Below are 115,343 nucleotides of genomic sequence, written 5' to 3'. Positions count from 1 at the left end.
CCACACGTCGGTGCCGCCGAGCACGGGCACCCCGTCGGAGATGGCCCTGGTGAAGGACTCGATGCCGCGGGTCAGCGGTGCGGAGAGGGAGACACTCCAGTCGACGGGCCAGGAACGTTCGCCGACGGGCCCGAAGAGGGTGGCGACGACGGCGAAGACGACGAACAGGCCCCAGGCGAGCCAGCCGCCCAGCTTCTCCATGCCGACCGCGCCGGCGTCGCCGGAGGTCCGGGCTGCGGTGCCGGGTGAGGTCTCCAGCCGGTCGCCGGCGGCGGCGGTGACGCGGTCGAGCCAGATGGCGATCAGGACGATGCAGACACCGGCGACGAGCGCCATGCCCACGTTGTCCTTGGCGAGTGCCTGGTAGACCTTGTCACCCAGGCCGCCGGCGCCGATGACGGACGCCATGACGACCATGGACAGCGCCATCATGATCGTCTGGTTGAGGCCGAGCAGCATCTCCTTGCGGGCCAGCGGCAGCCGCGCGGTCCACAGCCGCTGCCAGGAGCCGGCGCCCAGCGAACGGGACGCCTCCAGCGCGGCCGGGTCGGCGCCGCGCAGCCCCAGCGCGGTGAGGCGGGCCATCGGCGGCGCCGCGTAGATGACGGTGGACACCAGTGCGGCGGGCGAGCCGATGCCGAAGATGAGGACCAGCGGCAGCAGGTAGGCGAACGCCGGCATGACCTGCATGGTGTCGAACACCGGCCGCAGGATGCGGTTGCCCAGCTCGGACAGGCCGGCGACCAGGCCCAGCAGGGCGCCGATGACGGCCGAGACGGCGACCGCGACCACCATCAGGGCGAGCGTGGACATGGCGTAGTCCCACAGGCCCAGCACGCCGAAGGCGAGGAAGGTGCAGGCGGTCAGCAGGGCGATCCGCAGCGAGCGCAGCCGCGCTCCGGCGCCTGCCACGTACCAGGACACGGCGGTGGCCAGCGCGGTCACGCCCAGCCAGCCCAGGTTGTTGAGGAAGGTGAAGACGTAGTCGACACCGCCCTCGGACCAGTTGCTGATGTGCAGCAGGAAGTACAGGAAGATCCAGCTCGTGGCCCGGTTGTCGGTCAGCCAGTTGCTGACGTCGTCGAGCCAGCCCTTGACCGCGTCGGCTTTGTCCAGCGGGCCGGGCCAGTTGCCGTCGAGGGCGAGCGCGCCGACGACGAGGGCGAGGAGGACGACGAGGAACGCCACGAACGCGGGGCGGGCCAGCAGCGCGCGGGCGCCGCCCACCGGGGCGGGCGCCGGCGCCGTCGTCGTCTCCTTCCCCCGCTGCGGCAGGGTGGTGGTGCTCATATCAGCCCCTCGGCCGGCCGGTCGGTGCGGGCGCCGGCGGCGGACGCCGGAGCGTGCGTGCTCATACGGCGGCCACCTCCTTCGACTCGCCGTCCTCGCCCCGCCGCTGGTCCAGTCCGGCCACCACGCTCAGCAGCCGTGCGTCGTCCACGACGCCGATGGTGCGGCCGTTCTCCACGACGCGGGCGCTCTCCCCGCTGCGGGCGACGGCCTCGATGGCGTCGGCGACCAGCGTGTCGGGGGCGAGCGCGGCGCCCGTCTCGGCCTCGGTGTCGGTGGCCTTCCGCATGGCGCGGCGCACCGAGATGACCTGTTCGCGGGGGACGTCGCGCACGAAGTCGCGGACGTAGTCGTCGGCCGGGTTGGCGACGATCTCCTCGGGGGTGCCGAGCTGGACGACGCGGCCGTCGCGCATCAGCGCGATGCGGTCGCCCAGGCGCAGCGCCTCGGACAGGTCGTGCGTGATGAAGACCATCGTGCGGCCCTCCTCGCGGTGGAGCCGGATGACCTCCTCCTGCATGTCGCGGCGGATCAGCGGGTCGAGGGCGCTGAACGGCTCGTCGAACAGCAGCACTTCGGGGTCGACGGCCAGGGCCCGGGCGAGGCCGACGCGCTGCTGCTGGCCGCCGGAGAGCTGGCCGGGGCGGCGCTCGCCCAGCCCGTCCAGTCCGACCTTGGCGACCATCTCGGCGGCGCGCTCGCGGCGTTCGGCCTTGCCGACGCCCTGGATCTCCAGCCCGTAGGCGACGTTGTCGACGACCGTGCGGTGCGGCAGCAGGCCGAAGTTCTGGAAGACCATCGAGGCGCGGTGCCGGCGCAGCTCCCGCAGCGAGTCCTTGTCCATGCCGATGACGTCGTCACCGTTGAACTTCAGGGTGCCGGCGGTGGGCTCGATCAGCCGGGTCAGACAGCGCACCAGGGTGGACTTGCCGGAGCCGGACAGGCCCATGACGACGAAGACCTCGCCCTTGTGGACGTCGAAGCTGACGTCGCGGACGGCGGCCGTGCAGCCGGTCTTCTCCCGCATCTCGGCCTGGCTCAGGTCCTGGACGGACGGGTCCTGGGGGATGCGGCGCACGCTCCCCTTGGGCCCGAAGACCTTCCACAGGTTGCGGACGGTGAAGACGGGGGTGTCCCCGCCCGCCGTGTCCTTCGCCGCCGCGCCGGCGGCGTCCTGTGCCTTCGTGTTCGCGTTCGCGTTCGCGGTGGTCTCCTCGGTGTGCTCGGCGGTGGCCGCGCCCTCGGCTGTCTCGGACATCACGCAACACCTCCCGGTGCCGTCTTCGCGTCGGGTCGGATGAGATCGACCGCCTTCTCGCCGAGCATCAGCACGCCGATCATCGGGTTGACGGCGGGCATGGTCGGGAAGACGGAGGCGTCCGCGATGCGGATGCCGGACAGGCCGCGCACCCGCAGCCGGGGGTCGACGACGGCGAGCGGGTCGTCCTCCGCGCCCATCCGGCAGGTGCCCGCCGGGTGGTAGACGGTGTGGGCGGCCTTGCGCACCAGTTCGCTGATCTCCTCGTCGTCCGTCACATGCGGACCGGGGAAGACCTCCCGCTTGAGCCACTTGGCGAACGGCTCGGCCTGGGCGACCTTGCGGGCCAGCTTGATGCCGTCCACGAGGGTCCGGCCGTCGTAGTCGTCCTCGTCCTCGAAGTACTTGAAGTCCAGCGCCGGCTTGACCTCGGGGTCGGCGGAGGTCAGGTAGACCCGGCCGCGGCTGCGGGACTTGGGGATGTTCGGGGTCATCGACACGCCGTGCTCGGGGCGTTCGTAGCCCAGCCGCTCGGGGTTGTCGGTGAAGGGGATCTGGTAGAAGTGGAACATCAGGTCCGGGCCCTTGTGGTCCGGGTCCCGCTTGACGAACAGGCCCGCGTCGGAGTCCATCGCGGAGTTCTCCGGGATCGGCCCGTTGGTCTCCCACACGATCACCGACTCGGGGTGGTCGATGAGGTTCTCGCCCACACCCGGCAGGTCGTGCACGACGGGGATGCCGAGCGCTTCGAGGTCTTCCTTCCGGCCTATGCCCGAGTGCATCAGCAGCCGCGGGGTGTCGATGGCGCCCGCGCACACCAGCACCTCACGGCCGGCGGTCAGCAGCTTCTCCTCACCGTCCTTGGTGCGGATGTGCACCCCGGTGACGGTCTTGCCGTCCGCGCCGCCGATCTCCAGCTTGTACGCCCACGTCTCCAGCAGGATGTGCAGGTTGGGGCGGTCACCTGCCTCCATGTGCGGGTGCAGATAGGCCACCGAGGCGGAGGAGCGCTTGTTGTTCTCCGGGTGGTAGGACAGGTCGAAGAAGCCGACGCCCTCCTCGAAGGGCTTGTCGTTGAAGCCGACGACCTCCGGGACGTCCAGGGCCTTCTTGGCGGCGTCGATCCAGTCCTGCGCGATGGCGTTCTGGTCCTTCTTGGCGACGCGCACGATGTTGTTGCGCAGCCGGCCGAAGTAGGGCTCCATGTCCTCGGCGCCCCAGCCCGTCGCGCCGTTGGCCTCCCACTCGTCCCAGTCGGAGGGCAGCGGCTTGAAGGAGATGAGGGTGTTGTGCGACGAGCAGCCGCCCAGCACCTTGGCGCGGCTGTGCAGGATGTGCGAGTTGCCGCGCGGCTGTTCGGTGGTCGTGTACTCGTAGTCGAGCTCGCCGCCCAGCAGGCCCAGCCACTTGCGGAGGGTGAGCACCTCGGGCCGGTCCACGTCCGAGGGGCCGCCCTCGATGAGTGCGACGGTGACGTCCGGGTCCTCGGCGAGCCGTGAGGCGATCACCGATCCGGCCGTCCCACCTCCGACGATCACGTAGTCAAAGCTGGACATATGAGTACTGCTCCTTGGGGACATGACGGGCGCGGACTTGCGGTTGGTACGGGAGTGCCGCGGCGGCTCGATCGGGGTGTGGAGCCGCCGGGCTCTGCCGTGTGTGGGGGTCTTCGGGGTGGACGGGTGGGAGGTGGGAAGGGGGGTGGGTGGTGCCTTTCAGCCGGCGAACCAGCGGACCGGGGCGGGGCGCAGGTTCTCGTAGACGTGCTTGGTCTCGCGGTACTCGTTCAGGCCGTGCGGGCCCAGTTCGCGGCCGACGCCGGACTTGCCGAAGCCGCCCCACTCGGCCTGCGGGAGGTAGGGGTGGAAGTCGTTGATCCACACCGTGCCGTGGCGCAGCCGGGCGGCGACGCGGCGGGCGCGGGCGGTGTCGCCGGAGAAGACGGCGCCGGCCAGGCCGTATTCGGTGTCGTTGGCCAGCGTGACGGCCTCGTCCTCGGTGCGGAAGGTCTCGACCGTCAGGATCGGGCCGAACGTTTCCTCACGGACGACCCGCATGCCGCGGTGGCAGTTGTCGAGCACCGTCGGGGAGTAGAAGTAGCCGCTAGCGGGGCGGACGTCGCAGGGCTCGGGCCGGGCGCCGCCGCACCGCAGCTCGGCGCCCTCGGACAGCGCGGAGGCGACGTACATCTCCGTCTTCTCCAGCTGTTGCGCGGAGACCAGCGGCCCGCACTCGACGCCCTCCTCGGTGCCGCGGCCCAGCCGGATGCGCTGGGCGCGGGAGGCCAGCTCGGTCACGAAGCGGTCCTTGACGGACTCCTCGACGATCAGCCGGGCACCGGCCGAGCAGACCTGGCCGCTGTGGATGAACGCGGCGTTCAGCGCCTGGTCGACGGCGGTGTCGAAGCCCTCGTCGGTGGCACAGGCGTCGGCGAAGACCACGTTCGGGTTCTTGCCGCCCAGCTCCAGCGCCACCTTCTTGACCGTCGGCGCCGCCGCCTGGGCGACCTTGGTGCCGCTGGCCAGGCCGCCGGTGAAGGAGACCAGGTCCACGTCCGGGTGCTCGGACAGCCGGGCGCCCACCGGGTCGCCGGCGCCGGTCACCAGGTTGCCGACACCCTTCGGGAGACCGGCCTCCACCAGCAGCTTCATCAGGTGGACGGTGGACAGCGGGGTGACCTCGCTGGGCTTGATGACGAAGGTGTTGCCCGCGGCCAGCGCGGGGGCGACCTTCCAGCTGGCCTGGAGCAGCGGATAGTTCCAGGGGGTGATCATGGCGCAGACGCCGACGGGCTCGTGGACGACGACGCTGTGCACGTCGGCGCTGCCCGCGTCGACGACCCGGCCGCCGGACTCGTTCATCACCAGGTCGGCGAAGTAGCGGAACGCGCTGGTCACGTCGTCCACATCGACCCGGCCCTCTTCGAGGGTCTTGCCGGTGTCGCGGGACTCGGTCAGCGCGATCTCCTCGCGGTCGCGCTGGAGCAGGTCGGCGACGCGGCGCAGCAGCGCGGCCCGCTCGGCGGTCGGGGTGTGCGGCCACGGGCCCTCGTCGAAGGCTCGGCGGGCGGCTGCGACCGCCGCGTCGGTGTCCGCGACGTCACCCTCGGCGACGACGGCGAGCGTGGTGGCGTCCGCGGGGTCCAGCACCTCCCGCGTGCCTGAGGCCGCGGCCGTGCGCCACGAGCCGTCGATGTGAATGCTCTCCAGAACGGACACCTTGGTACTGCCTTCCTTGCTCCTGCTTTTCCGGGTGCTGCCCCGGTGCCCCCGACAGGGGCTTTTGCCATGCCTCGGGCAGATGGCAGTCGGGAACCCTGCCCCGTCCTTCCGATCTCATGTCCAAAAATTGCTTCCAAGTGGGCTTCATCACTGGCCGAAGTGCGCCACCCGCCGGTGGAACGTACGGTGAGTACGTCTTTGTCCGGATATGGCAGGTGGGCGCGCCGCCGCTCCGCACCTGCTCCTCCCGACGGCGGATCGGAGCCCCTCATGCGAAAGCACCACCGCACCGCACTCCTCGTGGCCGTGTGCGCAGCGACGACGACCACCGGCGGACTGCTGACCCCGGCCGCCGCCGCCCCCATGGCGACGGAACGTGACGGTCCCGACATCGCAGAGTTGCCGGGCGGGGAAATAGCCGAAAAAGCCTCGAACGAGCTGAATTCAGCACGCTCTCTCCGGCTCAAAATGAAAGCCCCCGACCTGCGGCTGAATCTCACTCTCGACGAAAAAGCGAATTGTTTCGGAAAAGTGACGGTTCCCGGCAAGGGATCGGTACGGCTGATCAAGCACGGCGACACCGTCTGGCTCAAACCCGACGCCGCGTTCTGGAAGGCGCAGCTCGGCCCCGAGGAGGGCGCCGCCGCCGCGAAGAAGTTCCAGGGCCGCTACATCAAGGGCTCCGCCCGGGACGACGACCTCGGCGGCAAGGGCCTGGCCACCGCCTGCGACCTCGACGCCTTCCGTGCCGCCTCCGGGGCGACGCGCAGCCCCGGCCCCCGCTGGAAGCGCGGCCCCCAGGGCGAGGTGGGCGGCCACCGCTCCGTCCCCGTCACCAGCCACCAGGACAAGGCCCGCGTCACCATGCACGTCTCCGCCGACGGCAAGCCGTACCCGCTGCGGCTGGAGCGCCGGGCGGGCGGCAACCACGACGAGATCGACCTCGGCCGCTTCGACCGGCCGGTCCCCCGCGGCGTCCCGGACCGTGAACACACCGTCTCGGTCGAGGAACTCCGCCGCCACTTCCAGCACTCGCAGCAGGACGAGCCGCCGTCGAAGTCGGTCTAGCCGGCCCGGGGCCCCGGCCTCCCGGCCCCCTCACCGCGCCTCCCGCGCCGGGCGGGGGGACGCCGGACGGGGAGACGCCGGGCGAGAGGACTGGGCCTCCACCAAGCAGTCGCCGGCGGGCGTGCGGTAGTAGAGGACGTCCCGGCCCGCACGACGGCGCCGCACCAGCCGCGCCTCCCGCAGCACCCGCAGGTGCCGCCCCACCGACCCCAGGCCCTGCCCCGTCAGCCCGACCAGTTGCGTGGTGCTCTTCGGGGTGTCGAGCAGCACCAGCACCCTGGCCCGCGCACCCCCCAGCAGCGCCCCCAACGCCTCGGGCACGGGCGCCCCTTCGTCCTCGGCCAGCGTTCCCGCACAGGGGTAGACCACGGCGTACCGGGCCGGTGCGGGCCGCACGGCGTGCCCGGCGGGCGGCGCACCCGGCGGCTCCGGCCGGGCGTCCTCCACGGGCTCTCCGGGTTCCTCCCACGCCACCCAGCCGGCCTTCGGGGTGACGGGCACGAACATCAAACAGGCGTCCGCCAGCGTGCGGGGCGGGTTGTCGTGCGCGTTGATCTGGAGTCTGCTCCCGCCCAGCCACCGCATCCCGGGCCGCATGTCGTCCAGCGCCGCCGCCCATCCGCCGCGGCTCAACTGCGCCGTACGCGCCACCACATCGGCCTCCAGGACGCGGCGCCGCCGTGGCCAGTACGGCAGCACCGTCTCCCGCCACACCCATGTGAGAGTGTCGGCGGCCCGCCGCGGCAGATCGTCACGGCGCAGCGGTACGGGCAGCGGACCCCGCCGCCCGAGGGAGACCAGCAGATGGGCGCGGGCCGCTGCGGGCGGTGTCTCGCGCACCCGCGCCACCTCTTCCTCGAACGGCACCTCGCCCCAGGGGCCGGGGCCCGGCTCGGGCGTGGGGGTGAGGAAGTCCGCGTTCCAGGTGGGGCCCAGAGCCGCCCGGATCAGCAGGGCACCGACCGGATCGGCGGCCTGGCGGTCCCGGTAGGCGGGCAGGTGGGCGGCGAGCCAGGTCCGCTCACCGGGGTGGGCGGGGTGTGCCCGCTCCAGGACCTTGAGGGCGGCGACGGTCTCCGCGAGCGGCGAGAGCACGAACCGGCTGCCCGCCAGCACATCGGCGTCGACCTGCCACCATCCCACGGCACCCTCCGTCCCTGCGCCCTGTCACCGCCCGCCGACGTTTCGCCGGTGTGCGAAACAGTAACCGCGTCGCCGCCGCCGCCCGAGACTCACGGCATGCGCACCTACCGTGAGCTGTTCCGGGCGCCGGAGTTCACCTCGCTCTTCCTCGTCAGCACCCTTCAGGTGGCGGGGCAGACGGTGAGCGGGCTGGCGCTGGGCACGCTGATCTACGGGGCCACCGGCTCCCCGCTGCTGTCGTCCCTCGCCATGTTCGGACCGTCGCTGGCCCAGCTCGTCGGGGCGACGACGCTGCTGTCCGCGGCCGACCGGCTGCCGCCGCGGGCCACGCTGGGCGGACTGCTGCTGGTGTTCGCGGCGGGTACCGCCGTGCAGGCGCTGCCGGGGCTGCCGGTGGCCGTCGCGTTCGCCGTCCTGCTGGTGCAGGGCGTCCTGGCCTCGCTGGGCGGCGGGGTGCGGTACGGACTGCTCAACGAGGTGCTGTCGAAGGACGGTTATCTCCTGGGGCGCTCGGTGCTGAACATGTCCACCGGCATCGTGCAGATCTGCGGCTACGCGCTCGGCGGAGTGCTGGTCGCCCTCCTGGAGCCCCGCGGCACCCTGCTGGCGGGAGCCGCGCTGTACCTGGCGGGCGCCGTCGCCGCCCGGCTCGGCCTGGGCAGGCGGCCTCCCCGCGCCACGGGACGCGTCTCGGTGGCCGCCACCTGGCGGACCAACGCCCTGCTGTGGTCCTCCCGGCCGCGCCGCCTCGTCTACCTCGCGCTGTGGGTGCCCAACGGACTGGTCGTCGGCTGCGAGTCCCTGTACGTGCCCTACGCACCCCACCACGCGGGGCTGCTGTTCGCCTGCGGCGCGTTGGGAATGCTGGCGGGCGACACGGCGATGGGGCGGTTCGTCCCCGCGCACTGGCGCCGCCGGCTGCCGGTGCCCATGCTGGCGCTGCTCGCCGCCCCGTTCCTGCTGTTCGCGCTCCGCCCGCCGCTGCCTGTCGCGGCGGGTCTGGTGACGGTGGCGACGGTGGGGTTCGCCGCCAGCCTGCTGCTCCAGGAGCGGCTGCTGGAGCTGACCCCGCACGAGCTGAGCGGCCACGCCCTGGGGCTGCACTCGTCCGGGATGCTGGCCATGCAGGGTGTGGGCGCCGCGCTGGCCGGTGCCGTCGCCGAACGCACCTCACCGGCCACGGCGATGACGCTGGTGGGCGCGGCCTCCCTCGCGGTGACCGCGGGCCTGGCCCGCGGTCTGCTCGCCCCGGCCGGCCACCCGCAGCCGGCCGCGCCGCCGGCCTCCACCCCGGCCGCACCGGCTCCGGCGCGCCCTCCCCAGGAGCCGGAGGGGCGTCCGTGACACGGCTCATGTGAGCGTACGGGGGGGCGGACGCCGCGGACGGGGGGCGCGGGCGCCCAGCACCGGGGGTAGGTGCGGACGCCCGCGCACGCGCGAGGGCCCGCGCGGACCGGGAGACGGTCCGCGCGGGCCCTCGTCGGCGTACGGGCGCCGCCTCACGCCCTGCGGGCGGACGGCACCACCGCGCCGCGGCTCAGATCAGGCCGAGGCCGCGCACCGCGTCGCGCTCGTCCGTCAGCTCCTTGACGGAGGCGTCGATGCGGGTGCGGGAGAACTCGTTGATCTCCAGGCCCTGGACGATCTCGTACGCGCCGTCCTTCGTGGTGACGGGGAAGGAGGAGATGATGCCCTCCGGCACGCCGTAGGAGCCGTCCGACGGCACACCCATGGAGGTCCAGTCGCCCTCGGCGGTGCCGTTGACCCAGGTGTGCACGTGGTCGATGGCGGCGTTGGCGGCGGAGGCGGCCGAGGAGGCGCCGCGGGCCTCGATGATGGCGGCACCGCGCTTGGCGACGGTCGGGATGAACTCGTCGGCCAGCCACTTCTCGTCGTTCACGACCTGCGCGGCGTTCTTGCCGGCGATCTCGGCGTGGAAGATGTCCGGGTACTGGGTGGCGGAGTGGTTGCCCCAGATCGTCAGCTTCTTGATGTCGGCGACGGAGGAGCCGGTCTTCTTGGCGAGCTGGGTGAGCGCCCGGTTGTGGTCGAGGCGGGTCATGGCGGTGAACCGCTCGGCCGGCACGTCCGGCGCCGCCGCCTGCGCGATGAGCGCGTTGGTGTTGGCCGGGTTGCCGACGACCAGGACCTTGATGTCGTCGGCCGCGTGGTCGTTGATGGCCTTGCCCTGCGGCTTGAAGATGCCGCCGTTGGCCTCCAGCAGGTCGCCGCGCTCCATGCCCTTGGTGCGGGGGCGGGCGCCGACGAGCAGGGCCACGTTGGCGCCGTCGAACGCGACGTTCGGGTCGTCGGTGATGTCGATGCCCTGGAGCAGCGGGAAGGCGCAGTCGTCCAGTTCCATCGCGGTGCCCTCGGCCGCCTTGAGCGCGGGGGTGATCTCCAGCAGGCGGAGCCTGACCGGCACGTCGGCACCCAGCAGCTGACCGGACGCGATACGGAACAGGAGCGCGTAGCCGATCTGGCCTGCGGCGCCGGTGACGGTGACGTTCACGGGAGTGCGGGTCATGCGTTCTCCGTAGTACTTGACGACGTGGCTGGCGGTGGCCGGAAGTCTCTCTACGTCAAGAGACCCATCGGCCAGGCTATCCGACCCGGTGCCCGCCGCACCCCCGGGTCGCCCCAAGCGGCCCGGCGCCCGCGGCCGGACCCGTCCGCCGCTCCCCCGCACCGCGCCCGTCCCCCGGCAACCTCCCGGGCCGGCCCGCACCGCACAGCCGCACCCGGCTCCCCGTACACGCCGCTGTCCGCGGGGCCGGTGCCTGCGGGGCCGGTACCTGTGGGGCCGGTGCCTGTGGGGCCGGTACCTGTGGGGCCGGTACCTGTGGGGCCGGTACCTGTGGGGCCGGTGCCTGTGGGGCCCTCGGTCCTCGGCGGCCCTGCGGGCCCTCGGGGCGCTTCGTCCCCTTCGGTACTGGTCCCTTCGGGATCGGCATGCTGCTCATGAGGCCGCTCCCGCCACCGCACCTCGGACCGCGCGGCGGCCTCCCCTCCCTGCCGGTCCCGCCGTACGGACGGCCACCACCAACCCCGCGCCACCCGGCGGAGCCGGCCGGGTGCGGGGCCCGCCCGTCAGGTGCAGGACTCGCCGCCCGCGGCCCGCGTCAGACAGGCGCGGGCGTCGTCCGGGGACTTCACGGAGACCATCTCGGTGTACGCGTCGGTCGAGGTGACCGTGTCGGTCTCCTTCTGGCCACCGGGCGCGGTGATGCGCAGGACGTCGTCGGGGGCGGCGCCGCTCACCCGCGCCCAGGACGCCGAGCACACCTTGCTGTAGCGGACCTCCACGACACCGGCGCCGGCCTTCGCGGAGCCCACCGTCCGCACGTTCTGGCCACCGCAGCCCATGGCCTCCGGGTCCTTGCCCGAGCAGTCCTCGCCCACGCACTTGACGCCCGCGGGCAGCTTGGGGCCGTGCCTGGTGGGCGACGGTTTCGGCGCGGCCTTCTCGTCCTCGCCGCCGTCGTCCGGGCCGAGGAAGAGCACCGCGCCCGCCACCACGACGAGCACGGCCACGAGCGCCGCCAGCAGCACGGTGACCTTCCGCCGCCCGCCGCCGGAGCCGCCCTGCCGGCCGCCGCGGCCCGCCCCCGGACCGGAGCCGGTGCCGTCCGGCGGGGCGAGGGGGTGCGGGACGCCGGGACCGTGTGCCCCGGGCGCGCCGGCGGCCCAGGACTCGGCCGGAGGGGAGCCGCTGCCCGCCGCGCGGATGGCGTCCTTGCGCAGCACCGCCGTCGGCTCGTCCTGCGGCTGCGCCCCCGGAGTGCCGTACGGCGCCGCGTCCTGGTGACCGGCCGGGTCCTTGCCGCCCTTGCCCCTGCGCCGCCTGCGGCCCTTGTCAGGGGCGGACTCGCGTGCCTCCGCCTCGTCCAGTGCGGCACGGGCCTGCGCGATGCGGATGGCCTCCAGTGTGGTGTCGTGCCGCATCTCGCTGCGGCTCCACGCCCGTTCGGCCAGCTCCCACATGGTGCCCAGGTGACGGACGTCGGTGCCCGTCACCTCGGCGAGGGCCTGGGTGGCGCCGCGCGGCGGCAGCAGCCGCCCGTTGAGGTAGCGCTCCCAGGACGATTTGCTGTAGCCCGTGCGGTCGGCGAGGGCGGAGATGCTCAGTCCGCTGCGGTCGACGAGCCGCCGCAACTGGCTCGCGAACTCCCGGATCTGCGGGTCCAGATCCTCCGGTAGCGACCTCCACCGAGGCATTGCCTCCCCCTCGTCCCCCGACTGCGCCGTTCGCCTTCCCTTCCCCCGTGTGTGCCGCGGCTCCTGGGCTGTGCACCGGCTGCCCAGGGGGATGCTGACAGCCGGGACGCAGCTTCGGAAGCGGAAGGGTGCGGGGGCGTTCCGGTCTCGGACCCGTGCCCGCGCGCACCCCCACGTCCGCGCATACGTCCCCTAGTCTGCCAGCCCTTCCGGGTACCGGACGTCACGTCCCGCACGCACCGCGCACATACGATGCGCACATACGAGCGCACACACGCCGCCCGCGCGCGGCCCCGGCACCGTGCCACGCTCTCCGCAACCCGCGCGCCCGCGCCGTGCGACGCGTACCACCGCCCCCATGGCGGGTCAGCGGACGGTGAAGTGCACCAGCGTGTCGAGGAACGGCACCGTCAGCCAGGGTTTCGGCTGCACCATCAGCGACAGCAGCACAATGACCCCGCCGAGCACGCCGTAGGTCACCAGATCGGTGAAGCGGGAGCGCACCGCCAGCATGCCGACCGAGGGTTTCGCCCAGCGCAGCGCGGCGCCGCCCAGCAGCGCCAGTCCGACGATCAGTGTGCCGACGCGGACCTCGATCACCGTCACCAGCAGTCCGATCAGCACACCCGCGCAGACCGCCAGCAGCGGCCACTGCCGGTAGGGCGCCGGGTGTTCGCCGCCCAGCGCCCTGCCGCCGCCCTCGGGCCGTGCGGTGTCCCGCGTCAGCGCGGGGAAGCGCCGCGACCTCCTGCGCGGCGGGGCCGCCTGCTGTGCACTCACCGCGGATTCTCCCTTCGCCTCGCCCTCGTCGCCCATGGCCGCGCTCAGCCGGCCTCGCGTGCGGCCTCGGCCGCCTCGGCCGCCTCCACCACGTTCACCAGGAGCTGGGCGCGGGTCATCGGGCCGACGCCGCCCGGGTTGGGGGACAGCCAGCCGGCGACCTCGGCGACCCCCGGGTGCACATCGCCGACGATCTTGCCGTTGTCGTCCCGGCTCACGCCGACGTCCAGCACGGCCGCGCCCTCGCGCACGTGCTCGGGCTTGATCAGGTGGGGCACGCCCGCGGCGGCGACGACGATATCCGCCTGCCGCAGCAGCCCGGGCAGGTCACGGGTGCCGGTGTGGCACTGCGTCACGGTGGCGTTCTCGCTGCGCCGGGTCAGCAGCAGCGGCAGCGGGCGGCCGGCGGTCACCCCGCGGCCCACGACCACGACGTGCGCCCCGTTCAGTTCGACGCCGTAGCGGCGCAGCAGCACGATCATGCCCTGCGGGGTGCAGGGCAGCGGCGCGGGCTTGTTGAGGACGAGACGGCCCAAATTCGTCGGGTGCAGACCGTCGGCGTCCTTGGCCGGGTCCATCAGCTCCAGCACCCGGTTGACGTCGATGCCCTTGGGCAGCGGGAGCTGGACGATGTAGCCGGTGCAGGACGGGTCCTCGTTCAGCTCGCGGACGACCGCCTCGATCTCCTCCTGCGTCGCCGTGGCGGGCAGTTCGCGCTGGATGGAGTTGATGCCGATCTGCTTGCTGTCGCGGTGCTTGCCCGCGACGTACTTCTGGGAGCCGACGTCGTCGCCGACGAGCAGGGTGCCCAGGCCGGGCGTGACACCCTTGGCCTTGAGCGCCTCGACGCGCGCGGTGAGGTCGGATTTGATCGCGGCGGCGGTGGCCTTGCCATCGAGAATCTGGGCGGTCATGGCCCCATCCTCGCGGATGCGGGGCCCCGCTCTCCACTCAGGTGGCCGCCGTCGCCCTCCCGGCGACCCGCCCCCGCTCCGGGCACCCGGCGGGCCGCCGCCGGCGCAGCACCCGGGTGGCCGTCGTCCGCTCCGGCTCAGCGCCTCCCGCCCCCAGCTGGTCCGTGCGAGCCGTTCGGCACACTGTGCGAACCGGGGTCACTCGTGCGGCGTGCCCCGTGCAACGGAACGGCAAAGGTAAGTTCATGTGCATCTTTGCAACCCCTACGCTCCGTTGTGACCGGCAACAGTGAGTCAGTAGCGTTCCGGACGTGTTCAGCGTGATCATCGTCCAGGACGGGTGCCGGGGCCCCGAGGAGCAGCACCGGCTCGAACCGGGCCACACGCTGCGCTTCGGCCGCACGGCACCGGCAAGAGGCGGCCTGACCCTCTCCCACCCCGCGGTGGCGTGCGCGGCGGGGGAGATCACCGCGACGGGCGCCTTCTGGACACTGACCAACTTCAGCCCCGATCAGACCTACATCGTCGAGAATCCCCAGGGCGCGGGGGAGCACATCAGGGTCGCGCCGGGCAGGGCGGATGCGCCGGTCCCCTTCGAGTTCGCACGCGTGCGGCTGTGCGCCGAGGAGTCCAGACCCGGCTGCGGTTTCGACGTGCTCGCGCCGCGCCACGACTACCTGGCGGCCGGCAGCGGCACCGGCCCGCCCGCGAGCGCCCCGGGAACCGGCGCGGGGGAGACGGCCGACTGGCTCTTCGACCCCTTCCCGCGCCCCTATCCCCTGGACCACACCTGCCGCTACTTCCTCGTCCTCACCGCACTGTGCGAGCCGGCCCTGCACTCCGGCGACCCGGCCGCACCCGTCCCCGATCTGACGGAGCTGGCCGACCGGCTCCGTCCCGTGTGGCCGAAGGTGACCGTCGCGGACATCGCCTGGAACATCGACTACCTGCGGCTCAAACTGCGGCTGCACACCCCCGACCGCGGCAGGTCCGTCCGCGAGTCCCTGGTGCGCTTCGCCCTCCGCTTCGACCTGGTGCACGAGGGACATCTGACCGCACTGGGAGGCCAATTGGTGTGAGGAAGCCGCCGCACTGACACCTCCGGGCGCTCTGACGACGCGTTGCGGATTCGCCACAGTACGGAAACGCGGCTGGACAGTCCCACACATGTGCGACCACCATTGGGCAGCGGCGCCGGGCAGTGCAGGGAGGGCCGGCGGTGCGGCGCCGTCACCGGGGGAGGCGTCATTGCTGAGGGCAGTCCGTGGTTCTCCGGAGTCGTTTCGGCCCGATCCGCTCCCTCAACACCGTCGGAGGACACCGCTCGTGAGCTACCCGCCGCAGCCCGGTCAGAGCCCCAACAACCCCTACTCGGCGCCGCAGCAGGGCGCCCCCTACGGCTACCCCCAGCAGGGCGGCGGGCAGCCCGGTTACGGCTACCCGGCGGGCGGCGGCATGCCGGCCTACCCGGGCGGCGGCCCGATGCAGCCGCCGGTCAGCATGCCGGGCCAGGTCGTCACCGCACGCGTGCTGCTGTTCATCGCCGGATCGCTGTGGGCGCTCTCCGCCGTTCTCGTCCTCATCCTCGGCCTGGCCGCCAACGACGCCCTCGACGACATCCCGGGCGTCGGCGCCGCGGGCGGTGCCGCACTGGGCGTCGCCCTGATCTTCTTCGTGATCTTCGGCGGACTGGCCGCGCTGCACATCGTGCCGGCCTCCATGTTCGGCAAGGGCCGCTCCGGCACCCGGATCACCGGCATCATCGCCGCGTCCGTCAACGCGCTGCTGCCGCTGCTGAGCCTGCTGGGCCAGATGGCGAACGACACCGCGGCCGGCGGCTCGATCTTCGCCGCTCTGCTGTGGCTGGCGACCGCCGTGCTGACGATCGTCTTCCTGTCGGTGAGCGCGGCCGGCCAGTGGTTCAACCGTCCGCAGTACTGACCCTGCGGCAGCACCGACGCCGCACCCGGCGCACTCCCCCGCGGTGCGGCACTCCACGACGGGCCGGGCCCCCTCTCCGGCGAGAGGGGGCCCGGCCCGTTTCCGTGTGCGTCACCGGCCCGCTCCCCCGCGCGGCACGCGTCCGCCCGGCGGAGGGGGCGGCCCGGCTCAGTGGAAGAAGTGGCGGGTGCCCGTCAGATACATCGTGACGCCGGCCTTCTTCGCCGCCTCCACGACCTGCTCGTCACGGACCGAGCCGCCCGGCTGCACGACCGCACGCACCCCCGCCTCGGCCAGCACCTCGAAGCCGTCCGGGAACGGGAAGAACGCGTCGGAGGCGGCGTACGAGCCCCGCGCCCGCTCCTCACCGGCGCGCTGGACGGCGAGCCGGGCGGAGTCCACCCGGTTGACCTGTCCCATGCCGACCCCGACCGTGGCCCGGTCCTTGCCGAGCAGGATGGCGTTGGACTTCACCGCGCGGCAGGCCCGCCAGGCGAAGGCGAGTTCGGCCAGTTCGTCGGCTCCCAGCGCCTCACCGGCGGCCAGCGTCCAGGTGGCCGGGTCGTCGCCCTCGGCCTGGAAGGCGTCCTTGGCCTGGGCGAGGCCGCCACCGTCGATCGGCCGGAACTCGACGGCCGCGGCGGGCGCCTCGGGGCAGCGCAGCACCCGGATGTTCTTCTTCCGGGTGAGGGCCTCCAGCGCACCGTCCTCGTAATCGGGCGCGACGATGACCTCGGTGAAGATCTCGGCGACCTGCTCGGCCATCTCCCGGGAGACCGGCCGGTTGACGGCGATCACGCCGCCGTAGGCGGACAGCGAGTCGCAGGCGTGCGCCTTGCGGTGCGCCTCGGCCACATCGGCACCGACCGCGATACCGCACGGGTTGGTGTGCTTGATGATCGCCACGCACGGGTCGTCGTGGTCGTAGGCGGCACGCCGCGCGGCCTCGGTGTCGACGTAGTTGTTGTACGACATCTCCTTGCCGTGCAGCTGCTCCGCCTCGGCCAGGCCACCGGTCCCGCTGGTGTAGAGGGCGGCGGGCTGGTGCGGGTTCTCGCCGTACCGCAGCACGCTCTTGCGCTCGAAGGCGGCACCGAGGAAGCCGGGGAAGTCCTGCCCCGTCTCCTCGCCGTCCCCGGCCTTTGCGGACTCGTCGGCGTACCGCGCGAACCAGCCCGCCACGGCCACGTCGTAGGCCGCCGTGTGCCCGAACGCCTCACCGGCCAGCCGCTTGCGGGCAGCCAGGTCGAAGCCGCCCGACTCGACCGCCGCCAGCACCTCGCCGTAGCGGTCCGGGTTGACGACGACCGCCACGGAGGGGTGGTTCTTGGCCGCCGCGCGCACCATGGACGGGCCGCCGATGTCGATCTGCTCCACGCACTCGTCGTCGGACGCGCCCGAGGCGACGGTCTCCGCGAACGGGTACAGGTTGACGACGACGAGCTCGAACGGCTCCACGCCCAGCTCGCCCAGCTGCCGGCGGTGGTCCTCCAGACGCTGGTCGGCCAGGATGCCGGCGTGCACCCGCGGGTGCAGGGTCTTGACCCGGCCGTCGAGGCACTCGGGGAAACCCGTCAGCTCCTCGACCGGGGTGACCGGCACCCCGGCGTCCGCGATCCGGCCGGCCGTCGAACCGGTGGAGACGAGCTGCACACCGGCCGCGTGCAGCCCGCGCGCCAGCTCCTCCAGCCCCGTCTTGTCGTACACGCTGATCAGCGCGCGGCGGATCGGCCGCTTGGCGCCGGCGGCGGCAGCAGTCTCACTCATGACCCAGTCGTACCCTTCTCCTGTTCGGCCCCTCGAAGGTGTAGCCGTCACGGGCGATACGCCCCACGACCTCGACGAGCAGCCGTCGCTCGACCTGTTTGATCCGCTCGTGCAGGGCGGATTCGTCGTCCTCGTCCAGGACCTCGACGGCGCGCTGCGCGATCACGGGCCCGGTGTCGACGCCGTCGTCGACGAAGTGGACGGTGCACCCGGTCACCTTCGCGCCGTACGCGAGCGCGTCACGCACGCCGTGGGCGCCGGGAAAGCTGGGGAGGAGCGCGGGGTGGGTGTTGAGGAACCGCCCGCCGAAGCGCGCCAGGAACGCCGGCCCCACGACCTTCATGAAGCCCGCCGAGACCACCAGGTCCGGCGTGTACGCGGCCGTCGCCCCGGCCAGCGCGGTGTCCCACTCCTCGCGGGTGGGAAAGTCCCGCACCCGGCACACGAACGTGGGCACCCCGGCCCGTTCGGCCCGCGCCAGCCCCTCGATGCCGGTGCGGTCGGCCCCCACGGCGACGATCTCGTACGGGGTCTCGACGTCGGGATCGGCCACGGCGTCGAGCAGGGCCTGGAGGTTGGTTCCGGAACCGGAGACCAGGACGACGAGGCGCACGGGGGAGGCGGGACGGAAGGACGACGCGTCCACGACGGTGCTCTCTCTCGCGGGAGACGGGCGGGGGCGGAATACAGCGGTCGGGCCGGATTGTGTGGTCGCACAAGTACGTGGACCCGAAGATTCCGGGGAACTCTACGAAGCGTCCGACCGTCGGCAACGATACCGGCCCTCGGATCGGCCCCACGGGACGGGGGCGCATGCGGAAGGTAGCGTCAGGGACACGGTCTCCTCGGGCCCCGTGGGGCCCGGGAACCGCAGGGCCGTGCAAGCGACGCGGAGCGACGAGGAAGACACACACCAGATGACCGACCGACGCCGCCGTACGGCCGCATCCGACAGCACCTCGCGCGAGGAGAACCCCTTCGCGCCGCCACCGGAGGGGCAGCCGGACCAGCCGTGGCAGCCGCGCGCACCGCACTGGGGCGCCGCCTCCCAAGGCCCCGACGGGCAGGGCGGCCACGGCAGCCAGGGCGGCGGCCAGGGCAGCCACGGCAAGGGTCCCCGCCGGGCCGGTGCGGACCAGCGGGGGACGGCCGGGGGCCGCACTCCGGACACCGGCGGCAGCGGCGACGGTGACGGCAACGGCCGGGACGAGGGCCACGGGACGGGCGACTCCCCCGGCGGGGCACCCGACAAGAAGACGGAACCGCCGGTGTGGGGCAGCCAGTGGAGCAGCCGCCAGCCCGGCCGGCAGGACGGCGGTGGCGGCTGGCAGGGCGGCGGCCGACAGCCGGGCGGCCCCTCGGGCCCCGGCGGACCGGGCGGGCCCGGCCAGCCCGGCGGCGGTCCCGGAGGCCCCCGCGGCATGCGCTGGGACCCGACCGACCCGCTGCAACGGCACGCCCGCTACTCCCTGCACGCCGGCATCTGGGGCCTCTTCTTCGCCCTGCTCAGCGTCCCCGAGGTCGCCCTCCTCCTCGGGGCGCTCTCCCTGTACTGGGGGATCAACGCACTGCGCGGCAAACAGCCCAGGTCCGCGGCCTCGGCCGACAGGTCCAAGGGCGGCAAACGGCACCGCGGTGTGACCGCCACCGCGGAGGACGTCGCCGGCACGGACCGCAGCCCGGAACACCGCCAGGACACCGCGGGCAGGCCCCCGATCCCCCTCGCGGTGACACCCGCACAGGCCGCCAAGGCCAAGCGGACCGCCGCCACCAGCGGACTGGTCGCCGCCGGCCTGACACTGGTGATCGTCGCGTCGACCTACGCGTTCCAGTTCACCTACAGCGACTATTTCGCCTGCCAGAACGACGCCCTCACCCAGTCCTCCCGCGACGACTGCAAGCGCCACCTCCCCGAAGAGCTCCGCCCCTTCCTGGAGAACCGCTGAGGGACGGCTCGTCCTGTCCCTGGTGGGGTGGGGTGAATCGGGGTGGGTCCGCCCGCTGTGCGTGCGTTGAGAGCGGCGGCGACGCACGTTGAGGGTGACGCTCCGGTTGGGGTGGTGCACGGCGCACGATTTGGGGCGTGCGGCGCCCGGTTGGGGCGGTACGGGTGTGGGGGTGGCGCGCGGCGCCTGGTTGGGGGTGGCGCTCCGGTGGCGATGACGCTCCGTTGAGGGCCGCGCCCGGTGCCCTGTTCGGGGCGGCGGGTAGCGCCGTTGGGGGCGGTGCAGGTGTGTGGGTGGCGCACGGCGCCGGTGGGGCGGTGGTGTGTGGTGGCGCGCGGCGCCCGGTTGGGGCGGTACGGGTGTGTGGGTGGCGCGCGCGGCGCCCGGTGGGGGGCCGTGGCGTGTGGGTGGGGCGGCGGTGTCGTTGGCGGCTGAGCGGGCGGCGTGCTGACGCCTTCAGGTTTCTTGCGGGTTCTGCTTACGGGGCTTTCTTGCGGGGTTCTGTTACCTGGCAGTTCCGCTTACGGAGCGGTCCGCTTACGGGCGGGTTCCGCCCGTGGGGTCTCCGTCGGGCGCCGCGCCTGGCCCGTCGTCGCGCGGGACGGCTTCTGACGGGGCGACCCCGGGTGCGGCGGCCTGGGGTGGAGCGGCGCCGGGTTGGGCGGCCCCGGGGTGGGCAGCACCGGGGTGGGTCGCACCGGGTGGTGCGGCACCGGGGTGAGCAGCACCGGGTGGTGCGGCACCGGGATGAGCAGCACCGGGGTGAGCAGCACCGGGTGGTGCGGCACCGGGATGAGCAGCACCGGGTGGTGCGGCTTCGGACTGGGTGGCTTCGGGGCTTGCAGTTTCCGGCGGAGCGGCTGTCTGCGGGTGAGCTGCGGGCCGGGCCGCTTCGGTTGGGGCACCGCCCGTGCCGTTCGTGCGGGGTACCGGTGACGCCCCGTCGCCGGGGACGTCGGCGCCGGGACGCGCCGGGTGAGCGCCGGCTTCGTGCTCGGAGCCGGTGGTGGGGCAGGTGCCGCCCTCCGGATGCCCGGTGTCGTACGTGTGGGCGGACGCCGGTGCGGCGTCGGGGGGCGTGGTGTCGCGGGGTACGTCGTTGCCGGCCGAGTCGGGGTGGGTTACGCCGTCCTGGACCACCTCGCGGGGGGCCGGGGCGTCGGCGGCCAGTTCGTTGGAGGCCATGCCGTTGGGGTCCGTACCGCCAGTGGCCGTACCGTCGGGGGCCAGGCCACCGGGACCGGTACGCCGAGAGTGAGTGCCCTCCGGGGACGCGCCCTCGGAGGGCGTGCCGTCGGAGAGCGTGCCGTCGGGGCCGGTGCCGTCAGGGGACGTGCACCCCGGGGCCGCATCGTCACGGGTCGGCTCGCCACCGGCCGCGTCGTCCGGGGGCGCCCCGGTGGAGGTCGGCGCCCCGGGCGTCGTGCCGTCCGAGGGTGCCCCGGCACGGTCCGTCTCGGAGGGCTCGGCACCCGAGGTGCCGGTTTCGCCGCCGCCGGGCGCGCCCGACCCCGTGCCGCTCGCGCCGGCCCCGGTGCCGTTCGCGTCGTCAGCGGTGGCGTTCTCCTCGGAGCCCGCGTAGAACGCGGGGTCCCGTGGCGGGGCCGGTTCGAAGGAAGCCATCAGCCCGCCGGACGCGGCCTTCATCGCCGACCAGCGGGCGCGGCGTGCCTCGTCCGTGTACCACGCCGCATCCGGGCCGTGCCCCGCCGCCGCGTCCGCCGCCGCCTGTGCCGCGCGCGTCGCGGCGAGCGCGGCCCTGCGCGCGGTGTGCCCGGCCCACCAGCGCGTCCACCACGCGGTCGGCAGGCCGACGACGATCAGCCACCCGCAGGCCGCGCCGCCCGTCTGCCACCAGGAGGGGCCCAGATGTCCGAGCACTCCGGTGCCGAGCGGGCCGCCGGCGACGGCTGCCAGGAACGCCAGGACGGCACCGCACAGCAGTCCCGCGAGCGTCACCGTCACCATGACGGCGGGCCAGTCGGTGGCCTGGGCGGCACGCGCGGGCGCGGCTTCCCCGGCGGAAAGATGCTCGGCAGCGGCCGGGCCGCCCGCGTCCGCGGTACCGGCGCCGTCCGCCTCCTCGATGTGCGGGCCGGGCGGCACGGGGCGGTCGGCCACCGGTGACCGTCCCACCCACCAGCCGCACATCAGCCCTCCCAGCAGGGGGACCACCGCCGCCGCGCAGCACGCCAGGACGCCGCCCGAACCGTCGTCGGGGACGGCGGACAGCAGCGGGAACGGCGGCAGGTGCGGGTTTCCGGTGGTGGCGAGCGGGCTGACGACGCCGGTGCCACCGAGCGTGAAGCCCGGTCCCAGCCCGTAGGAGGTGGCCCACAGTACGGCGTTGGGCAGCAGCGCCACGGTGAGCAGGAGCAGCGAGAGCCGGCCCGACGCGCTCCCGGTCAGCGCCGGGAAGGCACGGAGGACGGCCCCCAGGTCCCACATCAGCGCGACGAGGAGCAGGAAGGCGCCCGTCGCGCACAGGACGACGACCGCGGCGCCGCCCGCCTGCACGGCGACGACGACGCGGGAGCGGGTGAGGAGCCGTCGGACGCCGGAGAGCCGGGCCCGGGGCGCTTCGGGAAGCCGCGCGGAGACCGCGGCCCACGCCTCCACGACGGCGCGGCGCCGGGTGTGGTGGAGTGCGCACAGCCCCGTCACCGCCGCGACGAACAGCGGGAGCCGCCAGGCAGTGCCGAGCGGTTCGGCCTCGACGGGCCCGCCGGAGGCATAGGCGACGGCGGCGGCGGTGACCAGGAGGTAGCCCCCGGAGACCCAGCCGGCGACCGCTGTGGCGCCGTGTCCGGCCCCGGCGGCTGCCCGCGTGTCCATGCCCTCCCGGGTGGCCCGCCACAGCAGCCACACGGGCAACGCCGTCAGCAGCAGGGGGGTCACCCCCACGGGGGCGGGCGTCCCGGAGAGCGTTTCGTGCCGTACCAGTACGGCACCGTGCGCCAGGAGCCACATGTGCGTCGCCGTGTGCAGGGCGCCGGACGCGTCGCTCGCGGTGTACGGGGAGACCGTCCACAGCAGCAGGACGACGACCGCGAACGCGCCGAGTCCGAGCCCGGCGGCCACGGCACCGCCCAGCAGCCATCCGCTGGTGAGGGGCAGGGCGTGGGGCTGGCCGCGGCCCGAGGACAACGACGGACCGCGGTGCGTCAATTGGCTCACAGCGCCATGCTGCCAAGAACACCCGTTTTGCCCTAGTAGCACCGTTTTTGTCGCTGTGTCGCACAAGCTAAGGGGTATGCGCTCTTCCTCCAGCCCCGACAGCCCCGCCGACGACGCCTCCACCCCCGCCGCGTCCGCCGCGCCGGAGGACGGAAAGGCACGTCGGAAACCCGCGAAGTCCCGGAAACCCACGGCCTCGCCCTCCGGGGCCCCCGAGGGTTCCGCGAACCCCGCGAAGAGCGGGAGCCGCAGGAAGAACGGACAGCAGACCAAGACCGGTGGTAAATCCGGCAAGTCGGGCAGGAGCAGCGGGAGCGACCGGAACACCAAGGGCACCAAGGCCGCCGAAGCCGGCCGTCGGCAGCCCGGCACATCCACGACACCGCGCGCAGCCCGCAGGAAACCCGCCGAAAGGGCATCCCCCACCACGGCGACGACCGCCCCGACCAGCAACCACCCGGCCGGGGAGCCGACCGACGGACCGGCCGAGGCGCGGGCCGAGGCACCGGCCTCCGTACCGGCCGAGGAACCGGCCTCCGTACCGGCCGAGGCACCGCAGAAGGAGGCCGCCACACCGGACGCGGCGACGGCCCCGACCCCGGTTCCGGCCCTACAGGAGGAAGCCACACCGGATGCGGCATCCGACGAGTCGGCCGTCACGGCACCGGACGAACCGCAGGCCGCCGCCCCGGACCCGCAATCCCCCACGGCTGAGGACCAGAAGTTCCGCACGGCAGCCGAGGACCAGTCGGCGGGCACGGCACCGGACGTCCCCGACAGCACGACCGCCACGGCAGGCACAGACGACCCGTCCGACATCGCAGACACAGACGACCCGACCAACACGGCCGAAACAAACGACACGGCTGACACCGCCGACCCGGCCGAAACCGCCGACACGGACGGCCCGACGGGCACCACAGAAGCAGCCCCAGACCCATCCCCGGACACAGACACCACAGCCGACACGGACAACGCACCCGACTCCGTGAACCCGGCCGGCTCCGGCAGCCCGGACGACACCGGCAGCAGCCCGGACGACACCGGCGACGGCTCGGACGGCTCTCCGCCGGAGGACTCCGCCCGTACCGCGCCGCAGGCCCCGGGGGCGGAGGCACCGGCGGAGGCGGCCGTGCCCATGCCCGCGGGCGGAAGCACCGGGGAGGCGGCGGTGCCGGGGCCGGCCGGGGCGAGGGGGGACGGGACCGGCGGCACCGCGACGGCGCCCGCGCCCCGCAGCGAACCGCGGCCCGACGGCCCTCCGCCACCACGGGTGACTGCCCCGGCCCCGCGGCGGGAGCCGGAACCTTCCGTGACGGTCGCCCCGGCGCTGGCGGGCCCCGTGGAGGACTTCGTCCGGACGGCGGTGCCGCCCCACCCGTTGCCGTCGGACCCGGTGACGGCGTTCGACGAGCTGTATCTGTGGCAGGCGCGCGCCCTCACCCGGCAGGCGTTCCTGCTGAGCGGGCACCGGCGGGTGGCGGAGCGGGCGGTGCGCTGGGCGTTCCACCAGGCGTGGCAGCACTGGCCGAAGGTGGTGGCGGAGGGCGATCCGACGCGGACGGTGCGGGCGGGGGTCTACGAGTACGCGCTCTCGCCGTGGCACCAGTTCCATCCGGGACACCGTGCGCCGGACGCGTATCCGGGTCCCCCGGAGGACCGTGCGGTGCTGGAGGCGTTCCTGGCGCTGCCGCGCAGCTACCGTGCGGCGCTTCTGCTGCACTACGGGCTGGGGCTGACGCTGCCGGAGACCGCGGCGGAGGTGGAGTGCAGCACGCAGGCGGCGGCGGGCCGGGTGCGGAACGGCCGGGCGGCGCTGGAGGAGAGCTGGCCGGCGCTGCGGGAGACGCCGCTGGTGCGGCGCGGGGCGGTGGTGACGCGGACGCTGCGGGAGCTGGCCGTCGCCCAGCCGGTGCGTCCGGTGCCGCCGCAGATGGTGCGGCAGGGCAGTCTGCGGACGACGCGGCGCTGGACGCGGGCCTCGGTGGGGCTGACGGCGACGGTGACGGCGGCGACGGCGTTCACCCTGATGACGACGGACACCGGCCGCCCGCTGGAGAGCCCGGCGCAGGTGCCACGTACGTTCGCTCCGGCGACCTACCCGGGCCGGCCGAACGCCACAACCACTCGTACGAGTGATGGGGGGCGGGGCGCGGACCACCGCTCCCGGCACGGCGGAACGGCCGGCCACGCCTACCTGCCGCAGCTGCGCTCCTCCAACGAACGCGTGGACCTGGACGACTTCCTGTCGTCGTCACCGAGGAACGCGCACAGCACACCGATCGGCAGCGGCCCGGCGACGACCGACGGGTCGGCAGGGGACGGCGGACCCGCCGCCGACGGCAGTCCCGCGACCGGCAACGGTGCGGCGACAGGCACCGGTACGGCGACCGGCCCGGCCCCGGCCGCGCACAACGGCACGGCGGCGCACACCGGCAGCGGCGGCAGCGGCAGCGGTACGACGGCAGCCCGCAACGCGACCACCGGTCCGGGCGCCGGCAGCGGGGGCGGCACCGCGACCGGCCGTTCCCCGGGCAGCAGCGGCACCGGCACCGACAAGGGGCGCGGTACGGCAACGTCCCAGGGCCCCGCGGCCGGAAGCACCGCGCCGGCCGGCGAGCCGCCCGCAACCCCCCGGGGCTCCGCGGCCGGGCGGGGCCCCACGGCCGGGCGGCCGGGCACCGCGGCCCCTCGCGTACCGGCCGCGGGCGACGGCAGGGCGACGGAAGCGGGCCGGGCGGCGGGCACACGACCGGCGGCGGGCCGGACCCACGGACCCGGCGGCGGCACGCCGGGCCCCGGCGGCAGTCACGCGCCCGGACGCGGCGGCGGCCCGAACAGCTGACGGGCCCGCACCCTCGCGGGGTGCGGGCCCGTCATGCGGTGCCTGCTTCACGGCGGCACCGCGCGTGTGGTGCGCGGTGCGCCGGTCGCGTCGGCGAAGGCTCAGGCGGTGAGCCGCTCCCGGGCCAGACGCGCGGTCTCGGACGGGGTCTTGCCGACCTTGACGCCCGCGGCCTCCAGGGCCTCCTTCTTGGCCTGCGCGGTGCCGGAGGAGCCGGAGACGATGGCGCCGGCGTGGCCCATCGTCTTGCCCTCCGGGGCGGTGAAGCCCGCGACGTAGCCGACGACCGGCTTGGTCACGTGCTCCTTGATGAAGTCCGCCGCACGCTCCTCGGCGTCGCCGCCGATCTCGCCGATCATGACGATCAGGTCCGTCTCCGGGTCGGCCTCGAACGCCTTGAGGGCGTCGATGTGGGTGGTGCCGATGACCGGGTCACCGCCGATGCCGACGCAGGTGGAGAAGCCGATGTCACGCAGCTCGTACATCATCTGGTACGTCAGCGTGCCCGACTTGGAGACCAGGCCGATGCGGCCCGGCTTGGTGATGTCGGACGGGATGATGCCCGCGTTCGACTGGCCGGGGGTGATCAGACCCGGGCAGTTCGGGCCGACGATCCGCGTCTTGTTGCCCTTCTGGCATGCGTAGTCCCAGAAGTAGGCGGTGTCGTGGACGGCGATGCCCTCGGTGATCACGACGGCCAGGCCGATGCCCGCGTCGATCGCCTCGACGACGGCGTCCTTGGCGAACTTCGGCGGGACGAAGATGACGGTGACGTCCGCACCGGTCTTCTCCATCGCCTCCTTGACGCCGCCGAAGACGGGCACCTCGGTGCCGTCGAAGTCCACGGTCGTGCCCGCCTTGCGCGGGTTGACGCCGCCGACGATGTTGGTGCCGGAGGCCAGCATCCGCTTGGTGTGCTTCTGGCCCTCCGAGCCGGTCATCCCCTGGACGATGACCTTGCTCTCCTTGGTGAGGAAGATAGCCATGGTGTGTCGGTGTCCTCGTTCGGTCTCGTCCGGGCTTACTTGGCGGCCAGCTCGGCGGCCTTGTCGGCCGCGCCGTCCATCGTGTCGACCTGCTGCACCAGCGGGTGCGCCGCGTCGGTCAGGATCTTGCGGCCCAGCTCGGCGTTGTTGCCGTCGAGACGCACGACCAGCGGCTTGGTGACGTCCTCGCCCTTGGACTTGAGCAGCTCCAGCGCCTGCACGATGCCGTTGGCCACCGCGTCGCAGGCGGTGATGCCGCCGAAGACGTTGACGAACACGGACTTGACGTCCGGGTCGCCAAGGATGATCTCCAGACCGTTGGCCATCACCTCGGCGGAGGCGCCGCCACCGATGTCGAGGAAGTTGGCCGGCTTGACGTTGGCGTGCTTCTCACCCGCGTACGCGACGACGTCGAGGGTGGACATGACCAGGCCCGCGCCGTTGCCGATGATGCCGACCTGGCCGTCGAGCTTGACGTAGTTGAGGCCCTTGGCCTTGGCCGCGGCCTCCAGCGGGTTCGCGGCGGCCTTGTCCTCGAGGGCGTCGTGCTCGGGCTGGCGGAAGTCGGCGTTGGCGTCGAGCGACACCTTGCCGTCCAGCGCGATGATCTTGCCGTCGGCGGTCTTGACCAGCGGGTTCACCTCGACGAGGAGGGCGTCCTCCTTGACGAAGACGTCCCACAGCTTGACCAGGACGTCCGCGATCTGGTCGACCAGCTCGGACGGGAACTTCGCGGCCTCGGCGATCTCACGGGCCTTCGCCTCGGTGACGCCCTCGATCGCGTCCACCGGAATCTTGGCCAGCGCCTCCGGCTTGGTGGCGGCGACCTCCTCGATGTCCATGCCGCCCTCGACCGACGCCATGGCCAGGAAGGTGCGGTTGGTGCGGTCGAGGAGGAAGGAGACGTAGTACTCCTCCGCGATGTCGGCGGTCTCGGCCAGCATCACCTTGTGGACCGTGTGGCCCTTGATGTCCATGCCCAGGATCTGACCGGCCTTCTCGACCGCGTCCGCCGGGTCGGAGGCCAGCTTCACACCGCCGGCCTTGCCACGGCCACCGGTCTTGACCTGCGCCTTGACGACCGCCCGGCCACCGAGCCGCTCGGTCACCTCGCGCGCCGCCTCAGGTGTCTCGATGACTTCACCGGCCAGCACCGGTACGTCATGCTTGGCGAAGAGGTCCTTCGCCTGGTACTCGAACAGGTCCACGCGCGTCCGTCCCCTTAATCAGTGGTCTCGCGGTCGTTGTCAGCGTGGGCGTGCCGCAGGGCCGCGGCGTCCACGGGTCGCGCGGCATGTCCGCCTTGCAGGTTAGCTCTGCGTGCGTGTACTGCCTAAATCGCACCTCACACAGACGCGGTGACAACGGTCACAGGTCCTTCGGGACACCCCTCCCCCGGCTCACTCCGGCACCGGAAGCGGACGCTTCTCGATGGCCGCCGCCATCACCTCCGGGAAGTGGTCCGGGGTGCAGGCGAACGCGGGAGCCCCCAGCGCCGCGAGCGCGGCGGCGTGCTCCCGGTCGTAGGAGGGCGCCCCCTCGTCCGACAGGGCGAGCAGGGTGACGAACTGCACACCCGCCGCCTTCATCGCCGCCACCCGTTTGAGCATCTCCTGCCGTATCCCGCCCTCGTACAGATCGCTGATCAGCACCACCACCGTCTCCGCCGGACGGCTGATCCGCGACTGGCAGTAGGCCAGCGCACGGTTGATGTCCGTACCGCCGCCCAGCTGCGTCCCGAAGAGCACGTCCACCGGGTCGTCCAGCTCCTCCGTGAGGTCCACGACGCTGGTGTCGAAGACGACCAGCCGCGTGTCCAGCGTCCGCATCGACGCCAGCACGGCGCCGAAGACCGAGGCGTAGACGACGGACGACGCCATCGAACCCGACTGGTCGATGCAGAGGATGACGTCCTTCTTGACCGCCTGGGCCGCCCGCCCGTAACCGATCAGCCGCTCCGGCACGATCGTCCCCTGCTCGGGCAGATAGTTCTTGAGGTTGGCGCGGATGGTGCGGTCCCAGTCGATGTCCCGGTGCCGGGGCCGGTTCACCTTCGCGGACCGGTCCAGTGCCCCGGTGAGCGTCGAGCGGGTCCGCGCCGCCAGCCGCTTCTCCAGCTCGGCGACGACCTTGCGCACCACAGCCCGCGCCGTCTCCCTGCTGGTCTCCGGCATCGCCCTGTTGAGCGACAGCAGCGTGCCCACCAGATGCACATCCGGCTCGACGGCCTCCAGCATCTCCGGCTCCAGCAGCAGCGAGGAGAGCCCCAGCCGGTCGATCGCGTCCCGCTGCATCACCTGCACCACGGAACTGGGGAAGTAGGTACGGATGTCCCCCAGCCAGCGGGAGACGTGCGGCGCCGAGGCCCCCAGACCGCCGCTCCGGCCGCCCGGCCGCCCACCGCCCCGGGCACCGCCGCTCCCGCCGCCGTGGCCGTCACCCCCGTAGACCGCCTCCAGCGCGCGGTCCATACCGCTGTCCGAGGCACCCAGCGAACAGCCGGTGCCGTCCGCCGCGCCCCCGCCGAGCACCAGGCGCCAGCGCCGCAGCCGTTCGGCCTCCGGGCCGGTGGCCGCCACTTCGTGCTCCTCGCGCACCGTCATGCGTGCACCTCCCTCACCCCGTGCTCCCCCTCGTACTCCCCTTCGGGCCCCCGCTCGGGCGGCGCCTCCCGCCCGCCGTCCCGCGCACTCCGCGTCGCGGTCCGCCCAGTGCCGCGCGGTGCGCCCCGCCCCACGGTCTGCCCGCCGCCGTGTCCCGCGCCCCGCGTCGCCGCCTCCTCCATGCCGTGCCCTGCGTTCCGCGCCGTGGCCGCCCGCGAGGTGTCCGCCGGGGAGGTGTCCGCCCGCGACGCGCTGTACGGGCTTCGGTGGTCCGGCATGCCCCCAACACCGTCCGGTGCGCCGAGCAACAGCCGGACCGTCTCCAGCGCCGCCTCCGCCCGCTGCTCGTCGAGCCCGGGCCCGAACCCGGGCAGCCCGTCCCCCGTGTCGGTCCCGCTCGACGGGCCGGCCCCCGCACCACGCCGGACCAGCTCGCCGAGTGTGCGGCGCACCCCGGCCTCGAACTCCGCGAACGTCCGCCGCAGCAGCGGCAGCACGTCCGTGAACGCGTCCTGCGGGACACCCGTCAGCCACCGGTCGACCAGTGCGAGCAGCCGCCCGTCGTGGACGAGCAGCATCCCGCCGCCCGTCAGGAAGCCCTCGATCCAGTTCGCGGCCTCACCCGGCGGCGTACCCGGCGAGAGGACGAGGCTCATCAGCCGCTCCGCCTCGTCGTCCGTCAACTGGCCGTCGTCCAGCAGCAGCCGGGCGCAGCGCCCCCGCAGCAGGCCCGGTATGCGGTCCCGTTCCGCGAGCGTCCGCAGCACTCCCCGCCATCTGCCGAGCAGCCCGGCGTCCACCCGCCACCGCCCGCCGGGTACGCCGCCCGCGCCGGTGCTGCCAAGGTTCCCGGCGTCGCCAGCGTTCGCAGCGCCGCCATCGTTGCCGTCGGCACCATCAGCCCCAGCAGCACCGTCGGCCCTCACGAGGCCATCGGCCCCGGTGCCCTCGCCGTTCCCCGCGTCGGCGCCGTCCCCCGTCATGTCCCGCTCGTCGCGGGCGAGCAGTTGGACCGCCTGGTGGGCCGCGTCGAGATGGGTGCGCATGGCGCGGGCGCCGTCGTCGTCGAGGCCCGCGCACGCCGGCGGCAGCCCCACGCATATCCGCTCCGCCATCCCGTCGGCGACCGCGGCCAGCGCCCCCGCGTCGGTGCCCCGCACATCGCCGTAGCGCAGGGTGCGCACCAGCGACGGCAGCGCCTGGGCGAGGTGGCCCACGTCGGACTCCAGCGCCGCCCGGTCGGCCAGCACCCGCATCACCACGGGCAACGCGTCCGGCAGATTGGCCAGCAGACACTGTTCGGCCAGTGTCGTGATGTCCGCGAGCGTGCAGTCGGTCCGGTCGGTCGCCGCGGACCGGGCCTTGGCCGTGGCCGCCGCCTCGACCGTGGTGCCCCACACCCCGGCCTCGGCCACTCTGACGGACAGCTCTGGGTCCCAGCACAGCCGCCAGCTCTCCCGGAAGGTGCCGGTGCTGGCGGTGCGGGAGCGGACGGGCTCGCCCCAGCCGATGTCCAGCAGCCGCAGCCGGTGCAGCAGCCGGCTGCGCGCGGTGTCGGTTTCCTTGCGCAGGTCGAGGTCGACTTCCCGCTCGGCCGCGGCAGGCTTCAGCCGGACGGCACGCTGCTGGCGGGCCAGATCCCGCTGGAGCGGTACAGCCGGTGCCCCCTCGGGGACCTCGCCCAGCACGTCACCGACCACGAGTTTGTCGCGGATCAGCTCCAACGGGACGTCGGAGCCCTCGCACAGCACCGCGCGGACCGCGTCCGTGGTCTCCGTCAGCCCGGCCAGCGGGCGGCCACGCATCGCCGCCAGGGTGCCGGCGAGCCGCACGGCCTCGATCACATGCGCGGACGAGACGGACCAGTCCTCTTCCCGCAGGAGTTGGGCGACCTTGACCAGCCACCGTTCCACCGGCCGGTCCGGCGCGGAGAACAGGTGCCCGTACCAGCCGGGCGAGGCGATTCCGGCCCCGTATCCGGACTGGCGTGCCAGTCGCCTGTGCGTCCACGGCACCCAGGTGACCTCCGTCTTCACCTTGGGCAGGCCCTTGAGCGCCTGGCGGTCCGCCGTCACGGTGACCGCTTCGGCGAGCGCCGGCACGTGCCAGGCTCCGCAGACGACGGCGACGCCCGCGTCCCCGAACTCCTTGCGCGCCTCTCGCAGCCGCAGCCGCATATGGGCCTCGCGCACCAGATCGCGGTGGTGTCCGCCGTCCCCGTGCACGGCCCGTAGTGCGGCCATGGCCTCCCCGAGCGCGGCGAACGGTTCGTACGGGTCGCCGTAGGCATCGCTGTGCGGGCCGTCAGGGGCGGCCCCGTGCCCGCCCCCAGCCGCCCCGTACCGGCCCGGGCCGCTCCCGGCGTCCCCCTCGGCGGCGGCCTCCACCGCACCGCCCCCGCCCCCGGTCGGGTGCCCTGGGCGGTGCTCGACCGCGTCCTCCCACCAGCGTTCCGGATCGTCGTAGCCGGCGGCCTCGGCCAGCGCCGCCAGCGGGTCGAGCCGCACCTCCTCCGACCGCCCCGGCTGCGGCACTCCCCCGTCGGCGTCCGCTCCCGATCCGGTGTCCCCGGCGGCACCACCCCCGTCGGTGCCGCCGGGGACCGTCTTGCCCCCCTCCTCCTGCGGTTCGCCCTCCCCCTCGCTCATGGCGAGCGTGTGGGCCGCCGGCAGGTCGACGAAACGGACGGGCACGCCGCGTTCCACGGCCCAGCGGATCGCCACCCATTCCGGTGAGAACTCGGCCAGTGGCCAGAAGGCCGCCCTGCCCGGCTCGTTGACCGCGTGGGCGAGCAGCGCCACCGGGGGCACCATGGCCTCGTCCCCCGCCAGCCCGACCACCGCGTCCCCCTCCGGCGGCCCCTCGATGAGGACACAGCGCGGCTCGTACGCCTCCAGCACCGCCCGTACGGCGCGGGCCGAGCCGGGGCCGTGGTGCCGCACCCCCAGCAGCAGGGGGCCCGCCGCCTCCTGGCGCACAGCCGTCATGCGGACACCTCTCGGCAGGCGCGGTAGAAGTCCTTCCAGCCGTCGCGCTCGCGCACGACCGCCTCCAGGTATTCCTGCCAGATCACCTGGTCCGATGCCGGGTCGCGGACCACGGCGCCGAGGATGCCCGCGGCCACGTCGCTCGCGCGCAGCACCCCGTCGCCGAAGTGCGCGGCCAGCGCGAGGCCCCCGGTGACCACGGAGATGGCCTCGGCCGTGGACAGCGTGCCCGAGGGGGACTTGAGCTTGGTGCGGCCGTCGTCGGTGACGCCCTCCCGCAGCTCGCGGAAGACGGTGACGACCCGGCGGATCTCGTCGAGCCCCTCGGGCGCGGGCGGCAGGTCCAGGGAGCGGCCGAGCTGCCCGACCCGGCGTGCGACGATCTCGACCTCCGCCTCGGCCGTCTCCGGCAGTGGAAGCACCACCGTGTTGAAGCGGCGGCGCAGCGCGCTGGACAGGTCGTTGACCCCCCGGTCGCGGTCGTTGGCCGTGGCGATGAGGTTGAAACCGCGGACCGCCTGCACCTCCTCGCCCAGTTCGGGGATCGGCAGCGTCTTCTCGGACAGGATCGTGATCAGGGTGTCCTGCACGTCCGCCGGGATACGGGTCAGCTCCTCGACCCGTGCCGTCATGCCCTCGGACATCGCCCGCATCACCGGACTCGGCACCAGCGCCGCGCGGCTGGGGCCCTGGGCGAGCAGCTGGGCGTAGTTCCATCCGTAGCGGATGGCCTCCTCCGCCGTGCCGGCCGTGCCCTGGACCAGCAGTGTGGAGTCCCCGCTGACGGCCGCCGCCAGGTGTTCCGACACCCACGTCTTGGCCGTGCCGGGGACGCCGAGGAGCAGCAGCGCCCGGTCCGTGGCCAGGGTGCTGACGGCGACCTCGATGATGCGGCGCGGCCCCACGTACTTGGGCGTGATGACCTTGCCGCCGGGCAGTTCACCGCCGAGGAGGTAGGTCGCCACCGCCCACGGCGACAGCCGCCACCGCGCGGGCCGCGGACGGTCGTCGGCCTCGGCGAGTGCCGCCAGCTCGTCCGCGAAGGCGTCCTCGGCGTGCGGGCGCAGCGCAGCCTGCTCCGCGTCATGGCTCTCGGTCACAACTCCCCCTCAGCGCAGGGCTCGACAACGGAAGAAGACATGGATGGGGCCAAGGAAGAGACCCCGGCGCCGCGGCGCCCGGCCGATCCGTGAACCACTGTGCACCCCGCCACTGACAATCGCCCCGGAACCCGTGTTGACCTGCGGTGACGACGAGTTGGGCGGCGAGCGAGGGGGCGTTGTCAGTGCCCGCGCCTACCGTTTCGGGCATGGGTGGACAAGCGGTCCGCTGGACGGCGGAGCAGGTAAGCGCGCTGGCGCCAGACGCGGCGTCACGCAAGGCCGGGGGCAAGCTGGCCACGCCCGGTCCGTGGTCCCTCGCGGGGGCGGGTGACGGCGCGGTGTGGGGGCTGTGCAAGGGCAGCGGCAGCAAGCCGTACCAGACGGTGGTGGACATGGAGGGGGGCCAGGGCCCCGGCTACAAATGCTCGTGTCCGAGCCGGAAGTTCCCCTGCAAGCACGCGCTGGCGCTGCTGTTGCTGTGGGCGCAGGACGAGACGGCCGTCCCGGACGGCGGCACGCCACCGGACTGGGCGGGCGAGTGGCTGGAGGGGCGCCGGCAGCGGGCGCAGAAGAAGGCGCAGGCGAAGGCTGCCGCCCCGGCGGCCGGAGCCGGAACGGGGCAGGACGCCGGGGCGGAGGGGACCGCCGAGGGGGCCGGCGGGCCTGGGGGCGGCGGCGCGCGGGCCGAGGCCGCCCGTCGGCGTGCGGAGCAGCGGGCGGCCCGTGTCACCGCCGGCACCGAGGAGTTGGAACAGCGGCTGGCGGACCTGCTGCGCGGCGGCCTCGCGGGCGCGGAACAGGCGGGGTACGCGCCGTGGGAGGAGATGGCCGCCCGCATGGTCGACGCGCAGGCTCCGGGCCTGGCCGGCCGGATACGGGAGCTGGGGGCCGTCGTCGGCTCGGGCGAGGGCTGGCCCGGACGGCTGCTGGCCGAGTGCGCGCTGCTGCATCTGCTGGCCCGCGGCTGGGCGGGCGCCGGCGCGCTGCCCGCGCCCCTCGCCGAGACGGTCCGCTCCCGGGTGGGCCTGACGGTCGAGGCGGCGGAACTGCTCGACGACGAGACGGCGTTGTCGCGGGACGAGTGGCTGGTGCTCGCCCAGCACGACACGGACGAGGGCCGTCTGACGGTCCGCCGTATCTGGCTGTACGGCCGCGCCTCCGGCCGGCACGCGCTGCTGCTCTCGTACGGCGTGAGCGGGCGGGCCCCCGAACTGGCGCTGCCGGTGGGGGCGACGTTGGACGCCGAGCTGGCGTTCTACCGCGGCGGCAGTCCGCTGCGGGCGGCGCTCGGTGAGCGGCACGGGCCCCCGCTGCCCGGCTTCGTGCCGCCGGGCGAGGACATACCCGACGCCTTGGCGGCGTACGCGGCGGCGCTGCGCGGCGACCCGTGGCTGGAGGGCTGGCCGTGCGTGCTGCGGGAGGTGGTCCCGGTGCCGCCGGAGTCGGGGGCGGGGCCGTCGGGTCCGCTCGGCGAGCCGGTCTGGCAGCTGGCCGCCGCCTCGGAGGAGCACGCTGTGCCCGTCGCGCCGGGGACGGCCGCCGGAGCAATGTGGAGGCTGCTGGCCATGTCCGCCGACGGCCCGCTGACGGTCTTCGGCGAGTGCGGCCACCGCGGCTTCGTCCCGCACGCCGCATGGAGCGACGGAAAGCCGGTGCCGCTGTGACGACGACGGGAGGGCCGGCGACCGGCGGCGAACGGACCGCCATGGGCGGACCGGAAGCGGAGGCACGAGACGTGCCGGGAGGGGAGCCACGAAGCGTGCCGGCCGGGAGGGGACGAGACATGCCGCCGGCCGGCGGTCGGCGGGCCGCACCGGCCGAGGCGACACGAAGCGTGCCGGGTGAGGCGCTGCGGGACGCGGTGGACGGGACGGAGACGGCAGGGGCGAGGCGGGGGACACGCATGACGAACGCGGCAGGGAACGGGACGGCGCCGGCCCACGAGCCGGAAAGCGCACCGGGCACACCGAGCGCCCCGTACGGAGCGGCCAACGGACCGGAAGACGCACCGGCCGTCCTGCACGGCGCGGCGAAAGGTCCACACGGCGGCGCGGCGACGGGACCGGTAAGCGCATCGGATGCTCCGCACGGCACACCGGACGAGCGACACCGCGCGGTGGGCGACACGCACAGCGCGGCAGGCGGGCCGGTCCGCGCGGCAGGCGGGCCGGTCCGCGCGGCAGGCGGACCGGTCCGCCAGGGCGATGGGCCGGACGGTGCAGGCGGGCGGCGGATATCAGGGGGTTCCGGCGAGGAGTGGGGGGAACTGGTCGCCGCCGCGCTGCTGGGAGCCGAACGGCGGCGACCGCCGGGCGGCAGCGTGCGGGCGTTGCTGGACAAGGCGGCGGCCGAGACGGTGCGCCGCCGGGCGGGAGCACGCCCCGCGGTCCCCGGCCGGCGCCCGGTGCCCGCGCCGGAGGACACCAGGACGCCGCTGCCGGCGGCGGCCGAACGGCGGCTGGCCGCACTGCTGGCCGACCGTGCGGGAGGCGCCGGCCAGACCGGCTCGGCGGGGCGGCGTACGGCGGGCCCCGACCTGGGGGAGTTGCTGCCGCAGTGGCTGGCGGAGGCGAACGCGCAGGGCTACCGTGCTCCGGCGGCCCTGCTGCCCGCCCTGTTGGACGCGGCGCGGGCCCGCACGGATCTGCGGGCGGAGACGCTGGCGTTCGCCGGGCCCCGGGCGTTGTGGCTGGCGCGGTACAACCCGGACTGGAAGTTCGCCCTGCGCGACGGGGTGCGGCAGCAGTTGCCGGACGAGGAGCCGGAGGCGGTCGACAAGCTGTGGCAGGAGGGCCTGTTCGCCGAGCGGATGGCGCTGCTGTCGGCCGTGCGGCGGCGGGACCCGGCGGCGGGGCTGCGGCTGCTGGCCTCGACGTGGCGGACGGAGCGGGCGGAGGACAGGCTGATGTTCCTCGACGCGCTGCGTCAGGGGCTGGGTCCTGCGGACGAGCCCTTCCTCGAACGTGCGCTGTCCGACCGCAGCCGTACGGTGCGGGCGACGGCGGCGGAGCTGCTGGCGACGCTGCCGGATTCGGCGCTGGCGGCCAGGATGGCCGAGCGGGCCCGCAGTTGTGTGGCGCTGGACCGGGTGGGCGGCACGGGCATCGTGGTGGAGGCACCGCACGAGTGCGACGCCGACATGCAGCGTGACGGTGTCATGGCCAAGCCGCCCACGGGTCGCGGGGAGCGGGCCTGGTGGCTGAGCCAGATCGTGGAGGCGACGCCGCTGGGCGTGTGGCAGGAGCGGCTGGGCGGGCTGTCTCCGGAGCGGATCGTCGCACTGCCGGTGGCCGACGGCTGGCGGGACGACCTGCACGCGGCGTGGTGCGGGGCTGCCGTCCGGCAGGGGAACGCGGAGTGGGCGCGGGCGTTGATAGGCGAGCCCACCGAGCCGTTCGCACAGGGACCCGGCGATCCGGCGAAGCTGTTGTCGGTACTGCCCGAGGAGGAACGGGGCGCGTGGGCGGCGCGGTTCATCGCGGCGCACGGTCTGTCGGAGGCGTTCCGCATTCTGGGGGTGTGCGGGGTGCCGTGGCCGGTGCCGTTGGGGCGTGCGGTGGTGGACGCGCTGGAGATCGCCCGGGAGGCGGGGAGTTACCCGTGGAGTTTCAGCGGGGTGATGGGCCTGGCGGAGCGGTGTCTGGACCCTTCGGACGCGGAGCGGCTGGCGCCGCTGGCCGCCGTGCCCGGCGAGCGCGAGGGCGAGTCGCCGGGCGCGGGAGCGTACTGGGCGGAGTCGTTCCAGCGGCTGGTGGCCACATTGCGACTGCGGTCGGCAATGCTCGCCGAGCTGCGGGAGCACGACGGAAGCAGCCAAGCGGAAGGGGATGGAACCGACCGCGCGGAACATGACGCGGACCGACCGCGCGGAACATGACATGAACCGACCGCGCGGAGCGTGACAACACCGACTGCGCGGAGCGTGACAACACCGACTGCGGCAACGGTCACGGACCGGCCGGAGAGGAACGGGACGGACCCCGGCCGCCCGTGAGCACGACGCTGACCGGCCCCCGGACGTGACCGTCGCGCACCGCGCACGCCGGGAGCGCGACGGGGACCCGCCCAGCGGGAGATGACGGGATCCGACCGAGGCGACCGCGGCGCGGCCCCACCCCGGAACGTGCCCTCAGCGCCCCGTACAAGCCCGTGGCTCCCCACCTGGAACGTGACGCGGACCCGCCCGCGAAACGCAGCAGGAACCGACCGCTGAAAACACGGGGCGGGCCCGCCCCCCGCAACGCATCGGAAGACCGACCACGGCCAACGCCACGCGGAGCCCATCCCCCCGGAACGCAACCACAGCGCACCCCGCATGACCGGTGCGCGCCCCGCGGAAGGGGTCAGGCGGCGACGGGGCCCACGTGGGTGCGGATCCAGTCGACGACTTCGCCGGTGGTGGCGCCGGGGGTGAAGATCTCGGCGACACCCTGCTCCTTGAGCGGCGGGATGTCCTCGTCGGGGATGATGCCGCCGCCGAAGACCTTGATGTCGGCGGCGTCGCGCTCGCGCAGCAGCTCCAGTACGCGGGCGAAGAGGGTGTTGTGGGCGCCCGAGAGGATGGACAGGCCGATGGCGTCCGCGTCCTCCTGGATGGCGGTGTCCACGATCTGTTCCGGGGTCTGGTGGAGCCCGGTGTAGATGACCTCCATACCGGCGTCGCGCAGGGCGCGGGCGATGACCTTGGCGCCGCGGTCATGGCCGTCGAGGCCGGGTTTGGCGACGACCACGCGGATCGGACCGGACACAACCATCAGTGCCTCCTCGTGACGACCTCCCGGCCGGTTCGGTTCTGGTGCCGGGCCTGGGGGATGTGAACGCACGTTATCCCCAGCATCCCGCACCCGTCCCGTCCCGCGCGGCGAAGGGAGGGGGAAATCACACGCGGAACCCGCCGGGTCACGTGGTGTGTGCGGCTGCGACGCGCCCCCGTTCCCACACCCCCGCTCCCCCGCCCCGCACCTCGCGCCGTGGCGGGCACCGGCAGCCGGCCGTACCGCACTCCTCTCCGCGCATCCGATGCGCCCCGTCCGACCGGCGCGGCGAGGGTTGACGGAACGGGGTCCGGGCGCCTCGCCGTCGGCCTTCCGGCCGGTCGCGCCGGCTGCCCGCCGTTCACCGTTTCCGGATTCCGTTTTCCGCATGCCTTTCCCATGGCGGGCGCTTCCGTCCGGCTTTTCGCCAGGACGGCCATCCGACCTGCGGCTCTTTCCGCTTCCTGTGCCGCGATGCCGGGCATGTGCGGCTGCTGGCGCGATGAGCGCTTTCCCCCGTCATGCACGAGGAGTTGAGCGGTACCGGGGCTGGGGGTGACAGCGGGGAAGCGGTGTCGTCTGAAACGTTCATCTTTTCGAACATCCATCGAACTCGGCTGCTGTCACCTGCCCGTAGTCCGCCGAAAGGCGGCCGATTGCCCTTTTCCGCAACGGCTAAAACCTCCCGTAGATTGTCGCCGTCGCATACCGCCGGGTACAGTCGCCGCACTGCTCCGCCCCTGTCGCCGAGGCGAAAGAGAAGTTGGTGGTGAACGACCGTCATCCGTCGGGAGTCCCGAGTCCCGACGACTCCGGTTCCGGCTTCTCGCCCGACGCCTACGCCGCCTACGGCGGGGGCTACGGGCAGCCGGCGTACGGCGCGTACGGCGAGGAGGCATACTCCCCCGCCGCACCCGGCGAGTACCCCGCCGACGCCTACGGCACCCCGGACGGCACGTACGCCGCCCACGGCAACACGGACCCCCTCTACGGCAGCCTGCCCGGGACCGACACCGGCGGTTACCCGGCCACGGCCGCCTGGGAGGCCACGGCCACCTGGGACACCGCCGACTACGCACAGCAGGCCACCGCCCAGAACATTCCGGCCCAGCAGCAGCCCGGACAGGCCGATTTCGGCTACTCGGCCGCCGACGACGGCACCGCCCAGTGGACCTTCGGTGTCGCCGAAGGCATGCAGGAGTCCGCCGCCTGGGACAGCTCTTCCTGGGGCAACGGCGGCTGGGACACGGCCGCCACCCAGGAGTGGAGCACCGCCGGCTGGGACACCGCGTCGTGGGAGAACGGGGGCCAGGGCGTCGGCGCCGCCTACGGTTACGAGCACCAGGACACCCACGCGGACCACGCGGCTCACACAGCCCAGGCGTCCCCCCACCTTCCCGGCGCGCACCAGGCCCAGGAGGGCTACGAGGGCTACGCCGCCTATGAGCAGGCCGGATACAACGGGTACGAGCAGCCCGGCGGCTACGCGGCCCAGCCCGGAACCCAGGACTTCGGCACCCAGGACTTCGGCGGCTTCGACCCCGCAGGCCCGGTGCAGGGCGAAGCCCCCGCCCACGACCAGGAGTACGAGAGGCGGCGGGAGTTCGCCGAGGAGACCACGGCACAGTGGGATTTCTCGGCCCTGTCCCAGGAGGACGACCTCCACGGCCAGGGGTACGGCCCCGAGACCACCGGGGACGCCCAGAACACCCCGAACGCCCGGAACTCCGGGAACCCCGAGAACGCTGAAGACGCCGCGCCGGACGCGTACGGCTCGGACTCGCTCGACGCGGACGGCCCCGTCACCGTCGGCGCCGTCGGCGGCCCGCACGCGCGTGGACGCCGTCGCTCCCCCAAGCCGCGTTCCCGCCGCCGGGCGCTGATGACCGTCGCGGTCCCGTCGGTCGCCGTGATGGGTGTCGCGGGTGCGGCGGCGGCCAACGTGCTGAGCAGCGACGACAGCTCGAAGGACAGCAACACCACCACGGTCGCGGCACCGGATGCGGCCCCGGTGAAACCGTCGAACGCCAACAGCAAACTGGACACCCAGTTGGCGAGCCTGTCCGCCGACGCGGACGACTTCGCCGACCGGGCCAGCCGCACCCAGGAGCGCATCGACCTCAAGGAGCGCCAGCAGGCCGAGAAGGAGCGCAAGGCGCGGGAGGCGGCGCGCAAGGAGGCGATGCGCCCCAAGTTCGTGCTGCCGGTCAAGGACCACACGCTCAGCGCCCGGTACGGCCAGGCCGGTGTCAACTGGATGTCGGTGCACACGGGTATCGACTTCCCCGTCAGCTACGGCACCCCGGTGTCGGCGGCCACGGACGGCACGGTCACCACGAAGTACGACGTCTCGTACGGCAACATGGCCATCGTGACCGCGAAGGACGGCACGCAGACCTGGTACTGCCACCTGAGCAGCAACAAGATCCGCTCGGGTTCGGTCAAGGCCGGCGACGTCATCGCCTACTCCGGCAGCTCCGGCAACTCCACGGGCCCGCATCTGCACTTCGAGGTCCGGCCGGGCGGCGGCTCGGCGGTGGACCCGATCCCGTGGCTCCAGAGCAAGGGCCTCAACATCAGCTGACGCCGGGCCGCCCGGCACATGGCGGGCCCCTTCATGCCGGATGCCGTGCCGGGCCCCCGCCCACCGAGGGCGGGGGCCCGGCACGCACCACGTGTCAGAGCTTCTCGACCGGCGCGTAGCGCAGCAGCAGCCGCTTGGGCTTGTCGCCGCCGAAGTCGATGGTCGCCTCGGCGTTGTCCCCGCTGCCCTTGACGGCCTGCACCGTGCCCAGCCCGAAGCTGTCGTGCGTGACGCGGTCGCCGACCTGGAGGGAGACCACCGGACGGTCCGTGGTGCGCCGCGTCGCGAAACCGGACGGCCCGCCGCGCCGGGCGGCGGCGCCGGCCGACGAGGAGAGCGAGGCGGCGACCCCGGACGGCACCCCGGCGGGGCCGCCGCTGCCCGTCCGCTTCCAGTCGAGGTACTCGGCCGGGATCTCCTCCAGGAACCGGGAGGGCGGGTTGTAGGACGGCTGGCCCCAGGCGCTGCGCATCGACGCACGCGTCAGATACAGCCGCTCCTGGGCGCGGGTGATGCCCACGTAGGCGAGCCGGCGCTCCTCCTCCAGCTCCTTGGTCTGGCCGAGGGCCCGCATGTGCGGGAAGACGCCGTCCTCCATGCCGGTCAGGAAGACGACGGGGAATTCGAGGCCCTTGGCGGTGTGCAGGGTCATCAGCGTGACCACGCCGTCGTCGTCGCCCTCCTCCGGGATCTGGTCGGAGTCGGCGACAAGGGCGACCTGTTCCAGGAACTCGGCGAGGGTGCCCGCCGGCTCGTCCTCCGTCCCGCCGCGCTCCTGCTCGAACTCCAAGGCGACGGCGGCGAGCTCCTGGAGGTTCTCGATGCGCGTCTCGTCCTGCGGGTCGGTGGAGGACTGGAGCTGCGCCAGGTAGCCCGTACGCTCCAGCACCGCCTCCAGCACCGTGGCCGGGCCGGCACCCGACTCCACGACGGTGCGCAGCTCCTCCATCAGCGCGTTGAACCGCTTGACGGCGTTGGCGGAGCGCGCCGCCATGCCGTACGCCTCGTCCACGCGCACGAGCGCCTGCGGGAAGGTGATCTTCTCGCGGAGGGCCAGCGCCTCGATCATGGCCTCGGCGCGCTCGCCGATGCCGCGCTTGGGCACGTTGAGGATGCGGCGCAGCGGCACCGCGTCCTCCGGGTTGGCCAGCACCCGCAGGTACGCCAGGATGTCGCGGACCTCGCGGCGCTCGTAGAAGCGCACCCCGCCGACGACCTTGTAGGGCAGGCCGACGCGGATGAAGACCTCTTCGAAGACGCGGGACTGGGCGTTGGTGCGGTAGAAGACGGCGATGTCACCGGGCCGCACCCGGGACTCGCCCGTCCCCTCGGCGCCCTCGCCGTCCCCGTCGCCGAGGCGGTCGATCTCGTCGGCGACGAACTGCGCCTCGTCGTGCTCGGTGTCGGCGACATAGCCGGTGATCTTCGGGCCGGAGCCGGCCTTGGTCCACAGGTTCTTGGGACGGCGGTCGGCGTTCCGCTCGATGACCGCGTTGGCGGCGGAGAGGATCGTCTGCGTGGAGCGGTAGTTCTGCTCCAGCAGGATCGTCGTCGCGTTCGGGTAGTCCTCCTCGAACTGGAGGATGTTGCGGATGGTGGCGCCGCGGAAGGCGTAGATCGACTGGTCCGCGTCACCGACGACGCACAGTTCGGCCTGCTCCTGACCGGTGCCGACCAGCTCCCGCACCAGCTGGTACTGGGCGTGGTTGGTGTCCTGGTACTCGTCCACCAGGACGTGACGGAAACGGCGCCGGTAGTGCTCGGCCACGTCGGGGAACGCCTGGAGCAGATGGACCGTCGTCATGATCAGGTCGTCGAAGTCCAGCGCGTTGGCCTCGCGCAGCCGCGCCTGGTACATCGTGTACGCCTCGGCGAGGGTCTTCTCGAAGGCGTCGCTCGCCTGCGCGGCGAAGTCCTCCTCGTCGATCAGCTCGTTCTTGAGGTTGGAGACCTTCGCGCTGAACGCCTTGGGCGGGAACCGCTTGGGGTCCAGATCGAGGTCGCGGCAGACCAGCGCCATCAGGCGCTTGGAGTCCGCGGCGTCGTAGATCGAGAACGAAGAGGTGAAGCCCAGCTTCTTGCTCTCCCGGCGCAGGATGCGCACGCACGCGCTGTGGAACGTGGACACCCACATCGACTGGGCGCGCGGCCCCACCAGATCGGCGACGCGCTCCTTCATCTCCCCCGCCGCCTTGTTGGTGAAGGTGATGGCGAGGACCTGGCCCGGGTGGACGTTCCGGGCGCCCAGCAGGTGGGCGATGCGGTGGGTGAGCACCCGCGTCTTGCCGGAGCCCGCACCGGCGACGATGAGCAGCGGGGTGCCGGCGTGCAGCACGGCGTCGCGCTGCTGCTCGTTCAGCCCCTCCAGCAGGGCGGCGGGGTCCACGACGGAGCGCGGGGCGCCGTCGCGGTGATACGCGTCACGCCCGGCGGCGCCGGAACCCGCGAACGTGCCCTGGAAGAGGTCGTCCGGGATCTCCTCCTCGGGGCCCTGGTGTTCGGCGGGGTCCTCGGGGTCCTCGGGCGGCGGGGGCGCTTCCCCCTCGGGGCTCATGCCGTCGAGGTCCGCCAGGAAGCTGTCGTCGAAGAGGCTGCTCATCGTCGTACGAGTCTAGGCCGCCGCGCCGACAGCGCCCACGCCCTGTGGAAAACCGCACCCCGGCCCACCGGAGACCCCGTCCGGTGGGCCGGGGTGCGACGTTCCGGCCCGGTCTGTTCCGACCCCGTTGTCGGGGCCCGCGCTCAGACCCAGAGCACCGCGATGAAGATGTTGATCATCGTCAGCAGTCCGACGGCGCCGAACAGCGGCGTACTCACCTTCTCGTCGTCCCGCTTCACATAGGTGATGCCGAGGATCACCACGAGGAGGGCCAGCTTGACCGCCATCTTGATGTTGTTCACCGGGCTGTCGTCGGCCTGGTGCAGGCCGATCATGGCGACGCCGGTCACCAGCATGGTCAGCGCCCCGTGCAACATGCCCGGGGCGATCCGGGCCTCACCCTTGCCCATCGCCTTCATCTGCGTGAAGAAGCCGCCCAAGAGAGCGCCGATACCGATGATGTGCAGGCCGACGAAGACATTGATGAGTACGTCCATGCCGGTGAGCGTATCCGGGCGATTTTCGCACCATTAGCACACCCCTGGCTTCCCCGTCGAGACCCACTGTGTACCGGTCGGGCCATGGCGCGGCACAGTCGGTGGTGCTCCCCATCCGAGCAGGGCCGTTCACCCGCGGCACAGTGACGGACACTTCCGGTCACCGCGCCGCCTCCCCCTGCCACTGCGCCTAGCGTCCCCGTAGGTGGCCGCGCCCCGCCGGTCGGCGCGGCCACCCCGGCCCTGCGCCTCGGGAGCCCGCCCGCGTCAACCCCGTGGGCCTCCCCCGCTCACTCACAGGGGCACAGACTGCGGCGCCCGCCCTCCCCTGGCCACCGGGATCGTCCGGCCGACGCCGTACCCCGCACCGGGGGCCCGCACAGGTAGGGCACAATCCCCTTCCAGCGAACGCAAGTTGAGAGGCGGGGTGGCACAGTGGCCGTGGACACGGCTCAGGACGGTCCGAAGGGCCCGGACGACGAGGACGGCCCGCGCGGCGGCACGCGGCGTGCGCGCGGGGACGACAGCCCGCTCTCCGTCCCGGAGGGGCCCTCCGGGACGCAGGGCACGCCCCGCCCGGACGGCACCGCGCCACGGAGCGCCGCCCGCACGGACAGCGCTTCCCCAGCCGACGGCGCCGCACGCGATGCCGACGGCCACCCCGCGGACGGTCACCCTGCCGACGGCAAGGGCACCGGCCCCGATCCGCGGGGCGAGCACAGGACGGACGACGGCACCCCCGGCGGCGTACCCGACGGTGACCGTCGGCCGGAGGACAGCCGACCGAACCGGGGCCAGGGGAGGCTGGGGCCGAGCGGAGAGACAGGCGGAAGGACAAGCGGGGCGGCCGGCGGGGGCACCAGCCGGAAGAGCGGCCGGGACACCAGCCCGGAGGCGGGCGACGGGACCGGCCCCGGTACGGGCCGTGCGAGCGGGGCGGGGGCCGGCAGTGGTGCTGCCGGGCGGGTGCCCGGTGCGCGTACCGCCCGGGAGACGCCAACCGCCGGTCACCGCCGGATGGAGCCGCCACAGTCCGGGCGCCTCCGTCGTCCGGAAGCCGGTGCGACCGGACGCACGGCCGCCGCGTCTGCCGCGTCCGCCGCGTCCGCCCAAGAGCCGTCACCTCGGACGGCCGCTCCGGCCTCCCCGTCGTCGTCCCCGTCCTCGCCCTCGTCCCCGTCTGCGTCGTCGTCTCCTCCGCACGGGGCGCCGCGGACGGACGGGACGACGCCCCAGACCGACAGGACGCCGCCCGCACAGCGCACGTCGTCCCCCCAGCAGCCCGGTCCGCAGCGGCCCAGTACCCAGCAGCCCGGTCCGGCACAGAAGGGCACGGCCCCGAAGGGCTCCGCACCCAAGCAGGCCCCTCCCCGGAAGGCGACCTCCGCACAGAAGCCGGGTCCGGCCCAGGAGCCGAGCCCGTCGCACAGGGCGAGCCGGTCCCAGGAGCCGGGCGTCTCCCCCAGGACGAGCCCCTCCCGCGCGGCGGGCCCGTCCCGTCCCGCAGCCCCGTCCCACCAGTCGGCGTCGGCCCACCAGACAGCCCCCTCCCGCCAGTCGGCGCCGTCCCAGCGGTCTGACCACTCCCGCCCGTCGGACGACGCCCACCACACGGACTCCCCGGTTCCGCCCCACCGGCCGGTCCCGCACCACCGCTCCCCCGCCTCTCACGGGGTGATCGGGGGGCACGGGCGGGGCGCGGACTCCGCGTGGGAGGACCGTTCCGGTGGGGACGCCGTGTGCCGGTGCGAGAACTGTCCGCACGGGGTGCGGGAGGGGTACCGGGTGGCTCTGGCCGCGTTCGAGCGGCGGCGGGACGCGCTGGCGGCGGGGGACGGGGTCCCGGTGGGACTGGCGCACTCGGCGGGCGCCTCACGGCAGTGGGTGTCGGACGAGCTGACGCAGGCGGCCCGCGAGGTCGCCGAGCGGGGACGCGCGGAGGGCGACGCCTGGGTGACGAATCTGTGGCGGCGCACCGTGGCGGCCGTCTGGGCTGCGGTCGGCGTTCTGCTGCTGGTCGAGTTGCTGACCGCCCTGGGGTCCGGCTGGTCCGTGGGGCGGACGGCCGGCCTGGTGGCGGGTTCCGTCTCGGCGGTGCTGCTGTCGGCCGCCGCCTGGCTGCACCGGAGGCGCGGCGGGGTGCTGGCGCCGGTGATCGGGGAGGACAACCGGTTGTCGACATCCCGCGCGGTGGCCGCCGCGTGGGTGCTGCTGTCGGTGTTCGCCGTGCTCGTACTGGCCGTGCAACTGGCCGCCGTGCCGGGCCCCGACGAGCGCCGTGCACTGCTGGCGGGCCTGGATCTGGCGCGGGGCGCCGGTGTGGTGACGGTGCTGGCGCTGACGTGCGCGGTGGCCGTCGTGGTGCGCCGTACGGTGACCGTGCGGGTGCACGCGCGGCGGTTGCAGAAAGTGCGTGCCGACCGGCCGCGGGCGGCGGACCTGTTGACGGACGACGCGGGCCGCGGCGCCTTCTCGGACGTGCAGTACGTGGTGATCAGCGCGGTCGCGGTGGTCTTCGCAGCGGTGCGGCTGGCCCGGCAGCCGGATCAGTTGCCGGATCTGCCGTGGGGGCTGGCGCTGCTGGTGGTCGTCTCGGCGGCGACGTATCTGGCGGGCAAGTACGCGGAGGGCGGGCGGCCTGTGGTGCTGTCGGTGGTACGGGCCCGGGAGATGGGCGACCTGCACGCGCCGATCCGCACGGGAGACGACATCGAGATCCGGGGCGCCGGTTTCGTGCCGGCGGGCGCGCAGGCCCCCGACCGGCTGGCCCGCGTGGTGGTGCGGATCGGTACCGTCCATGTGCACGCGCCGTTGATCCCGGTGACGGGCGGCTTCACCAGCCCCGCGGACACGGTGCTGACGGTGCCGGTCCCGGTGGAGGTCGAGCCGGGCCGGGTGGAGGTCCAGGTGGTGACGGCGGCGGGCGTGGAGACGAACCGCTATCCGATCGACGTGGCGGAGTGAGCCCCAGCCGTTCCCCGTCCTGCGGAGCCTGGTCTCGCGGGGCGCCGTCCTACGGAGCCTCGTTTCGCGAAGCGCCGTCCGCGGGCTGCGCCAGGTAGGCGGCGACGGCGTCGCGGTTGCGGCGCAGTGCGTCGATGCGGGCGTCCATACTCGCCAGTTCGCCCTCCAGCACGGAGCGCACTTCTGTGCACCACTCGAAACCGGTCCCCGTGCCGCGGACGCACGGCAGTACTGTGCGGATCACCTCGGTGGTGAGCCCGGCCCCCAGCAGGACGCGGATCCGCTGGACGGTGAGCACCGCGTCCTCGCCGTAGTGGCGGTAGCCGTTGGTGCCGCGTCCGGGCGTGAGCAGCCCCTGTTCCTCGTAGTAGCGCAGCAGCCGCGTGCTCACGCCGGTGCGCCGGGACAACTCCCCGATCAGCATGCCCTCTCCCGCCGCGGTTGACCTTCACATCGGTGGCAGGCCCTAACGTCCCCGCATCGGTGCTCATTCCACGGTTCCGGTGGCGGTGGCCGTGGTGCACAGCAGGGAGTGGGTCATGTCGTTCTTCACGGTGCAGCACAACGGCCGGGTCGCGGGCGCTGAGGAGTTGGCTCCGCTGGCGTTCGCCGGGTACGCGCATTTCACGGCCGCTCAGGTGCGCGGGGGCCGGCTGCGGGGGCTGGATCTGCATCTGGAGCGGCTGCGGACGGCGTCGGTACGGCTGTTCGGCGAGGCGTTGCCGGACGAACAGGTGCGGTCGGCACTCCGCGCGGCCCTGGCCGCGGGCCCGGCGGACGTCTCGGTGACGGTGACGGTCTCCTCCCGTGCGGGCGAGTTCACCGCGGAGCGGACGGGGGCGCCGGATCTGCTGGTGCGCACAGGGCCCCCGGCGTCGGGCCCCGCCGGCCCGCTCGCCCTGGCGGCCGTCCCGTACGAGCGGACCCTCCCGACGGTCAAGCACGTGGGGGAGGTCGCCAAGACGTACTTCCTGCGGCAGGCCGTCGCCGACGGTTTCGACGACGCGGCCTTCGTGGACGCGCTCGGCCGGCTCAGCGAGGCGACGATCTGGAACCTCGCGTTCTGGGACGGCACCGGGGTGGTGTGGCCGCGCGCGGACATGCTGGCCGGTACGACGATGGGCATTCTGCGCCGCAGGCTGGACGCCATGGGAGTGCCCCAGCGGGACCGCGAGGTGCGGCTCGCCGATCTGCCCGCGCTGTCGGGCGCCGTGGTGATGAACTCCTGGACGCCCGGGGTACCCGTGCACCGCGTCGGTACCGTCTCCCTGCCCGACGCCCCCGGCTTTCTGCGGCTGTTGCACGAGGCGTACGCGGCGGAACCGCCGACCGCGCCTTGAGGCGGCGGCGCGCGCCGTGCGCGGGCACCACGCGCCGCGCCGGGGTACCGTCGCGCGGGCAAGTCACCTCCGCGCGGCGCCCTCACGTGCCGGGCGCACTTGCCAGCCGTGCGCACCATATGAGAAGAATCGCCCCCGCACATCGAACGCGACAGCGGAAGGCGGGAGCGGCGAGATGGCTGTGTCCGGGCGGAACGGTGACGAGGCGACAGGGGCCGTGCACGGGTTTCCGGGCCCGGTCGCCGGAGCGCCGGTCGGAGTGCGCGGGCTCGCCTCGCGGTACGCGCTGCTGCCGTTGCGGCTCTTCCTCGGGGTGACGTTCTCGTACGCGGGACTGCACAAGCTCACGGATCCCGCATTCCTGACCGGTGACGGGCCCGGGTCGTTCGCCGGGACGCTGAAGGCCGCGCACCACTCGGCCGCCGCGCCGTGGCTGGTGGAACTGGCGCAGCACAGCCCGCAGGGGTTCGGCACGGCCCTCGCGGCGGGTGAACTCGCCGTCGGGCTCGGCACCCTGTGCGGACTGTGGAGCCGGGTGGCGGCGGCCGGCGGGGCGCTTCTGTCGCTGTGCCTGTGGCTGACGGTCAGCTGGGCGAGCGAACCGTACTACTACGGCAACGATCTGCCGTATCTGATGGCCTGGCTGCCGCTGCTGCTCGCGGGGGCGCCCATGCTGTCGCTCGACGCGCTGCTGGCGGTGCGGCGCCGCCGCAAGGGGCACCAGATCTTCCGGTGAGGGAGCACGCGGGTCCTCGGGCCAGGAAGCGTGGGTGACTTCAGCGAAGGCCGCATCCGGGCCCTCGGCCCAAGCAGCACGCGCAACTTCAGCGAAGGCCGCACCCGGGTCCACGGCCCAAGCAGCACCCGCAACTTCAGCGAAGGCCGCACCCGGGTCCACGGCCCAAGCAGCACCCGCAACTTGAACGGAGGCCGCACGCATGCGGGGCGGCACCGGGCGGCCACTTAGCTGTGCCGCCGTCGGCCCCGCGGAGCCCGCCGCCCCCGCCGGCGGCTCCCGCACCGCCCGCGTTCCCGCCCGCCGCCGGGCCGGTCATCCGCGGGCCTCACGGCGCCGTCCCAGTGCGCGCCGTACCAGGAAGGTGACCAGGGCCGCGCTGCCGGCGAGCAGCAGGGCCACGGGCAGCACGGCGAGCATCACCCAGAAGGGGATGTGCACCTCGCCCGCCGCGTCGAGCAGGTAGAGGGCCGCCATGGCGAGCATGGCGCAGCCCAGCAGCAACCGGGACGGTTCGAAGCGGTGCCTCATCGCTGCGCCCCCTGTTCGGTGTCGCTGTCGCGGGATTCGCCGGCCCCGGGCGCTCCGGTGGGTGCCGCGGGGGCGGGGGCGTCCGGGGGCTCGGGCCGGTCGGAACGCTCGCCCGACGGGAGCCGGCGGACGATCTCGACGCGGCCGACCCCGACGCTCAGCCGCAGTTCGACGGTGCCCTTGGCGTCGGCGCCGTCGAAGGGCCGCAGGGTCAGGCTGCGGGTCTCCCCGATGCCGCCGGAGCTGTCGAAGACGGTGTTGCCGTCGCCGTCCAGTCCGCGGGGGAACCGGGTCTCCCCCATCCCGACGTCGGCGGTGACCTTCACGGCCGCGTCGTCGGGTACGACGACCGTCAGTTCCCCGGCGCCGACCCGGGCGCTGGTGCGCAGGGTGCGGCCTGCTTTCAGCCCCGTCTCGCGCAGGTCGAGTTCGCCTCTGCCGGTGCCCAGCGCGTAGCGTTGTTCGACCTCCTGGACACCGGTCGGCACCCAGCGGGTGTCGCGGACGTTGGTGCTGATGTCCTTGGGCAGCGCCGCCGCACCGGCCAGCAGGACCGCAGTCAGGACGAGGCACAGGATGGTGCCAGGTCCTGTACGGCCGACGAACGCGCTGACGGCCAGGCCGAGTCCGAGGACGGCGAGGGCGCAGCTGAGCCCGACGGTGAGGGTGGTGGCCAGGGGGTGCGTGCTCCAGAAGGCGGCGGTGGCGGCGCCGCCGGCGAGCACGGCGCCGAGGAAGGTGAGGCCGCCCAGCGAGAAGCCGCCCTGGCCGGGGCGTACGGGCGGACCGCCCGGCGCGGCGCCGCCCGGTCGCGCCGCCGGTGTGGTGCCGCCGGGCCCCTGCGGGGTGCCGGACGGCGCAGCCAGGGGGGAGGCGTCCTGCGGGCCCCACAGGTAGCCGGTGGCGGCGCCGGCCTGGCTCCAGGGGCCGAGGGGGCGGTGTCCGCCGCCGTCCTTGGTGAGCGGCTCCCGCCACCAGGAGGCGGGCGCGGGTACGGGCGGGGCCTGCGTCTCGGGGGGCGCGTCGGCGACAGCGTGCGCCGTCGCCGGATCGACCTGTGCCCCTTCGGCGCCGGCCGCCTCCGCCTGCCGCCGGTGCTGCGACCAGTACGCCGCGCCTGCCACCGCGCCGATCAGCAGCAAGGAGTAGGGCACGCTGCGGTTGCCCAGCGAGGCCAGGAACAGCCCGCAGCCGACCAGGGCGAACAGGACGGCCGAGAGGGAGCTGCCCTCGACCCGTCCGGACAGCAGCCGCCGCCCCTCGTTCTGGCTCTCCCCTTCGGCGGGGATGAGGAGCCAGGCGAAGCCGTAGGAGACGAGGCCCAGCCCGCCGACCACCGACAGGACGACGAGCGGCACCCGGAAGATCACCGGATCGAGGTCGAAGTAGCGGCCCATGCCGCCGCACACGCCGCCCGCGATCTTGTGGGTACGGCTGCGCCGCAGCGGCTGGCCCTTGGCGGCGCCCGGCGGCGGGTTGTGGGCGCCCCAGGAGGGCTCCGCCCCCTGGGCCGAGCCCTGGCCGGCGCCCTCGCGCGCCCCGGAAGCCCCGGAAGCCCCGGAAACTCCCGAAGTCCCAGGAGCCCCGGGCTTCCCGCCGGTCCCGCCGGACCCGTCAGCCGCGGGCCCCGCACCCTGCCCGGTGCCCTCGCCCGCGGCCCCGGCGTGCCCCGCAGCGCGCTGCTCCTCCTCGCTCATACGCCTATGGTCGCGCCCCCGGTACGGGCGGGCATCGGGGCCCTACCCGGAGCGATCCCTGAGATCGGCGCCCGCTCCCCGGGGGCGGCTCGGGGGCGGCTCAGGGCTCGACCCTGATGTCCGCCCGTCCGGGACATGTGACGATCGGAGCATGACAGCGCCCGCCCCGCCCCCCGTGGACGCGCCCCCGCAGGGCCACGCGTCCGCGGAGCCGTCCGCCGACGAGCCGCCCCTGCGCAAGCTCTACCGCAGCGCCGAGGGCCGGATGCTGGGCGGCGTGGCGCGCGGCCTCGCGGGACATCTGGGGCTGCCCGTCTCGTGGGTGCGGATCGTCTTCATCGCGCTGAGCGTCGCCAACGGGCTGGGGGTGCTGCTGTACGCGGCGTTCTGGTTCGTCGTACCGCTGGGCACCGGCGGTGTGGGCGCGGGGCACCGCACCGGTACCGCCGGGCTGACCGAGGCGGTGGCCGGGCCGGACGGGCTGCGCCGCCGCATCCTGCGCAAGCCCGACAAGGGCCAGCTCTTCGCGGTGCTGGCGCTCATCGTGGCGATCTTCGTGACGGCCGACAACCTCCAGTTCGGCGCCGCCAACACCTATCTGTGGCCCGTTGTGCTGATCGGCATCGGTGTGGCCCTGGTGTGGCGGCAGGCGGACAACTCCCGCCGCGCCCACTGGGTCGAGGTCGGCCGCCGTGCCCGGCTGCTGCCCCTGGTGCGCAGCGCGGCGGGCGTGGCGCTGGTCGCCGCGGGCGTCACCGGCATCGTCGTCGTGCAGGGCTCCGTCAGTCATCTGGGCTCCGTCCTCCAGGCGGCACTGGCCGTACTGGTCGGCATCGCCCTGATGGCGGGCCCCTACCTGGTGCGGATGATGCAGGACCTGTCCGAGGAACGGCTGATGCGCATCCGGGCGCAGGAGCGCGCCGAGGTCGCGGCGCACGTCCACGATTCCGTACTGCACACCCTCACCCTCATCCAGCGCAACGCGGACAAGCCCCGCGAGGTGGCCCGGCTGGCCCGTGCGCAGGAGCGGGAGCTGCGCGCCTGGCTCTACAAGCCGGCCGACGCCGCCGGGCGGACGGCGGCCGAGGAGGAGAGCGAGCCGCAGACCCTCGCCGAGGCGGTGAAGGCCACGGCCGCCGAGGTGGAGGATCACCACGGGGTGCCCGTCGAGGTGGTCTGCGTCGGCGACTGCCCCCTGGACGAGGCGCTGGGCGCCCAGCTCCAGGCGGCGCGTGAGGCGATGGTCAACGCCGCCAAGTACGGTGGCGAGGGCGGCGCCGTCCAGGTCTTCGCCGAGGTGGAGGGGCGTACGGTCTTCATCTCCGTGCGGGACCGCGGTCCGGGCTTCGACCCGGACTCCGTCCCGGAGGACAGGATGGGCGTACGCGAGTCCATCATCGGCCGGATGCGGCGCAACGGCGGCACGGCGCGGCTGCGCACCGCACCGGGTGAGGGGACCGAGGTCGAACTGGAGATGGAGAGGGCGGCGGAGTCGTGACGGACGGACCTGACGAGACGAGTGCGGCGGACCGGCAGCAGGGCACGGGGGCGGACGCGGGCCGCCGGGTGCGGGTCGTCCTGGTGGACGACCACCGCATGTTCCGCGCGGGCGTGCAGGCGGAGATCGGCCGCACCGACGAGACGGGCGTGGACGTGGTGGGCGAGGCCGGTGACGTCGACCAGGCGGTGACGGTCATCGAGGCCACCCGCCCCGATGTCGTCCTGCTCGACGTCCATCTGCCCGGCGGGGGCGGCGTCGAGGTGCTGCGCCGCTGCACCTCCCTGATGGGCGACCCCGAGACCCCCGTACGGTTCCTCGCGCTGTCGGTGTCCGACGCGGCCGAGGACGTCATCGGCGTCATCCGCGGCGGTGCGCGCGGTTACGTCACCAAGACCATCACCGGTGACGACCTGGTCGATGCGATCTTCCGCGTCTCCGACGGCGACGCCGTCTTCTCCCCCCGCCTGGCCGGCTTCGTGCTGGACGCCTTCGCCTCCACCGACGCCCCGCCCGTGGACGAGGACCTGGACCGCCTCACCCAGCGCGAACGCGAGGTGCTGCGGCTGATCGCCCGCGGCTACGCGTACAAGGAGGTCGCCAAGCAGCTGTTCATCTCCGTCAAGACGGTCGAGTCCCACGTCTCGGCGGTGCTGCGCAAGCTCCAGCTGTCCAACCGGCACGAACTGACCCGCTGGGCGACGGCCCGCCGGCTGGTGTGACCCGCGAGACCGCCTCGCGGTCCGGCGGGTCTCACACCTGCGGGCGGACGCAGGTGTAGCCCCGGGCGAGGAGGGTGGGCAGGTAGCGGTCCACCGCGGCGACCGTCTGGGCGCGGGGGCCGCCGCCGTCGTGCTGGAGGACGATGGCGCCGGGGGTGGCCTGGCCGGTGACGGCGCGGACGATGCTGGTGGTGCCGGGGCGGGCCCAGTCGCGGGTGTCGATGGACCAGCCCATGGGTTCCATGCCCAGCCGGGCGCAGACTTCGAGCGAGGGGCCGTGCCAGTCGCCGTAGGGGGCGCGGCACCAGGCGGGCGGGACGCCGAGGACGCGGTCGATGAGGTCGCTGGTGCGGCCGAGTTCGGCTTCGATGTCGGCGGTGCGCAGCCGGGTCAGCTGGCGGTGGCTGAAGGTGTGGTTGCCGATGACGTGGCCGTCGGCGGCGATGTCGTGCAGCAGTCCGGGGAAGGCGGTGGCGTTCTCGCCGACGACGAAGAAGGTGGCCTGGACGCCGTGCCGGCGCAGCACTTCCAGCAGGGCGGGCGTGTGTTCGGGATGGGGCCCGTCGTCGAAGGTGAGGGCGAGGACGCGCCGGCCGTGGGTGCCCGGCAGGGTCGTCTCGGCCTGGGTGCGGACCGGGGGCCGGACGGTGGGCGGGCCCATGGAGGTCTCGCCGGCGAGGGGGCGCAGCCGGTAGCTGTCGGCCGCGCCGGGCGGGTGGGCGGCCTCGGGCGCGGTTCCGCCGTGTGCGGTGCGGGAGTTGTGGGCGGTGCCGCCCGCGGGGTGGCCGCCGCCCGCGGCGGAGGCGGCGCGGGTGCTGGATCCGGTGTCGTCGCGGGTTGCGAGGACACCGACGGTGGTGCCGGCCAGCGCCGTGGTCCCGACGCCGAGGCCGGCACACAGCAGCCTCCTGCGAGTGAAGATATGACAATCAGATCGCATATCCCCTGCGTAGCACCGGCACCCTCAAGCACCCGGGAGGGGCGGCGCGGCGCGGGCGAGTCCGCCCGAACGGCGCACCCGGGACCGCCGGGGATACGCCGTCCGGTGGACACGGGCAGCTGTCAGGCGGCCGACGGGGCCCCTGTCGCGGCCTCGTCCCACTCGTCGTCCTCCGGCTCGTCCCGCACCCGCAGCGCGGCGATCCACAGCGGCAGCAGCCGGTGGAGGGCCCACAGCAGCGGGAGGCTGGCGGCCAGCGGTACGGCGAGGTCGGCCATGGGCACGTAGCCGACGCCGGCCACCCAGAAGCCCAGCAGTTCGGCGGTCAGCAGCCAGAACAGGATGCGGTGGGCCGTCGCGTGGGCCGTGCCGCGCTCGGCGAGCTGCCGCTCGTCCAGCAGGTGGGAGCGCAGCTCCAGCAGGCCGCGCGTCATGGAGTTGAGCATGCCGGTGAGCGGGATCCAGGCCACCAGGGCGATGAGCAGCACCACCAGCGGCCAGGGCGAGGACGTCAGGTAGGAGGCGACCATGCCCGCCAGTCCGGCCGCCGTGACCGCGATGTGCGCGGCGACGATGCGGCGCCGCGCTCCCCGGGTGGCGTGGTAGCGCTTGACGCGCTGGTCGTTCATGGTCTTCAGCAGCCACTTGTCATAGCGCGTGGCCGGTGTGCTCGTGCTCATCGCGGCGTCCTCCCCGTGTTCGGTGTGCGGCCGGACGGGCCGTAGACCTCGTCCGTGAGCGGGCTGAACGGCTCCAGGGAGAACAGCGCCTCCACCGGGAGCCGGAAGTGGGCGGCGATGCGCAGGGCCAGGTCGAGGCTCGGGTTGTACTGCCCGCGCTCGATGTACCCGATCGTCTGGTAGTGCGCGCCCACCGCTGCGGCCAGCTCCTGGCGGGAGACCTTCCGTTCCGCCCGCACGACCGCCAGCCTGTTGTGCACCTGCTCGCTCATGTATAAGAAGTACTACATCGCGCAGCACACCCGCAACCGTCCCGCAACCGCCCCGCGCCTCACGAGAGCACAAGGGGCGGGGACCTCCCCGTACGGTCCCCGCCCCTGCGGTGCGACGGCGCACGGCCGCCGCCCGGTCAGTCCGCGCGGTGCACCGGGCGGCCGGCGACCGCGGCCAGCTCGACGACCGTGTCCGGGATCTCCTCCGGCTCGCAGGCGAGGATGTCCCGGGAGAGGATCACGAAGTCGGCCTGCTTGCCGACGGTGAGGGAACCGCGGTCCGTCTCCAGGAAGTTGGCGTAGGCGGAGCCCATGGTGTAGCCGTGCACGGCGGTGGCGACGTCCACGGTCTCGTGCGGCTGCCACGGCTCGCCGCCGGCGAGGGGGCGGCGGGTCACGGCGGTGTAGATGCCGACCATCGGGTCCATCTCGGCGACGTTCCAGTCGCTGGAGAAGGCGAGGGTGGCACCGGCCTCGTGGAGGCTGCGCATCGGCCAGGCGTTGCGCCACCGTTCGGGGCCGACGTTCTCCGCCCAGTCCTTGCCGGGTCCGGCGATCTCCGGAGCGCAGTGCCGGGGCTGCATGCAGGCGACGACGCCGAGTTCGGCGAACCGGGGCACGTCGGCCGCGTCCAGGCATTCGACGTGGACGACCTGGTGCCGGGCGTCCCGCGGCCCGTTGACGGCGCGGGCGTGCTCGACCGCGTCCAGGACGGTGCGGATACCCCGGTCGCCGGTGGCGTGCACGAAGCACTGGAAGCCGCGCGCGTCCAGCTTGGCCAGCAGCCCGGCGAACTCCTCGGGCGGGTAGAACGTCTCGCCGCGGTGGTGGGCGCAGCCCGCGTAGGGGCGCAGCAGCGCGGCGGTGCGCGGTTCGACCACGTCGTCGATGTACAGCTTGAGCGGCCCGAGCCGGATGCGGTCACCGTCGGCCGCGTACCGCTCGACGGCCGCGGCGAAGTCGTCCAGGTCGGCGTCGGTGGTGCCGCGCGGGTGGAAGAGCGCCGCCACCAGCCGGGAGCGCAGCCGCCCCTCGGCGCGGGCCCGGTCGAAGAGGGCGAGGTCGTCCAGGGAGTTCTGCGGCTCCACCACGGTGGTGATGCCGAACCGGATGGCGTCGTCCAGGCTGCGCACCAGCCTGCCGTACTGGCGGTCCGGCGAGGCCCACGGCACCCCCAGCTCGCGCAGGGCGCGGTGCCCCTCGCGGGAGAGCCCCTTGACGGCGAAGTCCTTGACGAAGCCGGTGGGTTCGCCGGTGGCCGGGTCGGTCTCGGCCTCGCCGAACGGCAGGCTGGTGCGGCCGGCGGTGATGCCCAGCCGGCGCAGGGCCGCGGTGTTGAGCCAGGCGGTGTGCACGTCGTAACTGAGGACGAAGGCGGGGGTGTCGCCGCTGGCCGGGTCCAGATCGGTGGCGCGCGGCATCCGGCCGCCGGGGATGGCGGAGTAGTCGAACGCCTCGGCCTCGATCCACTCGGCGTCCGGGTGGGCGGTGTGCCAGTCGCGGACGGCTTGGTGGATGCCGTCGAGGGTGCGGACGCCGGCCAGTTGGACGCAGGCGTCGTCGGAGCCGAGGCGGACGTGGTTGTGCGCGTCGATGAAGCCGGGCAGCACCAGCCGGCCGCCCGCGTCGATGACCTCGGTGCCCTCGCCGGTCCACGCCGCCGCGTCGGCGTCGTCACCCAGCCACACGATCCGCCCGTCCCGGACGGCGAACGCCTCTGCCCGCGGCAGTGCGGGATCGACGGTGTGGACGCGGGCCGCGCGGACGACGAGGTCGGCCGGGCCTGCGGGCTGCTGGGGGGTGGTGCGGGACATCGCGGTGTTCTCCAGTGATGAGGGTGTCGTACGGGAGGAAGGAGGAAGGCCGACGGTGGTCAGTCGTGGTGCCGCCCGGCGGGCGCGGCCCGGGGCGCGGGGGACGCGGCGGGTACGCCGTCATACGCGGCGGGGACGCCCTCGGACGCGGCCGGTGCGCCGTCACCCGTCGCGGCGGTGCCGGCGGGCGCGGCCGGGGCGCCGTCGGGCGCGGCCGGGCGGACGTGGCGGGCCAGCGCCGCGTACAGCAGCCCGGAGACGACCGCGCTCAGCACGGTCAGGTCGGCCCCGCCCAGGGGCGCCACCAGCGGCCCGGTCCACAGCTCCGAGTCGCAGGTGAGCGTGACGAAGACCAGTCCGGCGACCAGTGCCGTCATACCGGCGGGGTGGTATCCGGCGCGGTACCAGTAGCCGCCGTGGCGTCCGGCGTGCAGCGCTGTCGTGTCGTAGTGGCAGCGGCGCAGCAGCATGTCGGCGAGGAAGACCCCGGACCAGGGCGCGAACACCAGGATCAGCAGGGACAGGAAGCTGGTGAGCGAGGCGGTGAAGTCGGCGAGGAACAGCGCGCCGTAGGAGCCGAGCGCGGTGACGACGATGCTGATCATCAGCGCCCTCCGGCTCCAGGGGACGCCGAGGACCTGGAGGTTGAGGCTGGAGGAGTAGAGGGTGAGGATCGAGTTGGTCACCGAGCCGCCCAGCACCAGCAGCAGGAACGCCGTCTGGAACCAGCCGGGCAGCAGTTTCTCGGTGCCGGCCACCGCGTCCGTCATGTCGGTACGGGTGGCGGCGGCGACCCCGGCGATGCCCAGCCCGACGGACGAGACGAATCCGCCGAGGGCCCCGCACCAGGTCAGCGACCGCAGCCGGGTCGTCCTGGGCAGGTAGCGGGTGTAGTCGGCGGGCATCGGCATGTACGAGAAGGGTCCGGCGAACGTGACCACGAGCGCCAGGCTCCAGCCGGACAGGCCCGCCGCCGCTCCCCCGCCGTGCCCGTGGAAGTCGGCACCCGGCAGCAGCAGGACGAGCAGGACGGCGAACCCGGCGGCGAGCAGGTAGGCGAGCCAGCGTTCGGCGAGCTGGACGGTGGCGTGGCCCCAGGTGGCGACGCCGAAGGTGAGGGCGAGGGTGACCAGGAGGGCCAGGGTGCGGGGGCCGGTGCCGTGCCAGCCGAGGTCGGCGAGGAACGCCTCCAGCGCCTGGGCGCCGACCACGGTGTTGATGATGGTGTAGCCGATGCTGACGATCCAGTTGAGGACGCCGGCCGGCAGATTGCCGCGCACCCCGAACGGTGCCCGTGAGATGACGAGGGTGGCGGTGCCGGTGCGCACCCCGCTCAGTCCGGCCGCGCTGATCACGAAGAAGGTCAGCCCGCCGATCACGACGACGGCGCTCGCCTGCCAGAAGGAGAGCCCGTACAGCACGGCCAGGGCGCCGTTGATGACGTAGGTGAAGGTGAGGTTCGACCCGAACCACACCCAGAAGACGTCGCGGGCGCCGCCGTGCCGCTCCGCGTCGGGTATCGGGTCGATGCCGTGGGTCTCGACCTTGAAGGCCTGGTCCCCCGGGGCCCCGGTCACCACGTCGGCCCCGCCTTGTCCGCGGCCCGCCCCGTGCGTGCCCTCCTCCGCCATCCCCGCTCCCTCCGGACCGCCGCCGCACACCGACCGACTTTGAACGACGTTCTAAAAATTTGAACGGCATTCAAGATGGCGCCCGGAAGCGGGCCGCGTCAATACCCCGGCGGCACCTCGCGCACATCGCACGGATTCCGTTGTCATAGGCTCGACGGGGCAACGGCCGGCCGACGGCGGAGCGACGGCCCGATGGCCCGACGGCCCGACGGCCCGACGACAGTGGCGCACCGGCGTCAGCCGGGCCGGGCGGCACCGGACGAGGGCACGGCGGCGCCCGACGCCGGCGCGACAACGGCGTCGGCACGGCTCGACGGCCCGGCAGCACGGCACGACAGCACGAGACACGACGGCACGGCGGACACGGACCGGCATGGCGGACACGGACCGGTCGGCAGGAGGCGGCACACGTGGCTGAGGCGGCGCGACGGCGCGACGGCCGCATCGCGCGGGAGCGGATGCTGGAGGAGGCCATGACGGCCATCGCCGAGAGCGGGCTGGCGTCCCTCACCATGTCCGCGCTCGCCCGCCGGCTCGGCACCAGCGGCGGCCACATCCTCTACTACTTCGGCAGCAAGGACCTGTTGCTGGCCGAAGCACTGCGCTGGAGCGAGTCCCGGCTGACCGACAAGCGGGCGGCCCTGCTCACCCGCAGGGTGACCGCGCCCCGCAAACTGGAACTCTTCTGCGAGCTATACCTGCCCGACGGCCCCCGCGACCCCCGCTGGATGCTCTGGCTCGAACTGTGGGCCCGCACCGCGGGCAACGCGGACCTGCGCGCGGCACAGGACGAACTCGACCACGCCTGGCAGCGTGACCTGACGGCCCTGCTGGCCAAGGGCGTCGCCCAGGGGCGGTTCGCCGTGCCCGAGGACGAGGTGCCGGCCCGCGCGGTCGAACTCCTCGCCCTGCTGGACGGCGTGAGCACCCGTCTGCTGCTCGCGGCGCCCGGCACCGGCACCGCGTGGGCCCGCACCACCGCCCTGTCCGCAGCACGGCGACTCGTTCCGCACACCTGAACGAGCGGGCCCGGTACGCTCGCCCGGTGCCTGCTCTCGACCGGATACGCGGCGCCTCCCGGCGCACCCTGTACCTCGTCGCGGCCGGCGTCCTGGTCCTGGCCGTGGTCGCCGTCCTCGTGCCCGTCCTGCTGCCCGAGCGGGACGGCGCATCCGAGTGCCGCAAGGCCCCCGTCAGCGCCCGCGCGCTGGCCCGCGACCCGGCACGCGCCGCCGCGGCCCTCGACCCGGGCGAGACCGTGGAGCGCACCGGCCCCCTCAAGCGCCTGCTGCGCCCCGGCGGCCACCCGTTGTGCGAGGGCCCCGACGGCACCGACCTCGCCGGCCGCGCCCTCGTCGCCGCCACCACGGGACGCACCGCGGAGGAGGCGGGTGACGACGACATCCCGGCCCGCCCCCACACCGAACGCGCCGCCCGGGTCGCCCATGCGACGGTGCTGCTGCTCGGCAGGGGCCGCGACCAGTACCTGCCGGACTTCCCGCTCGGCCTGAACCGGTACCTGGCGCTGATGTTCGCCGCGTACATCCAGGACACCACCAGAGCGACGACGCACGGCACAGCGAACGACTGGGAGTACCCCACCGTCACCGACGACGAGGCCGAGTACGAGGACGGCGGCGGCAACTGGGCCACTCCGTTCCCGAACGGCCACGACGTGCACGCCCTCTTCCCCCAGTACGAACCGGTCAGGGGGGTGATCGGCCGCGTGGCCGCCGACCCCCGGGCCTTCGCCACCCTCTACGACGCCGAACGCGCCCGGTACGCCTTCTACCTGGAACGGCTCACCGGCGCTGCCCAGGAGCCCGGCCAGCGGGCACGGGACGGCCTGACGGCCACCGAATCGGAACTGGAGCAGACCGCCGCCTTCGTCGCCCTGCTGATGGCCTCCCGCACCAAGGCCGTCCACGAAGGGCTCGCCCCCTCCCTGGCCGGGTTCGACCGCGCGGTGCTGCGCCACACCCGCGGCCTCTACCGTCCGGCCGGCCACCGGGTGCGCAGCCGGCCCTCGGCCGCCACCCTCGCCCAGCGCCGCCCCGACCGCACGGCGGGCACCGGTGAGAAGGCCGCACGCCGGCTGATGGACGGCAGGGTCCAGCTGTTCACCGTCTTCGACGCCTGGGTGAAGGAACGCGGTGTCCCGGCGGGAAGCGCCGAACAGCTCCGAGTGGCCATGGATTCGCGCTACGTACGCGAGCTGCGCCTGCCGTGAACCCCTACCGCACGGACGGCAGCCGCAGGTCCTCGCAGCCGCGTGCGGCGCTCTCCTTCTTCGCGAACGAGGCCAGCAGGTCACGCAGCTTCCGCTTGTCGCGCAGGTCCCGTCCGTCCTCGGTCTTCTCGTCGCCTTCCGCGCCGCCGCGCGGGCTGCCCTGCACCTGGAAGGCCGCCGTCTGGCCGTCGCAGCGCGCGAGCGCCCAGCCGCCGGACCGGGTCAGCCAGGGGCCGGTCCGCTCCCGGTCACCGGCGACGCCGTCCGTACGTGCGGCCCGCAGCACCATCCGCTGCGAGAAGTCGCCGTAGTAGCCGTACAACTGGACCACCGCGTCGCGGGGTTCGCCGTTCTCGTCCTTGCCCGGGCGGCGCAGCGCACAACTGGCCATCGGCGCCGGGCCGCGGGGGATGCGCAGCTCCGCCGTCCAGACGGGGTCGGGCAGCCGGACGTCGGCCAGCGCCGCGCACGACGTACCGGCCGCGGCGGCGGGCCGCACCTGCTCCGGCTCGGCCTCCGACGCCGGGACGGGCAGCGGCTTGCCACCGCAGCCGAGCCGCTCGGCCGCCTTGTTGGCGACGGCGGCGCCGGTGCGCAGCAACTGGTGTGCGGGGGCCGGGTATCCGCCCAGCACCTCCACCAGCAGCCGTCCGGGGTGCCCGGCCGCGTCCTTGCCGCGCCCCGGGCACGGAGGCATCAGCGTGATGCCCGCGATACTCCGCTCGAAGCCGGGCAGACCGCCGGGGAGCGCCGCGCGCGGATGCCCGCCGTCGTCCCCGAACTCCGTGGCCAGTTCCCGGTCGATGTCGTCCCGCCTGGTGTAGGCCCGCACCTCCAGCACCCGCAGTCTTCCGCTGCCGACCTGGCAGAAGTAGCGCCCCAACTCGGGCCTGATCTCGGTCGTGTGGTCCGTCAGATGCGCGTCGGGCTCTTGCGTGGTGGCCCGCAGGACGTCCATGCTGCCGTCCGGTATCGCCCCGTCGCAGGCCCGCGCGGTGATGACCTTGTCCCGCACCGACGGTTCGGCGGCCCACCCGGCGATCCCCAGCACCACCGCGCCGGCCACGCACCAGGCGACGACGCGCCTGCGCCGCCGACGCCGGTCCACCTGTGCGCGCACGGCATCCCGGCGCTCCCTCTCCTCCTCCGACACGCAGGCACCGTATCCCAGTCCGCGAACACGTGTGCCCCCGCGCCGTCGAACGGGCGCGGGGGCAACGGTCACGTCTGTGCGGGGTGTCCCTCAGTGCGGGGTCACTCCCACTCGATGGTCCCCGGGGGCTTGCTGGTGACGTCCAGCGTCACCCGGTTCACCTCGGCGACCTCGTTGGTGATGCGGGTCGAGATACGGGCCAGCACGTCGTAGGGCAGCCGCGACCAGTCGGCCGTCATCGCGTCCTCCGAAGAGACCGGACGCAGCACCACGGGGTGACCGTAGGTGCGCGCGTCGCCCTGGACGCCGACGCTGCGGACATCCGCGAGCAGCACCACCGGGCACTGCCAGATGTCGCGGTCCAGCCCCGCGGCCGTCAGCTCCTCGCGGGCGATGGCGTCGGCCTCCCGCAGCACGTCCAGCCGCTCGCGGGTCACCTCGCCGACGATGCGGATGCCCAGCCCCGGGCCGGGGAACGGCTGGCGCTGGACGATCTCCTCCGGCAGGCCCAGCTCCTGGCCGACCATCCGGACCTCGTCCTTGAACAGCTTCCGCAGCGGCTCGACCAGTTCGAACTCCAGGTCCTCCGGCAGACCGCCCACGTTGTGGTGCGACTTGATGTTGGCCGTGCCCGTGCCGCCGCCGGACTCCACCACGTCCGGGTAGAGCGTGCCCTGCACCAGGAAGGCCACCGGCTCGTCGCTCGGGGCGCCGGCGACGATCTCGGCCTGGGCCTGCTCGAAGACGCGGATGAACTCCCGGCCGATGATCTTGCGCTTCTGTTCCGGGTCGCTGACCCCGGACAGCGCGTCCAGGAACCGGTCCGCCGCGTCCACGACCTTCAGCTGCACACCGGTCGCGGCGACGAAGTCCTTCTCGACCTGCTCCGTCTCGCCCTTGCGCATCAGGCCGTGATCGACGTACACGCAGGTGAGCTGGTCCCCGATGGCCCGCTGCACCAGCGCGGCGGCCACCGCGGAGTCCACACCGCCGGACAGGGCGCAGATGGCGCGCTTGCTGCCGACCTGCTCGCGAATGGCCGCGACCTGCTCGTCGACGATGCTCTCCGTCGTCCACGACGGGGTCAGGCCCGCGCCCCGGTACAGGAAGTGCTCCAGCACCTGCTGGCCGTACGTCGAGTGCATCACCTCGCAGTGATGCTGGATGCCGTAGAGCTTCCGCTCGTCGTTCTCGAACGCCGCCACCGGCACCTGGTTCGTCGAGGCGGTGACCGTGAAGCCCTCCGGCGCCGCCGAGCAGGCGTCACCGTGCGACATCCACACCTGCTGCTCGTCCGGAGTGCCCTCGAACAGCGTCGAGGAGGACTTGGAGACGGACAGCGGCGTCGCGCCGTACTCACGGCTGCCGGTGTTGTCGACGGTGCCGCCCAGGGTCGTCGCCATCAGCTGGAAGCCGTAGCAGATCCCCAGCACCGGGACGCCCGCCTCGAAGACCTCGCGGTCGATCGACGGGGCGCCCTCGGCGTACACGGACGACGGGCCGCCCGAGAGGATGATCGCCTTCGGGTTCTTGGCGAGCATCTCGGCGGCCGGCATGGTCGAGGGCACGATCTCGCTGTAGACCCGGGCCTCGCGGACCCGGCGCGCGATGAGCTGGGCGTACTGCGCGCCGAAGTCGACGACGAGGACGGTGTCCGGGGCGTTGCTCTCGGACGTGTTGGAAGCCACGAAGCTGATGCCTTTCGGCGCTGAAGGGGGTTTCACCCCCGATGATACCGACCGCCCCGGCAAGCCCCCCGGCCCCCGGACCCGTCCCGCCCGCGCGCGGGCTCCGCGCGGTACGGGCGCGGGGTGCCCCGGGCGCACGCCCGGTGGCGGGCCCGCGCACCCGGCCGCGGGCGTGTGCACCCGACGGCGTCCATGCGCCCGGCCGCGGGGCCCGGGCCGCCGGGAGGTGCGTGGCATACTGGGCCCGTGATCTCACGAAGCGGAGCGTTTACCTATGGCACCGGCACGGCCGGGTGCCATGGCCGTTTCGTGTGACCGAAGAGACACACGACTTCCCAGGCGCCCCGGGCCGGCAAGGCCCGGGGCGTCGGTGTTTCCGGCGGCTTTCCGGGCCCGCCGGCCGCGCGGGCTCCACGAACCGAGGAGCTACGCCGATGCCCGAACCGACCAGCACCGCCCACGCCGCCGGCACGACCGCGGCGGCGGTCGCCGACCCCGCCGCCTCCCCCGAGCAGGACCCGGAAGCGGTGATCGCCGCGGAACGCTCCCGCATCGACGCGCTGGACGCCCGCATCATCGCCCTCGTCCGGGACCGGATGGAGGTCTCCGAGACGATCCAGCGCGTGCGGATCGCCTCGGGTGGCCGCCGGGTGCACCTGACGCGGGAGATGGAGATCCTCGACCACTACAGCGGTGAGCTGGGCGGCGCCGGCCGGGACCTGGCGATGACGCTGCTGCGGCTGTGCCGGGGTCACTAGCGTTCCGTGCCCTCACCCGTACGGCGCGTGACCGGCCAGGTGGGGCTTCGTTGGACCCGGTGTCCCTGATCTCCGCCGGGCGCCCGGCGGCGAGCGGGGCGGCGTCACCGGAGCGATGAGGCGCCCGTCCTCCCCGGGAGGGGAGACGCCGGGTGTCGTGGGACCTCGCTCCGGTGCTGTGACCGGACGGCAGGGGACAGCAGCCCGGTCACGTCAGCGGCCGGTCCCGGGGACGCTCTGGGCCGGCCGCTCCGCGGTCCTCCGCCGTCGCCGCCATGGCGGGGCGGTCTTCCCGGTGCGTCCGGGATGCTCACGGTTTCTTTTCCATAACCTGGAAAACCCCCCGCCGTCGAAACGGTTGCGCGGGGTGAACCACATCAAGCACGATGCGGACAGCGGAGCAGGTCGCAGGTCTTCCGCCCTCGTGGACCACTGGTGGACCACGGCAGGGCACTGCCATTGGTCCGACCAGTCCGGCGGCGCTTCCCCCCGGCGCCGCACCTCAGCACGGGTGCTGCCCTGACGCCGGTGCTGACTGAGTAAGGGCCCCGCGGCTGCCGTCTCCACCCGGCCGGCGCCACGGGGCCCTTCGTCATGCCGCCCCGGCCCGGGGACCGGGGGCGGGTCGGCTCAGGCCGGGGGCTGCTTCGCCGCCGGGACCTCGGGCACCGGCAGCAGCGGCAGCCGCAGCGCTCCGAACGCGCTGTCGGGCACGGCGGGCCGCACCGGCGGGACGGGAGCGATCTTCCGGTACGCGTCCGCCTGTGCGGGGCGCGGGTCGGCGTCGCCCTTGTTGGGCCAGAAGGCCATGGCGCGCTCGGCCTGCGCCGTGATGGTCAAGGACGGGTTGACCCCGAGGTTGGCGGAGACGGCGGAGCCGTCGACGACACAGATCCCCGGGTGCCCGTACAGCCGGTGGTAGGGGTCGATGACGCCGCTCGCGGGGCTGTCGCCGATGGGGCAGCCGCCGAGGAAGTGCGCGGTGAGCGGGGTGCCCATCAGCTCGCCGACGTTGGTGCCGGCGAAGCCGTTGATCTCCTCGGCGAGGGCCCGCGCTGCCTGGGCACCCTCGGGGATGTGCACGGGGTTGGGCGCGCCGTGCCCCTGGCGGGCGGTCAGCATGCCCTTGCCGATGCCCTTGTCCTTGCGGTAGGTGGTCAGCGAGTTGTCGAGGGTCTGCATGACGAGCCCGATGATGATGCGCTCGGACCACTTGCGGGCCGACAGCGAGCGGGCGAAGAGGGCGGGGTGCCGCAGACAGGTCAGCACATGGGCGAGGGCGCGGGGCAGCGTGGTGTTCTGCCGTACCTGGAGGGTGGTGAGGGCGCTCATCGCGTTGGAGCCCTTGCCGTAGCGCACCGGCTCGATGTGGGTGTGGGCGTCCGGGTGGACGGAGGAGGTGATGGCGACGCCCTTGGTGAAGTCCAGTTCGGCGGCCTCGCCCCACTTGCGCCGGTAGCGCCGCGGGACGGTCTGGGCGCCCACCAGGGCCTCGGAGTTGGTGCGGGTGAGTTCGCCGAGGCGGGGCGAGATGCGGGGCAGGGTGCCGGCGTCCTTGACGCGGTGGAGCAGCTTCTGGGTGCCGTACGTGCCGGCGGCCAGGACCACGCGGCGGGCGCGCAGGACGCGGGGGCGGGCGCGGCGCCGGTCGGTGCGGACGGTGGCCACCTCGTACCCGTCCTCGTCGTTGCCCGGGGTGCGTTCGCGGATGCCGACGACGGTGGTGAGGGGGCGGATCTCGGCGCCGGCCTGCTCGGCGAGGTACAGGTAGTTCTCGTTGAGGGTGTTCTTGGCGCCGCGGCGGCAGCCGGTCATGCACTCACCGCACTCCACGCAGGCGGTGCGGTCGGGGCCGGCGCCGCCGAAGTAGGGGTCGGGCACCTGCTGTCCGGGCCGGGTCCGCGCGGTGCCGTCGCCGTCCTCGCCGTCGCCGAAGAAGACGCCGACGGGCGCCAGATGGAAGGTGTCGCCGTAGCCCAGGCGGTCGGCGGCGGCCTTGAGGTGGACGTCCGAGGGGGTGGTGGTCGGGTTGAGCCGTACGCCGAGCATGCGCTTGGCCTGGTCGTAGTAGGGCGCCAGTTCGCTTCGCCAGTCGGTGATGTGTCCCCACTGGCGGTCCTCGAAGAACTGTTTCGGCGGCACGTAGAGGGTGTTGGCGTAGTTGAGGGAGCCGCCGCCCACCCCGGCACCTGCCAGGATCATGACATTCGCGAGCAGATGGATGCGCTGGATCCCGAACAGGCCGAGCGAGGGCGCCCACAGGAAGTTCTTCAGGTCCCAGGAGTTCTTGGGCAGCTCCTCACGGCGGAAGCGGCGCCCCGCCTCCAGCACGCACACCCGGTAACCCTTCTCGGTCAGCCGCAGCGCCGCGACAGAACCGCCGAAACCGGAGCCGACGACCAGCACGTCGTAGTCGAACGGATCTGCGTCCGCCCGCTGTCGGGCAGGGCTGTGCTGGGACACGCGTACCTCCGGTTCTGCGATGACGGAACGACAGTGCTCACGGAAGTGCTCACGGACGCCGGAACGGCGGCGGGGCGAAGACGGTGGAGGGACCGCGCTCAGCGGAAGCGGAGCGTCTTGAGCGCCTTGAGGGAACGCGACATGAACGCGGCGTACGCCTCGTCGCTCATCCCCAGCGACGGCGCCATCGGCAGCACCCGCTGGTGCGCCACCGTCTGCGGCTCGGTGTACTTGTAGATGCCCTCCGAACCGTGCCGCCGGCCGAGGCCCGAGTCGCCCATTCCGCCCATGGGGGCCTGCGCACTGCCGTAGGCGGAGGCGTAGCCCTCGTTGACGTTGACGGTGCCGGTGCGCAGCCGGGCGGCGATCTCGCGGCCCCGCCTGCCGTTGCCGGTCCACACGCTGGAGTTGAGGCCGTAGGAGGTCGCGTTGGCCAGCTCGACCGCCTCGTCCACGTCCGCGAAGCGGTAGACGGAGACGAGAGGACCGAACGTCTCCTCGCCGCAGACGGCCATAGAGGGCTCGACGCCCTCCAGGACCGTCGGCTCGTGGAACAGGGGGCCGATGTCCGGGCGCGCCCTGCCGCCCGCCAGGACGGTGGCGCCCTTGGCGACGGCGTCCTCGATGTGCCGCCGGACGGTCTCCAGCTGCCGCTGCGAGACGAGGGAGCCCATGTCGGCGCCGTAGGCGAGGGAACCGCCCAGCCGCATGGCGCGGGTCCGGGCCAGGAAGCGTTCGAGGAAGGCGTCGGCGACCGCCTCGTGGACGTACAGCCGCTCGATGGAGATGCACAGCTGCCCGGCCGAGGAGAAGGCGCCGCGCACGGCGCCGGCCGCCGCCTTGTCCAGGTCGGCGTCCTCCAGGACGAGCATCGCGTTCTTGCCGCCCAGTTCCAGCGAGCAGCCCACCAGCCGGGCCGCGGCGCGCTGGGCGACTTCGCGGCCGGTGCGGGTGGAGCCGGTGAAGGAGACGTAGTCGCCGCGGTCGGCGACCTCGGGCCCGATCACCGGGCCGTCACCGAGGACGACCTGCCACACCTCGGCCGGCAGCCCCGCCTCGACCAGCAGGTCGCGGGCCCACAGGGCGGTCAGCGCCGTCTGCGTGTCGGGCTTCATGACCACCGCGTTGCCTGCGGCGAAGGCCGGCAGGGCGTCGCCGACGGACAGTTCGAAGGGGTAGTTCCAGGGCGCGATCTGGCCGACGACGCCGCGCGGATGGCGCAGCTCGGTGACCTTCGTCAGCCCGGGTATGGCCCCCGTGTGCCGCTTGGGCCGCAGATAGGAGGGGGCCTTGCGGCCGTAGTGGCGGGCGGCGACGGCGACCGCCTGCACCTCCTCGTGGGCGTGCAGCCGGGCCTTGCCGGTCTCCAGCTGGATGAGGTCGAGGACCTCGGACTGACGGGCCAGCACCAGATCGTGGAAGCGCAGCAGCACGGCGGCCCGCTGCCGTACCGGGGTCGCCGCCCACGCCCGCTGGGCCGCCCGCGCCCGCTCGAAGGCCCGGGCCACGTCCTCGGGCGTGGACTCGGGCAGCTCGGCCAGCTCCGAGCCGGTCAGCGGGGAGCTGGTGCGGGTCTTGCCGCTGCCCACCACGCCGCGGGTGAGCGCCGCGACCAGGGCCGGGGTCACCACGTCGGCGGCGGTGCGGGCGCCGGCGGGGGCGGGTGCCACCGGGTTGCCCGCCTCACCTGTGCCGGGCGCGGGGCGCGTGCTGGTCCGGGTAGCGCTGTTGCCGTCCTGCGAGACCGTCATGGGACCGAGCGTACGGCCCGGAGCGGCCGGACGTATACCCGGCGGTAACCCCTTTTCACGGAATCCGCCAGTGATTGCTGGCAGAACGCCCCGCCGCTCCCGGGCCCCTCACAGATCGTGGATCCGCAAGGACTTCCTGGCCTCCCGGAAGACCTCCTCGCCGTCCTGCCGGGACTTGCCCTTGGCCGGCATCTCCACCTGCAGCCGCCAGCGCACACCGTCCCCGTTCACATAGACCAGCTCGTGCCGGAACTTCCTGGGACCCTCGGCCGTCCCGGTGTCGTTCGCCGGCTGGTAGGTGGTGGACACCTCGGCCGCGGGCCTGCCCTGCTGCTCGGCCTCCGTCACCCTGGACCGCACCTGGAGCATCGCCTTGTAGATGCTCTCCGAGCCGCCCTTCTCGTAGAACGCCCGCCAGGAGTTCGCCTCCGCGAGGGAGGTCTTCTTGACGTTCTCGTTGGCCCGGCTCAGCGCGATGGAGACGACGTTCCCGGGATCGGTGAAGGTGACCGCCTGTTCGTCGGCGCTGCGCTCGTAGTCGTCCGGCACCGCCAGCGTCGCCCGGACCCGGGCGTCCTCGTTCCGCGTCGACCAGCCCTCGGGCGCCCGGTCGGCGGTGAGGACGAAGAAGAGCGTGAGCGCCGCCGCGACCGCCACCACCACCCCGCCGGTGCCGAACTGCCAGCCCCGGCTCGTACGCAGCCGCGAGAGGAAACCGCGCAGCACGCGGCCCAGGGCGCCGCCGCCCGCGGGCTGCCGCGTCCGCGACGGCTGCGGCGGACGGGCCACGTCCGCCAGGACCTGCCGGACCTCCGCCGCGTCGGGACGCAGCGCGGGCTCCTTGTTCAGCAGCCGGGTCAGCAGCATCCCGAACGCCCCCGAGGCGCTCAGCGCCCGTGCGGGCCGCTGCGGTTCCGCGGACAGGACCGCCTGGAGCGTGGCCGGGCTGTTGGACCTGCGGAACGGCGAGACCCCTTCGGTCGCCGCGTACAGCACGACCCCCAGCGACCACAGGTCGGACTCCGGCCCCGGACGCTGGCCCAGCACCCGCTCCGGCGCGGTGAACTCGGGCGAGCCCACGAACGTGCCCGTCTCCGTCAGCCCCTGCTCGCCCTGGACGTGCGCGATGCCGAAATCGGTGAGGACCACCCGGTCGTAGCGGCCCAGCAGCACGTTGTCCGGTTTCACATCGCGGTGCAGCACACCCGTCTCGTGCGCGGCGTCCAGGGCGCCCGCCACCGCCAGGCCGATCCGCGCCGCCTCCCGCACATCGAGGGTGCCCTCGTCCAGCACGTCGGCCAGCGAACGGCCCCGTACCAGCTCCATGACGATCCACGGCTGGTCGTCCTCCACCACCACGTCGTGGATCGTGACCACGGACGGATGGTCGATGCGCGCCGCCGTCCGCGCCTCACGGCGCATCCGCGTGAACATCGTCTCCCGCTCCCGCGGCGAGAGGTGCTCCGGCAGCCGCGGCTCCTTGACCGCGACGTCCCGGCCCACGACCTCGTCGTGCGCCCGCCACACCGTGCCCATCCCGCCGTGCCCCAGCCGGCTGTCGAGCCGGTACCGCCCGCCCAGCAGCCGCCCCGCACCCGACGCGGCACCACCCGACCCTCCGGCGCCCGGGGTGGCCGGGGCGGCGGAGGGCGACGGTACGGCGGTGGACGGGAGAGGCCCGGCCGGCTGGGTGGGTACGTGGACGCGCGGGTCGATCTCCGGCCGCCCGGCGGACGGAGCAGGCCCCGCCTCCCCGTGCGGCGCGGGCCCCCGCTCCGGTGTGCCCGCCTCGTCGTCCCGCCCCCCGGCCGCCGGTGGCCGCAGGCCGTAGCTGGTCGGCTCGCCCGACCGGTCCCCCTCGTTCGTCATGGCCCCAGCCTTACGCGCCCGCCCCGCCGTCGCCACCCGGTTGACGCAGCTGTGACGTCACCGCGACCGGGTGACCCGGTAGGTGTCGGCGACCGCCTCGAAGTGCCGGTCGATCTCCGCCTTGCGGCTCTGGGAGCCGAGCACCAGCAGCACGTGGTAGCGCCCGTCCAGGATCATCGCCCGGTTGCGCGCGTACACCTGCCGCCCGCCGCCCTCGCGCCAGCTGAAGGTGCCCTCGGCCATCGCCGTGTCCCCGACGTCGATGCGCCGCAGCCCGCCCGTGCTCGCCCAGTCGGAGGCGCGGTAGGCGGCCAGCTCCGGCTCCTTCTCGCTCTGGTAGGCCATCGGGTCCTTGCCGAACCGGCCGGTGGCGTCCCGCCCGTTGACGACCACCATCTCGACCTCGCCGCCGTTGTAGCGGACCTGCCCGCGCCCGTTGGCGAACCGGCGGTCCCACTCCTTGGGCACGGCGATCCGGAACCCGGCGGGATCGCGGCTGATCTTGTAGCCCTTCGGTGCCTTCGGGGACCCGGGCGGATCGGCCGCCGGCGAGCCGGAACCGGTCTTCTTCCGGCCGTCCCCGTCGCCGCCCTTCCGGCCGTCCCCTTCCTCGGAGTCCGCCGGCTTCTCCGCACGCTTGTCGGCCGCGTCGCGCTTCTCGCCGGTCTCCCGGTCGCCCGGCGCCGCCTCCTCCCGCGTCCCGGGCACCACGACGGAGCCCTTCCGTGCGTTCTCACCCCCCGTACCGTTCGGCAGGAACCACGCGACGAACGCCACCGCGGCCACCATGCCCAGCAGGATCAGGGCGAGGACGAGCACCCCCAGCCTGCGCGGCCCCGAGCCACCGCCCGCCTTCCTGCCCTCCCGGCGCACCTCACGGACGGGCTCCTGCGGCTGTGTCGCCTCGACGTCGGCCAACGCCCGCACATGCTCGGGCGGACGCCGGTGCTCGCGCCCGGCGTGCGCCGCCGGTCTCGCGCCGGCACGGGAGCCGCGCCGCCGCTTGCGCACCAGCTCGCCCCGGCGCCGGACGATCGGCAGCCGCTTCGGATCGGCCGGCGCCCCCGCCTCCAGCGACGGCGCCACCACCGTACGCAGGCCCACATCGGGCTCCGGCGCGGACCGCACCAGCGACCGCAGCCAGCCGCGCAGCTCCTCGAAGTCCGGCCGGTCCGTGGGGTCCTGACGCATCAGCGACTCGACGACGGGACGCAGCGGCCCGCAGTCCTCCGCGTACGCCGGCGGCTCGGCGCACACCATCTGCACCAGCTCGGAGACGCTGTCCTCCGGATACGGCGCGTGCCCCTGCACGGCGCGGAAGAGCAGCACACCCAGCGCCCACAGATCCGCGGCCGGGCCCACCGGCGGAGCCAGCCGCCAGTTCTCGTACACGGGACCGGCCTGCTCCGGCGCCCAGCGTTCCGTCACCGGGCCGACGAGCGTCATCCGGGTGTGCCGGGCCCGTTCGGCGGCCAGCGCCGTGGCCGGGCCCCGGTAACGCTCCGGCCCGTCCCACGCCCGGTCGCTCTCCACACCGACGCCCTCGCCCGGCTCCCCGTACCACTCTCCGGCTCCCTCGCCGCCGGGCACGCCCTCCGCCCCCGGAGCACCGCCCGTCCACTCACCGCCGGGCTCGCCCGCCCCGGCAGGACCGAGCGGACCGCGGTCGTACGGAGCGCCACTGTGGGGCGCGCTGGTGTGCGGGGCGCTCTTTTGCAGGCCAGGCCCGTGGGAAGCGGCACTGTGGTAGGGAGCACCACCGCGCGGGCCGGCCCCATGCGGAGCGCTCTCACGCAGGCCGGTCGCGTGCGGGTCGCCGCTGTAGGGAGCGCCACCGCGCGGGTCGGCCCCGCGCGGAGCACCCCCGTGCGGGTCACTCCGGTGCGGGTCGCCCTCGCTCGGGACGGCCCCATGCGGGTCGCCGTACGGAGCCGCCCCGTGCGGCTCGTCCACGGCCGGGGCGCTTCCGTGCCTGCCGCCCGGGTGCGTGCCGGCCCCGTAAGCGCCGCCCGTACGCGCGCCGTTCCCGCCGGGAGCCGCCTCGGTGGGAGCCGCCTCGCCGGGAGCCGCCCCGGTGGGAGCTTCCGCCGGCGGTTCGCCCTCGTACGGGGAGGTGGTGGGCAGGCCCCGCAGGTGGCGGCGTGCGCCGCCGGGCCGGTCGAGGCCGGGCCCGGGCTCGTCGCCCGCCGCCCAGCGGGCGGGAGCGCTCCGGCTCTCCGCGGACCGCGCGCCCGGCAGCGCCGTGGGACCGTCCCCGCGCTCCGCCCCCGGTCGCGCACCGGGGGCGGCGGGGTCCGGGGCGCTGTCGCCGTCGTCGTGGCGCCTCCCGTGGGTGGGGGCGGCGCCGTAAGGGCCTGCCGCACGGGGGCCGTAGATCTCGTCCCTGGCGAGCTGGCGCACCTCGCCGCCGGGCAGCGCGTCGGGCCGCACCTCGTCCTCGTCGGAGGGCAGCCAGCACACGTCGTCGTCCAACGCGTGGTACGGGCGGCGCTCCTCGCGGCCGGGCCCGTCGGCCTCGGTGCGCGGTGCCGCCCACCAGTCGGTGTCAGGCTGCCGCCCGTCCGCCGGGCCGCCCGGCTGCCCGTCGCGGGTCCGCCGCGCGGCGTCCCGGGCGTCGGCCACGGCCCGCTGGGCGCCCGCACGGTACGCCGCGATGGCACCCCGGCGGGGCGTCCGCGCCACCGGCTCCCCGGGGGCGCCGGCCCCCTGTCCGCTCCCCGGGTGCCGTTCCGTTCCCCGGGGCGCAGGGACGGGACCCCGGGCGCCACCGGGTCCGCCGCGCCCCTCCGACGCGCTGGGCGCGCCCGGCGCTTCGGTGCCGCCCGGCTCGATGCCCTCGAAGCCGAAGATGCCCCGGCGGCTGACGGGAGTGCCGGTGGGGTGGGGGAGGTCGGCGGACGCTCCCGTGTATCCGTCCCGCCGTGCCGCCGGTTCGTCGTCGCGTGCGGCGAATCCCTCGGGAAGTCGGTGTCCCGTCCACGTCGCGGGCCTGGGCGCCGGTCCGTACGTCTCGCGCGCCGACTGCGGGGGCTCGTGTCCGCCGGTGAGCGCCCCGTCCTCGTCCCGTGCCGCCGCGAGGGCGGCACGCGCCCCCGTGTTGGAGGCGTCCGAGCCGGCCTGCGGAACGGATCCCGCTCCCCCGGCATCGGGACCGGAGGGCTTCCCGGCACCGGGACCGTCCGGCTCCCCGACGTCCGCGGCACCGGCGGCCACCGCTTCCCCGCCGTCCTCCGGCGGGTCCTCGGGCAGCGGGTCGTAACCGCACAGCGCCTCCTCGGCGGCGCCGACGGCCAGGCCGGTGAGCAGCGCCCGGCCGTCCTCGCAGATGAGGACGGTACGGGCGGTGAGGTTGCGGTGCACCCAGCCGTGGGCGTGCACGATGCGCAGCGCGGCCAGCAGATCGGCGGCGATCTCGGCGGCACGGTGGGCGCTCAGCGGCTGCTCGGCCAAGAGTGCGGCCAGCGGCCGGGCGGCCGGCACGCGTTCGCTGACCACCCACAGCGCGTCGTCCTCGACGAAGACGTCGAAGACCTGGTCGAGCCGTGGATGGTCGGGCAGTTGGGCGGCGGCCACCGCGGCTGTCACGGCCCGGCGCACCGCCGGGTCGGTGGGCCGCCGGGTGGGCCGTCCGTCGTACGGCCCGGCGGGTCCGCGGTCCGCGCCGTGGCCGTCGGGGGGCTCCGCGCCGCCCCAGGGGCGGCTTCCGCCCCACCGGCCGCCGTCCTGGCCGTCCCACCGGTCCTCGTCGCGGCCGTCGACGCCGCCGTGGCCTTCGTGCCCGTCGTCGACGACCTCCGCGTCGACGACCTCGGGCAGCGGCACCTGGCGCACCAGGACTTCCTGTTCGCTGGCGGTGTCCCAGGCGAGGGACTCGGCCGGCTCGTACGCGTCGGCGGGCGGGAGCGGCAGGCGGTAGCGACCGGCCAGCAGCCGCCCCGTGTATCCCGCGTACTCCTCCACGAACGCCTCCCCAGCCGTGCGCGAGACCGCCAACTCCGTTCGCCGTCAGCCGCCTTGCGGCCGACCACGGTCTGCGTCTCTCACGATACGTCCGGGAACCCTTTACGTCACCGCGACACCGTTCCGGCCGTATCCCCGCGCACGGGGCGGAAACGGCCCGCGCCCGTCCACAACCGCAGGTCCGGGCAGAGTGCTCAGAGCGGCTTGAACGTCTTGAAGGCGGTGTCCCGCAGCGTTTCGCACTCCTCGTCCTGCCAGGTGTCGGCCTCGCAGGTGATGAGAATGGCGTAGCCGTTCTCGCCGTCGACCTTGAAGCCGCGGTTGAGGACGCGGACCTTCTTGCCGTCGTCCTTGCGCAGGAAGTGCCAGTCGGCGACGGTCGGGTAGCCGCGCCACTCGACCTTCTTGATGCCCAGCAACTTGTAGCCGGAGCTGGCGCTCTTGACGGCCGGTTCCTGCGCGCGCCAGGCCCCGGCCGCGTCCGGGCCGGGGCTGTCGGTGTGGTCGATCTGGATCTTCGGGTGGCCGCCGCCGGGGGCGGTGTACTTGCCGCCCGAGTTGCGGCCCGCTATGCCGGTGCGCTTCCAGCCCTCGGGCAGCGCCATCGAGAAGTGGAACCGCTCGTCCTTGACGGTGGCGTAGCCCTCCGGGAGTTCGTCCTCGTCGGGCTCGTTCTCGTCGGCCTCCTCGCCGTCGTCGCCCGCCTCCGTCTTCTGACCTTCACCGGCGGCGGGCTGTTTGCCGCCCGCGCTGACGTCCTGTCCCTCGCCGCTGCCCTGTCCGGCCTGGCCGGTGCTCGCGGCGGGGCCCTTGGCGCCGTCGCCGCCCTTGTCGTCACCGCCGAGGCCGACGATCAGCAGGACGACGACCACGATGACGGCGACCACGGCGGCGATCACGATCGCCAGCGTCCGGGGCGGGAGGCCCTTGCGGAGTTCGGGGAGCTCCCGCAGGTCGCGCAGCGAGGTGATGGCACCGCTGCCGCCGCTCTCCGGGGGCAGCGCCCTGCTGCCGCTGCCGGCGCCCGGCAGCGGACCGCCGCCGAGTGTGCCGCCCGCCGCCGCACCGTCCTGCGCGCCGGTGCCGGGCCGCGCGGCCCGGTCGGTGGACGACGCCCCGGACGCCGGGCCGCCCGCCGCGGCGCCGGACCGCGAGGAGCGCGAGCCGGACGACGCGGAAGGCGAGGAAGACGCGGAAGGCGAGGAAGACGAGGAAGCCGTCGGCGAAGAGGCGGACGACGCGGAAGAAGGGGCCGACGGGGCCGGTGCGGAACCCGAGGAGGACGCGGACGAGCGCCTGGCGGACGCGGCGGACCGCCCCGTGGACGACGTACCGGGCGTGGCTCCGGGGGACTTCGCCGACCGGCTGCCCGGCGTGCCGGTGCCGTCGGAGCCGCCGCCGGGCCGCTTCGTCGAGGTGGAGGTGCTGGGCGGCGAGGCCGGGCGCGGCGGCACGGCGGAACCGGCCGCGCCCTTGGCGTCGTCGGTGGCCGTGCCGCGCTTGCCGCCGGGCTGGGAGCCGCCCGGCCCGCCGGGCCGGGTGCCGGTGTCCGGGGTGCCCGCGCCGGTCGCGGCACCGCCGACGGCCCCCGCCGCGTTCCGTACGGACTTGAGCGCGCCGCGCAGGCGTTCGCCGGAACTTGTGCCCTCCGAGCGGCGCTTGCGACGGCCGCCCGTGGTGCCGGGGCTGTAGGCGGGCCCGGAGCCCTCGGCGGCGTTGCCCTTGCCCGGGGCTGACGGGGTGGCGGGTCCGCCCGGCGGGGCGGGGGCCTCCACCCGGGGGAGCATGGAGGTGCGCTCGACATCGCCGCGGGCCGGGCTGAGCGGGCTCTTGAGACCGTTGGCGACCGGTTCCAGCAGCAGCCGGGCGCCGTTGACGTCGAGCCGCTTCTCGGGGTCCTTGACGAGCAGACCCGCGATGACCTCGCGCAGCTCGCCGGCGTGTTCGGGCACGGGGACGGGTTCGGTCATCACCGCGGTGAGGGTGGAGATGGCCGAGCCCTTGTCGTAGGGCGGGCGGCCCTCGACGGCGGCGTACAGCAGGCCGCCCAGGGACCACAGGTCGGCGGGCGGGCCCGGCGGCTTGCCGCGGGCCCGTTCGGGTGAGATGTAGGAGGGGGCGCCCACGAGCATGCCGGTGGAGGTGACGGACGGGTCGCCCTCGACCTTGGCGATGCCGAAGTCGGTGAGGACCACGCGCCCGGTGCCGTCCTCCAGCAGCACGTTGGAGGGCTTCACGTCGCGGTGCAGGATGCCTTCGCGGTGGGCGGCGCGGAGGACGTCGAGGATGGCGAGTCCGACTTCGGCCGCGCGCTGCGGGTCGAGGGGGCCGTCCTTCTTGATCTGGTCGGCCAGGGAGCGGCCCTCGACCAGTTCCATCACGATCCAGGGGCGGCTGTCCTCGTTGACGACGTCGAAGACGGTGACGGCACTGCCGCTGCGGATCCTGGCGATGGCCTTGGCCTCACGCAGGGTGCGGGTGATGAGCCGCTGCTTCTCCTCCTCGTCGACGCTGGAGGGGAACCGGAGCTCCTTCACCGCGACACGGCGGCCCAGGATTTCGTCCTCGCCGCGCCAGACGGTGCCCATACCGCCGCGCCCGAGAACACCCCCGAGCCGATAGCGCCCGCCTACCAGCCGTCCCGTGTCCTCGCTCATGAATCCCCTTGTGTCCCCTCTGCGTGAGAGCCCGCCCCCGGCAGAGCCTTCATTGTGAACCATCGTCCTGACAAGACGTGTACGGGGGCGGCACAGTTACACCACAGCCCCACCACTTCTCACCCGGGCTCACACGCCCAACAGGCCCTGCCCGGACGACCAGTCCAACGGGGACCCACCAGCGCACGCGGCGCACCGCGGCGACGGGCTCCCGCCCCGCTACACAGGGACGATGTCGGGCGCTCCCAGCCGCGCCGCGTCCGCCGTCTGGTCGTCGGGCTGGAGCTGTGATTCACGCTCGGCCTCGACCCGCTTCTCGTAGTGTTCGACCTCACGCTCGATCTGATCCGCGTCCCAGCCGAGTACCGGGGCCATCAGATCGGCGCACTCGCGGGCGCTGAGCGTACCCCGGTCGAAGGTCTCGATGGAGATGCGGGTACGGCGCGTCAGAACGTCGTCCAGATGGCGGGCCCCCTCGTGCGTACAGGCGTAGACGACCTCCGCCTTGAGGTAGTCGTCCGCCGCCGGCAACGGCTCGCCCAGCCGGGGGTCCTCGGCGATCAGATCGAGCACCTCTTCGGTCATCGACCCGTAGCGGCCCAGCAGATGCTCCACCCGCGCCACGTGCAGACCGGCCCGCTGCGCCAGGCGCGCCCGGCCGTTCCACAACGCGTGGTAGCCCTCGGCGCCGGCCAGCCGCACCTCCTCCGTCACGCACTCCGCCACCCGGTGGTCCAGCCCGTGCACCGCCTCGTCCACCGCGTCCTTGGCCATCACCCGGTACGTCGTGTACTTGCCGCCCGCGATGACGACCAGCCCCGGCACCGGATGCGCGACGGTGTGCTCCCGCGACAGCTTGCTCGTCGCCTCCGACTCGCCCGCCAGCAGGGGCCGCAGCCCCGCGTACACCCCCTCCACGTCGTCCCGCGTCAACGGCACCGCCAGCACGGAGTTGACGTGGTCGAGCAGATAGTCGATGTCGGCACTGGACGCCGCCGGATGCGCCTTGTCCAGGTCCCAGTCGGTGTCCGTGGTGCCGATGATCCAATGGCGGCCCCACGGGATGACGAACAGCACGCTCTTCTCCGTACGGAGAATCAGGCCCGTCGAGGAGTTGATGCGGTCCTTGGGCACCACCAGGTGGATGCCCTTGGAGGCCCGTACGTGGAACTGGCCGCGCTCGGCGATCAGCCCCTGGGTGTCGTCCGTCCACACGCCGGTCGCGTTGACGACCTGACGGGCCCGCACCTCGTACTCACCGCCCAGCTCCAGGTCCTCGATGCGCGCCCCGACGACCCGTTCGCCCTCGCGCAGGAAACCCACCACCCGCGCACGGTTGGCCGCCAGCGCGCCGTACTCCGCGGCGGTCCGCACCAGGGTCGCCACGAAGCGGGCGTCGTCCACCTGCGCGTCGTAGTACTGGAGCGCCCCCACCAGCGCGTCCTTGCGCAACGCGGGCGCCACCCGCAGGGCATGACGGCGCGAGAGGTGACGGTGCGTGGGCAGACCCCGGCCGTGGCCCGAGGAGACGGACATGACGTCGTACATCGCCACGCCCGTGCCCGCGTACAGCCGCTCCCAGCCGCGGTGCCGCAGCGGATAGAGGAACGGCACCGGCTTGACCAGATGCGGCGCCAGCCGCTCCAGCAGCAGCCCGCGTTCCTTGAGCGCCTCGCGCACCAGTGCGAAATCCAGCATCTCCAGATAGCGCAGACCGCCGTGGATGAGCTTGCTGGACCGGCTGGAGGTGCCCGAAGCCCAGTCCCGCGCCTCCACGATCGCCGTGGACAGGCCGCGGGTGACAGCGTCCAGCGCCGTACCGGCGCCGACGATGCCGCCGCCGACCACCAGCACGTCCAGCTCGGTCTCGGCCATCCTCGCCAGCGCCCCGGCGCGCTGCTTCGGTCCCAGTGCCGCTGTCCTCACTGTCGCCTCCCATGGTGCTCGTGCCGTTCCTCGGACACCGCCCCCGTGGTCCCCCTGACGATGGTCCCCCATTCCCGCGACTTTGGCCGATCGTCGGCCCTGCTGAGCGCGCAATCCGACTTGTCTGTCATATGGGCTCTTAACCTTAATCTGCGCCGCTCGCCACTCCCGGTGCTGCCCGGGGACGGAACCGGGACGACAAGGGAAAGGGAAGACCGCTGTCATGCCCGCAGATCTCGCCGTGCTGGGACTCGCCCATTCGGGGCTGCCGCTCGCCCAGGCCGCCACGGCGAACGGAATCGGCACCATCGGCTACGACCCCGACGAGACCACCGTCGCCGACATCGGCGCCGGTCGCCCCCCGAGCGACGCCGGCCTGACCGCCGCCGAGATCCGGCGGATGCTCGCCAAAGGATTCCGGGCCGGCACCGATCCCGCCGTCCTCGGCCGCGTACGCACCGCCGTGATCTGCGCCCCCACCGCGCTCGGCCCCCACCGCGCGCCCGACATGAGCGCTGTGCGCACCGCCGCGCGCACCCTCGCCACCCGGCTGCGCCCCCGCACCACCGTGATCGTCGAATCAGCCGTCCACCCCGGCTGCACCGAGGACATCGTCCGCCCCCTGCTGGAGGAGGGCTCCGGACTGCGGGCCGGCCGCGATTTCCACCTCGCCTGTTCCCCCACCCGGGTAGACCCCGGCAACCGCGGCCACACCTACGGCACCATCCCCAAAGTCATCGGCGGCCTCACCCCCGCCTGCACCGAGGCCGCCGCCGCGTTCTACGGGCGGCTCACCGAGAAGGTCGTCCGCGCACGCGGACCGCGCGAGGCCGAGACCACCAAACTGCTGGAGACCAACTACCGGCACATCAACATCGCACTGATGAACGAGATGGCCGTCTTCTGCCACGACCTCGGCATCGACCTGTGGGACGTCGTCCGCTGCGCCGAGACCAAACCCTTCGGCTTCCAGTCCTTCCGGCCCGGCCCCGGCGTCGGCGGACCCGGGGTTCCTGTGGACCCCAACTACCTCGCCTTCCACAGGCGTTCACCGGGCTACCCGCTGCGGATGGTCGAACTCGCCCAGGAAGTCAACGAACGCATGCCCCGGTACGTCTCACAGCGCGCGGCCACCCTGCTCAACGAACACGGCAAATCCGCGCGGGGCGCGCGCATCCTGCTGCTTGGGGTGACCTACAAACCCGACCTCGCCAGTCAGGAGGGGGCACCCGCGCGGGAAGTCGCCGCGCGGCTCAAGGAACTGGGGGCGCAGTTGAGTTACCACGACCCCTATGTGCCGCAGTGGCGGGTTGCGGGGCAGCCGGTGCCGCGGGCGGACTCCCTCTATGACGCCGCCGCGGCTGCGGACCTCACTCTGCTGTTGCAGAACCATCGTGTTTACGATCTGCAGGGGCTTGCTGCGAAGGCTCAGCTTCTTCTTGATACCCGTGGTGCGAGTCCCACTGGTGCGGCGCACCGGTTGTGACAGCCCCCCTTTGGCCGGGGGCTCAGCCCTCTGGCGCCGCCCTGTGGCTGGGGCCTTCGCCTCTTCCTCCCCCATGGGTGGGGCCCTCGTCCCGGTGGCTGGGGGCTCAGCCCCTGTCCTCCCCCCATTGGGTGGGGCCCTTATCCCAGTGGCTGGGGCCTCCGGCCCCTTGCTCCCCCATTTGTTGGGGGCTCTGCCCCCAAACCCCCGGTCCTCGCCGGACGGGCGTTGGGGCGGCTCCTCCCCCAGACTCCGTCCGGGGGGACCCCCAGCCCCCGACTCGACGGGTGTCCTCAGTGGGGTCAGCGGGAGCGGGCTACCGTTACTTCCACTCGCTGGAACTCCTTCAGTTCGGAGTAGCCCGTGGTGGCCATGGCCCTTCGCAGGGCTCCGAAGAAGTTCATGGAGCCGTCGGGGGTGTGGGAGGGGCCCAGGAGGATCTCCTCCAGGGTGCCGACCGCGCCGAGGTCGACGCGTCGGCCGCGCGGCACATCGAGGTGGACGGCTTCCATGCCCCAGTGGTGGCCCTTTCCGGGCGCATCGGTGGCCCGGGCCAGCGGCGAGCCCATCATCACGGCGTCCGCGCCGCAGGCGATGGCCTTGGGCAGGTCGCCGGACCAGCCGACACCGCCGTCGGCGATGACGTGGACGTACCGGCCGCCGGACTCGTCCATGTAGTCGCGCCGGGCGGCGGCGACGTCGGCGACGGCGGTGGCCATCGGCACCTGGATGCCCAGCACGTTGCGGGTGGTGTGCGCGGCGCCGCCGCCGAAGCCGACGAGCACGCCGGCGGCGCCGGTCCGCATCAGGTGGAGGGCGGCGGTGTAGGTGGCGCAGCCGCCGACGATCACCGGGACGTCCAGTTCGTAGATGAATTGCTTGAGGTTGAGCGGTTCGGCCGCGCTGGAGACGTGCTCGGCGGAGACGGTGGTGCCGCGGATGACGAACAGGTCCACGCCGGCGTCCACGACGGCCTTGGAGAACTGCGCGGTGCGGCCGGGCGACAGCGCGGCGGCCGTCACGACGCCGGAGTCGCGGACTTCCTTGATCCGCTGTCCGATCAGCTCTTCCTTGATCGGCTCGGCGTAGATCTCCTGCATCCGGCGGTTGGCCGTGGCCTCGTCGAGTTCGGCGATCTCCGCGAGGAGCGGTTCGGGGTCCTCGTAGCGGGTCCACAGCCCTTCGAGGTTGAGGACGCCGAGGCCGCCCATCTCGCCGATGCGGATGGCCGTACGGGGGGAGACGACCGAGTCCATGGGGGCGGCGAGGAACGGCAGCTCGAAGCGGTAGGCGTCGATCTGCCAGGCGATCGAGACCTCCTTCGGGTCGCGGGTGCGCCTGCTGGGCACCACGGCGATGTCGTCGAAGGCGAACGCCTGCCGCCCGCGCTTGCCGCGCCCGATCTCGATCTCAGTCACGTCTACTGCCTCTCACTCTGTTGTGCCGCGACCCAGTATCGCGGACACGCCGAAGCCCGCGGCCGGTGAGGGCCGCGGGCCTGGCACCGTGCCCGGCGCTCAGCGCCGCGAATAGTTCGGCGCCTCGGTCGTCATCTGGATGTCGTGGGGGTGGCTCTCCTTGAGCCCCGCGGCGGTGATGCGGACGAAGCGGCCCCGCTCCTTGAGCTCGGGAACGGTGCGCCCGCCGACGTAGAACATCGACTGCTTGAGGCCGCCGACGAGCTGGTGGACGACGGCGGAGAGCGGGCCGCGGTAGGCGACCTGGCCTTCGACACCCTCGGGGATCAGCTTGTCGTCGCCGCTGACGCCTTCTTGGAAGTAGCGGTCCTTGGAGTAGGACTTGCGGTCGCCGCGGGACTGCATGGCGCCGAGGGAGCCCATGCCCCGGTAGGACTTGAACTGCTTGCCGTTAATGAACAGCAGCTCGCCCGGCGACTCCTCGCAGCCGGCCAGCAGACTGCCGAGCATCACGGTGTCGGCGCCGGCGACTAGGGCCTTGGCGATGTCGCCGCTGTACTGGAGGCCGCCGTCGCCGATCACGGGGACGCCGGCTTCCTTGGCGGCCAGCGACGCCTCGTAGATGGCGGTGACCTGCGGGACGCCGATACCGGCGACGACGCGGGTGGTGCAGATGGAGCCGGGGCCGACGCCGACCTTGACGCCGTCGACGCCCGCGTCGATCAGGGCCTTGGCGCCGTCGCGGGTGGCGATGTTGCCGCCGACGACATCCACGGCCGGGTAGTTCGACTTGATCTTGGCGGCCATGTCGCCGACCAGCCGGGAGTGGCCGTGGGCGGTGTCGACGACGATGAAGTCGACACCCGCTTCGATCAGCGCCTCGGCCCGGTCGTAGGCGTCACCGGCGACACCGACGGCGGCGCCGACGACGAGGCGGCCCTCGCTGTCCTTGGCGGCGTTCGGGTACTGCTCGGCCTTGACGAAGTCCTTGACGGTGATGAGGCCCTTGAGGTGGCCGGTGCCGTCCACCAGCGGCAGCTTCTCGATCTTGTGGCGGCGCAGCAGCTCCATCGCCGCGTCACGGGAGATGCCCACCTCGCCGGTGACCAGCGGCATCGGCGTCATGACCTCGCGCACCTGGCGGCTGCGGTCCAGCTCGAAGGCCATGTCGCGGTTGGTGACGATGCCGAGCAGCTTGCCCGCGGCGTCGGTGACGGGAACGCCGCTGATGCGGAACCGCCCGCACAGCGCGTCGGCCTCCTCCAGGGTGGCGTCGGGGCGGATGGTGATCGGGTCGGCGACCATGCCGGACTCGGACCGCTTGACCTGGTCCACCTGGTTGGCCTGGTCCTCGATGGACAGGTTGCGGTGCAGGACGCCCACTCCGCCCTGGCGGGCCATCGCGATGGCCATGCGGGCCTCGGTGACCTTGTCCATGGCGGCGGACAGCAGGGGGACGTTGACCCGGACGTTGCGCGAGACGTACGACGCGGTGTCGATGTCGTGCGGGGCCATGTCCGACTCGCCCGGCAGTAGCAGGACGTCGTCATATGTCAGGCCCAGAGTGGCGAATTTGGCGGGCACCCCGTCGACGTTCTCAGTCATGACACCTTCCTGTGCGGCCGACACCGCTCGTGACGGCGCCGCCGCTGCTTGTCCAGCCGCGAACTCCATGCTATCGGCCCGCCGAGGGTGTACGGCCACCCTGTGGAAAACCCGGATTGTGGAAAACGTCGCAGTACCGGGCCGCACGGCCGGCGGGCCCGGCCGTCACTGCTCGGCCAGTGCCCGCAGCCGGCTGAGCGCCCGGTGCTGGGCGACGCGCACCGCTCCGGGCGACATGCCCAGCATCTGTCCCGTCTCCTCCGCCGTCAGCCCGACGGCGACGCGCAGCAGCACCAGCTCGCGCTGGTGTTCGGGCAGATTGGCGAGGAGTTTCTTGGCCCACTCGGCGTCGCTGCTCAGCAGCGCCCGCTCCTCGGGGCCGAGCGAATCGTCGGGCCGCTCGGGCATCTCGTCCGAGGGCACGGCCGTCGAGCCGGGCCCGCGCATGGCGGCCCGCTGGAGGTCGGCGACCTTGTGCTGGGCGATGGCGACGACGAACGCCTCGAACGGCTTCCCGGTGTCGCGGTAGCGCGGCAGGGCGCACAGCACCGCGATGCACACCTCCTGCGCGAGGTCGTCGACGAAGTGCCGGGCGTCGCCGGGCAGCCGCGTCAGCCGGGTGCGGCAGTAGCGCAGGGCGAGCGGGTGCACATGGGCGAGCAGGTCGTGGGTGGCCTGGCGGTCGCCCTCGACGGCACGCTGGACGAGCTGGCTGACCGTCGCGACCTGTGTCGTGTCGGCCCCACCCGCCGTGTCCGCACCGCCCACGGCGGTCTCCGCGGCACCGTCGGCAGCGGTGCTGTCGGTGGCCGCGACGACGGCACCCTGGCCGGAGGCGGCCCCGGGCGGCGGTCCGTTCTCCTCGTCGCGCATCGGTCCATGGTGCACCGACGCCGGGCGGTCCGCCGCACCGCGTCCGTGGATGTGAGCCGAAGCGTTATGAGCAGGAGCACTGGCCCTCATGTTCCACGCCCTCCCCTCACGCCTGACCGACCGGTCCCCGAGGAACTCCATACAACAAGCATGCGACACCCGCGGGATTTCCCGGATGCCGCGGGAGGGACCACGGGAACTTGGCCCCGGCCGGGGGCCGCCGTCCCACCCGCCCACGACCGTTTCCGGACACCGACGAGCGGGCTTCGGCCCAGGCGGGACGGGCGGCGGGTGCGGCCCGGGCGGAACGGGTGGTCCGGGTGGTCCGGGCGGCCCGGGCGGCCGGGACGACGGGCCGTCCACCGCCGGGCGCCCCGCACCGGACTAGCGGACGAGGCCCCAGCGGAAGCCGAGCGCCACCGCGTGTGCGCGGTCGGAGGCGCCGAGCTTCTTGAAGAGCCGCCTGGCGTGGGTCTTGACGGTGTCCTCGGAGAGGAAGAGTTCGCGCCCGATCTCGGCGTTGGACCGCCCGTGGCTCATCCCCTCCAGTACCTGGATCTCCCGCGCGGTGAGGGTGGGCGCCGCGCCCATCTCGGCGGAGCGCAGCCGCCGGGGCGCGAGCCGCCACGTGGGGTCGGCGAGCGCCTGGGTGACGGTCGCGCGCAGTTCGGCGCGGGACGCGTCCTTGTGGAGGTAGCCGCGGGCACCTGCGGCGACGGCCAGTGCCACGCCGTCGAGGTCCTCGGCCACCGTCAGCATGATGATGCGGGCGCCGGGGTCGGCGGAGAGCAGCCGGCGCACGGTCTCCACTCCGCCCAGGCCGGGCATCCGGACATCCATCAGGATCAGGTCGGACCGGTCGGCGCCCCAGCGGCGGAGGACTTCCTCGCCGTTGGCCGCCGTCGTCACACGCTCGACGCCGGGCACGGTCGCGACCGCGCGGCGCAGGGCCTCTCGGGCGAGCGGGGAGTCGTCGCATACGAGGACGGATGTCATGACCGCCCTCCGCTGCTGATGCGCATCACCTTGAGCCTCCAGGCTGCTGAAGAAGAATCGTCACCTGCGCGATTGACGGCCTCGGTCGTCCGTGCCCAGGCCGTTCGGAGTCAATCGCTTTCGCTCTCTCAACGACGGTCACCCGAAAGAGTTACGGCTTCCCGGTACCGCTTTCAGCACTCTACGTGAGCAACCGTGCACAGAGCAGCAACATCGCGTCTTCGAACCGCGGGGCGCACCTTCTCTCCTGCGGTGCCCTATTTAGCTGCATTTCTTCCGTTTTGCGGGTTCGCTCGCTAAATTCGCGAAAGAGTCATATTTACGCACGAGTGACAGAGCACCCCCCAGCAGCACTCTGGAGAGACGCGATGGCAGACTTCTCCCGCCTTCCTGGACCCAACGCGGATCTGTGGGACTGGCAGCTACTGGCCGCGTGCCGGGGCGTGGACAGTTCGCTGTTCTTCCACCCCGAGGGGGAGCGCGGCGCCGCCCGCAGCGCGCGGGAGGCCTCCGCGAAGGAGGTGTGCATGCGCTGCCCCGTGCGCGCGGAGTGCGCGGCGCACGCCCTCCAGGTCCGCGAGCCCTACGGTGTATGGGGCGGGCTCACCGAGGACGAGCGCGAGGAGCTGCTGGGCCGGGCCCGCAACCGGCTGGTGACCGGCCCGCAGGAGACGGCTCCCGAGCCGGGCGAGGACGCGGACGGCGCGGGACCGCCCCGGGAGCCCGGCCCGGTGAACGGATCGCGGCGGGACCCGGGGGTCGCGGAATCGGCCCAGCCGGTCGGCGAGTTCTGAGGTTCCGCACGCCGAAGACACCGCAGAAACGTTCCCCCGGCGCCCGTACCGACCCGCGGGGCCGCATGCGCCCGCACGCCTCCGCCAGGACGGCGCGTCCCGGCGGGGCGGGTCAGCGGTGGGCCGCCGCCGCCAGCCGGTCGAGCATCGCCGAGACGGCGGGGACCTGCGCCAGGTCCGGGAGGGTGAGCGCGACGACCTCCCGGCGCACCTCGGGGCCGAGCCGCACCGGCCGCGTCCCCTTGGGGCGTACGGACTCCACGGCCAGCTCCGGGAGCACCGCGACCCCCAGCCCGGCGCCGACCAGCCCCACCACCGCCGGGTAGTCGTCGGTGGCGAAGTCGATGCGCGGGGTGAAGCCCGCGGCCTCGCACACCTGTACGAGATGGCGGCGGCAGCGCGGGCAGCCCGCGATCCACGGCTCCTCGGCCAGGGTGCCGATGTCCACCTCGTCGGCGTCCGCGAACGGGTGCCTTTCCGGCACCAGGCCGACCAGCCGGTCGGTGAGCAGCGGCCGGGCCACCAGGTCGTCCCACTCGGGGGCCGCTTCGTAGCGGAAGGCCAGCGCGATCTCGCAGTCCCCCGCGCGCAGCATGTCCACCGAGCGCGGCGGCTCCGCCTCCACCAGCGAGACCCGGGTGCCGGGATGGTCGGCCCGCATCGCCGCGACCGCCGTGGGCACCAGGGTGGAGCTGCCGCTGGGGAAGGAGACCAGCCGCACCCGGCCGGCCCGCAGTCCGGCCAGCGCCGCGACCTCCTCCTCGGCCGCCGCCAGGCCTGCGAGGATGCCCGTGGCGTGCCGTACCAGCGCCTCGCCGGCCTCGGTGAGCCGCATCTCCCGCCCGGACCGCACCAGCAGCGGGGTGCCGGCTGCGGCCTCCAGCGCTTTCATCTGCTGGCTGACGGCGGGCTGGGTGCAGCCCAGCTCGCGCGCCGCTCCGGAGAAGGATCCCGTGGTGGCGACGGCGCGCAGGACGCGCAGATGGCGGGCCTCGATCATGCCTTCGAGGATACGTCCTTCCATAAGCCGGCCTTGGGGTCGGACCGGAAAACCCCCTCGCCGCTTTGACCGGGCCGCCGTTAGCCTCGCAGCCATGCAGCTGCTCTCCGTGAATCTGGCCATACCCCACCAGTCCGAACACACCGACGCGGAACACAAGTGGACGGGCATCGACAAACGGCCCACCTCGGAACCCGTCGCCGTCCGCGCGCCGGGGCCCCGCGGCACCGGGGGCAGTGGACTGGCCGGTGACACGATCGGCAATCTGCGGTACCACGGCGGCGAGGAGCAGGCCGTCTACGCCTATGCCCGCGAGGAGCTCGACCGGTGGGAGCGGGAGCTGGGCCGCACCCTGCCCAACGGTGTCTTCGGCGAGAACCTCACCATGCGTGACGCCGCGGTGGACGACGCCCTCGTCGGCGAACGCTGGCAGATCGGCGCCCCGGGCACCGGGCCCCTGCTGGAGGTGAGCACCACCCGCTTCCCCTGCCGCACCTTCGCCGGCTGGCTCGGCGAACAGGGCTGGCTCAAACGGTTCACCGCACGTCACAGGGCCGGCGCCTATCTGCGCGTACGCACACCGGGCGAGGTGCGCGCCGGGGACACCGTCACCGTCGTCCACCGGCCCGACCACGACGTCTCCGTCAGTCACGTCTTCCGGGCGCTGACCGGCGAACCCGAGCTGCTGCCCCACATCCTGACGGCGGGGGAACTGCTCGATCCGCTGGTGCGGGAGCGGGCGCTGCGGCGCACCGGGCGGTCCCTGGCGTGACCGCCGGCGGACAGAGCTGACGTACCGTCAACATGCAGGCGGCAGGCGGGCGTACCCTCCGATTCCGGGGCGTTCCCGCCCGCCGGGCGCCGCCCGTTCGGGCCGATAGCGTGACCGCATGACGACTGCACTGATCACCGGGGCCACCGCCGGAATCGGCGCCGCCTTCGCGCGCCGCCTCGCCGGCCGCGGCTATCACCTCGTACTGACCGCGCGGAACACCGAACGCCTGTGGCGCCAGGCCACCGAACTCCACGACCGGCACGGCGTCGAGGCCGACGTGCTGACCGCCGACCTGGCCACCGACGAGGGCATCGCGGCCGTCGAGGAGCGGCTGGGCGAGACCGCGCACCCGGTCGACCTGCTGGTCAACAACGCCGGCTTCGGCAACAAGGGCCGCTATCTGGAGGTGCCCGTCGCCGACGAGCTGACGATGCTCAAGGTGCACTGCGAGGCCGTGCTGCGGCTCACCACCGCCGCCACCGCCGCCATGCGCGAGCGCGGCCGGGGCGGGGTCGTCAACGTCGCGTCCGTCGCCGCGTTCTTCCCCCGCGGCACCTACGGGGCGTCCAAGGCGTGGGTCACCCAGTTCACCCAGGGGGCGGCCAGGGACCTGGCCGGGACGGGGGTGCGGCTGATGGCGCTGTGCCCCGGATTCGTGCGGACGGAGTTCCACGAGCGGGCCGGGATGTCCACGAAGGACATCCCGCGGTGGATGTGGCTGGACGCGGACAAGGTCGTGGAGACCGCGCTGGACGACCTCGCGCGGGGCCGCGCCCTGTCGATCCCCGACCCCCGCTACAAGGCGCTGCTGGGGGCCTCCCGGCTGGTGCCCCGCGGGGTGCTGGCCCGGGCCTCCTCCTCGACGGGGCGCAAGTACGGCCCCAAGTAGTCCGGTCAGCCAGGCAGCCCGGCACAGCCCGGCAGCCGGACGCGCGCGGGGCACACGGCGGCCGGCACGCGCGCGAGGCGCAACCAGGCAGCCGGACGCGCGCGGGCGCACCGCAGGGCCCGCACGCGCGAAGGGCGCACCCCGTGGCGGGGTGCGCCCTTCCGGAAGGGGTGCGCCTCAGTGGGCGTGGCCGTGACCGTGGCCGTGACCGGCCGCGGCCTCTTCCTCCTCGGCCGGCTTCTCGACGACCAGCGTCTCGGTCGTCAGCAGCAGCGAGGCGATGGAGGCGGCGTTCTCCAGCGCGGAGCGCGTCACCTTGACCGGGTCGATGACACCGGCCTTGACCAGGTCGCCGTACTCGCCGGTGGCGGCGTTGAAGCCGTGGCCCGGCTCCATCTCGCCGACCTTGGAGGTGATGACGTAGCCCTCCAGGCCCGCGTTCTCGGCGATCCAGCGCAGCGGCTCGACGGCGGCGCGGCGGACGGTGGCGACACCGGTGGCCTCGTCGTCGCTCTTGCCGAGGTTGTCCTCCAGCACCTTGACGGCGTGGACGAGGGCGGAGCCACCGCCGGAGACGATGCCCTCCTCGACGGCCGCGCGGGTCGCGGAGATCGCGTCCTCCAGGCGGTGCTTCTTCTCCTTCAGCTCCACCTCGGTGGCCGCGCCGACACGGATGACGCAGACGCCGCCGGCCAGCTTGGCGAGGCGCTCCTGGAGCTTCTCGCGGTCCCAGTCGGAGTCGGTCGTCTCGATCTCGGCCTTGATCTGGGCGACGCGGGCCGCGACGTCCTCGCTCTTGCCGGCACCGTCGACGATCGTGGTGTCGTCCTTGGTGACGGTCACGCGGCGGGCGGTGCCCAGCACGTCCAGACCGGCCTGGTCCAGCTTGAGGCCGACCTCCTCGGCGATGACGGTGGCACCGGTGAGGGTGGCCATGTCGCCGAGCATCGCCTTGCGGCGGTCACCGAAGCCGGGGGCCTTGACGGCCACCGCGTTGAAGGTGCCGCGGATCTTGTTGACGACCAGGGTGGAGAGGGCCTCGCCCTCCACGTCCTCGGCGATGATCAGCAGCGGCTTGGAGGCGCCGGCCTGCATGATCTTCTCCAGCAGCGGCAGCAGGTCCTGGATGGAGCTGATCTTGCCCTGGTGGATGAGGATGTACGGGTCGTCGAGGACGGCCTCCATCCGCTCCTGGTCGGTGACGAAGTACGGCGACAGGTAGCCCTTGTCGAAGGCCATGCCCTCGGTGAAGTCCAGCTCCAGGCCGAAGGTCTGGGACTCCTCGACGGTGATGACACCGTCCTTGCCGACCTTGTCCATCGCCTCGGCGATCAGCTCGCCGACCTGCTTGTCCTGCGCGGACAGCGCGGCGACGGAGGCGATGTCCTCCTTGGAGTCGATCGGCCGGGCGGTCTTGTGCAGCTCGTCGGAGACGGCCGAGACCGCGGCGTCGATGCCCTTCTTGAGGGCGGCCGGGGAGGCACCGGCGGCGACGTTGCGCAGGCCCTCGCGGACCAGGGCCTGGGCCAGCACCGTGGCGGTGGTGGTGCCGTCACCCGCGATGTCGTTGGTCTTGGTCGCCACCTCCTTCAGGAGCTGGGCGCCCAGGTTCTCGTAGGGGTCCTCGACCTCGACCTCACGGGCGATCGTGACACCGTCGTTGGTGATGGTCGGGGCGCCGAACTTCTTGTCGATGACGACGTTGCGGCCCTTGGGGCCGATGGTCACCTTGACGGTGTCGGCCAGGCTGTTGACACCGCGCTCAAGGGCGCGACGGGCGTCCTCGTCGAACTTCAGGATCTTCGCCATGGGAAGGGTTGTGTCCTCTCACACGTCTCGCTCGTCCCGTACGGGCTCGCTGTGGCCGGTACGAGCCGCGCCCTGGTCCCTGCTACCTCGCGCGAGGAGCGGGCACCAGGGCGCGTTCGCCTTGCAGGCTGCTGCGGCGGAAAGACCGGGCGCTGCGCTGCTGGGTCAGAATTGCTTCTCGACTTACTTCTCGACGATGGCGAGAACGTCGCGGGCCGAGAGAACGAGGTACTCCTCGCCGCTGTACTTCACCTCGGTGCCGCCGTACTTGCTGTACAGCACGATGTCACCGACCTTTACGTCGAGCGGCAGACGGTTGCCGTCCTCGAAGCGACCCGGGCCGACGGCCAGGACGGTGCCCTCCTGCGGCTTCTCCTTGGCGGTGTCCGGGATGACCAGGCCAGAGGCCGTGGTCTCCTCGGCGTCGAGCGGCTGGACCACGATGCGGTCCTCGAGCGGCTTGATGGCAACCTTGGAGCTGGCGGTCGTCACGATCCGACCTCCCCCTTCGGAGATCTCAAATGGGGTCTTATGTCTGGGGTGGCGACCTGGTAGATCCGCCGTCGCGGGTGCCGGATCTGCCCGTCGCGTACTGCTGGCACTCCCAGAGGGAGAGTGCCAGGGTTGAGATTATGCCTGGCTTAGCACTCGGTCAAGCGGAGTGCTAGCCGACCGGGTGCGCGGCGCCGTCCGCAGGTGCCCCCTCCCGCCCCGGAAGCCCCGCACCCGTTCCCGCCCGGCCCCTCATTCCGGCAGGCCGAGGAGGGCAGCCGCCCGGCTCACGGCGTCCCGCAGGGCGGCGGGGTCGGGGCTCAGCGAGACGATCAGCGGATCGAGGCCGCGCAGCTCCGCCCGGGTGAGGAGCCGCTTCTCGTTGGTGACCCATTCGCCGCGCTCGGCCAGCACCGCGTGCGCGGTCTGCGCGGCGGCGGTGGCCAGGGCCCCGGCGACCTCGGTGAGCTGGCCGCGGGGCGCGTGGGCCCCCTTCGCGTACCGCAGCGTCATCGCCGCCTGCTGCCGCCACACGGGCGGGGCGGCCTCGCGCAGCGCCTCCGGATAGCGGGGCGCGGGCAGGGTGCCGCGCAGCACCCGGTTGACGGCGAGTTCGGCCACCACGAGGTAGCTGGGGATGCCCGCCAGGTGGAACATCAGCGGCTCCCAGTGGAAGCGGCCGGCCCGCGCCTCGGCGAGCTCGTGCTCGACCACGTCGAGGTCCCGGTAGTGGACGTCCACCCGCCGCCCGTCGATGGTCAGCCAGGCACCGCCGTTGAAGACGCCGCCGCCCCAGGCGCCCAGTTCGCCGACCTCGCCCTCCCAGCCGAGGGCGCGCAGGCGGGCGGGGTCGAAGGGCCCCCGGTAGTAGACGGCCAGGTCCCAGTCGCTGCCGGCGGTGTGGAGGCCCTGGGCGCGGGAGCCGCCGAGGGTGACGGCGGACACGGCGGGCAGGGCGGCGAGCCGGTCGGCGACGTGGCCGAGGAACGCCTCGTCGGACAGTGCGGGGACGGCGCGGGCGGCCGGGGTGTCGGTCATGGTGGATCCCGTCGGTGTGAAGTGGCGGAGGACGGCAGGCGGAGGCGGACGCCGGAGCACGGGCTCGACGGCGTCGGATCTGCCTGGGCGGGCGCGCGGGTCACGCGCGGCGGGTCGTCACTTCACGGAACCGATCCTAGGGGCGTGCTCGGCAGGCGACCCGCACGGGCCCGGGCAGTAGCGCCCCGCGGCGGGCGGGCAGCGGCGGTTGCCCTGGCGTCCGGCGGCGGGCGGGGGCACGGGAGAATGACGGGGTGGATGTCGAGGTGTTCGCCGGGTTGCTGTCCGACGAGGGGCAGACCCTCCTGGCCGAGGTGCGCGAGGTGGCCCCCGGACAGGAGCTGGCCGCGGCCACCCGGCTGCGGCAGCGGTACGCGCCCGAACTGGTGGCCGCCGCACTCACCCAGCACCGGTTGCGGTCCCGCGCCGAGGCCAAGTTCGGCCCCCGGGAGGCGCACACCTGGTACTTCACACCGGACGGCCTCGAACAGGCGACCCGCGCCGGGGTGGCCGGGCACCGTGCCCGCCGCTTCCACCGGCTCGGCGTCCGCAGCGCCGTGGACCTGGGCTGCGGCATCGGTGCCGACGCCGTCGCCCTGGCCCGGGCCGGCATCCGTGTGCTGGCCGTGGACCGTGACCCGCTCACGTGCGCGGTGGCCCGCGCCAACGCCGCGGCGCTGGGCGTGGCCGAGCGCGTCGAGGTGCGCTGCGCCGATGTGACCGAGGTGGCCACGGACGGGTTCGACGCCGTCTTCGCCGACCCCGCGCGGCGCACCGGCCGGGGCCGCGTCTTCGACCCGGAGGCGTACTCGCCACCGCTGAGCTGGGCCGTGGAGACGGCCCGCGCCGCGCCGCTGGCCGCGCTCAAGGTCGCCCCTGGCATCCCCCACGAGGCGGTGCCGGACGAGGCGGAGGCGGAGTGGGTCTCGTGGCAGGGCGACGTCAAGGAAGCGGTGCTGTGGTTCACCGGCGCGCACCCGGGCGGCGGTCCGGGCGCCGTGCGGGCCACCCTGCTGCCCGCCGGTGACACCCTGACCGGCCAGGGTCTGCCCGACCCGGAGGCGGGCCCGGTGGGCCGCTACCTGTACGAGCCGGACGGCGCGGTCGTGCGGGCCCATCTGGTCGCCGAACTGGCGGCGCGGCTGGCGGGTCGGCTGATCGACCCGACCATCGCGTACGTGACGACGGACGCGCCGCACCCCACACCGTTCGCCACCGGGTACGAGATCACCGACGTGCTGCCGTTCAACGTCAAGAGGCTGCGGGCCCTGCTGCGGGAGCGCGGCGTCGGCGTCGTCACCGTCAAGAAGCGCGGGTCGGCCGTGGAGCCCGAGGAACTGCGCCGGAAACTGAAGCTGGACCCGAAGGCGGCACGCGGCTCGTGCACCGTCTTCCTCACCAGGGTCGCGGGCGCGCCGAGCATGCTGCTGGGACAGCCGCTGCCCCGCGCCGGTGCCGACGGCCTGCCCGCGTAGCCGCACCGGCCCGGGCCGGCGGGAGCACCGGCCCGGGCCGCGGCGCCGCCGCTAGTCCGTCCCGTGGTCCGTCGCGGCCCGGCCGCCGCTGCGGGAGAACTCGCCGCGCAGGACCCGCGTCGTCAAGGTGGTCTCCCCCAGCGAGCCGTACCCGGTCCTGGCCCACAGGCTCTGTGCGGGCGGCACCTCGAAGTAGGGGATCTCGCGGTCCCCGTGGGTCTGGGTCAGGACCTCGGGGGCGCGGTGGGCGGCCACGGCCGCCGCACACGTGGTGCAGGCCGCCACGTGCAGGGCCTCGCGCCGGCCCAGGGGGCGCCAGCGGACACGGCGGTCGGCGGGGCCGTGCAGGGGGTGGAAGAAGCACAGCGGCAGCGTGGTGCCCGGCTTCCTGCGCCGGCCCCGGCGGGCGGTCGCCGCCCGTCCGAGCGCGCCGCGTCCCTCGTGGACGAGGGCGAGGACCCCGGCCAGGTCGGGGACGCCGCGTGCGCCGTCCAGCACCCGCCCGGCGGCGTCGTAGGCGTCGAGCGCGAGCTGGTAGTGGGCTGTCGCGTCGCCGTCCGGGTGGGCGTTCCCCTCGCCGGGCTCGTGGGCGAGGACGTCCTCGTGGTAGGCCAGCAGCTCCCGCTGGGCCCGCTCCCGCAGGTCGTCCGCGTCCGCCGTGCGCGCGGCGGCGAAGACGGAACGCGGCGAGGTGAACGGGGTACGGGCCGAGCCCCCGGCGCGGCGGCGCAGCGCCCGGTACCCCAGCAGAGCGGCGAGGAGTACGGCGAGCGCCGCGCCGGCCAGTGCGGCCACCAGCGTCCAGGAGGTGCCGCCGGGGCCGCCGGGCTCGTCCCGCACCGGGGTGCGGGGCAGGTCCGCGGTGGCCTTCTCGTACACCTTGTCGCCGTTGCCCGCCTCGACGATCTCCAGGGCGCGGGAGAACTTCGCGTAGAGGCTCTTGCCGTCCATGTCGTCCTGGTGGCCGACGGCGGCCACGCCCCAGAACGCCTGGTGTTCGCCGTCGCGGGGGAACTCGTGGCCGCTCAGGTACCCCTCCGTCCTGCTGAGGGTCATGTAGACGGCTTCCTGCCGGGGGCTCTCGCCGAGCCGGTCGCGGACGACCTCGACCATCTTCTCCGGCTCGCCGCCCCAGGCGTCCCCGGTGACGAACGGCACGACCACCACCCGCACCGGGATGCCGGATTTCTTGATCTTCGCGGCCAGCTTGCGCTGCTCGGCGACCGGGAACGCCTGCTCGTAGGCGGGATCGACGTAGACCGGGGAGCGGCGCAGCGCGTCGGCGATGCGCCGGCCGGGCGCGGTGGCCGCCCCGTCCGCCCCGTCCGCCCCTTCGTCGGGCGGGGCGGTGGGGTCCGCGGTGACGGCACCGGGGGCGGCGGCACGGGCCCCGGCAGCGCCGGCCGCGGCGTGGGCCGGGCCCGTGGCGGAGCACGCCAGCGCGACCGCCACCGGCACGGCCGCCAGCCCGAAGGCCGCCCGCCGGAGGCGCGACGGGGCGGCGGGCGGGGCGGGGCGCGACCCGGCGGAGGGGGCCGTGCGTGCCCGGCCGGCGGGGTGGAGGGTGCGGGCGCCGGACGCGGCGCGGGGTTCAGTGGACACCTAGCTGCTCCCGGACACGGCGGACGATCTGTTCTGCTGTCAGGCTCGCGCTCCGCCCGGCGCCGGCCTCCAGCAGGCCCGGGACGCGGTCGTACGGCCGGCGGGAGGCGGTCCGGCCGGCGCCGGGCGGGCGCAGCACCAGCAGGCGTGCGGCCACCGTCCGCGCGCTGTGGACGGCCCGCTCCAGCTCCGTCCCCCCGTCCCCGGCCGCCAGTTCCGCTCGGCAGCCCGCGCACACGGGGCGGGCCCGCGCCGAGACGTCGTCGCCGGGCAGCTCCAGCTTCCGCGTGGCGGCGGAGGGGCCGTGCAGCGGGTTGAGGACGCACAGCCGGGTCTCGGCGGGCACCTTGCGGGCGCGGTCCTCCAGTGCCGCGCGGCCCGCCCGGACGAGGGCGAGCCCGGCGGCGAGGGTGGGTGCGTCGGCGTCGGCGTCCACCCGGCTGTCGCCCTCCTGGTCGAGGACGAGGGTGGCGGCGTCCAGGAAGTTCCACACCCGGTCGCGCACCCGGCCGGTGAGGGTTTCGGAGAGCCGGTCGAAGTCGCGGTTCAGCTCGTCCAGTTCGCGGCGGGCCGTACGGCGCAGCCAGCCGGTGGAGGGGCGCGCGGGAGCGTGGGGCGCGGCCGTGGGGGCGCCGTCCGCCGCCCGCTGTCCGGCCGCTCCCGTGCGCCGCCCGCCCGGCCCGGTGGCTGCGGTGCGGGCGCGGCCGGCGGCGAGACCGGTACGGCGGGCCACGCCGAGTCCGGCGGCGGTCAGCCCGACGACGCCGAGCGCGGCGAACGCGCCGAGTGTCGCGCCGGGGCCGAAGTCGCCGGAGTAGAGGCCGGGCAGCCGGTCCTCGGCGACGGGGTCCTCGGCGGCGGGCGGGTCCAGGTAGGGGCCGGAGGGCGGTCCCGACGGCGCGCGGTCCACGGCGCGCAGCGTCATCCGCAGCCGCTCGTACAGTCCGGCGTCGTCGGCCTCGCCCTCCCCGTAGCGCAGGTACTCGGTGCCGGTGTGCAGGGCGTCGGTGGCGACCTTCCCGCCGTGGTTGACGATGTCGAGATCGCCGTCGTCGGAGGCACCGGCGACGACGTACACCCCGTCGCCCGCCCCGCCGAGCCGGTCGTGGAGGAGCTTCGCGAGCAGTTCCCCGTCACCGGCCGACTCGTCCTCGGGGCTCAGCGGGACGATCGCGACCCGCACCGGTACGTCCAGCCGTGCCGCCCGGGTGCGCAGGTCGCCGAGCTGGGCGGGGGTGAGCAGTCCGCGGGCGAGCGGGTCGACGTAGACGGGGTCGTGGCGCAGCCCGGCGGCGACCCGCACGGTCCGCGCCCTCATGTCGGCAGCCGTGGGGAGGGGGTCGCTGTCGGAGCGGGTGTCGTCGTACACCAGCGGGGCGCCGGCACCGATGACGAGCGCGCCGACGGCCGCGGCCGGTACGAGCACGCGCGGGCCGGGGCCGCGCCCGCCGCGCCACCGGCGCACGTACCAGCCGACGCCCAGGACGAGCAGCGGCACCCCGGTAAGCAGCAGGCCGGTGAGGAAGCTCTGGTTGTCGCGGTCGGTGCGGGTGGTGTGGAGGGGCGCCGGCTCGTCGCCCGCCCGGCTCGCCTCCGAGCCGCGGTCGGCGCGGGAGGCCGCGTCGCCGGACCGCAGGACGTCGACGAAGTGCCGGAAGGACTCCAGCGCGCCCGCGTCGTAGGGCAGTTCGAACGTGGTGGCCATGGCGGCGTCCCGGGCCGGTACGTCCACGCCGAACGCCACCGCCTCGGGGCTTCCGCCACCGCCGTCGAGCAGGACGTACAGCCCCTTCCTGCCGAGCCGGTCGTGCACCGCGGCCAGCAGGCCCTCCGGGTCGGCCCCCGGTGCGGCGGGCAGCACCAGCACATATGTCGGCACTCCGGTGCGGCGCGCCTCCTTCACGAAGGCGGGCTTCGCCGAGAGCGGGACGGTGCGGGGCATCTGGTCGGAGACGTGGACGGGGCTGTGCCGCAGTTGCTCCGCGAGATACGCCGCCGGGGTCGGCTGCGCGGCGCTCGCCGTCGCGGCTCCGCCTCCCAGACCGAGCACCAGCAGGGCACCGCCCAGTGCGCCGCATATCCGTGTGCGCGACCGCCGCCGCATCCGCTCCCCCGTCGTGTGCTGCCCGTCTTGTGCTGCCCGCCGCCCGCCGGTGCCGTACGGCCGCGGGTGCCGTACGGCCACCGCGCCGTGCGACCACCGCACAGCCGGGCGCCGGGCACCCGCCGTACGCCGACGAGCGCCGCTGTCCACCGCCGTACAGAACGGCACGCTGCCGGACGCCGGACGCCCGCGGCCATCGCCGTCCGCCGCCTGTCGGCGGCGGTGGCCCGGTGGCCCGGGGCGCCTATCCTGCCGTCACACCCGGGTGAATCTCCAGCGGTGCACCGGCCGGGCGATCAGCTCGGGCGGCGGCGGGGGCAGTTCGGGCACAGCGGCGTTGTGATCGTCGCCGCCGCCCTCCCACCAGGTGATGACCAGGACCCGTTCACCGGGCGCCGTGAAGTGTTCGCGGCGGAAGGGTGCCGGGGACAGCTCCTGGGCGCGGGCCCAGTCCAGGAGGGCGGAGCCCTGACCGGGTGCGGCCTTGGCCTCCCACATGAGGGTGAGGGTGGCGGTGGATTCGGTCGGCATCAGGCGTAGAGGTTCTTCCTGCTCGTCTCGTGCACGTGGTCGTGGTCGTGGGAGTGGCCCGGCACGTGCGGTTCGGTCACCGGGAGGGAGGAGTCGGCCGGCAGGTCCCAGTCGGAGGCCGGGCGGCCACGGGCGACCATCTCGGCGCCGAGGGCGGCCACCATGGCGCCGTTGTCGGTGCACAGTTTGGGGCGGGGCACCCGCAGGGTGATGCCGGCGGCGGCGCAGCGCTCCTCCGCCATGGCGCGCAGCCGCGAGTTGGCGGCGACCCCGCCGCCGATCATCAGATGGTCGACGCCCTCGTCGCGGCAGGCGCGGACGGCCTTGCGGGTCAGCACGTCGGTGACGGCCTCCTGGAAGGAGGCGGACACGTCGGCGACGGGTACGTCCTCGCCCGCGTTCCGCCGGGCCTCGATCCAGCGGGCGACGGCCGTCTTCAGCCCGGAGAAGGAGAAGTCGTACGGGGCGTCGCGGGGGCCGGTCAGGCCGCGCGGGAAGGCGATGGCGTCGGGGTCGCCCTCCTTCGCCCACTTGTCGATGACGGGGCCGCCGGGGAAGCCGAGGTTCAGCACGCGGGCGACCTTGTCGAAGGCCTCGCCGGCCGCGTCGTCGATGGTGGAGCCGAGGGGCCGCACGTCGGAGGTGATGTCGGGGGCCAGCAGCAGCGAGGAGTGCCCGCCGGAGACCAGCAGCGCCATCGTCGGCTCGGGCAGCGCCCCGTGCTCCAGCTGGTCGACGCAGATGTGCGAGGCCAGGTGGTTGACGCCGTACAGCGGCTTGCCCAGCGCGTAGGCGTACGCCTTGGCCGCCGAGACGCCGACCAGCAGCGCCCCCGCCAGCCCGGGGCCGGCGGTCACGGCGACGCCGTCCAGGTCGGAGGCGGCGACACCGGCCTGGTCCAGGGCGCGCTGGATCGTCGGCACCATCGCCTCCAGGTGCGCCCGGCTGGCGATCTCCGGGACGACGCCGCCGAACCGCGCGTGGACGTCCACGCTGGAGGCGACGGCGTCGGCCAGCAGCGTGTGCCCGCGCACGATTCCGACGCCGGTCTCGTCGCAGGAGGTCTCGATGCCGAGGACGAGCGGTTCGTCAGCCATGCCAGTTCGATCCTTGGTGCGTGTGCGGAAGGGGGGTTTCCGGGAGGGTGCCGGGGTGGGCGGCGTACGTGGCGGGGTCGGCCAGCCGCATGACCAGGGCGTCCACGCCCGCCGGCTGGTAGTAGCCGCGCCGCAGCCCGACGGGGACGAAACCGAAGCGCTCGTACAGGCGCTGCGCGGGCGCGTTGTCCACCCGCACCTCCAGCAGCACCTCCCCGCACTCGAAGTCGGTGGCCGCCCGCAGCAGTGCGCTCAGCAGCCGGGAGCCGAGGCCGGTGCCCCGGTGGCCGGGCAGTACGCCGATGGTCTGGATGTCGCCGGTGCCGCCGGCCGCGGCCAGCCCGCCGTAGCCGACGAGGGCACCGCCCGGCTCCTCGGCGACCAGGTAGCGGCGGGTCGCGGCCGGGCCCCGCGCGTGCGCCAGCTCGGACCAGAACATCCCCGCCGACCAGGCGTCCTGCGGGAAGAGCTCGGCCTCCAGGCCGAGGACGGGTTCGATGTCCCACCAGCGCATCTCGCGGAGCGTGACGGCCTGCGGCGAGGGTGCGGCGCTCGCGGTGCTCACTTCGGAGTGACCACCTTGTAGCCCGCCGGCACTTTCGCGTCCGGCCGCCGCAGGTACAGCGGGCGCGGCGGCAGCAGTTCCTCGCCGCGGGCCAGCCGCTCGGCGGCCAGCCGGGCGAGGGCCTCGGCCGACTGGTCGGTGGGCAGGTCGCCGCGTACGCCGCGGAAGACCGACTCGTACAGCACGGCTCCGGCGCCGACGGCCGGCAGCCTGGCGACCTGTTCCTCGATGGCGGCGGGGCGGTCCACGGCCGGTTCGGTCACCCGGGTGCGGCAGTCCTCGTACCGGGCCCAGTACACCTCTTTGCGGCGGGCGTCCGTCGCCACGACGAAGGGTTCGGTCAGGCCGGACGCGTAGGCGAGGCCGTCCAGCGTGCACACGCCGTGCACCCGCTGGCCCAGCGCCGCCGCGAACGCCTCGGCCGTCGCCAGTCCGACCCGCAGCCCCGTGTAGGGGCCCGGTCCGACGCCGACGACGATGTCGGTGACCTCGGCCAGCTTCCGCCCGGCCTCGCCCAGCACCGCGTCCACGCACGGCAGCAGCAGCTCACCGTGGCGGCGGGCGTCGATCTTCCGGACGGCGGCGAGCGTGCGGTCGCCGTCGGCGTCGTGGAGAGCGACCGTGACGGCGGGTGTGGCGGTATCCAGCGCGAGCATCAACACCCGACCAGCCTACGGCGCCCGCACCGCGCGCCCTCACCCGTTCCCGGCCGCCGTCCGGCGCGCGGCGTGGCGGGCGGCGGCTTTCTCCCCCTTCGCGGCAGCGCTGCCGAACGGGATGTCGACGCCGGTCAGCTCCGCGCGGATGCCCTCCTTCGCCACCGAGATCCGGCGCAGCCGCACGTCACCGGGCATCTTCGGCAGCGACACGTGCAGCGCCAGTTTGTCGGCCAGCTTCGGCTCCTCGATCCGCTTGAGGGCCTCCACCAGCGCCGGGTCGACTCCGATCCGCTTCAGCAGCCACGGGTGCTCGACCACCACGTCGAGCATGTTGAGCCGCATCACCCTGTCCACGAACTTCGGCGCCCCGGTCACCCGGTGCAGCTCCCGCTCGCTGTGCCGCACCTTCCGGGCCCGCTCGGGGGTGAGGCCGAACCTCTCGGCGACGGACCGCACCCCGAACAGGGAGCGGGCCGCCGCGGCGTCGTGGCGCAGCCGCTGGGCCAGCGGACGGGACAGCCGCAGGCCCGCGTCCTTGCCGGTGCCGGGTGTGAAGCTGAACAGCCCGGGGACGACCAGCCGCATGTCGTCCACCGTGGTGCCCACCCCGTGATCGCCGGTGCGCTGGAGGTGGGCGCGGGCCCGCACCTTGACCTCCTTCCCGGCGACGGGGAGCTCTCCGGCGGCCCGCACCGTGTGCCGGCCGCCCGCGGTGAACGTCACCTGGGAGGTGCCCAGCTCCCGGTCGAGGTCGTCGAAGTCGAGCAGCACATGGCCCTTCATCCGGCCCAGCACGGCGCCCCTGACCGACGACGGCAGGTCGCCGACGATCCGCACGTCCCTGACGTCGCCGCGGACCTGCGCGACGGACACCCGGCCGGCGGGCACGTCGGGGACGGCCGCCTCCACGTGGTCGAGCCGGCCGCGCGCCACCTGGGTGAGGAACGGGAAGCCGTTGATGTGCACCTCGGGGCGGGCGTGCAGCCGCAGCGACTGCTGCACCTTCTCGGCGGCCTTGTTCTCGGCGTAGAGCGCCGCCCAGCGGTCGCCGACCGCGAGGAACGCCAGCAGCGTGCAGCAGACCACGGCCAGCTTCACCGATGTCCTCAGCCGGGAGCGGCGCCGGCGCCGGACGGCCCGCAGGTACGGCATCCGGTCCACGTACGCCGGCCCGTCGTCGTCGGAGCGCACGCCCAGGCCGCGCAGCGCGCGCAGCCCGCTCGCGTCGTCCCCGTCCCCGTCCCCGCCTCCGTCCCGGAGTCCGTCACCGTCCCGGGGTCCGGCACCGTCCCGTGCGCTCCCGCCGCTCTCCGCGCCGGGTGCCAGCGCCTCGTAGGGGTTCGGGCCGGCGGCGCCCTCGGGGGCTGCGTCCGGCGGTGCCAGCGCGGCCAGTTCGTCGTACGGATTGGCCGGGCGGCCGGCCCCGCCGCGTGCCGTGGGGCCTGGTCCCCGGTGGGGGTCGGGGACCTGCGGTATGGGGGTGGTGGAATCTGTCGATGAACCGTGGGGGGTCATCGCCACATGCGAACACAGGCGCGGCCGTTACTCCAAGTTCCCCCGTCGGTCACCGCGGGGGCACGAACGGACCCGCGCCCGCCGCCCGCACGGCGTGAGCGGCACCCCTCCGCGCGGCTGCTGCTACCGTCAACCACGGGCGGGGCGCCCCGGTTCCCGGACCCGGACAGCACGCAGGCACGGAAGGTGGCGGCGCAACGGTGGCACGCAGCAGCGGCGGCAGTGCGGGAGTGGTCGTGGCCGGGCTGACGGCAGCGGCCCTGGCCGTGATCGGGTTCTTCGCCTACCAGGCGTCCGCCGCGCAGGACCGCGTCGAGCGGCCGTCCGCCGCCCGGTCCGGCGAGCCGTCACCGGGCGCCTCCCGGCACGCCGACGACAAGGGCCGGCAGGCCGAGCGGGACAAGAAGGAGAAGGCCCTGCCCGCCGACTCCGGCGAGGGCCTCCGCGTCGTCTACGCGCTCAAGCGGCAGCGGGTCTGGCTGGTCGGCAAGGACGGCAAGGTCACCCGGACCTTCACCGTCACGCCCAGCGCCGTCAGCCCGCCGCCCGGCACCTACAAGGTGACCTCGCGGTCCGCGCACATCCAGGGCTCGGACGGGGTACCCGTCGAGAACGTCGTACGGTTCGCCAGCGTTGAGGGCGTCACCGTCGGGTTCAGTGCCGCGCTCGACGGCTCCACCCCCACGCCCGACGCCTCCCGCAAGACGGGGGGCGTCCGGGAGAAGCGGGCCGACGGCGAGGCGATGTGGTCCCACGCCCCGATCGGCACCCCGGTCGTCGTCGTCCCCTGAGCTGACCCGAGCCGACCCGGCCTGAGCCGACCCGGCCCGGCCTGAGCCGAGCCGACCCGGCCTGCCCCCGTACCGCCGGCAGCCGGCTCCCGGCGGGCGCCCGCCGCAGGAGGCGGGGGCCCACTCCGGTGCGGCCGGTTTCTCCGTGTGTCTCCCCGGCTCTCCCGCCGGGTGCGGGGTCAGTGGCGGGCCGGTGTGCCGGATGCGCGGCGGCGGCGTGCGCGGGGCCGCTCGGGGGTCTCCGGGGCGGCGGGGGGCCGGGAGACGGCTGCCGCTGCGGCGCAGGAGGCCAGCAGCTCGCTCATGGGAGGCGTGTCGGCACCCTGCGCCGGCATCTCCTCGTCCCGCGCAGGGGTGTGCTCCGGCCGCTGTCCGGGCTGCTGTGCGGTCATGACTCCTCCAGGGGCGTCGGCACGGCGGCATCGGCAACAACTAAGGCATACCTAACCGTGCTCTGACCTCCCATGGGACCATGCACCCCACCAAGGGCGCAACATCTTGCCGACACCCTGTCGGTACCGGACACGCGTGCGGCACGTCAGCCGGCGAGCGCCGCCAGGTCTTCGCGGGCCCAGCGCTCCCCCACCCCGACGAGGGTGACGGTGCGCACGTCGTCGGCCTCCTGACCCGCCTGGCCGGTGGCCCGCGAGATGACGACGTGCAGCCGGTCCTCCGTCAGCTCCTCGACCCTGCCCTCTCCCCACTCCACGACGACGACGGACTGGGGCAGGGAGACGTCCAGGTCCAGGTCCTCCATCTCCTCCAGACCGCCGCCGAGCCGGTAGGCGTCCACGTGGACGAGCGGCGGCCCGTCCCCCAGCGAGGGGTGGACCCGGGCGATGACGAAGGTCGGCGAGGTGACCGCGCCGCGCACACCGAGCCCCTCGCCCAGGCCGCGGGTCAGCGTCGTCTTCCCCGCGCCGAGTTCACCCGTGAGCAGGACCAGGTCCCCGGCGCGCAGCACCTGCGCGAGGCGTACCCCGAGCCGGCGCATCTCCTCGGCGCTCGGCACGGTGACGGTCAGCTCGCGGCGGCCGGGCCCCGCCGCTCGGGGGTCGCCGTCAGCCGCGGCGTGGTCGTCGCGGGGGTTCGGCTGCGGCGGGGCGGGCTGCTGGTGGTGCGGTGCTTCCATGCGTTCGGATGGTACGCGCCAGCAATCGGGCCAGGTGCCGGTCGACCTGCTCGGGCCGCTCCAGCATCAGCAGGTGCCCGGTGGCCTCCAGCAGGACGAACGCGGCGTGCGGGAGCGCCGCGGCGATCCGTTCGCTGTGCTCGCCGGGGGTCATCAGATCCCGGTCCCCGGCCAGGACGAGGGCGGGGGTCGCGGAGAAGGCGGCCAGCGCCGTGGTCTTCTCGTGCTCGGCGAAGGCGGGGTAGAACTCGGCGACGACGTCGACGGGCACCGCCTCGATCAGCCGCTCCGCGAACCGTGCCACCGCCGGGTCCACCTCGCGCGGGCTGCCGAAGGAGTACCGCTTGACGAGCCCCGCGAACAGGTCGGCGGTGGCCCGGCGCCCGCGTTCGACCAGCTCCGGCTGGGCGGCCAGGGCCCGCAGCACGCCCGGCACCAGGCGGCGCACCGCCCGCGCCCCGGCGGCCGGCAGACCGTAGGTCACCTCGGCGAGTCCGCCCGCGCTGGTGCCGAGGAAGGCGACGCCCGCGACGCGCTGCGCGACGTACTCGGGGTACTGCTCGGCCAGGGCCATCACCGTCATGCCGCCCATCGAGTGCCCGACCAGCACCACGGGGCCTTCGGGCGCGGCGGCGTCGAGGACGGCTTTGAGATCGCGGCCCAGCAGATCGATGGAGACGGGCTGCCCCGCGGGCGCCCGGCCGGAGCGGCCGTGGCTGCGCTGGTCCCAGTACACGCACCGCACCGCGTCGTCCCGGGCGCGCAGCGCGGCGCGCTGGAAGTGCCACACGTCCTGGTTGAGGCAGTAGCCGTGGCTGAAGACCACGGTCGGCTGCGGGCCGTCCGCGGCGTCGGCGGCGGCGGGGGGCTCGTCGGTCTCGTAGTACAGCTCGGTGCCGTCCTCGGCCACGGCCCGGCCCGCCTCACCCCGCAGGGAACCGTAGGGCGCGGCGGAGTCCAGGGCGACCCGCGCCTTGCGGCGGACGGTGCGGTGCACGGTGAGCCGTTCGAGGGCGACCCCGGCGGCGACGACGCCGATGGCGGCGCCCGCCAGTCCGGCGCGCCGCGCCCAGCCGCCGGCGGCCTGCGCCGGGGCGCCCGCGCCGGGATCCGCGCCGGCCGCGGCGGCACTCGCCGTGCGCCAGGCCCGCCGGGCGGCCTCCACGTGCTCGGCGGCCCGGGCCGCCTCCTGGGCACGCCGCAGGGACTGTGCCGTGCCGTCGTCGCTCATGCCGCCCCCGCTCACCTGTCCGTGCGTGCCGTGCGCGGCCGGTGCCCGCCCCCGCGCCCCTGGTGGGACCCGGCCCGCGCACCGGGACCGGGCGCCGCCGTCAGGCCGGCCCGTCCCCGCCGGTGTTCTCGTTGACGTATACCCGCGGCACCCGGGAGCTGATCCGGGTGACGATCTCGTACGAGATGGTGCCGGCTGCGCGGGCCCAGTCCTCCGCGGTGGGCTCCCCGTCGTCGCCGGGGCCGAAGAGGACGGCGCGGTCACCGGTGACCGGCAGGTCCCCACCGAGGTCCACCACGAACTGGTCCATGGCCACCCGCCCCGCGATGGTCCGCCACTTCCCGGCGACCAGCACCGGACCGGCCCCGGAGGCGTGCCGGGGCAGCCCGTCGCCGTAGCCGAGGGGGACCAGCCCGAGGGTGGTCTCGCCCGGCGTGGTGTAGGTGTGCCCGTAGCTGACGCCGTGCCCGCCGGGCACCCGCTTGACCAGGGCCAGCGAGGCGCTGAGCGTCATGGCCGGGCGCAGCCCCAGCCCCGCCGCGGTGCCCACCTCGGGCGCCGGGGACAGACCGTAGACGGACAGCCCCGTGCGGACGAGGTCGAAATGGGACTCGGGCAGGGTGAGCGTCGCCGGGGAGTTGGCGTGGTGCCGCACCTCGGGGTCGAGCCCGGCGCGCTCCGCCACGGCGAGCGCCTCCCGGAAGGCGGCCAGCTGGGCGGCGTTGGCGGGGTGGCCCGGTTCGTCGGCGCAGGCGAAGTGCGACCAGATGCCGGTGACCTTCACGGTGCCCTCCGCCTCCGCGGCGCGGGCCGCCGCCACCAGGGCGGGCCAGTCGGCGGGCTGGCAGCCGTTGCGGCCCAGCCCGGTGTCGGCCTTCAGATGGACGCGGGCCGTGCGCCCGGTCGCGCGGGCGGCGGCGACGATCTCCTCCAGCGCCCAGCCGCCGCTCGCGGACACGTCGATGTCCCGCTCCACGGCCTCGCGCCACGGGCCGCCCGGTGTCCACAGCCAGCACAGGATGCGGCCCCGGTCACCCGCGTCCCGCAACGCGAACGCCTCCTCGGGGGTGGCCGCACCCAGCCAGGTGGCGCCGGCCTGGCGGGCCGCGCGGGCGCAGGGCACCGCCCCGTGTCCGTACCCGTCGGACTTGACGACGGCCATCAGTTCGGCGCCGAGCGCGTACCCCCGCAGTGTCCGTACGTTGTCCCGCACGGCGTCCAGGTCGATCTCGGCCCGGGCCCGCGCCGTACCGGCCGGACCCGCCGCAGCGGGCACCGCCTCGCCCACCGCTCCGGGCCCGGCCGCACGCGCCCCCTGCGGGGTGCCGGGCGGGCGGGCGGCGGTGCCGAGGTCCAGGCCGGGAGCGGGCAGACGCTCCGTGCCCGCACCCGTGGAGGGGGCGGACGGGCGGGTGGGCTGGGAAGCCTGTGGGACGTCGTTCACCGGTTCAGTGTCGCAGGTCCCCTCCCGCGCCGGGGGCCGCCGCCCGGCCGTGCGGCGGCCACGGGCGGGGCCCTCAGTACCCGGTGGCGCCGTCGATGCGCTCGCGCAGCAGGTCGGCGTGACCGCAGTGCCGGGCGTACTCCGCGATCAGATGGATCAGAACCCGGCGCAGCGAGACGGGCTGCCCCGAGCGGGCGTGGGTCCCCGTCGCGTCCAGCTCCATGGCGGCGGCGATCTCGCGGGAGCGCGCGCACTCGGCACGCCAGACGGCCAGGGCCCGGGCCGGGTCCTCGTCGAGGGAGCCGAAATCCTGGTCGGGGTCGTCGTCGGAGTAGTACAGCAGCGGGACGTCCTCACCGGCGAGCTGGATGCGGAACCACCAGCGTTCGACCCCCGCCAGGTGCCGCAGCAGCCCGTGCAGGCTCAGCCCGGAGGGCGGCACCGCACGCCGGGAGAGCGCTTCGGCGGGCAGGCCCTCGCATTTGAGCTGCAGCGTCTCCCGGTGCTGGTCCAGGCTGCGGGTCAGCAGTTCGCGTGCGCCTCCCACCAGGGGCAGGGGGGCGCGGGTGTCCTGGGCCCAGGTGGCGGGGAAGACGGCCGGTGTGGTGCGTGCGGGACGCGGATCGCGCATACCGGGAGTGTGGCAGCGGGCACTGACAACTCCCGGGCCCGGACAACCGGTTGTGGGCCTTCCGCATAATGACGGCGTGACATGGACCATCCAACCCGAGCCCCGCACCAGCCCGGACGCGGTGGCCGCCGTCCGGGCGTATCTGCGGGAGACAGCCGGCCGCTACTGGGGCCGCCCGGCCACGGAGCAGGAGGTCGACGCGGTCCTGGCCGAGGAACCGGACGACGAACTCGTGCCGCCCCGCGGACGGTTCCTGCTGGCCCGTGACGCGCGGGAGCACACCGTCGCCGGCTGCGCCGCCGTGCTGCTGGCGGACGCCACCACCGCCGAGCTCCGCCGCGTGTGGGTCGCCCCGCACGCCCGCCGGCGCGGACTGGGCGCCCGGCTCGTCGGCGCGGCGGAGGAGGCCGCGCTCGCAATGGGGGCGCGGGCGGTACGGCTCGACACCCGCCGCGATCTGGTGGAGGCCCGGCGCCTGTACGAGCGGCTCGGGTACACCCCGGTCGAGCCCTTCAACGACTCGCCCTACGCACACCACTGGCTGGGCAAACCGCTGCGCCCCAAGCTGGACCGCATTCCGGAGCAGGCGCCGCCCCGCGAATGAGACGGCCCCGGCGGCCGGACGGAGGCGTGACCGCCCCGCCCAGCGGCCGACGGCACCACAGGCCGTGGGGAGACGGCGTCGCTCTACCGGTCCGGTGTCATGACGTCCTGCCAGGCGGCCGTCAGCGCCGCAGCCACATCCATCGCGGTCGGCGGGTCGGCGGCGAACCGGCCGGCGAGCCCGTGGACGTGGGCGGCGGCCGAGGCGGCGTCCCGGGCGGACAGACCGGCGGCCAGCAGACCGCCCGCCAGCCCCGTCAGGACGTCCCCGCTGCCGGCGGTGGCCAGCCAGCCGGTGCCCGTCGCGTTGACCCGCACCGGCGGTGCGCCGTCCGAGTCGGCCGGGGGCGCGGCGACCAGCGTGGTGGAGCCCTTGAGGAGCACGGTGGCCCCCGTACGCTCCGCCAGCTCCCGTACGGCGGCCAGCCGGCCCGCCTCCACCTCCTCGCGGGCCACACCCAGCAGCGCGGCGGCCTCCCCGGCGTGCGGGGTCAGCAGGGTGGGGGCGCGGCGGGCGCGGACGGCGTCGATGTCCATCAGCCGCAGTCCGTCGGCGTCCACCAGGACGGGTACGTCACCGGCCAGCACTTCCGCGACGGCGCGGCGCGCGGCCGGCTCGTCCCCCAGGCCGGGGCCGACCGCCCATGCCTGCACCCGGCCCGCGTGTCCGGGCGGGCCCTCGGACACCAGCGTCTCGGGGAAGCGGGCGATGACCGCGTCCCCGCCGGGCCCCACGTAGCGGACGGCCCCGGCGCCGCTGCGCAGGGCACCCGCGACGGCGAGCACGGCCGCCCCCGGGTAGCGCGCGGAGCCGGCGACGACGCCGACGACGCCCCGCCGGTACTTGTCGCTCTCCGCCTGCGGCCGGGGCAGCAGCCGGGCCACGTCCGCGTGCTGGAGCGCCTCCACGTCGGGGCGGTCGGGCAGATGGGGGCCGAGCCCGATGTCGACGAGCCGCACCGCCGAGGCCAGCTCTCGTGCCGGGTCGATCAGCAGCCCCGGCTTGTAGGCGCCGAAGGTGACCGTCGCCGTGGCACGCACGGCCGCCCCGGGCACCTCGCCGGTGTCCGCGTTCACCCCGCTGGGCAGATCCACGGCCACCACCGGCACCCCGGCCTCGTGTACGGCGTCGGCCAGCTCGACGGCGGCGGGCCGCAGTCCGCCCTTGCCGCCGATGCCGACGATGCCGTCCACCACCAGGTCGGCGCGGGCGATGAGGCCGGTGACCGGTTCGGCCGCGCCTTCGACGACGGCGCCCGGTGCCGTGGTCGTCCGGCCGCCGGCGGCCCGCAGCGCCGCGAGCCCGCCGGGGTGGGCGCGTTCGGGTGCCAGCAGCACGGCGGTCACCCCGGCGCCGCGCCGGGCCAGCCGGGCGCCCGCGTACAGGGCGTCACCGCCGTTGTCGCCGCTGCCGACGAGCAGCACCACCCGGGTGCCGTAGGTACGTCCCAGCAGATGTGTGCACGCCGCCGCCAGCCCGGCCGCGGCACGCTGCATCAGCGCGCCCTCGGGCAGCCGCGCCATCAGCGCCCGCTCGGCGGCACGCACGGTCTCCACGCCGTAACCAGTCCTCATGCCCCCAGTGTGGCCCCGGCCGCCGACAGCCGCGTGGCGGGGCGGAAGCCGCACCGGGGCGCGGGCGGGAGGCCGCGGCTCGGAGCACGGGGCCGGCACGGAGCACGGGACCGGCACGGAGCACGGGACCGGCACGGAACGCGGGACCGGCACGGAGCACGGGACCGGCACGGAACGCGGGGGCCGCCGCGAGCACATGGCCGGCTCCGAATGCGGGCCCGGGAAAGCGGGCCCCGCCCGGAACACGAGCGGGCCCCAGGCTCAGGTGAGGGCCGGCGGCGGGTGGCCCGGGGTTCCGCCCTCGGCGATGACGACGGCGGAGGCGACCCCCGCGTCGTGCGAGAGGGAGACGTGCCAGCCGCGTACTCCCAGTTCGGCGGCGCGTTCGGCGACGGTGCCGCGTACCCGCAGATAGGGCTGACCGGTGCCGGCGGTGCACACCTCGGCGTCCGTCCAGCGCAGTCCGCCGGGCGCACCGAGCGCCTTGGCCAGTGCCTCCTTCGCGGCGAACCGGGCCGCGAGGGAGGCGGTTCCGCGCCGCTCACCGCTGGGCAGCCACAGTTCTCCGGGAAGGAAGAGCCGGTCGGCCAGGGCGGGGGTGCGCTCCAGCGACGCGGCGAAGCGGTCGATGCCCGCGACGTCGATTCCCACCCCGATGATCACTGCTGCCCCACTTCCCCACCTCTTTCCGCCGGGCGTTGCGCCGGACTCCGAGCACGTCGCTGACGGGCCGAGGGTACGCGGGGGACGGCCGGAAGCCGTGCGGGCACCGGTGGTGCGGGTCAGCGGGCGCGCGCCATCCGCTCTATGGCGTCCTCCATCAGCTCCAGGTACTCCGACTCCTCGCAGCGGGGCTTGCTGCCCATCACGTACAGCTCCAGCGAGTCGGTCAGGTCCTCGGTCAGGTCCTCGTCCGGGAGTCCGTCGGTCAGGTCACTGTAGACGTGACCGGCGGCGTCCGGGAGGCGGTCGCGGCCGGCGGTGTGCGGGTTCCGGGTCCGGGTTCGGCGTATCCGGTGCAAGAGGCGTGACATGGGCGAAACCTATCCGTAATTCCCCCCGTCCGTACACCGTCCGTTCACCTTTCCCCACCACCACGGTCGCGACCGCACCCCGCCCGACGTCATGTCCGGCACCCACACCGCGCCCCGCACCGCACGCGTCCGGTGGACGGCTCCGCAGGTGAGGGCGTGCCGGCCGGGCCCCCGCGGGTGAGCGGCCCGCGGCGACCGCGCAGAATGGCACCGTGTCCACGAAGCCCTATCTCGACCTCAGCCGCGCGGAATGGAGTGCCCTGCGCGAGCGCACCCCCCTCCCGCTGACCGCCGACGAGGTCGAGGCCCTGCGCGGGCTCGGCGACGTCATCGACCTGGACGAGGTGCGGGAGGTCTATCTGCCGCTGTCCCGGCTGCTGAACCTGTACGTGGGGGCCACCCACGGGCTGCGCCGGGCACTCAACACCTTCCTGGAGGACCCCGACCGTCCCGGCCGGTCCACCCCGCAGCGGGGCACCCCGTTCGTGATCGGTGTGGCGGGCAGCGTGGCCGTCGGCAAGTCCACCGTCTCCCGGCTCCTCCAGGCGCTGCTGGCCCGCTGGCCGGAGCACCCGCGTGTCGAGCGGGTCACCACCGACGGCTTCCTGCTGCCGAAGGCGGAGCTGGAGCGGCGCGGCCTGATGGCCCGCAAGGGGTTCCCCGAGTCGTACGACCGGCGGGCCCTCACCCGGTTCGTCGCCGATGTGAAGGCGGGCAAGCCGGAGGTGACGGCGCCCGTCTACTCGCATCTGATCTACGACATCGTGCCCGGCGAGCGGCTGACGGTGCACCATCCGGACATCCTCATCGTGGAGGGCCTCAACGTCCTCCAGCCGGCGCTGCCCGGCAAGGACGGCCGCACCCGGGTGGCCGTCGCCGACTACTTCGACTTCTCCGTCTACGTGGACGCCCGTACGGCCGACATCGAGCAGTGGTACCTGCGCCGCTTCCGTGAACTGCGGCAGACGGCGTTCCGGAACCCGCGCTCGTACTTCCACAAGTACACGGCCGTCTCCGAGGAGGAGGCGCTCGACTACGCCCGCACCACGTGGCGCACCATCAACGAGCCGAATCTGCGCGAGAACATAGCGCCCACCCGGGGCCGTGCCACGCTCCAGCTGCACAAGGGCCCCGACCACAAGGTCAGGCGCCTCTCCCTGCGGAAGCTGTGAGGCGCCCGTCCTCGGCGGCCCCTCACCCCGGCGGGTGAGGGGCGGAGCGGATCATCCCAGGGAGCTCTTGACGACGTCCGCGAGGCGCCCGGCGACGGTGCGCGCGTGCTCGATGTCCGCGGCCTCCACCATCACCCGCACCAGCGGTTCGGTGCCCGACGGCCGCAGCAGCACCCGCCCGGTCTCCCCCAGCTCCCGCTCCGCGTCGGTGACGGCGGTCACCAGTTCCGACGCCGAGTGGACGCGCGTCTTGTCCACGTCCGGCACGTTCACCAGCACCTGCGGCAGCCGCTCCATCACCCCGGCGAGCCGGGCCAGGGGCTTGCCCGTGGCCGCGACGCGGGCGGCCAGCATCAGCCCGGTCAGGGTGCCGTCGCCGGTCGTCGCGTGGTCGAGGACGATGACGTGCCCGGACTGTTCGCCGCCGAGGGAGAAGCCGCCGCGCTTCATCTCCTCCAGCACGTAGCGGTCGCCGACGGCCGTCTGCACCAGCTCGATGCCCTCCCGCTCCATGGCGAGCTTGAAGCCGAGGTTGGACATGACGGTCGCCACGACGGTGTCCTGGCGCAGCTGTCCGGCCTCCTTCATGGCGAGCGCGAGGACGGCCAGGATCTGGTCGCCGTCCACCTCGTGACCGTCCGCGTCCACCGCCAGGCAGCGGTCGGCGTCGCCGTCGTGGGCGACGCCGAAGTCGGCGCCGTGCCGCACCACGGCGTCGCGGAGCCCGTCGATGTGGGTGGAGCCGCAGTCGTCGTTGATGTTGAGCCCGTCGGGGTCGGTGCCGATGGTGATGACGTCGGCACCGGCCCGGGCGAACGCCTCGGGCGAGACCCGGGCGGCGGCACCGTGCGCGCCGTCGATGACGACCTTGAGCCCGTCGAGCCGGTTGGGCAGCACCCCGACCAGGTGGGCGACGTAGTTGTCGAAGCCCTCGTCGTAGTCCTTGACCCGGCCCACGCCCGCGCCGGTCGGCCGGTCCCACGGCTGGCCGGCCGCGTGCTCCCGGTAGAGGGCTTCGATACGGTCCTCCAGCTCGTCGGCCAGTTTGTGGCCGCCCCGCGCGAAGAACTTGATGCCGTTGTCGGGCATCGGGTTGTGGCTGGCGGACAGCATCACGCCCAGGTCGGCGCCGAGGGAGCCGGTCAGATAGGCGACGGCCGGCGTGGGCAGCACCCCGACCCGCAGCACGTCCACCCCGGCGCTGGCCAGCCCGGCCACGACGGCCGCCTCCAGGAACTCCCCGGAGGCCCGCGGATCACGCCCGACGACGGCGACCGGCCGGACACCGTCCCGCCCGGCCTCGGCACTGGCTGCCGCCTGTGCCTCGATGAGCACGTGTGCCGCCGCGACGGACAGGCCCAGCGCCAGCTCGGCCGTCAGGCCCTCGTTGGCGACGCCGCGTACACCGTCGGTACCGAAGAGTCGTGCCACTGTCGTTCCTCCGAGTTTTCCGGGTTCTCCGGGGTTGTCCGGGCGTGCACCGGGCGGGCGTGCGCATGCGCCGGCGGGCCGGCCCGCCACCCCAGGTATACGCCCCCGTTGTCACCGTGACGGCGCGGCGGCGCCACCGGAAGGCCGGATGCCCCACCGGACACGCCGCCGAACGACGGATGCCCCGCCGGCACCGGTGGGCGGTGCCGACGGGGCATCCGGAAAGGCTCCAGCTCCAGCGAGCGCCGGGTCAGCGCTTGCTGTACTGCGTGCCCTTGCGGGCCTTCTTGAGACCGGCCTTCTTGCGCTCGACCGCGCGGGCGTCACGCGTGAGGAACCCGGCCTTCTTGAGCGGGCCGCGGTTGTTGTCCACGTCCGCCTCGTTCAGCGCGCGGGCCACGCCCAGGCGCAGGGCGCCCGCCTGGCCCGAGATGCCGCCGCCGGAGATGCGGGCGACGACGTCGTAGCGGTCCTCCAGCTCGAGCACCTTGAAGGGCTCGTTGACTTCCTGCTGGTGCACCTTGTTGGGGAAGTAGCCCTCCAGGGTGCGACCGTTGATCTTCCACTGGCCGGTGCCCGGGATGATGCGGACACGGGCGATGGCGTTCTTGCGGCGACCCGTGCCGGCGGCCGGCTGCGGCTCGCCGAAGCGGGAGGCCAGGGACTCGGAGGTGTACTCCTGAGGGGCCTCGGGGGTCTCGGTGGTGTACTCCTCGACACCCTCGACGGGGATCTCAGCGGTGGTCTCGGCCACGATTCTCCTCAGCTTTTCTTCAGTCTTAGGTGGTGGCCGGACTTACTGCGCGACCTGGCTGATCTCGAACGGCACGGGCTGCTGCGCACCGTGGGGGTGCTGGTCGCCCGCGTAGACCTTCAGCTTCGAGAGCATCTGACGGCCCAGGGAGTTCTTGGGGAGCATGCCCTTGACGGCCTTCTCCACCGCCTTCTCCGGCCGCGTGGCCAGCAGCTCGTCGTAGCGGACGGACCGCAGACCGCCCGGGTAGCCGGAGTGGCGGTAGGCCATCTTCTGGGTCCGCTTGTTGCCGGACAGGTGCACCTTGTCGGCGTTGACGATGATGACGAAGTCACCGGTGTCGACGTGAGGCGCGTAGGTCGGCTTGTGCTTACCCCGCAGGAGAATGGCGGCCTGGGAGGCCAGACGGCCGAGGACGACGTCCTGGGCGTCGATGACGTGCCACTGGCGCTGGATGTCGCCGGGCTTGGGGCTGTACGTACGCACGGTCGTAGCCTTCGCTTCTATCAGTGATTGGGTCCTGACAAAGGGCCAACCAGGCAGATCACGACAGGCGAGATCACATGCGGTGACGCATCCACACATGATCGCTGGTCATCGACCGGTAGGCCGGTGTATAGCCCCCCACGTGAGAACAGGCAAGCCAATACACACAACGATCCAGCAGAATACCGACCCTCCCCCGTCAGGGTCAAAACAGGCCCTCGGTCTCCGGTCCCCCTCCCGTTCCCGGCGCACCGGCACAGGAGGCACCGGGCCTCTCGTCACCGCTTCCGGACCACCCGCGCCTCGTCCCACACGGGCTCCGGCGCCTCCCGTACCCGGCCGTCGGCACCGAAGACCAGGAACCGGTCGAAACCGCGCGCGAACCAGCGGTCGTGGGTGACCGCCAGCACCGTCCCCTCGAACGCCTCCAGGCCCTCCTGGAGCGCCTCGGCGGACTCCAGGTCCAGGTTGTCCGTGGGCTCGTCCAGCAGCAGCGCGGTGGCACCGGCCAGCTCCAGCAGCAGGATCTGGAACCGGGCCTGCTGGCCGCCGGAGAGCCGGTCGAAGGGCAGCTGCGCCTGGCGGGTCAGCTCGTAGCGGCGGAGCGCGGACATGGCGGCGCCCCGGTCACGCGCGTGCTCCGTCCACAGGATGTCCACCAGGGTCCGGCCCTCCAGCTCGGGATGGGCGTGGGTCTGCGCGAAGTGTCCGGGCACGACGCGGGCGCCCAGCTTCCAGCTGCCGCTGTGGGCGACGTCACCACCGGCCAGGAGCCGCAGGAAGTGGGACTTGCCCGAACCGTTGGACCCGAGGACGGCGACCCGCTCCCCGTAGAAGATCTCCAGATCGAAGGGGCGCATCAGCCCCGTCAGCTCCAGCCCCTGGCAGGTGACGGCCCGCACCCCCGTCCGGCCGCCGCGCAGCCGCATCCTGATGTCCTGCTCGCGGGGCGGCTCCAGCGGCGGGCCCGCCTCCTCGAACCTCTGCAACCGGGTACGGGCGGCCTGGAGCCGGGAGGCCATGTCGGAGTTGAAGGCCGCCTTCTGCTTGTACATGGCGACCAGCCGTTTGAGCTTCGCGTGCTCCTCGTCCCAGCGCCGCCGCAGTTCCTCGAAGCGGGCGAACCGTTCCTTGCGCGCCTGGTGGTAGGTGGCGAACCCGCCGCCGTGCACCCATACGTCACTGCCGGCCGCGCCCGGCTCGACACTGATGATCCGGTCGGCGGCCCGCGCCAGCAGCTCCCGGTCGTGCGAGATGAACAGCACCGTCTTGGCCGTCTCGCGCAGCCGCTCCTCCAGCCACCGCTTGCCGGGCACGTCGAGGTAGTTGTCCGGCTCGTCCAGCAGCAGCACCTCGTCGGTGCCGCGCAGCAGCG

89 protein-coding genes (2 of these 89 only partly in view) are annotated in these 115,343 nt (G+C 74.0%); 25 read left to right on the top strand and 64 right to left on the bottom strand.

Annotated elements, in window-relative coordinates; all coding sequences use genetic code 11:
* The 4 genes from IO40_RS0119765 to IO40_RS0119750 form a co-directional block, all read right to left on the bottom strand.
* A protein-coding gene (locus tag IO40_RS0119765; protein ID WP_016473306.1) for an ABC transporter permease crosses the window boundary here: on the bottom strand, positions 1-1,290 show its 5' portion. The gene continues 759 nt to the left of window position 1, outside the view; 1,290 of the gene's 2,049 nt are visible here — the first part of the coding sequence; the start codon lies at positions 1,288-1,290; its stop codon lies beyond the left edge, outside the window.
* Between the two features lie 61 nt (positions 1,291-1,351).
* Positions 1,352-2,548, bottom strand: coding sequence for a quaternary amine ABC transporter ATP-binding protein (locus IO40_RS0119760; protein ID WP_016473307.1), 1,197 nt, complete (start codon positions 2,546-2,548; stop codon positions 1,352-1,354).
* Complete coding sequence (locus IO40_RS0119755; RefSeq protein ID WP_016473308.1) at positions 2,548-4,104, bottom strand: GMC family oxidoreductase; 1,557 nt, start codon at positions 4,102-4,104, stop codon at positions 2,548-2,550. Before IO40_RS0119755 ends, IO40_RS0119760 begins: the two co-directional genes overlap by 1 nt.
* Before the next feature lie 159 nt (positions 4,105-4,263).
* On the bottom strand, positions 4,264-5,766 hold the full coding sequence (locus tag IO40_RS0119750) for an aldehyde dehydrogenase family protein (RefSeq protein WP_031175836.1): 1,503 nt from the start codon (positions 5,764-5,766) through the stop codon (positions 4,264-4,266).
* Positions 5,767-6,039: 273 nt separating this feature from the next.
* Here IO40_RS0119750 and IO40_RS0119745 point away from each other — a divergent pair, with 273 nt between their 5' ends.
* Complete coding sequence (locus IO40_RS0119745) at positions 6,040-6,837, top strand: hypothetical protein (protein WP_031175835.1); 798 nt, start codon at positions 6,040-6,042, stop codon at positions 6,835-6,837.
* 30 nt (positions 6,838-6,867) lie between these two features.
* Here the strand turns inward: IO40_RS0119745 and IO40_RS0119740 are convergent, their stop codons facing one another.
* Entirely contained in the window at positions 6,868-7,980 is a 1,113-nt protein-coding gene (locus IO40_RS0119740) for a hypothetical protein (protein WP_031175834.1), read from the bottom strand.
* A gap of 96 nt (positions 7,981-8,076) precedes the next feature.
* Between IO40_RS0119740 and IO40_RS0119735 the strand changes: the two genes are divergently transcribed.
* The gene (locus IO40_RS0119735; RefSeq protein ID WP_031175833.1) at positions 8,077-9,324 is read left to right on the top strand and encodes an MFS transporter; all 1,248 of its coding nucleotides are present in this window, start codon (positions 8,077-8,079) and stop codon (positions 9,322-9,324) included.
* A gap of 193 nt (positions 9,325-9,517) precedes the next feature.
* On the opposite strand, the gene IO40_RS0119730 is transcribed toward IO40_RS0119735, so the two are convergent.
* From IO40_RS0119730 to IO40_RS0119715, 4 genes are all read right to left on the bottom strand, one after another.
* On the bottom strand, positions 9,518-10,507 hold the full coding sequence (locus IO40_RS0119730; protein ID WP_016473313.1) for a malate dehydrogenase: 990 nt from the start codon (positions 10,505-10,507) through the stop codon (positions 9,518-9,520).
* Positions 10,508-11,070: 563 nt separating this feature from the next.
* Positions 11,071-12,198, bottom strand: a complete 1,128-nt coding sequence (locus IO40_RS0119725) for a helix-turn-helix domain-containing protein (RefSeq protein ID WP_031175832.1) — start codon at positions 12,196-12,198, stop codon at positions 11,071-11,073.
* Between the two features lie 366 nt (positions 12,199-12,564).
* Entirely contained in the window at positions 12,565-12,978 is a 414-nt protein-coding gene (locus tag IO40_RS0119720) for a DUF3017 domain-containing protein (protein WP_031175831.1), read from the bottom strand.
* A 44-nt stretch (positions 12,979-13,022) separates the two neighbouring features.
* Positions 13,023-13,892 carry a bifunctional methylenetetrahydrofolate dehydrogenase/methenyltetrahydrofolate cyclohydrolase gene (locus IO40_RS0119715; protein WP_016473316.1) on the bottom strand — a complete coding sequence of 290 codons (870 nt, stop codon included), beginning with the start codon at positions 13,890-13,892 and terminating at the stop codon, positions 13,023-13,025.
* A 311-nt stretch (positions 13,893-14,203) separates the two neighbouring features.
* Between IO40_RS0119715 and IO40_RS0119710 the strand changes: the two genes are divergently transcribed.
* Positions 14,204-14,971 (top strand): hypothetical protein, encoded by a 768-nt coding sequence (locus IO40_RS0119710; protein ID WP_031175830.1) that lies wholly within the window; start codon positions 14,204-14,206, stop codon positions 14,969-14,971.
* Between the two features lie 247 nt (positions 14,972-15,218).
* On the top strand, positions 15,219-15,833 hold the full coding sequence (locus tag IO40_RS0119705) for a hypothetical protein (protein ID WP_016473318.1): 615 nt from the start codon (positions 15,219-15,221) through the stop codon (positions 15,831-15,833).
* A gap of 168 nt (positions 15,834-16,001) precedes the next feature.
* Here the strand turns inward: IO40_RS0119705 and purH are convergent, their stop codons facing one another.
* On the bottom strand, positions 16,002-17,600 hold the full coding sequence (purH, locus tag IO40_RS0119700; RefSeq protein WP_016473319.1) for a bifunctional phosphoribosylaminoimidazolecarboxamide formyltransferase/IMP cyclohydrolase: 1,599 nt from the start codon (positions 17,598-17,600) through the stop codon (positions 16,002-16,004).
* Positions 17,593-18,246: a phosphoribosylglycinamide formyltransferase gene (gene purN / locus IO40_RS0119695; protein WP_016473320.1), complete on the bottom strand. Its 654-nt coding sequence runs from the start codon at positions 18,244-18,246 to the stop codon at positions 17,593-17,595. The genes purH and purN overlap by 8 nt, the downstream gene beginning before the upstream one ends.
* Before the next feature lie 271 nt (positions 18,247-18,517).
* Here purN and IO40_RS0119690 point away from each other — a divergent pair, with 271 nt between their 5' ends.
* A complete protein-coding gene (locus IO40_RS0119690; protein ID WP_031175829.1) occupies positions 18,518-19,546 on the top strand; it encodes a hypothetical protein in 1,029 nt (342 codons plus the stop codon).
* 537 nt (positions 19,547-20,083) lie between these two features.
* Here the strand turns inward: IO40_RS0119690 and IO40_RS37040 are convergent.
* Positions 20,084-22,723, bottom strand: coding sequence for a cell division protein PerM (locus IO40_RS37040; protein ID WP_157846444.1), 2,640 nt, complete (start codon positions 22,721-22,723; stop codon positions 20,084-20,086).
* A 76-nt stretch (positions 22,724-22,799) separates the two neighbouring features.
* On the opposite strand from IO40_RS37040, the gene IO40_RS39465 reads away from it, so the two are divergent.
* Positions 22,800-25,568, top strand: a complete 2,769-nt coding sequence (locus IO40_RS39465) for a sigma factor-like helix-turn-helix DNA-binding protein (protein WP_051719330.1) — start codon at positions 22,800-22,802, stop codon at positions 25,566-25,568.
* A 101-nt stretch (positions 25,569-25,669) separates the two neighbouring features.
* Here IO40_RS39465 and sucD read toward each other — a convergent pair whose 3' ends face one another.
* The 5 genes from sucD to IO40_RS0119650 all read right to left on the bottom strand — a co-directional run bounded on the left by sucD (position 25,670) and on the right by IO40_RS0119650 (position 33,244).
* A complete protein-coding gene (gene sucD / locus IO40_RS0119670; protein ID WP_016473325.1) occupies positions 25,670-26,554 on the bottom strand; it encodes a succinate--CoA ligase subunit alpha in 885 nt (294 codons plus the stop codon).
* Between the two features lie 35 nt (positions 26,555-26,589).
* On the bottom strand, positions 26,590-27,762 hold the full coding sequence (sucC, locus tag IO40_RS0119665; protein WP_016473326.1) for an ADP-forming succinate--CoA ligase subunit beta: 1,173 nt from the start codon (positions 27,760-27,762) through the stop codon (positions 26,590-26,592).
* A 192-nt stretch (positions 27,763-27,954) separates the two neighbouring features.
* Entirely contained in the window at positions 27,955-29,157 is a 1,203-nt protein-coding gene (locus tag IO40_RS0119660) for a VWA domain-containing protein (protein ID WP_016473327.1), read from the bottom strand.
* Positions 29,154-32,144, bottom strand: coding sequence for a DUF5682 family protein (locus IO40_RS0119655; protein WP_033230148.1), 2,991 nt, complete (start codon positions 32,142-32,144; stop codon positions 29,154-29,156). The genes IO40_RS0119660 and IO40_RS0119655 overlap by 4 nt, the downstream gene beginning before the upstream one ends.
* The gene (locus tag IO40_RS0119650; protein ID WP_030407418.1) at positions 32,141-33,244 is read right to left on the bottom strand and encodes an ATP-binding protein; all 1,104 of its coding nucleotides are present in this window, start codon (positions 33,242-33,244) and stop codon (positions 32,141-32,143) included. The genes IO40_RS0119655 and IO40_RS0119650 overlap by 4 nt, the downstream gene beginning before the upstream one ends.
* Before the next feature lie 209 nt (positions 33,245-33,453).
* On the opposite strand from IO40_RS0119650, the gene IO40_RS0119645 reads away from it, so the two are divergent.
* Positions 33,454-34,911 carry an SWIM zinc finger family protein gene (locus IO40_RS0119645; RefSeq protein WP_031175828.1) on the top strand — a complete coding sequence of 486 codons (1,458 nt, stop codon included), beginning with the start codon at positions 33,454-33,456 and terminating at the stop codon, positions 34,909-34,911.
* Positions 34,912-35,030: 119 nt separating this feature from the next.
* Positions 35,031-37,124: a DUF5691 domain-containing protein gene (locus tag IO40_RS0119640; protein WP_031175827.1), complete on the top strand. Its 2,094-nt coding sequence runs from the start codon at positions 35,031-35,033 to the stop codon at positions 37,122-37,124.
* A 466-nt stretch (positions 37,125-37,590) separates the two neighbouring features.
* Here IO40_RS0119640 and icmB read toward each other — a convergent pair whose 3' ends face one another.
* Positions 37,591-38,001, bottom strand: coding sequence for a coenzyme B12-dependent isobutyryl CoA mutase small subunit (icmB, locus tag IO40_RS0119635; RefSeq protein ID WP_016473333.1), 411 nt, complete (start codon positions 37,999-38,001; stop codon positions 37,591-37,593).
* Between the two features lie 766 nt (positions 38,002-38,767).
* Between icmB and IO40_RS0119630 the strand changes: the two genes are divergently transcribed.
* On the top strand, positions 38,768-40,585 hold the full coding sequence (locus IO40_RS0119630; RefSeq protein WP_051719329.1) for a M23 family metallopeptidase: 1,818 nt from the start codon (positions 38,768-38,770) through the stop codon (positions 40,583-40,585).
* Between the two features lie 94 nt (positions 40,586-40,679).
* Here the strand turns inward: IO40_RS0119630 and pcrA are convergent, their stop codons facing one another.
* From pcrA to IO40_RS0119615, 3 genes are all read right to left on the bottom strand, one after another.
* The gene (pcrA, locus tag IO40_RS0119625) at positions 40,680-43,184 is read right to left on the bottom strand and encodes a DNA helicase PcrA (protein WP_031175825.1); all 2,505 of its coding nucleotides are present in this window, start codon (positions 43,182-43,184) and stop codon (positions 40,680-40,682) included.
* Positions 43,185-43,327: 143 nt separating this feature from the next.
* Positions 43,328-43,681, bottom strand: a complete 354-nt coding sequence (locus tag IO40_RS0119620) for a hypothetical protein (protein WP_016473336.1) — start codon at positions 43,679-43,681, stop codon at positions 43,328-43,330.
* Positions 43,682-44,688: 1,007 nt separating this feature from the next.
* Entirely contained in the window at positions 44,689-45,294 is a 606-nt protein-coding gene (locus IO40_RS0119615; RefSeq protein WP_031175824.1) for a hypothetical protein, read from the bottom strand.
* Between the two features lie 64 nt (positions 45,295-45,358).
* Here IO40_RS0119615 and IO40_RS0119610 point away from each other — a divergent pair, with 64 nt between their 5' ends.
* Complete coding sequence (locus tag IO40_RS0119610; RefSeq protein ID WP_374117501.1) at positions 45,359-46,645, top strand: hypothetical protein; 1,287 nt, start codon at positions 45,359-45,361, stop codon at positions 46,643-46,645.
* Between the two features lie 49 nt (positions 46,646-46,694).
* Here the strand turns inward: IO40_RS0119610 and IO40_RS0119605 are convergent, their stop codons facing one another.
* The gene (locus IO40_RS0119605) at positions 46,695-47,069 is read right to left on the bottom strand and encodes a MerR family transcriptional regulator (RefSeq protein WP_016473339.1); all 375 of its coding nucleotides are present in this window, start codon (positions 47,067-47,069) and stop codon (positions 46,695-46,697) included.
* A 115-nt stretch (positions 47,070-47,184) separates the two neighbouring features.
* Between IO40_RS0119605 and IO40_RS0119600 the strand changes: the two genes are divergently transcribed.
* Complete coding sequence (locus IO40_RS0119600; RefSeq protein ID WP_031175823.1) at positions 47,185-47,985, top strand: aminotransferase class IV family protein; 801 nt, start codon at positions 47,185-47,187, stop codon at positions 47,983-47,985.
* 175 nt (positions 47,986-48,160) lie between these two features.
* The gene (locus tag IO40_RS0119595) at positions 48,161-48,721 is read left to right on the top strand and encodes a DoxX family protein (protein ID WP_234324719.1); all 561 of its coding nucleotides are present in this window, start codon (positions 48,161-48,163) and stop codon (positions 48,719-48,721) included.
* Between the two features lie 315 nt (positions 48,722-49,036).
* Here IO40_RS0119595 and IO40_RS0119590 read toward each other — a convergent pair whose 3' ends face one another.
* A complete protein-coding gene (locus tag IO40_RS0119590) occupies positions 49,037-49,252 on the bottom strand; it encodes a hypothetical protein (protein ID WP_016473342.1) in 216 nt (71 codons plus the stop codon).
* On the bottom strand, positions 49,249-50,949 hold the full coding sequence (locus tag IO40_RS0119585) for a PspC domain-containing protein (RefSeq protein WP_031175822.1): 1,701 nt from the start codon (positions 50,947-50,949) through the stop codon (positions 49,249-49,251). The genes IO40_RS0119590 and IO40_RS0119585 overlap by 4 nt, the downstream gene beginning before the upstream one ends.
* A gap of 151 nt (positions 50,950-51,100) precedes the next feature.
* Between IO40_RS0119585 and IO40_RS0119580 the strand changes: the two genes are divergently transcribed.
* Both IO40_RS0119580 and IO40_RS0119575 read left to right on the top strand, forming a co-directional pair.
* Positions 51,101-52,447, top strand: coding sequence for an ATP-binding protein (locus tag IO40_RS0119580; RefSeq protein ID WP_031175821.1), 1,347 nt, complete (start codon positions 51,101-51,103; stop codon positions 52,445-52,447).
* Complete coding sequence (locus tag IO40_RS0119575) at positions 52,444-53,169, top strand: LuxR C-terminal-related transcriptional regulator (RefSeq protein ID WP_016473345.1); 726 nt, start codon at positions 52,444-52,446, stop codon at positions 53,167-53,169. The genes IO40_RS0119580 and IO40_RS0119575 overlap by 4 nt, the downstream gene beginning before the upstream one ends.
* A gap of 31 nt (positions 53,170-53,200) precedes the next feature.
* Here IO40_RS0119575 and IO40_RS0119570 read toward each other — a convergent pair whose 3' ends face one another.
* From IO40_RS0119570 to IO40_RS0119550, 5 genes are all read right to left on the bottom strand, one after another.
* Positions 53,201-54,109 carry a polysaccharide deacetylase family protein gene (locus IO40_RS0119570; RefSeq protein ID WP_016473346.1) on the bottom strand — a complete coding sequence of 303 codons (909 nt, stop codon included), beginning with the start codon at positions 54,107-54,109 and terminating at the stop codon, positions 53,201-53,203.
* A 122-nt stretch (positions 54,110-54,231) separates the two neighbouring features.
* A complete protein-coding gene (locus IO40_RS0119565) occupies positions 54,232-54,789 on the bottom strand; it encodes a hypothetical protein (protein WP_016473347.1) in 558 nt (185 codons plus the stop codon).
* Positions 54,786-55,061, bottom strand: a complete 276-nt coding sequence (locus IO40_RS0119560; RefSeq protein WP_016473348.1) for a helix-turn-helix transcriptional regulator — start codon at positions 55,059-55,061, stop codon at positions 54,786-54,788. Before IO40_RS0119560 ends, IO40_RS0119565 begins: the two co-directional genes overlap by 4 nt.
* Positions 55,062-55,198: 137 nt before the next feature.
* Entirely contained in the window at positions 55,199-56,875 is a 1,677-nt protein-coding gene (locus IO40_RS0119555) for an amidohydrolase (protein WP_016473349.1), read from the bottom strand.
* Positions 56,876-56,934: 59 nt separating this feature from the next.
* A complete protein-coding gene (locus tag IO40_RS0119550; protein WP_031175820.1) occupies positions 56,935-58,506 on the bottom strand; it encodes a purine-cytosine permease family protein in 1,572 nt (523 codons plus the stop codon).
* Positions 58,507-58,916: 410 nt separating this feature from the next.
* Between IO40_RS0119550 and IO40_RS0119545 the strand changes: the two genes are divergently transcribed.
* Together IO40_RS0119545 and IO40_RS0119540 are read left to right on the top strand one after the other, a co-directional pair.
* The gene (locus tag IO40_RS0119545; protein ID WP_031175819.1) at positions 58,917-59,525 is read left to right on the top strand and encodes a TetR/AcrR family transcriptional regulator; all 609 of its coding nucleotides are present in this window, start codon (positions 58,917-58,919) and stop codon (positions 59,523-59,525) included.
* A gap of 26 nt (positions 59,526-59,551) precedes the next feature.
* The gene (locus IO40_RS0119540; protein ID WP_031175818.1) at positions 59,552-60,736 is read left to right on the top strand and encodes a hypothetical protein; all 1,185 of its coding nucleotides are present in this window, start codon (positions 59,552-59,554) and stop codon (positions 60,734-60,736) included.
* A gap of 4 nt (positions 60,737-60,740) precedes the next feature.
* Here IO40_RS0119540 and IO40_RS0119535 read toward each other — a convergent pair whose 3' ends face one another.
* Both IO40_RS0119535 and guaA read right to left on the bottom strand, forming a co-directional pair.
* Positions 60,741-61,889, bottom strand: a complete 1,149-nt coding sequence (locus IO40_RS0119535; protein ID WP_031175817.1) for a hypothetical protein — start codon at positions 61,887-61,889, stop codon at positions 60,741-60,743.
* A gap of 101 nt (positions 61,890-61,990) precedes the next feature.
* Entirely contained in the window at positions 61,991-63,577 is a 1,587-nt protein-coding gene (gene guaA, locus IO40_RS0119530) for a glutamine-hydrolyzing GMP synthase (protein WP_016473354.1), read from the bottom strand.
* A gap of 434 nt (positions 63,578-64,011) precedes the next feature.
* Here guaA and IO40_RS0119525 point away from each other — a divergent pair, with 434 nt between their 5' ends.
* Entirely contained in the window at positions 64,012-64,335 is a 324-nt protein-coding gene (locus IO40_RS0119525) for a chorismate mutase (RefSeq protein ID WP_016473355.1), read from the top strand.
* 630 nt (positions 64,336-64,965) lie between these two features.
* On the opposite strand, the gene IO40_RS0119520 is transcribed toward IO40_RS0119525, so the two are convergent.
* From IO40_RS0119520 to IO40_RS0119495, 6 genes are all read right to left on the bottom strand, one after another.
* Positions 64,966-66,798 (bottom strand): GMC family oxidoreductase, encoded by a 1,833-nt coding sequence (locus IO40_RS0119520; RefSeq protein WP_016473356.1) that lies wholly within the window; start codon positions 66,796-66,798, stop codon positions 64,966-64,968.
* A gap of 98 nt (positions 66,799-66,896) precedes the next feature.
* Positions 66,897-68,549 (bottom strand): succinic semialdehyde dehydrogenase, encoded by a 1,653-nt coding sequence (locus IO40_RS0119515; RefSeq protein WP_016473357.1) that lies wholly within the window; start codon positions 68,547-68,549, stop codon positions 66,897-66,899.
* A 108-nt stretch (positions 68,550-68,657) separates the two neighbouring features.
* Complete coding sequence (locus IO40_RS0119510) at positions 68,658-70,418, bottom strand: serine/threonine-protein kinase (protein ID WP_031175816.1); 1,761 nt, start codon at positions 70,416-70,418, stop codon at positions 68,658-68,660.
* A gap of 57 nt (positions 70,419-70,475) precedes the next feature.
* Positions 70,476-74,327, bottom strand: coding sequence for a hypothetical protein (locus IO40_RS0119505; protein WP_479681596.1), 3,852 nt, complete (start codon positions 74,325-74,327; stop codon positions 70,476-70,478).
* A gap of 245 nt (positions 74,328-74,572) precedes the next feature.
* The gene (locus tag IO40_RS0119500; RefSeq protein ID WP_033230146.1) at positions 74,573-77,035 is read right to left on the bottom strand and encodes a serine/threonine-protein kinase; all 2,463 of its coding nucleotides are present in this window, start codon (positions 77,033-77,035) and stop codon (positions 74,573-74,575) included.
* A 219-nt stretch (positions 77,036-77,254) separates the two neighbouring features.
* Complete coding sequence (locus tag IO40_RS0119495; RefSeq protein WP_016473361.1) at positions 77,255-78,961, bottom strand: glycerol-3-phosphate dehydrogenase/oxidase; 1,707 nt, start codon at positions 78,959-78,961, stop codon at positions 77,255-77,257.
* A gap of 223 nt (positions 78,962-79,184) precedes the next feature.
* Here IO40_RS0119495 and IO40_RS0119490 point away from each other — a divergent pair, with 223 nt between their 5' ends.
* Entirely contained in the window at positions 79,185-80,447 is a 1,263-nt protein-coding gene (locus IO40_RS0119490; RefSeq protein WP_016473362.1) for a nucleotide sugar dehydrogenase, read from the top strand.
* A 302-nt stretch (positions 80,448-80,749) separates the two neighbouring features.
* On the opposite strand, the gene IO40_RS0119485 is transcribed toward IO40_RS0119490, so the two are convergent.
* The 4 genes from IO40_RS0119485 to IO40_RS0119470 form a co-directional block, all read right to left on the bottom strand.
* The gene (locus IO40_RS0119485) at positions 80,750-81,865 is read right to left on the bottom strand and encodes a GuaB3 family IMP dehydrogenase-related protein (RefSeq protein ID WP_016473363.1); all 1,116 of its coding nucleotides are present in this window, start codon (positions 81,863-81,865) and stop codon (positions 80,750-80,752) included.
* 99 nt (positions 81,866-81,964) lie between these two features.
* Positions 81,965-83,470, bottom strand: a complete 1,506-nt coding sequence (gene guaB / locus IO40_RS0119480; protein ID WP_016473364.1) for an IMP dehydrogenase — start codon at positions 83,468-83,470, stop codon at positions 81,965-81,967.
* Positions 83,471-83,635: 165 nt separating this feature from the next.
* Positions 83,636-84,343: a sigma-70 family RNA polymerase sigma factor gene (locus IO40_RS0119475; RefSeq protein ID WP_276203782.1), complete on the bottom strand. Its 708-nt coding sequence runs from the start codon at positions 84,341-84,343 to the stop codon at positions 83,636-83,638.
* A gap of 384 nt (positions 84,344-84,727) precedes the next feature.
* Positions 84,728-85,339 carry a response regulator transcription factor gene (locus tag IO40_RS0119470; RefSeq protein ID WP_003948568.1) on the bottom strand — a complete coding sequence of 204 codons (612 nt, stop codon included), beginning with the start codon at positions 85,337-85,339 and terminating at the stop codon, positions 84,728-84,730.
* Between the two features lie 368 nt (positions 85,340-85,707).
* On the opposite strand from IO40_RS0119470, the gene IO40_RS39460 reads away from it, so the two are divergent.
* Complete coding sequence (locus IO40_RS39460) at positions 85,708-86,133, top strand: WhiB family transcriptional regulator (protein ID WP_016473366.1); 426 nt, start codon at positions 85,708-85,710, stop codon at positions 86,131-86,133.
* A 112-nt stretch (positions 86,134-86,245) separates the two neighbouring features.
* Here IO40_RS39460 and IO40_RS0119460 read toward each other — a convergent pair whose 3' ends face one another.
* Positions 86,246-87,133, bottom strand: a complete 888-nt coding sequence (locus IO40_RS0119460; RefSeq protein ID WP_031175812.1) for a LysR family transcriptional regulator — start codon at positions 87,131-87,133, stop codon at positions 86,246-86,248.
* A gap of 94 nt (positions 87,134-87,227) precedes the next feature.
* On the opposite strand from IO40_RS0119460, the gene IO40_RS0119455 reads away from it, so the two are divergent.
* Both IO40_RS0119455 and IO40_RS0119450 read left to right on the top strand, forming a co-directional pair.
* Positions 87,228-87,905, top strand: a complete 678-nt coding sequence (locus IO40_RS0119455; RefSeq protein WP_030407394.1) for an MOSC domain-containing protein — start codon at positions 87,228-87,230, stop codon at positions 87,903-87,905.
* Positions 87,906-88,023: 118 nt separating this feature from the next.
* Complete coding sequence (locus IO40_RS0119450; RefSeq protein ID WP_016473369.1) at positions 88,024-88,797, top strand: SDR family NAD(P)-dependent oxidoreductase; 774 nt, start codon at positions 88,024-88,026, stop codon at positions 88,795-88,797.
* A gap of 177 nt (positions 88,798-88,974) precedes the next feature.
* On the opposite strand, the gene groL is transcribed toward IO40_RS0119450, so the two are convergent.
* From groL to IO40_RS0119435, 3 genes are all read right to left on the bottom strand, one after another.
* A complete protein-coding gene (groL, locus tag IO40_RS0119445) occupies positions 88,975-90,606 on the bottom strand; it encodes a chaperonin GroEL (protein ID WP_016473370.1) in 1,632 nt (543 codons plus the stop codon).
* Positions 90,607-90,789: 183 nt separating this feature from the next.
* Positions 90,790-91,098 carry a co-chaperone GroES gene (groES, locus tag IO40_RS0119440; RefSeq protein WP_016473371.1) on the bottom strand — a complete coding sequence of 103 codons (309 nt, stop codon included), beginning with the start codon at positions 91,096-91,098 and terminating at the stop codon, positions 90,790-90,792.
* 252 nt (positions 91,099-91,350) lie between these two features.
* The gene (locus IO40_RS0119435; protein ID WP_016473372.1) at positions 91,351-92,136 is read right to left on the bottom strand and encodes a nucleotidyltransferase domain-containing protein; all 786 of its coding nucleotides are present in this window, start codon (positions 92,134-92,136) and stop codon (positions 91,351-91,353) included.
* 254 nt (positions 92,137-92,390) lie between these two features.
* On the opposite strand from IO40_RS0119435, the gene IO40_RS0119430 reads away from it, so the two are divergent.
* The gene (locus tag IO40_RS0119430; protein ID WP_016473373.1) at positions 92,391-93,611 is read left to right on the top strand and encodes a class I SAM-dependent methyltransferase; all 1,221 of its coding nucleotides are present in this window, start codon (positions 92,391-92,393) and stop codon (positions 93,609-93,611) included.
* 51 nt (positions 93,612-93,662) lie between these two features.
* Here the strand turns inward: IO40_RS0119430 and IO40_RS0119425 are convergent, their stop codons facing one another.
* The 7 genes from IO40_RS0119425 to IO40_RS0119395 form a co-directional block, all read right to left on the bottom strand.
* The gene (locus IO40_RS0119425) at positions 93,663-95,213 is read right to left on the bottom strand and encodes a hypothetical protein (protein ID WP_016473374.1); all 1,551 of its coding nucleotides are present in this window, start codon (positions 95,211-95,213) and stop codon (positions 93,663-93,665) included.
* Positions 95,203-97,317 (bottom strand): hypothetical protein, encoded by a 2,115-nt coding sequence (locus IO40_RS0119420; protein ID WP_016473375.1) that lies wholly within the window; start codon positions 97,315-97,317, stop codon positions 95,203-95,205. The genes IO40_RS0119425 and IO40_RS0119420 overlap by 11 nt, the downstream gene beginning before the upstream one ends.
* 255 nt (positions 97,318-97,572) lie before the next feature.
* Positions 97,573-97,848 carry a hypothetical protein gene (locus tag IO40_RS0119415; RefSeq protein WP_030407389.1) on the bottom strand — a complete coding sequence of 92 codons (276 nt, stop codon included), beginning with the start codon at positions 97,846-97,848 and terminating at the stop codon, positions 97,573-97,575.
* The gene (tsaD, locus tag IO40_RS0119410) at positions 97,848-98,945 is read right to left on the bottom strand and encodes a tRNA (adenosine(37)-N6)-threonylcarbamoyltransferase complex transferase subunit TsaD (RefSeq protein ID WP_016473377.1); all 1,098 of its coding nucleotides are present in this window, start codon (positions 98,943-98,945) and stop codon (positions 97,848-97,850) included. The genes IO40_RS0119415 and tsaD overlap by 1 nt, the downstream gene beginning before the upstream one ends.
* Positions 98,938-99,510 carry a ribosomal protein S18-alanine N-acetyltransferase gene (gene rimI, locus IO40_RS0119405; protein ID WP_016473378.1) on the bottom strand — a complete coding sequence of 191 codons (573 nt, stop codon included), beginning with the start codon at positions 99,508-99,510 and terminating at the stop codon, positions 98,938-98,940. The genes tsaD and rimI overlap by 8 nt, the downstream gene beginning before the upstream one ends.
* The gene (gene tsaB, locus IO40_RS0119400) at positions 99,507-100,172 is read right to left on the bottom strand and encodes a tRNA (adenosine(37)-N6)-threonylcarbamoyltransferase complex dimerization subunit type 1 TsaB (RefSeq protein ID WP_031175811.1); all 666 of its coding nucleotides are present in this window, start codon (positions 100,170-100,172) and stop codon (positions 99,507-99,509) included. Before tsaB ends, rimI begins: the two co-directional genes overlap by 4 nt.
* Positions 100,173-100,205: 33 nt before the next feature.
* The gene (locus tag IO40_RS0119395) at positions 100,206-101,684 is read right to left on the bottom strand and encodes an LmeA family phospholipid-binding protein (protein WP_016473380.1); all 1,479 of its coding nucleotides are present in this window, start codon (positions 101,682-101,684) and stop codon (positions 100,206-100,208) included.
* A 200-nt stretch (positions 101,685-101,884) separates the two neighbouring features.
* Here IO40_RS0119395 and IO40_RS0119390 point away from each other — a divergent pair, with 200 nt between their 5' ends.
* A complete protein-coding gene (locus tag IO40_RS0119390) occupies positions 101,885-102,475 on the top strand; it encodes a L,D-transpeptidase (RefSeq protein WP_030407386.1) in 591 nt (196 codons plus the stop codon).
* A gap of 179 nt (positions 102,476-102,654) precedes the next feature.
* On the opposite strand, the gene IO40_RS0119385 is transcribed toward IO40_RS0119390, so the two are convergent.
* From IO40_RS0119385 to IO40_RS0119365, 5 genes are all read right to left on the bottom strand, one after another.
* Positions 102,655-102,867, bottom strand: a complete 213-nt coding sequence (locus IO40_RS0119385; protein WP_016473382.1) for a hypothetical protein — start codon at positions 102,865-102,867, stop codon at positions 102,655-102,657.
* A gap of 146 nt (positions 102,868-103,013) precedes the next feature.
* Positions 103,014-103,607 carry a tRNA (adenosine(37)-N6)-threonylcarbamoyltransferase complex ATPase subunit type 1 TsaE gene (tsaE, locus tag IO40_RS0119380; RefSeq protein ID WP_031030844.1) on the bottom strand — a complete coding sequence of 198 codons (594 nt, stop codon included), beginning with the start codon at positions 103,605-103,607 and terminating at the stop codon, positions 103,014-103,016.
* Positions 103,537-104,838 (bottom strand): alpha/beta fold hydrolase, encoded by a 1,302-nt coding sequence (locus IO40_RS0119375; protein WP_051698474.1) that lies wholly within the window; start codon positions 104,836-104,838, stop codon positions 103,537-103,539. The genes tsaE and IO40_RS0119375 overlap by 71 nt, the downstream gene beginning before the upstream one ends.
* A 100-nt stretch (positions 104,839-104,938) precedes the next feature.
* Positions 104,939-106,114 (bottom strand): alanine racemase, encoded by a 1,176-nt coding sequence (alr, locus tag IO40_RS0119370; RefSeq protein ID WP_031030841.1) that lies wholly within the window; start codon positions 106,112-106,114, stop codon positions 104,939-104,941.
* A 241-nt stretch (positions 106,115-106,355) separates the two neighbouring features.
* Positions 106,356-106,913, bottom strand: coding sequence for a DinB family protein (locus IO40_RS0119365; protein WP_016473387.1), 558 nt, complete (start codon positions 106,911-106,913; stop codon positions 106,356-106,358).
* A 76-nt stretch (positions 106,914-106,989) separates the two neighbouring features.
* Here IO40_RS0119365 and IO40_RS0119360 point away from each other — a divergent pair, with 76 nt between their 5' ends.
* Positions 106,990-107,517 (top strand): GNAT family N-acetyltransferase, encoded by a 528-nt coding sequence (locus tag IO40_RS0119360; protein WP_033230144.1) that lies wholly within the window; start codon positions 106,990-106,992, stop codon positions 107,515-107,517.
* Between the two features lie 83 nt (positions 107,518-107,600).
* Here the strand turns inward: IO40_RS0119360 and IO40_RS0119355 are convergent, their stop codons facing one another.
* The 3 genes from IO40_RS0119355 to IO40_RS0119345 all read right to left on the bottom strand — a co-directional run bounded on the left by IO40_RS0119355 (position 107,601) and on the right by IO40_RS0119345 (position 110,125).
* Positions 107,601-109,091: a bifunctional ADP-dependent NAD(P)H-hydrate dehydratase/NAD(P)H-hydrate epimerase gene (locus IO40_RS0119355; RefSeq protein WP_031175808.1), complete on the bottom strand. Its 1,491-nt coding sequence runs from the start codon at positions 109,089-109,091 to the stop codon at positions 107,601-107,603.
* A 261-nt stretch (positions 109,092-109,352) separates the two neighbouring features.
* Entirely contained in the window at positions 109,353-109,754 is a 402-nt protein-coding gene (locus IO40_RS0119350) for a holo-ACP synthase (RefSeq protein WP_016473390.1), read from the bottom strand.
* A 119-nt stretch (positions 109,755-109,873) separates the two neighbouring features.
* The gene (locus IO40_RS0119345; protein WP_016473391.1) at positions 109,874-110,125 is read right to left on the bottom strand and encodes a hypothetical protein; all 252 of its coding nucleotides are present in this window, start codon (positions 110,123-110,125) and stop codon (positions 109,874-109,876) included.
* A 212-nt stretch (positions 110,126-110,337) separates the two neighbouring features.
* Here IO40_RS0119345 and coaA point away from each other — a divergent pair, with 212 nt between their 5' ends.
* Complete coding sequence (gene coaA, locus IO40_RS0119340) at positions 110,338-111,297, top strand: type I pantothenate kinase (RefSeq protein ID WP_016473392.1); 960 nt, start codon at positions 110,338-110,340, stop codon at positions 111,295-111,297.
* A gap of 51 nt (positions 111,298-111,348) precedes the next feature.
* On the opposite strand, the gene glmM is transcribed toward coaA, so the two are convergent.
* From glmM to IO40_RS0119320, 4 genes are all read right to left on the bottom strand, one after another.
* Entirely contained in the window at positions 111,349-112,728 is a 1,380-nt protein-coding gene (glmM, locus tag IO40_RS0119335; RefSeq protein WP_016473393.1) for a phosphoglucosamine mutase, read from the bottom strand.
* A 250-nt stretch (positions 112,729-112,978) separates the two neighbouring features.
* On the bottom strand, positions 112,979-113,482 hold the full coding sequence (gene rpsI, locus IO40_RS0119330; protein ID WP_016473394.1) for a 30S ribosomal protein S9: 504 nt from the start codon (positions 113,480-113,482) through the stop codon (positions 112,979-112,981).
* A 42-nt stretch (positions 113,483-113,524) separates the two neighbouring features.
* Positions 113,525-113,968 carry a 50S ribosomal protein L13 gene (rplM, locus tag IO40_RS0119325; RefSeq protein WP_016473395.1) on the bottom strand — a complete coding sequence of 148 codons (444 nt, stop codon included), beginning with the start codon at positions 113,966-113,968 and terminating at the stop codon, positions 113,525-113,527.
* Positions 113,969-114,246: 278 nt separating this feature from the next.
* A protein-coding gene (locus IO40_RS0119320; RefSeq protein ID WP_030407379.1) for an ABC-F family ATP-binding cassette domain-containing protein crosses the window boundary here: on the bottom strand, positions 114,247-115,343 show its 3' portion. The gene runs 523 nt beyond the window's last position; 1,097 of the gene's 1,620 nt are visible here — the last part of the coding sequence; its start codon lies beyond the right edge, outside the window; it ends in the stop codon at positions 114,247-114,249.

The sequence above is a fragment of the Streptomyces albus subsp. albus genome (genome assembly GCF_000725885.1).
Classification (GTDB): domain Bacteria; phylum Actinomycetota; class Actinomycetes; order Streptomycetales; family Streptomycetaceae; genus Streptomyces; species Streptomyces albus.
The sequence above is the reverse complement of the archived record's forward strand: the minus strand, read 5'-3'. Positions and strand labels throughout refer to the sequence as shown.

Bases quoted from the DNA above. Each gene is read 5' to 3' on its own strand.
- IO40_RS0119590 (WP_016473342.1), bottom strand. From the start codon at position 49,252: ATGAGGCACCGCTTCGAACCGTCCCGGTTGCTGCTGGGCTGCGCCATG.
- purH (WP_016473319.1), bottom strand. From the start codon at position 17,600: ATGAGTGAGACTGCTGCCGCCGCCGGCGCCAAGCGGCCGATCCGCCGC.
- IO40_RS0119475 (WP_276203782.1), bottom strand. From the start codon at position 84,343: ATGCGCGACGAGGAGAACGGACCGCCGCCCGGGGCCGCCTCCGGCCAG.
- IO40_RS0119620 (WP_016473336.1), bottom strand. From the start codon at position 43,681: ATGGACGTACTCATCAATGTCTTCGTCGGCCTGCACATCATCGGTATC.
- IO40_RS0119470 (WP_003948568.1), bottom strand. From the start codon at position 85,339: ATGACATCCGTCCTCGTATGCGACGACTCCCCGCTCGCCCGAGAGGCC.
- IO40_RS0119735 (WP_031175833.1), top strand. From the start codon at position 8,077: ATGCGCACCTACCGTGAGCTGTTCCGGGCGCCGGAGTTCACCTCGCTC.
- IO40_RS0119660 (WP_016473327.1), bottom strand. From the start codon at position 29,157: ATGACGGTGCGCGAGGAGCACGAAGTGGCGGCCACCGGCCCGGAGGCC.
- IO40_RS0119605 (WP_016473339.1), bottom strand. From the start codon at position 47,069: ATGCTGATCGGGGAGTTGTCCCGGCGCACCGGCGTGAGCACGCGGCTG.
- IO40_RS0119600 (WP_031175823.1), top strand. From the start codon at position 47,185: ATGTCGTTCTTCACGGTGCAGCACAACGGCCGGGTCGCGGGCGCTGAG.
- IO40_RS0119595 (WP_234324719.1), top strand. From the start codon at position 48,161: ATGGCTGTGTCCGGGCGGAACGGTGACGAGGCGACAGGGGCCGTGCAC.
- IO40_RS0119560 (WP_016473348.1), bottom strand. From the start codon at position 55,061: ATGAGCGAGCAGGTGCACAACAGGCTGGCGGTCGTGCGGGCGGAACGG.
- IO40_RS0119655 (WP_033230148.1), bottom strand. From the start codon at position 32,144: ATGACGGCTGTGCGCCAGGAGGCGGCGGGCCCCCTGCTGCTGGGGGTG.
- IO40_RS0119510 (WP_031175816.1), bottom strand. From the start codon at position 70,418: ATGACGAACGAGGGGGACCGGTCGGGCGAGCCGACCAGCTACGGCCTG.
- IO40_RS0119745 (WP_031175835.1), top strand. From the start codon at position 6,040: ATGCGAAAGCACCACCGCACCGCACTCCTCGTGGCCGTGTGCGCAGCG.
- IO40_RS0119760 (WP_016473307.1), bottom strand. From the start codon at position 2,548: ATGTCCGAGACAGCCGAGGGCGCGGCCACCGCCGAGCACACCGAGGAG.
- IO40_RS0119450 (WP_016473369.1), top strand. From the start codon at position 88,024: ATGACGACTGCACTGATCACCGGGGCCACCGCCGGAATCGGCGCCGCC.
- tsaE (WP_031030844.1), bottom strand. From the start codon at position 103,607: ATGGAAGCACCGCACCACCAGCAGCCCGCCCCGCCGCAGCCGAACCCC.
- guaB (WP_016473364.1), bottom strand. From the start codon at position 83,470: ATGACTGAGAACGTCGACGGGGTGCCCGCCAAATTCGCCACTCTGGGC.
- IO40_RS0119385 (WP_016473382.1), bottom strand. From the start codon at position 102,867: ATGACCGCACAGCAGCCCGGACAGCGGCCGGAGCACACCCCTGCGCGG.
- IO40_RS0119570 (WP_016473346.1), bottom strand. From the start codon at position 54,109: ATGCGATCTGATTGTCATATCTTCACTCGCAGGAGGCTGCTGTGTGCC.
- IO40_RS0119645 (WP_031175828.1), top strand. From the start codon at position 33,454: ATGGGTGGACAAGCGGTCCGCTGGACGGCGGAGCAGGTAAGCGCGCTG.
- tsaD (WP_016473377.1), bottom strand. From the start codon at position 98,945: ATGGCTGACGAACCGCTCGTCCTCGGCATCGAGACCTCCTGCGACGAG.
- pcrA (WP_031175825.1), bottom strand. From the start codon at position 43,184: ATGAGCAGCCTCTTCGACGACAGCTTCCTGGCGGACCTCGACGGCATG.
- IO40_RS0119375 (WP_051698474.1), bottom strand. From the start codon at position 104,838: ATGAGCGACGACGGCACGGCACAGTCCCTGCGGCGTGCCCAGGAGGCG.
- IO40_RS0119550 (WP_031175820.1), bottom strand. From the start codon at position 58,506: ATGGCGGAGGAGGGCACGCACGGGGCGGGCCGCGGACAAGGCGGGGCC.
- IO40_RS0119345 (WP_016473391.1), bottom strand. From the start codon at position 110,125: ATGTCACGCCTCTTGCACCGGATACGCCGAACCCGGACCCGGAACCCG.
- IO40_RS0119420 (WP_016473375.1), bottom strand. From the start codon at position 97,317: ATGCGGCGGCGGTCGCGCACACGGATATGCGGCGCACTGGGCGGTGCC.
- IO40_RS0119755 (WP_016473308.1), bottom strand. From the start codon at position 4,104: ATGTCCAGCTTTGACTACGTGATCGTCGGAGGTGGGACGGCCGGATCG.
- sucD (WP_016473325.1), bottom strand. From the start codon at position 26,554: ATGGCTATCTTCCTCACCAAGGAGAGCAAGGTCATCGTCCAGGGGATG.
- icmB (WP_016473333.1), bottom strand. From the start codon at position 38,001: ATGGTTGTGTCCGGTCCGATCCGCGTGGTCGTCGCCAAACCCGGCCTC.
- IO40_RS0119555 (WP_016473349.1), bottom strand. From the start codon at position 56,875: ATGTCCCGCACCACCCCCCAGCAGCCCGCAGGCCCGGCCGACCTCGTC.
- IO40_RS0119565 (WP_016473347.1), bottom strand. From the start codon at position 54,789: ATGAGCACGAGCACACCGGCCACGCGCTATGACAAGTGGCTGCTGAAG.
- IO40_RS0119365 (WP_016473387.1), bottom strand. From the start codon at position 106,913: ATGCGCGATCCGCGTCCCGCACGCACCACACCGGCCGTCTTCCCCGCC.
- IO40_RS0119455 (WP_030407394.1), top strand. From the start codon at position 87,228: ATGCAGCTGCTCTCCGTGAATCTGGCCATACCCCACCAGTCCGAACAC.
- IO40_RS0119460 (WP_031175812.1), bottom strand. From the start codon at position 87,133: ATGATCGAGGCCCGCCATCTGCGCGTCCTGCGCGCCGTCGCCACCACG.
- IO40_RS0119500 (WP_033230146.1), bottom strand. From the start codon at position 77,035: ATGAGCGAGGACACGGGACGGCTGGTAGGCGGGCGCTATCGGCTCGGG.
- IO40_RS0119725 (WP_031175832.1), bottom strand. From the start codon at position 12,198: ATGCCTCGGTGGAGGTCGCTACCGGAGGATCTGGACCCGCAGATCCGG.
- IO40_RS0119415 (WP_030407389.1), bottom strand. From the start codon at position 97,848: ATGCCGACCGAATCCACCGCCACCCTCACCCTCATGTGGGAGGCCAAG.
- IO40_RS0119355 (WP_031175808.1), bottom strand. From the start codon at position 109,091: ATGAGGACTGGTTACGGCGTGGAGACCGTGCGTGCCGCCGAGCGGGCG.
- IO40_RS0119580 (WP_031175821.1), top strand. From the start codon at position 51,101: ATGACAGCGCCCGCCCCGCCCCCCGTGGACGCGCCCCCGCAGGGCCAC.
- IO40_RS0119585 (WP_031175822.1), bottom strand. From the start codon at position 50,949: ATGAGCGAGGAGGAGCAGCGCGCTGCGGGGCACGCCGGGGCCGCGGGC.
- IO40_RS0119715 (WP_016473316.1), bottom strand. From the start codon at position 13,892: ATGACCGCCCAGATTCTCGATGGCAAGGCCACCGCCGCCGCGATCAAA.
- groL (WP_016473370.1), bottom strand. From the start codon at position 90,606: ATGGCGAAGATCCTGAAGTTCGACGAGGACGCCCGTCGCGCCCTTGAG.
- IO40_RS0119395 (WP_016473380.1), bottom strand. From the start codon at position 101,684: ATGACCCCCCACGGTTCATCGACAGATTCCACCACCCCCATACCGCAG.
- IO40_RS0119515 (WP_016473357.1), bottom strand. From the start codon at position 68,549: ATGACGGTCTCGCAGGACGGCAACAGCGCTACCCGGACCAGCACGCGC.
- IO40_RS0119490 (WP_016473362.1), top strand. From the start codon at position 79,185: ATGCCCGCAGATCTCGCCGTGCTGGGACTCGCCCATTCGGGGCTGCCG.
- IO40_RS39460 (WP_016473366.1), top strand. From the start codon at position 85,708: ATGGCAGACTTCTCCCGCCTTCCTGGACCCAACGCGGATCTGTGGGAC.
- IO40_RS0119640 (WP_031175827.1), top strand. From the start codon at position 35,031: ATGCCGCCGGCCGGCGGTCGGCGGGCCGCACCGGCCGAGGCGACACGA.
- IO40_RS0119690 (WP_031175829.1), top strand. From the start codon at position 18,518: ATGACCGACCGACGCCGCCGTACGGCCGCATCCGACAGCACCTCGCGC.
- IO40_RS0119730 (WP_016473313.1), bottom strand. From the start codon at position 10,507: ATGACCCGCACTCCCGTGAACGTCACCGTCACCGGCGCCGCAGGCCAG.
- IO40_RS0119525 (WP_016473355.1), top strand. From the start codon at position 64,012: ATGCCCGAACCGACCAGCACCGCCCACGCCGCCGGCACGACCGCGGCG.
- IO40_RS39465 (WP_051719330.1), top strand. From the start codon at position 22,800: ATGCGCTCTTCCTCCAGCCCCGACAGCCCCGCCGACGACGCCTCCACC.
- IO40_RS0119435 (WP_016473372.1), bottom strand. From the start codon at position 92,136: ATGACCGACACCCCGGCCGCCCGCGCCGTCCCCGCACTGTCCGACGAG.